General features: G+C 49.3%; 102 protein-coding genes and 1 riboswitch (1 of these 103 cut by a window edge). Of the genes, 47 read left to right on the forward strand and 55 right to left on the reverse strand.

What is annotated here, in order from left to right:
* The first annotated feature begins 376 nt into the window (after window positions 1-376).
* From Q9291_RS00455 to Q9291_RS00475, 5 genes are all read left to right on the forward strand, one after another.
* Window positions 377-754, forward strand: a complete 378-nt coding sequence (locus tag Q9291_RS00455; protein WP_306388014.1) for a hypothetical protein — start codon at window positions 377-379, stop codon at window positions 752-754.
* A gap of 87 nt (window positions 755-841) precedes the next feature.
* Complete coding sequence (locus tag Q9291_RS00460; protein WP_306388015.1) at window positions 842-2,830, forward strand: LTA synthase family protein; 1,989 nt, start codon at window positions 842-844, stop codon at window positions 2,828-2,830.
* A gap of 9 nt (window positions 2,831-2,839) precedes the next feature.
* Window positions 2,840-5,080 (forward strand): lipopolysaccharide kinase InaA family protein, encoded by a 2,241-nt coding sequence (locus Q9291_RS00465; protein WP_306388016.1) that lies wholly within the window; start codon window positions 2,840-2,842, stop codon window positions 5,078-5,080.
* Window positions 5,081-5,221: 141 nt separating this feature from the next.
* Window positions 5,222-5,293, forward strand: a complete 72-nt coding sequence (gene pqqA, locus Q9291_RS00470; RefSeq protein WP_081624291.1) for a pyrroloquinoline quinone precursor peptide PqqA — start codon at window positions 5,222-5,224, stop codon at window positions 5,291-5,293.
* Window positions 5,294-5,423: 130 nt separating this feature from the next.
* Window positions 5,424-6,152, forward strand: coding sequence for a hypothetical protein (locus Q9291_RS00475; RefSeq protein ID WP_306388017.1), 729 nt, complete (start codon window positions 5,424-5,426; stop codon window positions 6,150-6,152).
* 8 nt (window positions 6,153-6,160) lie between these two features.
* On the opposite strand, the gene Q9291_RS00480 is transcribed toward Q9291_RS00475, so the two are convergent.
* The gene (locus Q9291_RS00480; protein ID WP_370530719.1) at window positions 6,161-7,030 is read right to left on the reverse strand and encodes a DUF3034 family protein; all 870 of its coding nucleotides are present in this window, start codon (window positions 7,028-7,030) and stop codon (window positions 6,161-6,163) included.
* Window positions 7,031-7,200: 170 nt separating this feature from the next.
* On the opposite strand from Q9291_RS00480, the gene Q9291_RS00485 reads away from it, so the two are divergent.
* The 3 genes from Q9291_RS00485 to Q9291_RS00495 are packed head-to-tail and all read left to right on the forward strand — an operon-like array spanning window position 7,201 to window position 10,674.
* A complete protein-coding gene (locus Q9291_RS00485) occupies window positions 7,201-7,611 on the forward strand; it encodes a group I truncated hemoglobin (protein WP_306388255.1) in 411 nt (136 codons plus the stop codon).
* Window positions 7,612-7,621: 10 nt separating this feature from the next.
* Complete coding sequence (locus Q9291_RS00490) at window positions 7,622-8,209, forward strand: methylamine utilization protein (protein WP_306388019.1); 588 nt, start codon at window positions 7,622-7,624, stop codon at window positions 8,207-8,209.
* On the forward strand, window positions 8,206-10,674 hold the full coding sequence (locus Q9291_RS00495; RefSeq protein ID WP_306388020.1) for a bifunctional diguanylate cyclase/phosphodiesterase: 2,469 nt from the start codon (window positions 8,206-8,208) through the stop codon (window positions 10,672-10,674). Before Q9291_RS00490 ends, Q9291_RS00495 begins: the two co-directional genes overlap by 4 nt.
* A gap of 17 nt (window positions 10,675-10,691) precedes the next feature.
* Here the strand turns inward: Q9291_RS00495 and Q9291_RS00500 are convergent, their stop codons facing one another.
* The 3 genes from Q9291_RS00500 to Q9291_RS00510 are packed head-to-tail and all read right to left on the reverse strand — an operon-like array spanning window position 10,692 to window position 12,619.
* The gene (locus Q9291_RS00500) at window positions 10,692-11,210 is read right to left on the reverse strand and encodes a Gx transporter family protein (RefSeq protein ID WP_306388021.1); all 519 of its coding nucleotides are present in this window, start codon (window positions 11,208-11,210) and stop codon (window positions 10,692-10,694) included.
* 10 nt (window positions 11,211-11,220) lie between these two features.
* A complete protein-coding gene (locus tag Q9291_RS00505; RefSeq protein ID WP_306388022.1) occupies window positions 11,221-11,604 on the reverse strand; it encodes a NusG domain II-containing protein in 384 nt (127 codons plus the stop codon).
* On the reverse strand, window positions 11,585-12,619 hold the full coding sequence (locus tag Q9291_RS00510; protein ID WP_306388023.1) for an FAD:protein FMN transferase: 1,035 nt from the start codon (window positions 12,617-12,619) through the stop codon (window positions 11,585-11,587). The genes Q9291_RS00505 and Q9291_RS00510 overlap by 20 nt, the downstream gene beginning before the upstream one ends.
* Window positions 12,620-12,946: 327 nt before the next feature.
* Between Q9291_RS00510 and Q9291_RS00515 the strand changes: the two genes are divergently transcribed.
* Both Q9291_RS00515 and Q9291_RS00520 read left to right on the forward strand, forming a co-directional pair.
* A complete protein-coding gene (locus Q9291_RS00515; RefSeq protein ID WP_306388024.1) occupies window positions 12,947-13,399 on the forward strand; it encodes a MarR family winged helix-turn-helix transcriptional regulator in 453 nt (150 codons plus the stop codon).
* A gap of 146 nt (window positions 13,400-13,545) precedes the next feature.
* Complete coding sequence (locus Q9291_RS00520) at window positions 13,546-14,538, forward strand: catalase family peroxidase (protein ID WP_306388025.1); 993 nt, start codon at window positions 13,546-13,548, stop codon at window positions 14,536-14,538.
* A gap of 59 nt (window positions 14,539-14,597) precedes the next feature.
* Here Q9291_RS00520 and msrB read toward each other — a convergent pair whose 3' ends face one another.
* Window positions 14,598-15,089, reverse strand: coding sequence for a peptide-methionine (R)-S-oxide reductase MsrB (gene msrB / locus Q9291_RS00525; protein WP_306388026.1), 492 nt, complete (start codon window positions 15,087-15,089; stop codon window positions 14,598-14,600).
* Window positions 15,090-15,176: 87 nt separating this feature from the next.
* On the opposite strand from msrB, the gene Q9291_RS00530 reads away from it, so the two are divergent.
* Entirely contained in the window at window positions 15,177-16,100 is a 924-nt protein-coding gene (locus Q9291_RS00530; RefSeq protein ID WP_306388027.1) for a bestrophin family protein, read from the forward strand.
* Window positions 16,101-16,107: 7 nt separating this feature from the next.
* Here the strand turns inward: Q9291_RS00530 and Q9291_RS00535 are convergent, their stop codons facing one another.
* Genes Q9291_RS00535 through Q9291_RS00545 form a run of 3 tightly spaced genes read right to left on the reverse strand, consistent with a single transcriptional unit; the run spans window position 16,108 to window position 20,739 of the window.
* Window positions 16,108-17,439, reverse strand: a complete 1,332-nt coding sequence (locus Q9291_RS00535; protein ID WP_306388028.1) for a di-heme oxidoreductase family protein — start codon at window positions 17,437-17,439, stop codon at window positions 16,108-16,110.
* 7 nt (window positions 17,440-17,446) lie between these two features.
* Window positions 17,447-18,739 carry an ABC transporter substrate-binding protein gene (locus Q9291_RS00540; RefSeq protein WP_306388029.1) on the reverse strand — a complete coding sequence of 431 codons (1,293 nt, stop codon included), beginning with the start codon at window positions 18,737-18,739 and terminating at the stop codon, window positions 17,447-17,449.
* A gap of 14 nt (window positions 18,740-18,753) precedes the next feature.
* Entirely contained in the window at window positions 18,754-20,739 is a 1,986-nt protein-coding gene (locus tag Q9291_RS00545; RefSeq protein ID WP_306388030.1) for a TonB-dependent receptor plug domain-containing protein, read from the reverse strand.
* 438 nt (window positions 20,740-21,177) lie between these two features.
* Here Q9291_RS00545 and Q9291_RS00550 point away from each other — a divergent pair, with 438 nt between their 5' ends.
* Window positions 21,178-22,374: a M48 family metalloprotease gene (locus tag Q9291_RS00550; protein WP_306388031.1), complete on the forward strand. Its 1,197-nt coding sequence runs from the start codon at window positions 21,178-21,180 to the stop codon at window positions 22,372-22,374.
* Window positions 22,375-22,455: 81 nt separating this feature from the next.
* Here the strand turns inward: Q9291_RS00550 and Q9291_RS00555 are convergent, their stop codons facing one another.
* The 13 genes from Q9291_RS00555 to Q9291_RS00615 form a co-directional block, all read right to left on the reverse strand.
* The gene (locus tag Q9291_RS00555) at window positions 22,456-23,736 is read right to left on the reverse strand and encodes a D-amino acid dehydrogenase (RefSeq protein ID WP_306388032.1); all 1,281 of its coding nucleotides are present in this window, start codon (window positions 23,734-23,736) and stop codon (window positions 22,456-22,458) included.
* A 116-nt stretch (window positions 23,737-23,852) separates the two neighbouring features.
* Window positions 23,853-24,803 carry a glutathione synthase gene (gene gshB, locus Q9291_RS00560; protein WP_306388256.1) on the reverse strand — a complete coding sequence of 317 codons (951 nt, stop codon included), beginning with the start codon at window positions 24,801-24,803 and terminating at the stop codon, window positions 23,853-23,855.
* Window positions 24,804-24,821: 18 nt separating this feature from the next.
* Window positions 24,822-26,132 carry a glutamate--cysteine ligase gene (gene gshA, locus Q9291_RS00565; RefSeq protein WP_306388033.1) on the reverse strand — a complete coding sequence of 437 codons (1,311 nt, stop codon included), beginning with the start codon at window positions 26,130-26,132 and terminating at the stop codon, window positions 24,822-24,824.
* A gap of 53 nt (window positions 26,133-26,185) precedes the next feature.
* The gene (lipA, locus tag Q9291_RS00570; RefSeq protein WP_306388034.1) at window positions 26,186-27,160 is read right to left on the reverse strand and encodes a lipoyl synthase; all 975 of its coding nucleotides are present in this window, start codon (window positions 27,158-27,160) and stop codon (window positions 26,186-26,188) included.
* On the reverse strand, window positions 27,138-27,785 hold the full coding sequence (lipB, locus tag Q9291_RS00575) for a lipoyl(octanoyl) transferase LipB (protein WP_306388035.1): 648 nt from the start codon (window positions 27,783-27,785) through the stop codon (window positions 27,138-27,140). The genes lipA and lipB overlap by 23 nt, the downstream gene beginning before the upstream one ends.
* 6 nt (window positions 27,786-27,791) lie before the next feature.
* Window positions 27,792-28,076, reverse strand: a complete 285-nt coding sequence (locus Q9291_RS00580; protein ID WP_306388036.1) for an HP0495 family protein — start codon at window positions 28,074-28,076, stop codon at window positions 27,792-27,794.
* A 21-nt stretch (window positions 28,077-28,097) separates the two neighbouring features.
* Window positions 28,098-29,237 carry a D-alanyl-D-alanine carboxypeptidase family protein gene (locus tag Q9291_RS00585; protein WP_306388037.1) on the reverse strand — a complete coding sequence of 380 codons (1,140 nt, stop codon included), beginning with the start codon at window positions 29,235-29,237 and terminating at the stop codon, window positions 28,098-28,100.
* Window positions 29,238-29,260: 23 nt separating this feature from the next.
* On the reverse strand, window positions 29,261-30,199 hold the full coding sequence (locus Q9291_RS00590) for a septal ring lytic transglycosylase RlpA family protein (RefSeq protein ID WP_306388038.1): 939 nt from the start codon (window positions 30,197-30,199) through the stop codon (window positions 29,261-29,263).
* A gap of 94 nt (window positions 30,200-30,293) precedes the next feature.
* The gene (gene rodA, locus Q9291_RS00595; RefSeq protein ID WP_306388039.1) at window positions 30,294-31,391 is read right to left on the reverse strand and encodes a rod shape-determining protein RodA; all 1,098 of its coding nucleotides are present in this window, start codon (window positions 31,389-31,391) and stop codon (window positions 30,294-30,296) included.
* Entirely contained in the window at window positions 31,384-33,333 is a 1,950-nt protein-coding gene (mrdA, locus tag Q9291_RS00600; RefSeq protein ID WP_306388040.1) for a penicillin-binding protein 2, read from the reverse strand. The genes rodA and mrdA overlap by 8 nt, the downstream gene beginning before the upstream one ends.
* A gap of 4 nt (window positions 33,334-33,337) precedes the next feature.
* Window positions 33,338-33,814, reverse strand: a complete 477-nt coding sequence (gene mreD / locus Q9291_RS00605) for a rod shape-determining protein MreD (RefSeq protein WP_306388041.1) — start codon at window positions 33,812-33,814, stop codon at window positions 33,338-33,340.
* Window positions 33,811-35,061 carry a rod shape-determining protein MreC gene (gene mreC, locus Q9291_RS00610; protein ID WP_306388042.1) on the reverse strand — a complete coding sequence of 417 codons (1,251 nt, stop codon included), beginning with the start codon at window positions 35,059-35,061 and terminating at the stop codon, window positions 33,811-33,813. Before mreC ends, mreD begins: the two co-directional genes overlap by 4 nt.
* A gap of 28 nt (window positions 35,062-35,089) precedes the next feature.
* Entirely contained in the window at window positions 35,090-36,133 is a 1,044-nt protein-coding gene (locus Q9291_RS00615; RefSeq protein WP_306388043.1) for a rod shape-determining protein, read from the reverse strand.
* A 127-nt stretch (window positions 36,134-36,260) separates the two neighbouring features.
* Here Q9291_RS00615 and gatC point away from each other — a divergent pair, with 127 nt between their 5' ends.
* The 3 genes from gatC to gatB are packed head-to-tail and all read left to right on the forward strand — an operon-like array spanning window position 36,261 to window position 39,525.
* Window positions 36,261-36,548, forward strand: coding sequence for an Asp-tRNA(Asn)/Glu-tRNA(Gln) amidotransferase subunit GatC (gatC, locus tag Q9291_RS00620; RefSeq protein ID WP_306388044.1), 288 nt, complete (start codon window positions 36,261-36,263; stop codon window positions 36,546-36,548).
* Between the two features lie 43 nt (window positions 36,549-36,591).
* Window positions 36,592-38,076 carry an Asp-tRNA(Asn)/Glu-tRNA(Gln) amidotransferase subunit GatA gene (gene gatA / locus Q9291_RS00625; RefSeq protein WP_306388045.1) on the forward strand — a complete coding sequence of 495 codons (1,485 nt, stop codon included), beginning with the start codon at window positions 36,592-36,594 and terminating at the stop codon, window positions 38,074-38,076.
* Between the two features lie 3 nt (window positions 38,077-38,079).
* Window positions 38,080-39,525 carry an Asp-tRNA(Asn)/Glu-tRNA(Gln) amidotransferase subunit GatB gene (gene gatB / locus Q9291_RS00630; RefSeq protein ID WP_306388046.1) on the forward strand — a complete coding sequence of 482 codons (1,446 nt, stop codon included), beginning with the start codon at window positions 38,080-38,082 and terminating at the stop codon, window positions 39,523-39,525.
* Between the two features lie 345 nt (window positions 39,526-39,870).
* Here gatB and Q9291_RS00635 read toward each other — a convergent pair whose 3' ends face one another.
* Window positions 39,871-40,281, reverse strand: coding sequence for a hypothetical protein (locus Q9291_RS00635; protein WP_306388047.1), 411 nt, complete (start codon window positions 40,279-40,281; stop codon window positions 39,871-39,873).
* A gap of 146 nt (window positions 40,282-40,427) precedes the next feature.
* A riboswitch (TPP riboswitch) is annotated at window positions 40,428-40,539 on the forward strand.
* Window positions 40,540-40,604: 65 nt separating this feature from the next.
* Between Q9291_RS00635 and thiC the strand changes: the two genes are divergently transcribed.
* The 4 genes from thiC to Q9291_RS00655 all read left to right on the forward strand — a co-directional run bounded on the left by thiC (window position 40,605) and on the right by Q9291_RS00655 (window position 47,012).
* Window positions 40,605-42,488 carry a phosphomethylpyrimidine synthase ThiC gene (thiC, locus tag Q9291_RS00640; RefSeq protein ID WP_306388048.1) on the forward strand — a complete coding sequence of 628 codons (1,884 nt, stop codon included), beginning with the start codon at window positions 40,605-40,607 and terminating at the stop codon, window positions 42,486-42,488.
* Between the two features lie 65 nt (window positions 42,489-42,553).
* The gene (locus Q9291_RS00645; RefSeq protein ID WP_306388049.1) at window positions 42,554-44,242 is read left to right on the forward strand and encodes an SWIM zinc finger family protein; all 1,689 of its coding nucleotides are present in this window, start codon (window positions 42,554-42,556) and stop codon (window positions 44,240-44,242) included.
* Window positions 44,243-44,398: 156 nt separating this feature from the next.
* A complete protein-coding gene (locus tag Q9291_RS00650) occupies window positions 44,399-45,244 on the forward strand; it encodes a hypothetical protein (protein ID WP_306388050.1) in 846 nt (281 codons plus the stop codon).
* A 112-nt stretch (window positions 45,245-45,356) separates the two neighbouring features.
* Entirely contained in the window at window positions 45,357-47,012 is a 1,656-nt protein-coding gene (locus Q9291_RS00655; protein WP_306388051.1) for a hypothetical protein, read from the forward strand.
* Between the two features lie 32 nt (window positions 47,013-47,044).
* On the opposite strand, the gene Q9291_RS00660 is transcribed toward Q9291_RS00655, so the two are convergent.
* Together Q9291_RS00660 and Q9291_RS00665 are read right to left on the reverse strand one after the other, a co-directional pair.
* Window positions 47,045-47,404, reverse strand: a complete 360-nt coding sequence (locus Q9291_RS00660) for a hypothetical protein (RefSeq protein ID WP_306388052.1) — start codon at window positions 47,402-47,404, stop codon at window positions 47,045-47,047.
* A 13-nt stretch (window positions 47,405-47,417) separates the two neighbouring features.
* Window positions 47,418-48,191 carry an HNH endonuclease gene (locus Q9291_RS00665; RefSeq protein WP_306388053.1) on the reverse strand — a complete coding sequence of 258 codons (774 nt, stop codon included), beginning with the start codon at window positions 48,189-48,191 and terminating at the stop codon, window positions 47,418-47,420.
* Between the two features lie 615 nt (window positions 48,192-48,806).
* On the opposite strand from Q9291_RS00665, the gene Q9291_RS00670 reads away from it, so the two are divergent.
* The 3 genes from Q9291_RS00670 (at window position 48,807) to Q9291_RS00680 (ending at window position 49,802) form a co-directional block, all read left to right on the forward strand.
* Complete coding sequence (locus Q9291_RS00670; RefSeq protein ID WP_306388054.1) at window positions 48,807-49,073, forward strand: hypothetical protein; 267 nt, start codon at window positions 48,807-48,809, stop codon at window positions 49,071-49,073.
* A gap of 97 nt (window positions 49,074-49,170) precedes the next feature.
* Window positions 49,171-49,437 carry a hypothetical protein gene (locus tag Q9291_RS00675; protein WP_306388055.1) on the forward strand — a complete coding sequence of 89 codons (267 nt, stop codon included), beginning with the start codon at window positions 49,171-49,173 and terminating at the stop codon, window positions 49,435-49,437.
* A 77-nt stretch (window positions 49,438-49,514) separates the two neighbouring features.
* Entirely contained in the window at window positions 49,515-49,802 is a 288-nt protein-coding gene (locus Q9291_RS00680) for a hypothetical protein (RefSeq protein WP_306388056.1), read from the forward strand.
* Between the two features lie 57 nt (window positions 49,803-49,859).
* Here the strand turns inward: Q9291_RS00680 and Q9291_RS00685 are convergent, their stop codons facing one another.
* Complete coding sequence (locus Q9291_RS00685) at window positions 49,860-50,393, reverse strand: YaeQ family protein (protein WP_306388057.1); 534 nt, start codon at window positions 50,391-50,393, stop codon at window positions 49,860-49,862.
* A 155-nt stretch (window positions 50,394-50,548) separates the two neighbouring features.
* Between Q9291_RS00685 and Q9291_RS00690 the strand changes: the two genes are divergently transcribed.
* The 4 genes from Q9291_RS00690 to Q9291_RS00705 are packed head-to-tail and all read left to right on the forward strand — an operon-like array spanning window position 50,549 to window position 56,868.
* Window positions 50,549-51,223 (forward strand): TetR/AcrR family transcriptional regulator, encoded by a 675-nt coding sequence (locus Q9291_RS00690; protein ID WP_306388058.1) that lies wholly within the window; start codon window positions 50,549-50,551, stop codon window positions 51,221-51,223.
* Window positions 51,216-52,628 carry an efflux transporter outer membrane subunit gene (locus Q9291_RS00695; RefSeq protein ID WP_306388059.1) on the forward strand — a complete coding sequence of 471 codons (1,413 nt, stop codon included), beginning with the start codon at window positions 51,216-51,218 and terminating at the stop codon, window positions 52,626-52,628. The genes Q9291_RS00690 and Q9291_RS00695 overlap by 8 nt, the downstream gene beginning before the upstream one ends.
* A gap of 2 nt (window positions 52,629-52,630) precedes the next feature.
* Entirely contained in the window at window positions 52,631-53,794 is a 1,164-nt protein-coding gene (locus tag Q9291_RS00700; protein WP_306388060.1) for an efflux RND transporter periplasmic adaptor subunit, read from the forward strand.
* A gap of 2 nt (window positions 53,795-53,796) precedes the next feature.
* A complete protein-coding gene (locus Q9291_RS00705) occupies window positions 53,797-56,868 on the forward strand; it encodes an efflux RND transporter permease subunit (protein ID WP_306388061.1) in 3,072 nt (1,023 codons plus the stop codon).
* A 901-nt stretch (window positions 56,869-57,769) separates the two neighbouring features.
* Here Q9291_RS00705 and Q9291_RS00710 read toward each other — a convergent pair.
* The 3 genes from Q9291_RS00710 to nudB all read right to left on the reverse strand — a co-directional run bounded on the left by Q9291_RS00710 (window position 57,770) and on the right by nudB (window position 59,823).
* On the reverse strand, window positions 57,770-58,198 hold the full coding sequence (locus Q9291_RS00710) for an HIT family protein (protein WP_370530720.1): 429 nt from the start codon (window positions 58,196-58,198) through the stop codon (window positions 57,770-57,772).
* A complete protein-coding gene (gene nadA, locus Q9291_RS00715; protein ID WP_306388063.1) occupies window positions 58,198-59,295 on the reverse strand; it encodes a quinolinate synthase NadA in 1,098 nt (365 codons plus the stop codon). Before nadA ends, Q9291_RS00710 begins: the two co-directional genes overlap by 1 nt.
* 75 nt (window positions 59,296-59,370) lie before the next feature.
* Complete coding sequence (nudB, locus tag Q9291_RS00720) at window positions 59,371-59,823, reverse strand: dihydroneopterin triphosphate diphosphatase (RefSeq protein ID WP_306388257.1); 453 nt, start codon at window positions 59,821-59,823, stop codon at window positions 59,371-59,373.
* A gap of 874 nt (window positions 59,824-60,697) precedes the next feature.
* Between nudB and Q9291_RS00725 the strand changes: the two genes are divergently transcribed.
* From Q9291_RS00725 to Q9291_RS00740, 4 genes are all read left to right on the forward strand, one after another.
* Complete coding sequence (locus Q9291_RS00725; RefSeq protein WP_306388064.1) at window positions 60,698-62,146, forward strand: hypothetical protein; 1,449 nt, start codon at window positions 60,698-60,700, stop codon at window positions 62,144-62,146.
* Entirely contained in the window at window positions 62,143-62,919 is a 777-nt protein-coding gene (locus tag Q9291_RS00730) for an ABC transporter ATP-binding protein (protein ID WP_306388065.1), read from the forward strand. Before Q9291_RS00725 ends, Q9291_RS00730 begins: the two co-directional genes overlap by 4 nt.
* Entirely contained in the window at window positions 62,901-64,064 is a 1,164-nt protein-coding gene (locus Q9291_RS00735) for an ABC transporter permease (protein WP_306388066.1), read from the forward strand. Before Q9291_RS00730 ends, Q9291_RS00735 begins: the two co-directional genes overlap by 19 nt.
* Before the next feature lie 355 nt (window positions 64,065-64,419).
* Window positions 64,420-64,761 (forward strand): Flp family type IVb pilin, encoded by a 342-nt coding sequence (locus tag Q9291_RS00740; RefSeq protein WP_306388067.1) that lies wholly within the window; start codon window positions 64,420-64,422, stop codon window positions 64,759-64,761.
* A gap of 180 nt (window positions 64,762-64,941) precedes the next feature.
* Here the strand turns inward: Q9291_RS00740 and Q9291_RS00745 are convergent, their stop codons facing one another.
* Genes Q9291_RS00745 through Q9291_RS00770 form a run of 6 tightly spaced genes read right to left on the reverse strand, consistent with a single transcriptional unit; the run spans window position 64,942 to window position 70,682 of the window.
* Complete coding sequence (locus Q9291_RS00745) at window positions 64,942-65,580, reverse strand: glycosyltransferase family 9 protein (protein ID WP_306388068.1); 639 nt, start codon at window positions 65,578-65,580, stop codon at window positions 64,942-64,944.
* Window positions 65,532-66,788, reverse strand: coding sequence for a tetratricopeptide repeat protein (locus Q9291_RS00750; protein WP_306388069.1), 1,257 nt, complete (start codon window positions 66,786-66,788; stop codon window positions 65,532-65,534). The genes Q9291_RS00745 and Q9291_RS00750 overlap by 49 nt, the downstream gene beginning before the upstream one ends.
* Before the next feature lie 9 nt (window positions 66,789-66,797).
* Complete coding sequence (locus Q9291_RS00755; protein ID WP_306388070.1) at window positions 66,798-67,955, reverse strand: ABC transporter permease; 1,158 nt, start codon at window positions 67,953-67,955, stop codon at window positions 66,798-66,800.
* On the reverse strand, window positions 67,952-68,800 hold the full coding sequence (locus Q9291_RS00760) for an ABC transporter ATP-binding protein (protein ID WP_306388071.1): 849 nt from the start codon (window positions 68,798-68,800) through the stop codon (window positions 67,952-67,954). Before Q9291_RS00760 ends, Q9291_RS00755 begins: the two co-directional genes overlap by 4 nt.
* Window positions 68,797-69,723 (reverse strand): lysylphosphatidylglycerol synthase domain-containing protein, encoded by a 927-nt coding sequence (locus Q9291_RS00765; RefSeq protein ID WP_306388072.1) that lies wholly within the window; start codon window positions 69,721-69,723, stop codon window positions 68,797-68,799. The genes Q9291_RS00760 and Q9291_RS00765 overlap by 4 nt, the downstream gene beginning before the upstream one ends.
* A gap of 14 nt (window positions 69,724-69,737) precedes the next feature.
* Window positions 69,738-70,682 carry a glycosyltransferase family 2 protein gene (locus Q9291_RS00770; protein WP_306388073.1) on the reverse strand — a complete coding sequence of 315 codons (945 nt, stop codon included), beginning with the start codon at window positions 70,680-70,682 and terminating at the stop codon, window positions 69,738-69,740.
* 471 nt (window positions 70,683-71,153) lie between these two features.
* On the opposite strand from Q9291_RS00770, the gene Q9291_RS00775 reads away from it, so the two are divergent.
* On the forward strand, window positions 71,154-72,281 hold the full coding sequence (locus Q9291_RS00775; protein WP_306388074.1) for an acyltransferase family protein: 1,128 nt from the start codon (window positions 71,154-71,156) through the stop codon (window positions 72,279-72,281).
* A gap of 6 nt (window positions 72,282-72,287) precedes the next feature.
* Here the strand turns inward: Q9291_RS00775 and Q9291_RS00780 are convergent, their stop codons facing one another.
* From Q9291_RS00780 to Q9291_RS00835, 12 genes are all read right to left on the reverse strand, one after another.
* Complete coding sequence (locus Q9291_RS00780) at window positions 72,288-73,733, reverse strand: glycosyltransferase family protein (protein WP_306388075.1); 1,446 nt, start codon at window positions 73,731-73,733, stop codon at window positions 72,288-72,290.
* A 97-nt stretch (window positions 73,734-73,830) separates the two neighbouring features.
* A complete protein-coding gene (locus tag Q9291_RS00785; RefSeq protein WP_306388076.1) occupies window positions 73,831-75,372 on the reverse strand; it encodes a hypothetical protein in 1,542 nt (513 codons plus the stop codon).
* A gap of 3 nt (window positions 75,373-75,375) precedes the next feature.
* On the reverse strand, window positions 75,376-76,881 hold the full coding sequence (locus tag Q9291_RS00790; RefSeq protein ID WP_306388077.1) for a hypothetical protein: 1,506 nt from the start codon (window positions 76,879-76,881) through the stop codon (window positions 75,376-75,378).
* 80 nt (window positions 76,882-76,961) lie between these two features.
* The gene (rffA, locus tag Q9291_RS00795) at window positions 76,962-78,125 is read right to left on the reverse strand and encodes a dTDP-4-amino-4,6-dideoxygalactose transaminase (RefSeq protein WP_306388078.1); all 1,164 of its coding nucleotides are present in this window, start codon (window positions 78,123-78,125) and stop codon (window positions 76,962-76,964) included.
* Between the two features lie 44 nt (window positions 78,126-78,169).
* Complete coding sequence (locus Q9291_RS00800) at window positions 78,170-78,481, reverse strand: DMT family transporter (RefSeq protein ID WP_306388079.1); 312 nt, start codon at window positions 78,479-78,481, stop codon at window positions 78,170-78,172.
* A 71-nt stretch (window positions 78,482-78,552) separates the two neighbouring features.
* The gene (locus Q9291_RS00805; protein WP_306388080.1) at window positions 78,553-79,224 is read right to left on the reverse strand and encodes a GNAT family N-acetyltransferase; all 672 of its coding nucleotides are present in this window, start codon (window positions 79,222-79,224) and stop codon (window positions 78,553-78,555) included.
* On the reverse strand, window positions 79,217-80,167 hold the full coding sequence (locus Q9291_RS00810) for a glycosyltransferase family 2 protein (RefSeq protein ID WP_306388081.1): 951 nt from the start codon (window positions 80,165-80,167) through the stop codon (window positions 79,217-79,219). The genes Q9291_RS00805 and Q9291_RS00810 overlap by 8 nt, the downstream gene beginning before the upstream one ends.
* A 164-nt stretch (window positions 80,168-80,331) precedes the next feature.
* Window positions 80,332-82,179: a glycosyltransferase family protein gene (locus Q9291_RS00815; RefSeq protein WP_306388082.1), complete on the reverse strand. Its 1,848-nt coding sequence runs from the start codon at window positions 82,177-82,179 to the stop codon at window positions 80,332-80,334.
* A 174-nt stretch (window positions 82,180-82,353) separates the two neighbouring features.
* Window positions 82,354-83,748 carry a glycosyltransferase domain-containing protein gene (locus tag Q9291_RS00820; protein ID WP_306388083.1) on the reverse strand — a complete coding sequence of 465 codons (1,395 nt, stop codon included), beginning with the start codon at window positions 83,746-83,748 and terminating at the stop codon, window positions 82,354-82,356.
* The gene (locus tag Q9291_RS00825) at window positions 83,749-88,884 is read right to left on the reverse strand and encodes a tetratricopeptide repeat protein (protein ID WP_306388084.1); all 5,136 of its coding nucleotides are present in this window, start codon (window positions 88,882-88,884) and stop codon (window positions 83,749-83,751) included. It lies immediately after the preceding gene.
* 8 nt (window positions 88,885-88,892) lie between these two features.
* The gene (locus tag Q9291_RS00830; protein WP_306388085.1) at window positions 88,893-89,483 is read right to left on the reverse strand and encodes an A24 family peptidase; all 591 of its coding nucleotides are present in this window, start codon (window positions 89,481-89,483) and stop codon (window positions 88,893-88,895) included.
* A gap of 724 nt (window positions 89,484-90,207) precedes the next feature.
* Complete coding sequence (locus Q9291_RS00835; RefSeq protein ID WP_306388086.1) at window positions 90,208-90,540, reverse strand: Flp family type IVb pilin; 333 nt, start codon at window positions 90,538-90,540, stop codon at window positions 90,208-90,210.
* Window positions 90,541-91,164: 624 nt separating this feature from the next.
* Between Q9291_RS00835 and Q9291_RS00840 the strand changes: the two genes are divergently transcribed.
* A complete protein-coding gene (locus Q9291_RS00840; RefSeq protein WP_306388087.1) occupies window positions 91,165-91,503 on the forward strand; it encodes a hypothetical protein in 339 nt (112 codons plus the stop codon).
* 427 nt (window positions 91,504-91,930) lie between these two features.
* Here Q9291_RS00840 and Q9291_RS00845 read toward each other — a convergent pair whose 3' ends face one another.
* A complete protein-coding gene (locus Q9291_RS00845; protein ID WP_306388088.1) occupies window positions 91,931-92,650 on the reverse strand; it encodes a hypothetical protein in 720 nt (239 codons plus the stop codon).
* Window positions 92,647-94,395, reverse strand: a complete 1,749-nt coding sequence (locus Q9291_RS00850) for an O-linked N-acetylglucosamine transferase, SPINDLY family protein (protein WP_306388089.1) — start codon at window positions 94,393-94,395, stop codon at window positions 92,647-92,649. Before Q9291_RS00850 ends, Q9291_RS00845 begins: the two co-directional genes overlap by 4 nt.
* A gap of 502 nt (window positions 94,396-94,897) precedes the next feature.
* Here Q9291_RS00850 and Q9291_RS00855 point away from each other — a divergent pair.
* The 9 genes from Q9291_RS00855 to Q9291_RS00895 are packed head-to-tail and all read left to right on the forward strand — an operon-like array spanning window position 94,898 to window position 103,870.
* Window positions 94,898-97,159 carry a type II and III secretion system protein family protein gene (locus tag Q9291_RS00855; RefSeq protein WP_306388090.1) on the forward strand — a complete coding sequence of 754 codons (2,262 nt, stop codon included), beginning with the start codon at window positions 94,898-94,900 and terminating at the stop codon, window positions 97,157-97,159.
* Between the two features lie 16 nt (window positions 97,160-97,175).
* Window positions 97,176-97,916 (forward strand): hypothetical protein, encoded by a 741-nt coding sequence (locus Q9291_RS00860; RefSeq protein WP_306388091.1) that lies wholly within the window; start codon window positions 97,176-97,178, stop codon window positions 97,914-97,916.
* Window positions 97,917-97,938: 22 nt separating this feature from the next.
* Window positions 97,939-98,571 carry a hypothetical protein gene (locus Q9291_RS00865; protein WP_306388092.1) on the forward strand — a complete coding sequence of 211 codons (633 nt, stop codon included), beginning with the start codon at window positions 97,939-97,941 and terminating at the stop codon, window positions 98,569-98,571.
* The gene (locus tag Q9291_RS00870) at window positions 98,571-99,770 is read left to right on the forward strand and encodes a CpaE/TadZ family protein (protein WP_306388093.1); all 1,200 of its coding nucleotides are present in this window, start codon (window positions 98,571-98,573) and stop codon (window positions 99,768-99,770) included. Before Q9291_RS00865 ends, Q9291_RS00870 begins: the two co-directional genes overlap by 1 nt.
* On the forward strand, window positions 99,771-101,156 hold the full coding sequence (locus tag Q9291_RS00875; RefSeq protein ID WP_306388094.1) for a TadA family conjugal transfer-associated ATPase: 1,386 nt from the start codon (window positions 99,771-99,773) through the stop codon (window positions 101,154-101,156). It abuts the gene before it with no gap.
* A 54-nt stretch (window positions 101,157-101,210) separates the two neighbouring features.
* Window positions 101,211-101,666, forward strand: a complete 456-nt coding sequence (locus tag Q9291_RS00880; RefSeq protein ID WP_306388095.1) for a hypothetical protein — start codon at window positions 101,211-101,213, stop codon at window positions 101,664-101,666.
* Window positions 101,667-101,714: 48 nt separating this feature from the next.
* Window positions 101,715-102,635 (forward strand): type II secretion system F family protein, encoded by a 921-nt coding sequence (locus Q9291_RS00885; RefSeq protein WP_306388096.1) that lies wholly within the window; start codon window positions 101,715-101,717, stop codon window positions 102,633-102,635.
* A gap of 3 nt (window positions 102,636-102,638) precedes the next feature.
* Entirely contained in the window at window positions 102,639-103,493 is an 855-nt protein-coding gene (locus Q9291_RS00890; protein WP_306388097.1) for a type II secretion system F family protein, read from the forward strand.
* Window positions 103,494-103,525: 32 nt separating this feature from the next.
* Window positions 103,526-103,870, forward strand: a complete 345-nt coding sequence (locus Q9291_RS00895; RefSeq protein WP_306388098.1) for a DUF192 domain-containing protein — start codon at window positions 103,526-103,528, stop codon at window positions 103,868-103,870.
* Between the two features lie 332 nt (window positions 103,871-104,202).
* Here the strand turns inward: Q9291_RS00895 and cpaB are convergent, their stop codons facing one another.
* From cpaB to ispH, 4 genes are all read right to left on the reverse strand, one after another.
* A complete protein-coding gene (gene cpaB, locus Q9291_RS00900) occupies window positions 104,203-105,264 on the reverse strand; it encodes a Flp pilus assembly protein CpaB (protein WP_306388099.1) in 1,062 nt (353 codons plus the stop codon).
* Between the two features lie 46 nt (window positions 105,265-105,310).
* Window positions 105,311-107,053, reverse strand: coding sequence for a hypothetical protein (locus Q9291_RS00905; RefSeq protein WP_306388100.1), 1,743 nt, complete (start codon window positions 107,051-107,053; stop codon window positions 105,311-105,313).
* 89 nt (window positions 107,054-107,142) lie between these two features.
* Window positions 107,143-107,838 (reverse strand): glycosyltransferase, encoded by a 696-nt coding sequence (locus Q9291_RS00910; protein ID WP_306388101.1) that lies wholly within the window; start codon window positions 107,836-107,838, stop codon window positions 107,143-107,145.
* A 355-nt stretch (window positions 107,839-108,193) separates the two neighbouring features.
* Window positions 108,194-109,171 carry a 4-hydroxy-3-methylbut-2-enyl diphosphate reductase gene (gene ispH, locus Q9291_RS00915; protein WP_306388102.1) on the reverse strand — a complete coding sequence of 326 codons (978 nt, stop codon included), beginning with the start codon at window positions 109,169-109,171 and terminating at the stop codon, window positions 108,194-108,196.
* Window positions 109,172-109,288: 117 nt separating this feature from the next.
* Here ispH and purU point away from each other — a divergent pair, with 117 nt between their 5' ends.
* Window positions 109,289-110,143, forward strand: coding sequence for a formyltetrahydrofolate deformylase (purU, locus tag Q9291_RS00920; protein WP_306388103.1), 855 nt, complete (start codon window positions 109,289-109,291; stop codon window positions 110,141-110,143).
* A 73-nt stretch (window positions 110,144-110,216) separates the two neighbouring features.
* Here purU and Q9291_RS00925 read toward each other — a convergent pair whose 3' ends face one another.
* From Q9291_RS00925 to lptM, 3 genes are all read right to left on the reverse strand, one after another.
* Window positions 110,217-110,351, reverse strand: coding sequence for a hypothetical protein (locus tag Q9291_RS00925; RefSeq protein ID WP_306388104.1), 135 nt, complete (start codon window positions 110,349-110,351; stop codon window positions 110,217-110,219).
* 106 nt (window positions 110,352-110,457) lie between these two features.
* Window positions 110,458-111,702 (reverse strand): diaminopimelate decarboxylase, encoded by a 1,245-nt coding sequence (gene lysA, locus Q9291_RS00930; protein WP_306388105.1) that lies wholly within the window; start codon window positions 111,700-111,702, stop codon window positions 110,458-110,460.
* Between the two features lie 12 nt (window positions 111,703-111,714).
* On the reverse strand, window positions 111,715-111,837 hold the full coding sequence (gene lptM / locus Q9291_RS14125; protein ID WP_370530712.1) for an LPS translocon maturation chaperone LptM: 123 nt from the start codon (window positions 111,835-111,837) through the stop codon (window positions 111,715-111,717).
* A gap of 324 nt (window positions 111,838-112,161) precedes the next feature.
* Here lptM and Q9291_RS00935 point away from each other — a divergent pair, with 324 nt between their 5' ends.
* The 5 genes in view from Q9291_RS00935 to Q9291_RS00955 are tightly spaced (at most 14 nt apart) and all read left to right on the forward strand, a layout consistent with a single transcriptional unit that may run on beyond the window.
* A complete protein-coding gene (locus Q9291_RS00935) occupies window positions 112,162-112,578 on the forward strand; it encodes a type IV pilin protein (RefSeq protein ID WP_306388106.1) in 417 nt (138 codons plus the stop codon).
* A 1-nt stretch (window position 112,579) separates the two neighbouring features.
* Window positions 112,580-113,092, forward strand: coding sequence for a GspH/FimT family pseudopilin (locus Q9291_RS00940; RefSeq protein WP_306388107.1), 513 nt, complete (start codon window positions 112,580-112,582; stop codon window positions 113,090-113,092).
* Complete coding sequence (locus Q9291_RS00945) at window positions 113,086-113,493, forward strand: type IV pilus modification PilV family protein (protein WP_306388108.1); 408 nt, start codon at window positions 113,086-113,088, stop codon at window positions 113,491-113,493. The genes Q9291_RS00940 and Q9291_RS00945 overlap by 7 nt, the downstream gene beginning before the upstream one ends.
* A gap of 14 nt (window positions 113,494-113,507) precedes the next feature.
* Complete coding sequence (locus Q9291_RS00950) at window positions 113,508-114,662, forward strand: PilW family protein (protein WP_306388109.1); 1,155 nt, start codon at window positions 113,508-113,510, stop codon at window positions 114,660-114,662.
* Window positions 114,652-115,343, forward strand: the 5' portion of a protein-coding gene (locus tag Q9291_RS00955) for a hypothetical protein (protein ID WP_306388110.1). It continues 4 nt past the right edge of the window; 692 of the gene's 696 nt are visible here — the first part of the coding sequence; it begins with the start codon at window positions 114,652-114,654; the stop codon falls past the right edge of the window. The genes Q9291_RS00950 and Q9291_RS00955 overlap by 11 nt, the downstream gene beginning before the upstream one ends.

A 115,343-nucleotide genomic window follows, 5' to 3' on the forward strand; every position in this document is an offset into this window, starting at 1 on the left:
CATCGCAAAATACAACCGCGACCGCCCGCACAGTTCGCTTGACAGGCTGACGCCGGATGAGTTTTACTTTAAACACCTGCCCGCAACACCCAAGGCAGCTTAAACAGAATCGCAAGATATTTCACTTAAAACTTCAAAGATTCTGTCCAACTAAACGGGGCCACCTCTCCCTGATCGAAAAACTCTGGCGGTTGACATATTAGCTCCCTCTTTGTATTTACAAAAAGTATATACATTTTATGTGCGGATTGTCAATTTAACTGTGGCGATGATCCAGGCATCAGTAACATTCGCTGTTGTGATTGAATTCTTTAATGCAAACAAAAGACATTTAGTGCACTCATACTCATTCAAAATAGAATCAGGAGTCTCCTGTATGCAAATTGCACTGCACCGAAAACTCATCCTTACCGCGATTATTTGTTTGATGCTTTATCAGGTGGGCACCTGGATTGCGCTGATTGCAGGCGCAGTGTGGGGTGCAGGGGCCGCAGTGATCGTGGCCGTGGTTTCCTATGTCTGCGCACGACTGGCCAAACGCGGTGCAACCAGTACCCTCTGGTTTTTGATGCCGACACTCTTATTTACGGTGATTCCATTGTTAGCCAAGGGCTGGAGTCTGTTTACCAGCCAAACCGGCGCTGTGGATATGCTGGTAGATCTGGTGCCTTTGCTGGTGGGGTTTGTGATTCCGGTCGCGCTGTTATCCATGGTCTATCTCGACATGCGCAAGAAGACCTTGCTCGTAGACTAAAGCAGGCTGTCAGCACGATGCAGTGCAATAACAATCCACAATAACCCGTTATAATCACGGGCTCAAACACATCTGAATTAAGCAAACATGCAAGCAAGTTATTTCGGTAAGCCGCGTTCTTCTTCTAAATTGTGGGCGATTGGTCGCTGGTTTGGTCCTTTTGCTCCGCTGGTGGTGATGTTTATTGTCGGGCTGGTATTTCTCTCGCTCACGCGCGTCGGCTTGGTGTTATGGAAGTGGCAGCGTGTTCAGGCCACAGGAGAGCTGGCGCAGATTTTATTACAGGGCGTGCGGGTGGATGTCATTCAACTCGGTTTGCTGGCCTTAATCCCGGTCTTGCTGTCGCCGATATTAGCGACGCGCAATCACTTCAAGCTCTGGCGTGGGTTGACGTATGTGTGGGTTTTGCTGGCCTTGGTGTTACTGGTGTTTATGGAGGCGGCCACCCCTGGCTTTATTCAGGAATACGATATCCGCCCCAATCGGATTTTTGTCGAATATCTGAAATACCCGCATGAAGTGTTTGGCATGTTGTGGCAAGGCTTCAGGCAAGAGCTGTTTTTTGGACTGGCGATGACCGTCGTTGCCTTTGCTGTGGTCGTCAGGATATTAAACCCATGGCGCAACACCGAGGCGCGCTGGTCAAACCTCGCGCTTTGGCTGGTGTGGCCGCTGGTATTTGTGTTGACGGTATTTGCGATTCGTTCGACATTGACGCACCGTCCGGCCAATCCGGCACTGTTTGCGATTACGCAGGACAGTATGGTCAACAGCCTGATTTTAAATTCCACCTATTCAGTCATTTACGCAGCCTACAGTTTGCAGCACGAAGCCAAATCGAGTGAAATATACGGCAAGTTGCCGCGTGAAAAAGTGTTTGCACTCACCGGCGCCAAAGAGTCAGATATTCCCACACTGCGCACACTACAACCGGTCACGCATACTGATAAACCCTACAACCTGGTGATTCTGCTGCAAGAGAGCCTGGGGGCCGGTTTTGTGGAATCGCTGGGCGGCAAGCCGGTGACACCCAATCTTGAAAAACTCAAATCCGAAGGCATCTGGTTTACCCAGATGTATGCCACGGGGACCCGTTCTGTACGCGGGATTGAAGCCGTAGTGACTGGCTTTCAGCCCACGCCCGCCGACAGTACCGTCAAACTGGGTTTAAGCCAGAAAAACTTTTTCACGCTGGCTGCCTTGCTGAGCAAGCAGGGCTATTTAACCGAGTTTATTTATGGGGGCGAATCGCATTTTGATAATATGCGCAGCTTTTTCATGGGCAATGGTTTTCAGCAGATTACTGATCAGCCAGATTTTAAAAATCCGGTGTTTGTGGCCAGCTGGGGCGCCTCGGATGAAGACCTGCTGAATAAAACCCACGAGCAACTGTTGGCGCATCATGCGAGCGGCAAGCCCTTTTTTACACTGGCGTTCAGCTCTTCCAACCATGCGCCCTTTGAATTCCCGGATGGCCGTATTGATCTCTATGAGCAACCCAAGGCTACCGATAACAATGCGGTGAAATATGCTGACTATGCGATGGGGGAGTTTATTAAAAAAGCCAAAGCCAGCCCGTACTGGAAAGACACGGTGTTTTTGATTGTAGCTGATCATGATATTCGGGTACGTGGCGATTCACTGGTGCCGATTGAGCATTTTCATATTCCGGCGCTGATTTTGGGTGGCCCGGTGCAAGCAAAAACAGTAGAAGTCATTGCCAGTCAGATGGATTTGCCGGTCACTATGTTGTCATTGATGGGGGTACAGGCACAGCACCCGATGACTGGACAAGATTTGTTAAATGTAAGTGCTGACTACCGCGGACGCGCCATGATGCAGTACAACTACACCTATGGTTGGATGCAACAGACCGGCGCTACGGCTGCCGACAATGAGGTGGTAGTGTTGCGCGAGGGGCAAGCCCCTGCTTTTGGGCATTATGATGTGCTAAACAAGCAACTGCAGACCACACCGGTCCCAGCGCAGGGCAAGGAACTCGCTGAGCGTGCGCTAGCCAATGCCTTGTTGCCTGCATTGCTATACAAAGAGCAGCGTTACCGCTTGCCTGAATAAGAGAACAGAGTGAAGCGTCAAAAATTACCCTCCATGTTGACCCGTCAGGTGGTGCTGGACGGGTTTGCATACCTGCTTAAAGGTGGTTTTCAGCTCAACAAAAGTCATTTGCCTGGTGAGGGGCACCGGATTCCGGATCACTTTGTGGGTATTTGTGTGGCCACCAACGCGCAAGCCGGGACAGATGATTATGTGCTGGCACAACTGATTGGGCTTGGATTAGGTAGGGTAAGGCTGGATATCGGCGATGATGACATGTTGCCCCATCAGTTACGTTTGCTGCAAACCTTGTCAGATGCAGGGCTGCTGGTGGATGTGCATCTGGTACAACCGTTTGCCATGGCCAGGCAAATGCTGGATGCCGAGACTCAGGCAAGATGGCAGCAATTTGTCGAACAATTTTTGCAGCACCATGCGACGCAAATCGCGAGTCTTGAAATAGGCAATACCATCAATCGCAAGCGGTGGGCCGGATATCACTGGCCGGGTTTTTTGCGGGCTTGGCAAATCGCGCATGGTTTGGCCAGGCAATACGGTGTGAAGGTTGTTGGCCCCAATATTCAGGATTTTGAGCCGTTCTACAACATCAGTGCTTTCAAAAAATTGCAGGCTGAACATTTGCTGCCGGATGTGCACAGTAACAATTTGTTTGTTGAGCGCGTGATCGAGCCTGAGCAAGCCGACCACCGCATTTTTAAATTCCGCTGGACACGTTGTTTCAAATTCAACCTGATCAAAAAAGCGCGGCTATTACAGAAAATCGGCGCGGATTTCGGGGTGCCAGCCTTGATCTCGCCAGTCGCTTTCTGGGCGATTTATCGTATTCAGCGTCATTTACCGGATGGCGCGCAAAAGCAGGCGGATTATGTGACACGCTATTTCACTTTGCTGGCAGCCTCGGGCGCGGTGCAGCAGGCCAACTGGGGTGCCATGATTTGCCACCGTGAAGGCGTGATTAATGATGGTCTCGATGACGCACGCTATCCTGCATTGGAAAGAGTTGCTTACTATCGCTCAGCCAGTGGGCAGCCGGAGGAGTATCAGCGCAATCCAAGTTTTAAGGCACTGAGAACTGTAGCTCGCTGGTTGAACGGCGCCGAATACATTGCCCCCCTGGCCACCGGCAACGGCTTGGAAATTCATCAATTGCGCAAGCATCAAAAGCAGATCCATGTAGCATGGGCGGTCAATGGGCGTTGCGCTATTCTGGACGAGATTTATGCTGACTCCTGTTTGCGCAAGGCAGAGTTTATCAGTCGCGACGGACAAGTGATCGCGCAACCGTCCCTGATTAGCGAAATCCCGGTTTATCTGGTCTGGGATATTTCTGATGTGGTTGAATTGCATACCACACAGCCAGCCTTGTCGCAGACCGTGATTCACGCCCATATTCAGGGGCTTAAATATTATCCGGTACACGATGGTGACTGGCGTGGCATGCTGTTGGCAGAGAACCGGGAACAGGCCATACAATTCTGGCGTGCCTGGCACCCTGACACCTTAAAGGCCCCTGAAAAAGATCAAGCCTTGCGCCATGCCAGAAATGCGATCTGGCCATTGCCTGACCCGCGTGCGGAGGGCAAAAGAGTCACCGTCAAGCAACCTGTCAAAATGCACTGGCACAAGACCATACTTGACCGGTTTAAACCCAGCAAAGCTAAACGGAGCTGGAATGGTGCCATGGAATTGCTGCGACGTGGCGTCGGCACAGCCATGCCGCTGGCCTATTTTGAGCGCGTGGACGACCCCGGCCTCAAGCAGAATTTCTATATCTGCGAGTATGTGACGCATGACTTTGCGATCTCACAGGCTTTTATTGCATTCAGTCAGGGTGCCACAGCGTTTCAAGGTATTCCAGCAGAGCGCTTGTATCAGGCCTTTGCCGGATTTTGCCAACGCATGCATGCCTCGGGGATTTATTTCCGTGACTTTTCCGGTGGCAATATACTGGTGAGCCAACAGGAAAAACAATTGAACTTTGCCCTGATTGATACCGCACGTCTGCATGCATATCCAACGGCGACACCGCAAGCGGAGCGCATGGCCGACTTGACCAGGGCCATTCATAAACTGCACTGGGAGGGGCGCAAGCAGTTTTTATCGTATTATCTGGGCGTGTCTGCAAGCCGCCTGCGTATACGCACGGTGCTGCCTTTTTACCGATATGATCTTAAAGTCTATTTAAAACGCAGGATAGGCCGTAAAGGCTGGAAGCGACTGTTGCGGTATATCAAACAACAACGTGGTTAAACCTCTACTTAGGCCAGTCTCATGAAAATCATGAATACAAGTTGCGCAGTTTAATCACGACAACAAGTACGGGCAGTTTTAATATGGTCACACGTTGATAGCAACTGCTAAAACGAATTTAAGGAAAAAGGAGAAATGACTATGTGGACTAAACCAGCTGCTACCGAAATGCGTTTCGGTTTTGAAGTAACTATGTACGTTATGAACAAATAATTTGTTCTTCAGTACCTGACGGGCGCTTTTAGCGCCCGTTTTCATTTGTGGCGCTTTTAAAACTTTCTGTGAACGCTATGTTCCAACCAGCGACTTTTAACGAAATACTCTCGTGCTGAGGTTTTGTACCATGCGTAAAAATAAGTTGTTGTTCGCGGTTGCGATGTGGATATTGAGTGCACCGTTGCATGCCTGCATTGAGGCTTCCGCGTTGCAGAGGCTGGCCGAAAGTGAAATGGGCTATATGTCGCAACGCATTCCGCCGGCGTTCGCAGATGCGGTGGCTGATCGCCAAATACAGGGCAATATGCAGATTGCGTCAGCAGATGCCTGTCAGTTGCATTGGCAGCTGACGTTGCCTGCAGCTGATATTGAAGAGGCGCAGGCGATTTTACAGGCACAGCCTGCCAAGCAGATCATGTTGGCTGCACAGGGGTACGAGATCCCGGCACAGACGTCACTGGACGCATTGTTTTTGCTGGATGAAAAACGCATGCAGCCACAGCCTAAAGAGGGGTTGCAGACTGCCCCGTTAGGCAAGCTCAGAGCAAGTGTAGAGCTGATGTATGCCTTGCTGACCCAGGCACGTGCAGATGCCGCCGCGCGTCATCCGGTCTGGACGGAGCCTGAGACCCAGATATTGAATGCACAATGTGCCATGCAGTTCGTGGCTAAAGAGGATATTCAGCAAGCCTGTGCTTGTCGCACGCAAGAAATTTCAGCCCGGTTTACTGCGAGGCAGGTACGGTACAACCAGTATATTTCGAGCAATCCCTACGCCTTTGCGAGCGGTAATGGCGGTGACTTCAAGCAGCTCGACAAACGGCTGCAAGAACGCTGCGGTCTGGCTGTGCGCTAAACGTGCACTCAGTAGTTAATCTGGCCTGACAAATACCAGCCAGTCTGATTGTCTTTATTGGCAATGGTGCCCAAGTCAATATAAGCGCCGGTGACAGAAACGTTTTTATGTGGAAACCACGTCATGAATACATCATGTGCGCTGTTTTCTTTATACACTGACAAATTGTCCGGTTTGTAACGTAACTCTGAGCCCAGTAGCCAGTTGTCACTCAGCATGACCGCGGCTGACACCGCGGGATAAATACGATATTGGTCATGTTTGTCTCCGCCAAATCCCAATAATCCAAACTGATTGGCTTTGCTGGCATGCAGATTGGCATTTAATAACAGGTTATAGCCGTTTAAAGCACCTAAATACAGCTTGCTGGCTGCGACATAGAGGTCAATCCCGCTGCGGCTTTGGGCCCCCAGCAATTTGGGTACAAAGCTATAATCTTCATTGTATTTATATTGCGCACCTACTGAAACTTGCGGTAACCAGTTATCTTGGTCATAAATGGCGTCTCCCAGCACGCGCACTTTCACGCCCAGTGTGTTTAAGTGAATTTCTTCACCAGGCACAGTATCACTGAGACCAAACCTCGCCTGGCTGGCGCTGACCTCCACGCGATTGTAAAAGCCCAGTGCAATGCCCGTGGTGCGCAATTTAAAGTCGCCTTTGGTTTCTGCATGGGTATAAAAAGCAGAACCGCCAATTTGCTGATTGGTGCCATAGCCTGTAATCAGGGCCCACGGCATCAGGCCACCCCCGCCAGCACCTTCAACTTGTGTCACACCACCCGTGCCCAGTAAGCGGTCGCCCGCTAATGCGGATGTCGATGTTGTGAGCGCGAAACAAAGCCAAATCGCTGATTTTTTGAAATGTATCAAGCGCATCATTCCCTCTTGCTGACTAATTTAGTTAACGCATTATTAATCATCGCTACTCAATATTATTGATAAGATAAAGGCGAAAAATCGGAGCTTTTCTGATGAATGAAATATTTAGGTCGACATTAATATGTTAGGTGTGCTAAAAAAAGGAAAAAATGATGCGGTATTTAGTGATGATTCTCATCCTGAGTATATGTGTTGCGTGCCAGCCAGCGCAACCCAGGCCAGAAGCCAGTTTGTATCAAAGAATTGGTGGCAAGGCGATGCTCACCAGATTGTCAAATCAAACGCTTGACATAGTGAGTAAAGACCCCAGAACCAGTCGCTCATTTGAAGGGGTTAAAATGGGTACTCTCAAACAGAGTCTGACAGACTTTTTGTGTGTGAAAACGGGTGGCGACTGCATTTACGAGGGTGAAACCATGAAAAATTCTCATGCCGATGCCAAGATCACTATGGCAGAATATGAGATTATGGTGGAAGTGCTGCGCGAGCGCATGAACATAAACGGCGTGGGAACGCGTGAAAAAAACGAGTTGCTAAAAATTTTAGCGCCCATGAAACATGACGTGGTGACACAATAATAGGATTGCTGTGCTGAAATTGATTTTTGTCTATGTCGGCTGGTGGATTGTAACAGGTATCTTTGCAATCCCGTTGTATGCGGCTGAAGTGACGTTTACTGTGACGGATGCTACTGGCAAGCCATTTCCTGATGCGGTGGTTGCCTTGTTTGATGGTAAGTCAGCAGCGCTTACAACCACCGCAAATACTAAAATTGTTCAAAAAAACAAGCAGTTCAATCCAGGCGTCACCGTGGTTCAAACCGGGACATTGATACATTTTCCCAATGAGGACACAGTCCGCCATCATGTGTACTCATTTTCCCCCGCAAAAAAATTTGAGTTAAAGCTTTATAGGGGTGTGGCAGCAAACCCGGTGCAGTTTGATCAGGCCGGCGTCGTCAGTTTGGGCTGCAATATTCATGATTCAATGATAGGGTATATTTACGTGCTTGATACGCCATTTTTTGCCAAGACCGATAGTCAGGGGCAGGCCGTGCTCACTGTTGCCGATGGGCAGTACACGTATCAAGTGTGGCCAGCGGGCAGGCTGAAGCCGTCAGTAGAGCAGAAACAGCACATTAATGGTGCAACCGCAATCAAGGTCAATCTCCCATGAAAAAGCTGCATGGGTTGATTCAGTTTAAACATATCCGCACACGTATTGCCGTGGTTTTTCTGTCGGTGGTCGTGGTGTTGCAACTGGCCGGACTGGTGCCCATGAAGTTCAGTCTGACACATCACGCCAACAAGATTGCAGAAAATCAAATTGAAATCGGCGAGCGGATTTTTGTCAGTCTGATACAACACAATACCCAAAGCTATAAACAGGCCGCGCAAGTGCTGGCAGCAGATTATGCTTTTCGTGAAGCGGTTGCCAGCGCAGATATCGAAACCATAGAGTCAGCGCTCAGCAATTATCAATCCAGAATTCATGCCGAGGTCGCTTATTACGTCAGCGAAGACGGTGCAATGGTGGTGAGCACTGCAAATAGTCAGGAAGCCTATCGGAAAGTGGATTTAAAGCAGGCCAGCCAGCAGTTCAACTCGGGCAAACTTAAATTTGACATCATTGATGGCAAACCCTTCCAGTTGATTTCTGTGCCAGTCAAGGCACCCGTGGTCATCGGCTGGATTGTGCTTGGATTCAAGATTGATAACAATCTGGCCAACCAGATCAAGCAACTCACCAATCTGGATGTCACCTTTATTCAGAAAATGCCGCAAAAGAGCTGGCAACTGGTCAGTGGCACCTTGTCTCCGGAGTCTGGCAATACGCTGATTCATGCCATTTCCGGCATTTACCGTGAGCAACTGAGTATTCATAGCATTGAAATGGATGACAAAGAGTATCACCTGAAAATGCGGTCGCTGTATGAAGGCGCAAACGGTGAAAGCTTAATGGTTGTTTTGCAAGGCTCGGTGACCAGGTTTGTTCAAGATTTGAATACGCTTTTCTTGACCATGCTTTTCTTGACCATGGTTGGCATCGGATTATTGGCTGTCGTCATCTGGTATATCGCCAGAAAGTTGGTGCAGCCGATTACCGAACTTGCAGATAATGTCAGCGAGATGACCCAGGGTAACTACGATCAGGAAATCCAGATCAACCGCAGTGATGAGCTTGGTCATTTGGGTAAATTGTTTAACGACATGCGTGAGGCCATACAGCAGCGTACACGCAGAATTCAGCGTTTGGCGTTTAATGATGAATTGACCGGTTTATCTAATCGCCTCGCATTTATGCAAGGCATCGGATCTGCCATTCTGACGCATGCTGAAAGTAAAGATAAATGCAGCGTGATTGTGATCAATATCAACCGCTTCAAGCCCATCAATAACACCTTGGGCCGTGATTTTGGAGATGACTTGCTCAGACATGTGGGCCAGGTGCTCAAGGAAAATATTTACGCCGCCCATGACATAGTCGCGCGACTGGATGCGGATGAATTTGCAGTGTTGTTACATCATGCTGATCAAACCAGAGCAACCGCTTATGCTGCCAAAATCAATGCTATATTGGATCAACCGGTACATGTGCAAGGGCAAGCCATCGATGTGCGCACCGGCATAGGGGTCGCCGTTTATCCCGAGCATGGGATGGATGAGGAGTCTTTGCTCAACCATGCCGAAACAGCCCAGCAGGAATCAAAATCTAAAAAGACGGAGTGGATTGTCTACAACGCGGCATTGGAAATTGACCAGTCTGAGACCTTGACCTTGATCTCTGATCTGAAAGAAGCCATTTCTCAGAATCAGTTGCTGCTATACATCCAGCCTAAAATTGATGTGGCGACGCGTAAAGTGTTGGGTGGTGAGGCCCTGATCCGCTGGGTACATCCGGAAAAAGGCATGATATTCCCGGATCAGTTTATTCCATTTGCCGAACAAACCGGTGTCATCAGTGATATTACTAACTGGATGCTGAATCGCGCCTGTGAGGTACTGGCAGAATATAAGCGCCAAGGCCTGCATATGAGTCTGGCTGTGAACTTATCCACACGAGACTTAAATAACATTGAATTGCCTGAACAGCTTGCCGTGTTACTCGCCCAGCATGGACTGGATACCAGGTCTCTGAAACTGGAGATTACAGAGGGCAGTTTGATGCAGGATCCCGAGCGTGCAGAAACCGTAGTGCGCAAACTGGCTGGCATGGGCTTGCATTTGTCGATTGATGACTTTGGTACAGGCTATTCCTCGCTGGCCTATCTGCGTCAATTGCCGGTACAAGAGTTAAAAATTGACCGCTCATTTGTCATGTTTATGGATAAAAATGTAAGTGATGCCAGCATCGTTAAATCGACCATTGATCTGGCGCATAATCTTGGTTTGAAAGTGGTCGCGGAAGGCATCGAAAACGAGGGCGTACTGGCGCAGTTGGCCAAACTTGGATGTGACGAAGGGCAGGGCTATTTTATCGGCAAACCCATGCCGGAAAAAGACTTTTCAGTCTGGCTGGAGCGCTGGGAAGGGCAGGATCAGGTGGATATCAACGTCGATATTGGCGATGACATGCGGTTTGCCACCAACCCGCTTGACCCTGTGTTGGACGAAAAAAGTACATTAAAATTAAACAGCTGATTTTGAATACATGGCGATTAGCCACGGGCGTCACGCCCGTTTAGCAAGTAAGCCACAATCAGCCCGTTTGCCAGACCAAATACAATGCTTGCCATCAACAGCGGTGGCAGTAACAGGAAAGTTTGCGGGACGGGAATCAACCATAGCCTGACCATCAAAAGTTGCCCTGTGATATGTGCCATGGCTGCCAGTATGCTGAGGCTGACTGCACTAAAGTAGCTGGCAGGCAGTCTACTTGCCAGCCAAAGTGCTACCAAACTGGTGAGGGCGCCGGTCATGCTCAGGAAAAAGGTGGGTGTGAGGAGTTGTCCAAACAATAAGCTGCCAGCCAGCACCCTGAGTAGACTCACACTGGCTGCCGTTGCAAATCCATAGCGATACAATACAAACAGCACCACAATATTCGCAATCCCCGGTTTGACGCCAGGCAACAGGCTGGGAAACGTGGCTTCCAGCAAATGCAGGCTGATGGCCAGTGTCGTCAAGCCTGCAATTTGCCTGTCTCTGTCAGTGATAGTCAGTGAGATGGATTGCATGGCCGTCTCTTCAATAACTCAGGCTATCAAAGCCTGATTCTCCGAGTAATACAATGCTTACCTGATTGGGCAGGCACAACACCACCTGCCCCGCACGGCGCAGCCAGCCTTGTTGTACACAATACTGGTTATGACAGGGCGCATGTTCAAAGCGGACTTTGCCCTGATGGATGTGGATCACACTTTGCCCCATCGTACCTTTCACCGTGATATGTCTGTCTTGCATGAGGTCATACGTACCGATAATGTGTGTGCCCTGGCGAATCTGGCATTTTGTGGCGTGCGCGTAGTTTCCCCAGTCCGACCATAGCCAGCCGGTGATGCCCAGGCTGAGCAGTAGCACTAGCCAGTCCCCCCATAACAATGGGCGCAGCTTACTCAACCAGGTGCGCATGTCTCGCGGTCTCCGGATGCAGCCAGGTCAGTCGTTGCTGCATGGGTGGGTTGAGTGAAATCTTGCCTGTTTGGTCAACCATTAACCAGCCAAATACGCCCATGGTTGAAGCTAATGCGCTGGCTTGTTCAGGCGCAATAAACATGGGTTTTGAAGCCACGTCCGACAGCACACCAGCATGCCCCTGTGGTGCAATCAGCACGGTCACAGCTTGTGTGGTCTGCACTGGCATACCGGTGCGCGGGTCAATAATATGACAATAGCGCATGCCGTCTTTCATATAATAGCGCTGATAATCACCCGAGGTGCCAATGGCCCAGCCACTCGGTAAATCAAGGGCTGCCATCGCCCCCGGCTGGCGTGGATGCTGGATGCCCACTCGCCATGCGCGTCCATGATGTTGACCCAGCGCCATCACATTGCCGCCGATATTGATGAGGGCGTTTTTAACCCCATGCGCTTTTAGTATCGCCATGCCTTCATCCAGCGCATAGCCTTTGGCGTAGCCGCCCAAATCCATCTTTACTGAGCGATTGCGAGAGGCCACGACATCCTTTGTAATGGTTAAATCGGTCATCGCTGGCCGTTGTGCCTGTAGCCGCTGTAATTGTTGCGGCGCGAATTGCACAGGGCTGAATTGCTCACGGTGAAAACCCCACAATGCAATCAACTGGCCGATGGCCGGATTGAACAGCCCACCGGATTGCACCGATAATTGTTGTGCGTGTTGTAACAGGTCTGCCAGCGTATGCGAAACAGGAATACTACTGTTGCCTTGGGTAATGGCGGTATTGAGTTGCTGGAGTTCACCTGCTTGCCAGGCGTGCAGTTGCTGATGCAACTGTTGGTAACGTGCGAATACCGCCTGACTGGCCTGTTGCGCCTTTGCCTCTGACAGGTCGTCAATCTGTACATCCACCAGCGTGCCAAACACATAAGCCTCGCTGTGCGTGCTGTCAGGCTGGCAGCCGCCGCACAGACTGATTAATCCTAATAAACATAACCATCGATACATCAGCAAATTATCTCATACATCGTTCGTCCTGCTATTGCATGTGCTGCGCCGTACAAGGGATTTAAAGTGAATCGTGATTGATTAGTTTTATTAATGATTAAAATTTAAACAATCAATTTTATTTTTATGGTGAAGCGTTTCATAATGCATGCCCAGAGTTCAACAAGGAGACCCGTCATGAACCAACGCAGAATGCATGCTAAAGGCAGTTTTATTGTGAATTACATGATTGATGTGATCACCAGGCGCTTCACACATATGTAAATATTCCTGGCTTTCAAATAAAATCGCTTGCAATTATATAGTGCACTATTTAAAATAAAAAGCATGGATATTAAAGACAATCGTGTCATACCCGTGCTGAATGACCAGTTATGTTTTGCCGTGTATTCGCTTTCACTGGCGATTAGCAAGGTGTACCGGCCATTACTCAAGCAGCTGGATTTAACTTACCCGCAATACCTGGTGATGCTGGTGTTATGGGAAGGCGATCAGTTATCTGTTTCCGAAATTGGTGAAAAACTGTTTCTGGACTCTGCCACTTTGACGCCCTTATTAAAGCGGTTGGAAGTCTCTGGATTACTCAGTCGCGAACGTTCCAGCCGGGATGAGCGTCAGGTCATTATATGCCTGACAACCGCTGGCAAACAGTTACGCGCGCAAGCTGGCCAAGTGATGGAAACCATGCTGTGCGCCATGGGATGTTCGATCGAGGAAGTACAGGGTTTGCGCGATAGGCTCAATGGCCTGCGTAATCATTTGGTCATGAATCTGGACTAGAGTAAGGGCCACGCTAAGCGCTATTGAAAGTGTATTTTTTATATAGTGCACGATTTAATTTTGAGCGATCAAAAATGCAGTCAGTATCAGGGTGTTTTTATGTCAGTAGTGAGTCATTTTAAATTTTTTTGAGAAAGGATGAAGCAATGCAACGTTCAACAATGATCCGTTTGGCAGTGACGGCCGCTTTATTGGCCACGCGTTCCGCATGGGCGGAGGACAAACCTGTCACCGAGCAGTTGGTAGATACCTTGACCACATTGTCCGGTGGGCCACATAAGGGTTATCGGGCCAATCATGCCAAAGGCGTGATGGTCGAAGGGACATTTACACCGACTGCGCAGGCGGCGGGTATTTCAAGTGCACCGCACTTTAAATCGGGTTCAACACCTGTGCTGGTGCGTTATTCCGATGCCACCGGTGTCCCTAACATACCGGATGCAAACGGTAATGCGTTTCCGAAAGGCATTGCGATTCGCTTTAAATTGCCTAATGATGAAGCTACCGACATTGTCAGCATTTCGGTGAACGGATTTCCCGCTGCGACGCCAGAAGACTTTCTTGGCTTGCTGAATGCCGTGCGCGATTCTGCCAACAGCACAGCCAAACCGAGTCCGGTCGAGCAGTTTGTGGGCAGCCATCCGGCAGCATTGAAATTTGTCACCACGCCAAAACCGGCACCGGTCAGCTTTGCTACCCAGCCATTTTTCGGGGTGAATGCATTTAAATTCACCAATGCGGCAGGACAAAGCGTCTATGGCCGTTACCAGATCATTCCGGGGGCTGGTGCGCAATATCTGAGCAAAGAAGCTGCGGACAAGGCTGCACCAGACTATTTGATGGAAGACATTGTGACGCGTGTTAAAGGCCAGGGTGTGCAATACAAACTGGTATTGCAAATCGCCGACAACGGTGATGTGGTGAATGATGCAACCGTACTATGGCCGGACACGCGCAAAACGGTAGAACTGGGTACTTTGACTCTGAACCGTGCGGTGGTTGATAGCAAGGCGGCAGAAAAACCGTTGATGTTTAATCCGCTGCTACTGCCTGAGGGCATTGCGCCGAGTCAGGATCCCATCCTGCTGGCCAGACCTGCGGCGTATGCAGTGAGTTACGGCAGAAGACTCGCCAACTAAAACCAAGGCAGCCTTTCGACAAGTGTGTCCGAAAGGCTGTTTACCCAATGCAGGGAGCGTCAGGCGTTCCCTGCATTAAATACAATCGCTTTACCATTAATGCAGTAGCGCAAACCATGTTCCGTTTTGCCGTCGGGAAAGACATGTCCGAGATGCGCATCACACACATTGCATGTCACCTCCACTCTCTGCATGCCATGGCTTTCATCCCAAAAATAAGCAATGGCATTCGCCGTCACCGGTTGGTCAAATGAGGGCCATCCTGAGGGGGAATCAAATTTCTGGCCAGAATCAAACAGCACTTGCTGGCAGCACACGCAAGCGTACAAGCCAGGAGTAAAAGCCTGACAGATTTCTGAAGAAAACGGCCGCTCTGTTCCACGTAAACGCGTAATGGCAAACACATCCTCATCCAGCACTTCACGCCAGGCGCGTGGAGATTTTTGTACTTTGCGCGCAGGCGCCGGATTGCCAAATTGCGCCCACTTCAGAATATCTTTCCAATTCACCATCATTGTTAGCCAGTCAGGAGTTAATGCCGGATTTTCCATGCTTGTTTATCGCATCAGTCCTTGTCATCGACTGATACACTGCTTTTTGAGTATATCACCAGCAAAAAGTTTGCAGGGAGCAACGGATTGATCGTCAGACCCAGACCCCGTTTAATAGAGTTGTTTTTTATTGTCAAAGGTTCGATTGTACTCAGAATCATGCCTTTGCTTGTGTTTCTGGCTGTGTTGTCAGCCGGCATCGTATCTATTTATACCTTCAGACCCGACTGGTTACCACGCTTTGATGGCGGCCCCTTTGCCTTGTTGGGTATTACGCTGTCCATATTTCTCGCCTTTAGAAATAACGCCTGCTATGAACGCTGGTGGGAGGCCAGAAAAATTTGGGGTGAGTTTATGTTGACAGCCAGAAATCTCGGGCGACTGAGTCAGATTCTGGACAAGCACGCTGAGGGAGTCAGTCCCGACCGCAGACAACTGCTGGAACTCAATATTGCCTATGCACATGCTTTGTTGCTGCAACTGCGCCCAGGCAACCAACTGCCCAAAATAAAATCGCTCTTGCCAGAATCCTTGGTGCACACATTTATCCATAGCACAAACCCGCCAGAAGTCATTTTGCGCACTATGGAGCGTATCCTGATTGACGCATTGCGCGCAGGACAGATTCAACCCATCCAGTTTAACCTGCTGGAAGAATTGATCCAGAAACTGGCACAGGCACAAGCGGCCTGTGAGCGTATTCAAAATACACCGATCCCGTTTGGCTATACATTGCTGCTACACCGTACCGCCTATACTTTCTGCTTTTTAATGCCATTCTGTTTCGCCAACACACTGGGATGGGCGACGCCATTTGTCACGGCACTGGCGGCCTACACGCTGTTTGGACTGGATGCGTTAGGCAATGAGCTGGAGGAGCCGTTTGCGCCGATTGCCAATGCATTACCGATAAATGCTCTGACCGATATCATTGAAATAGAACTCAGAGAAGCGCTTGGCGATGAAGTGTTGCTAGCGCTGCCGCTCCCAAAAGAGTTTGTATTGATGTAAGCATTGCTTAGAGGGACTCTAGAAACTTAAGTAGCAGGGCGCGCTCCTCTTTGCTCAAGTGGCGAAAGCGCTCTCGGGCAGTATTTGCTTCGCCGCCATGCCATAAAATAGCCTCAGTTAGGTTTCTGGCGCGGCCATCATGCAAAAAACCAGCATTGGCATGCACGGTCTTTGCCAGGCCTATGCCCCACAGCGGCGGCGTGCGCCATTCACTGCCATTGGCTGCAAAATCTGGCCGATGATCTGCCAGTCCTTCACCCATATCATGCAGCAACAGGTCAGTATAAGGGCTCAACTGGCGCTGCTTGCGTAGCGCCAGGCTGGGCTGCTGGTGCGCCTTTAATTGATCCGTATGGCATTCAATGCATTGCGCCTGTTTAAACAGGCTTGCACCACGCTGGGTTTCTGCACTGTGAGGCAACGGTGGTGGCACGTCCAAGGCGCTCAGGTAAAACTGGATCTGGTCTAATTGCTGCATTGTCAGTTCCGGTGTTGCATTGGTTTGTGCGAGGCAGGCGGCTTGTTGTGCGCTGCAGTTTTCTTGTGGAAACAGGCTGGATGTAATGCCTAAATCGCCATGAAAAGCGCTGGCAATCTGTTGCCGTAAATTGGGCACATTGGCTTTCCAGCCAAATTTGCCAAGCACGGTTTTCTGCTGTGCAATGTCCCACACCCGGTTGGGTCGGCCACTAATGCCTGCCGGTTTGCTGCGTTGGGCCTGCTGCAAAATCTCTTCATCGCTGATACTATCGAGCAAACCCAGGCCAAACACCGCAGGTGCAATGCGCGCAGATGTTTGCACGGGCGCAAGTGGCCCATAAGCCAGTGCGCTGAACCGGATGTTAGGTCGACGCAGGGTGACAGTCTCGCCATCTGCAAACGTGACCAAGACCGGGATATAGTCAATATCGGCAATGCCTTCACCAGCCACACCGGGAACACCAAACTCATTGAGCTGATCGCCATAGATTGGATGCGGCACGTGATTGTTTTGTGCGTCGGTCACGCTGAGCCGCACCAGCATGGTTTTCATCGACTGGTGAGGACCGTCGGGTGCAAAGCCGCGGCCATTGCCAGGATGGCAGGCCACACACGAAAAACGGTTATAAAGCGGCCCCAGTCCGCTAAATTGGCTGTCTTCACTCCCTGGGGTCGTCCATACCTGGCTAAACAGCGTGCGCCCGGCCTGAAACGTGTTTAATGCACTGGCCTCTAGGCTGGGTACAGGGTGGGTGTAGGCATCCGCAGTCCGCTGCGCGTGCGTGATGTTGGCTTCTTGCGCGTGCAGCCCCTGGCTGAGCAGGCAACATAGCAGCAAGCGCAGTACCATTACCAGCATGGTCTGCTTATGGGCCCACCAGTAAGGCTTGCAGTGCATTCGCTGCTGCCTGGTAGCGTGCTTTGGCAAGCTCAGACCACTGCTTGGCTAAGGCTTCGCGTTCGCTGGCTTGAGTGGCTTGAAATGCAGCTACATGTTCTGCCGAGAATAAGGCTTGTTCCGTCAGCCATGGCTGCAGTAATTGTTGTTCAATTTCGCTGATTTTTCCTGCATCGCGCTTTAAATGGCGTGCAAAAGTGATATTCACAAACAGGGATTGCAGTAGCGCCTGGTGTTTCACCAGGCTGGCTTCAAAATAGGTGTTGAGTATATTCTGCGCAATCACATCACGTACAACGTCATCTTTGGGCATGGCGGCGGCGTAGGGGTCAAAGTAGCCTGCTGGCCGCTGCGCATATACCGCAGGGTCGACCGGCAATTTGCGAATATCTGGCGTGAACAATAACTGCTGTCCGGCAGACGAGAGCGTGAATTGCGCAAATGCCTCAGCGGCCGCCTGGTGCGGTGCCTGTTGCAAAATGGCGACATGGGCTGGAGAGTAGGCGACGATGGGCGGGTAGCGATATTGCAACTGCGCCCCTTTGGCAATGGCCGACGCTGCAAAAAAATCCATGGTCAGGCCGACCATGGCGCGGCCGCTGGCGACTTCGTCGGTGATAAAGGTTGAGCCGCTCTCAATAAAACGCGCATTCAGCGTAACCTTGGTCAGCATGGCCCAGCCGTCTGCCCACGCTTGGCCGCGCAACATGGCATCAATCAGGCCCGTCGCAAAGCCAACCTTGCTTGGCAGCGGGAACGCAATTTGGCCCTGCAGTGCCGGGTTGGCAAGGTCTTGCCAGTCTTGTGGCTTACGCAGTTTCGCTTTCTCAAACGCAGACGGTGCAATCACCATGCCCAAGCCTGCGATTTCAGTCGCTGCATACAAGCCCTGCGGGTCATTGAGCAACGTGCCATGCAAGCTGGTTGGTGCATGTATCCATGCCGGGTCCAGTGTTTGCAATAAGCCTTGTTTGGCCAGTAAGCCAAAGTTCTGTCGTGACGGCGTCCAGTAAACATCAACCTCACCCGGATGCTGGTGAAGATAGCTTAAAGCGTCATTCGATTGCTTCCACAATACTTCAAGCCGGTAGTGTGGAAACTGTTGCTCAAAAGCGGCCTCAAACTGTGAAATCATCTCCTGCGGGTAGCTGGTCATCACCACCAGTTTTTCGCTGGCAGTAGCAACTAGGCTGCCCAGCAGCAAGCCACTTGCCAGAAGTAGTTTTTTGAACCTGCTTACTAGGTCGTAGCTTTGTGTCATGGTGATGGGTCCGATTAGAACAGGTAGCTCAGGTTGGTAAACCACATACGACCTGGGTTAGGGAAGCCAAAGTCCAAATAGTAGTTTTTATCTGTGAGGTTGTTCACGCCAACTTCTGCTGTCAGGTTGGTCACAGGCTGCCAGGCGGCTTTGAGGTTCATGATGGTAAACCCATCAACTTTGGCCGTGTTGCTCACCCAGCGGCTGCTGTTGTATTCGGCAAAGCCAATAATGCGCACTGCATTTACAGGTGTCCAGGTCAGGTTGGTGGTGATCTTGGTTTCTGGCACACCGGTAATTTTAGTATCGTCTTTCAGGTTCTTGATATCCATATTAGTGATGTTGCCACCTAATTGCCATTGATCGCCCAACGCTGTATTTAGACTGAGCTCAACCCCGCGGATACGTACTTCGCCGACATTCTGGTTTTGGCATTTATTTGTTGTAGAGCAGGAAGCCGCTCCGTTCAGGTTCACACTTTGAATTTTGTCATCAATGTCATTCTGAAATATTGCTACTTGTGCAGTGGTGCCTGACCAAGGATTACCTTTATAGCCAATTTCGTAATTATGAGCTTTCTCTTTAGTCAAATTGGGGCTCTCGATGTAGCTCCCTAGGCGTAATGAGTAGCGATCTTTTAGCGTTGGTAATCGAGTTTTTTGAGCTGCACTGGCATAAAATGCGGTCGTATCGCTCCATTGGTAAGAAATAGCAGCTTGTGGATCATTCGCTTTTAATTTTTTTGCGGTGAAATTAAAACCTGTCTTATAAATTTTGTCTGGTTCGATTTCATGATGTGCAAATCCGAACGTTGCCGTTGTTTTAGAGCCAATTAATATTGCGTCTTCGACGGCCAGGGAGCGTAATGTGTCCTCAAATTTCTCACCGGTAACGCCTAAACGATCGAGGCTCTCATGTTTGTCAACCTTATATTCGGTAAACAGACGCAGCGTGTTATTTGGGATGCGAGTAGACTCTAACTCCACCATGCCGCCATTTGTCTTGTCATGATAAATACTCACACCAGTGACAATTGGGTTTGTCACCAATAATGTGCTGTAGGTATTGTTTGTGTAACCTTTTAAAGTGTTGTCAAACTGATCATTAAACAATCTTAGCTTAAGCGTTTCATGACCACTCACGGCAGTTTTGGATATAAAGTACAAACTTTCTTTATCCCACTGCGGCCATTTCCAAAAGCGAACCTGGCCGCCGCCGCTCGTATCGGTAATCGGTGGGTTACCTTTTTCACCGTCCTGCTTGTAGTAAGAAAGGGCATATTCATCAGTCTCATTGGGAGTAAGACCAAATTTCAGCGAAACTTTGCTATCTTGGTATTGTGAGTTGTCGCGTTGGCCGCCTTTTTCTGTTGTTGTCGGTTTGAAATCATCTGATAAGCGGAAACCATCACTATCACGATAACTGACGCCTGCTTGTGCATACCAGTTGCCCTGGTTTGTTCCAATATTAAAATTGGCTTCATGCGTGTTTTGTTGGCCATAACCAATACGTGCATCGCCTTCCAGCGCTTTGGTCGGCTTGCGTGAAACCAGGTTAATTGCGCCGCCAAGTGTGTTGGGGCCGAAGGAGACGGAACTGTAGCCTTTGGACACCTGAATCGCCGCCAGGTCCGAGGTGGTGAATCGGCCCATATCTACATAGCCGTCATAAGGCACATACACGGGAATCCCATCAATAAACAACGGTACTTGGCGGATATCGTAGCCACGCACAGAAATCATTTGCTCGTTACGGCTGTTGTTTGAAAGCGTGATACCGGGGAGCAGGTTTAATGCGGAACCGATGGTTTCGCGGTTAAATTTGCGCATGTCATTGATGAGCAAGGTGTCACTAATCACGCCTGCATTTTGATCTTTAGGTGCAGTTACGACAATTTCGCCCAAGGTGAAAATGTTGCTATCTTCTGCCAGCGCCTGAACACTGGAGCCTCCCAGCAGGCATGCGATGATCCCTGCTATTTTTTGTTGTGAAGTTACCACGATGATTGTCCTCGCTTACCTGTAATATTTTTATAAGAAATACCTATCGATGTTCCCGATAGGGAACATCGATAGGTAGGATGAATACTGATTTTCTTACCCTTAAATCGTCATGGATTTTAGCATCGTTATATTCAATAGGGAATATCGATAATTGCTAAATGTGAAATGGCTAATTAGGGATGCAGATGGCAAAAAGTTGATCACTGCGTTAAATTGACGGCAACACTAATAAAACTTAATTGATAAGCTATAAACGTGTGAAACAGTAGGTTGCTGTGCGATTTGAATACTACAAAACGATATAGGAGGCACCAACAAAAATAAAATTTATGTCAGTCAAATCAAGATTCAAATTAGCTAACTCGATAGTATGGGCAAGAGTTCAAGCACCCTCTAAATTTAAAAGTGATTCATATATAAAAGGAAATAGAAAAAATGAACGAACTTGTTTATCCACGCGAACGTACGCTGGGCAAGATTACTCTAGTTCTGGGTCTTTTGGTCTGGATAGGTTTAATTGTCGGCACTTTTGGTGTTGCATTACTGATATTGGGCCTCAGTTTTTTACTTTATTTGTTTGCTCAATCAGCATTAATTGCTTACATCAAAGGGAATGGTGTTGAGCTAACAGAGGCGCAACTTCCTGATTTATATGCACAGTTTGTGGCTTGTTGTGACCGATTGCAAATGGAGAGTCGACCAGAGGCATTCATACTCAATGGTAATGGTGGGCTTAATGCGTTTGCTACAAAGTTTTTGGGGACACAGTATGTTGTTTTGTTGTCCGACATCGTTGATGCCATGGAAAAGCATACTGATGGCGTGAAATTTTATATTGGGCACGAACTTGGTCATTTGCGTATGAAGCATTTGGGTGTTGGGCATCTTTTACGTTGGCCAGCACTATGGCTACCTTTAGTTGGTGCCGCGTATTCCCGTGCGCGTGAAAGCACTTGTGATCGACATGGTTTAGCATGCAGTGAATCGCCTGAAAGTGCTACCCGTGCGCTTGTGGCATTATCTACCGGGCCAGATCGATGGAATCAATTAGATTTAGGGGCTTACCTTGGACAAGCTAAACACACATCTGGCTTTTGGATGTCATTTCATGAGTTAATTGCAGGCTATCCGTGGCTGACCAAGCGTGCGGTTCGTATCATGAAGAGCGAAACAGAGGTTCCTAAACGTAATGGTTTTGCCTACCTGATAGCCTTATTCATACCATTTGCAGGTCGTTTAGGCGGTGGTTTTGGATTGCTTATTATGGTCTATATGATTGGTGTATTGGCTGCAATTGCTATTCCAGCTTACCAAGATTACACAGTCAAAGCTAAATTAAGTACCGTGGTCATTGAGTCTAAGAATGCACGAAGAGCATTAACTGAGTATTATCAAGCAAACCAAAAAACGCCTGAATCATTAGATATGCTCGGCATAAAATCACAGCAATCGGATGGCAGCCAGCTATCTATGAATCCAAATAATATGGAGCTGACTGTTCGCACCAAGCAAGGCCAACTCATCTTCAAACCTTCACTGGATGACCGCGGCAATGTGATTTGGGGCTGCACAAATGGTGAAGGAATAAAACCAACTCAACTTCCACCTGCGTGTCACGGAGTATTAGAGTAGTCATCAGTGTCTTGCATGAATATTGAATAGGGGCAGATTGAAAAAGGGTGCACACAGATGCACCCTTTTAGATTTAATAGATTAGATTTTTCTCAGATAACGAGAGAACTGTAAATCTTGTGCTTCTATTTCTGGTGTTTTATGCGCCATCAGGTCAGCTAATACTTGGCCCGAGCCGCACGCCATGGTCCAGCCCAGGGTGCCATGGCCAGTATTCAGCCACACGTTGGGGTAGCGGGCATCTGCCTGGCCAATGATGGGCGTGCCATCCGGCGTCATTGGGCGCAAGCCAGTCCAGAATAACGCTTGCGAGACATCACCTACATGTGGGAACAAACCATTGAATACCATTTCCAGCGTCTCGCGGCGGCGCGGATTAAGCGTTAAATCAAAGCCTGCCAGTTCAGCCATGCCGCCAACGCGAATGCGCTGGTCAAAGCGCGTGATGGCGACCTTGTAGGTTTCGTCCATGACCGTAGACAATGGAGCTGCATCAGGCTGGAGGATGGGGATGGTCAGCGAATATCCCTTCACCGGATACACAGGCAGCTTGAGGCCCAATGCAAGAGCCAGCTGGCGTGAGTAGCTGCCCTGCGCAATCACGTACTGGTCTTCTTGCAGTGTCTCCATGCCCTGTGCAGTCGCTATCTCTACACCCAGTATCTTGTGGTGCTGCATGATAAGTCGCTGGATGCTGACGCCATGCCTGAATTGCACGCCTAATTTCTGTGCCATGGCTGCCAATTGTGTGGTGAATAGCTGGCAATCTCCGGTTTCATCACCCGGCAGGTACAAGCCACCAAGCAACTGCGCCTTAACGTGCGTAAGGGCGGGCTCAATACGCGTGCAGCCCTCAGGGTCCAGATGTTCAAATGGCACACCCATCCGGCTGAGAACAGCAATATCCTTGGCTTCAGCGGCGAGCTGTTTAGCGGTGCGGAACACTTGCAGCGTGCCGCGGCTGCGGGCCTCATACTGGATGCCGGTTTGGATGCGCAAGGCCCGCAAGCAGTCGCGACTGTATTCTGCCAGCCGAACCATGCGTGATTTATTAAGGCCGTAGCGGGCAGTGGAGCAGTTGCCTAAAAATTGTGCAATCCACTGACATTGCCACAAGCTAAAATCGGGACGGATACTGAGAGGCGCATGGCGTTGAAACAGCCACTTGAGCGCTTTGAGTGGCACATCCGGGCTTGCCCATGGCGCTGCATACCCCGGCGAGATCTGGCCTGCATTGGCAAAGCTGGTTTCGAGGCCAACGGCTGGCTGGCGGTCTATGACGGTGACATCAAAGCCTTTTAATGCCAGGTAATAGGCACTTGTGACCCCAATCACACCAGAACCTAGCACCAACACACGCATGATGACACTCCTACGACTGCCGAAACGAGGTTATTTATGTTATTCAATATCTTGGTACTGAATGTACACGGATCAGTTGATCAATGTTGATTGCGCAGGATACGGATAGTTTCTGCTTAGGATGACTGTTTTTCCAACGCTTGCACCATCACCATGGCCGGGTCGCATGGCAGATCCCAGCCAGCTGATTGCGCTGCAATTTCCACCATGCCGGTCGGGCTGGTGACATTCACTTCGGTTAAATAGTCGCCAATCACATCCAGCCCGACTAGAAACAGGCCGTGTTGTTTGAGTGTTGGGCCTACCGTTGTAGCGATTTCAAGGTCGCGTGCGCTTAACGGTTGGGCGACACCTTTGCCGCCAGCCGCAAGGTTACCGCGCGTCTCGCCGGTTTTCGGGATGCGGGCGAGGGCATAGGGTAGCGGCTCACCGTTGATGATCAGGATGCGTTTATCCCCTTTGTTAATCTCGGAAATGTAACGCTGCACCATGATGGTTTGCTGTTCAAAGCGGGTCAGTGTTTCGAGGATGGCGTAGGTGTTAGGGTCATTTTTACGCAACCTGAAAATACCGCTGCCGCCCATGCCATCCAGTGGCTTGACGATGATGTCGTCATGCTCGGCCAAAAAGGCCAGTATTTTTTCCTGTTTGCTGGTGACGATAAAAGGCGGCGTGAATTGCGCAAAACGGGTCACCGATAATTTTTCGTTCCAGCCTCGAATAGACGCAGGGTCGTTGATGATGCGCGCACCTTGTTGTTGCGCCAGCTCCAGCAAATAGGTGCTATAGAGGTATTCGTTATCAAAAGGCGGGTCTTTGCGCATGAGCACCGCGTCAAAGCTGTGCGGGGCTTGCGTGGTTTTGTCGCCAGTTTTCCAATGGCTGTCTTCAGTAAAGACAAAGGTCTGGGCATCAACCTTGACAGTGTCGCGTTGCAGGTGCCAGTCGTGCTGTTCACACACATAAAGTGTGTGGCCACGTGCCTGAGCGGCACGCATGATGGCAAGACTGGTATCTTTGTAGCTTTTGAGTGATGCCAGCGGATCAAGAATAAACAGCAGTTTCATCATGCGCCTCGGATTGGGTTATGCGTTCAATGGGTCGTTTTCCTGCAATTCTAAACCTGCCGCTAACAGGGCCAAACGCGCCACTACGCCATAAGCATAGAAACGGTTGGGTGGGGCATCAGGTGCGCCCGCGCAGTCGGGCAGGGTGCAAGGCTTTTCAAAAGCCAGTGGTTCAAAGTGCATGCCAGGCGCGTTCAGATTTTCATCAATGCCCCGGCCCGTGTGCACGCGGTAAAAGCCGCCGATGACAAAGTGATCCATCATGTATACCACTGGCTCAGCCACCGCCTCGTTGATGGTTTCAAAGGTATACACGCCTTCCTGGATGATCACTTCGCTGACGGCCATGCCTTCTTTAATCACTGACATTTTGTTGCGGGCCTTGCGGTTTAAATCGCGCACTTCGTCGGCGGATTTGACACTCATAATGCCCATGCCATAAGTACCGGCATCGGCCTTGACGATGGCGAATGGCTGTTGCGTAATGCCATATTCGTCATATTTGGCCTGGGTTTTTTTGAGGATGCTTTCCACCTTTTCGGCCAAGAGGTCTTCTCCGACGCGCGCATGAAAGTCAATGCCACTGGCAGTCTCAAAGTAGGGGTTAAGCAACCATGGGTCTATGTCCAGCAAGGTCGAAAAACGGTCTACCACAGTATTGTAAGCAGAAAAATGCTGAGATTTGCGGCGCGTTGCCCAGCCAGCGTGTAGCGGAGGAATCAAGTATTGTTCAAGGCCTTGCAGAGTGTCGGGGATGCCGCCGGACAAATCATTATTTAGCAGGATGGCACAGCTATCAAAGGCCGCGTAGTCTATGCCTTCAAATGATACCGCGTTGAGTTTAAGGCGATTTTTTTCACGCACCAACGGTTCCAGAATCAAGGGCAGGCCATCATGGGTTTCCAGTCTGGTGATCTCCGTTACTTCGGGTGACAGGCTACCGACACGGACTTCCATGCCTGCCGCTTTGAGGATATTGCAGAGTTCCAGCACATTGCGCAGGTAGTAAGTGTTACGGGTATGGTTTTCGGGAATGAGCAACAGGCGGCGTGCCTCAGGACAGATTTTTTCCACGGCCACCTGGGCTGCTTGTACAGCCAGACTGATAAACTCGGGGTTGAGGTTATTAAAACCACCCGGAAACAGATTGGTATCGACGGGTGCCAGTTTAAAGCCGGCATTACGCAAATCGACACTGGCATAAAATGGCGCGGAGACTTCTTGCCATTGCGTACGGAACCAGTGCTCGATGTCCGGCATGGCTTGCAATATGCGTTTTTCGAGTAAGACCAGCGGGCCGCTCAATGCGGTGGTTAAATGGGGAACCATCAATTGCTCCTGTGTGTGTTTTATCTAGTCCGCGCGGCGCGGCACCAGCGTGATTATGTGTGTTCGATGATTGCGTGTGCCTGCTGATCCGCATGATAGCTGCTGCGTACCATGGGGCCGCTGGCGGCATTGTCAAAGCCCATGGCATCTGCCTGCTGTTTGAACCATGCAAATGTGTCGGGGGTAACATAGCGCAGCACCGGCAAATGGTGCACACTGGGCTGCAGGTATTGCCCCAGTGTGAGCATGGTGACGCCATGCTCACGCAAATCCTGCATGACTTGCAGAATTTCATCATCGTTTTCACCCAGGCCCAGCATCAGGCCCGATTTGGTCGGCACGCTCGGGTAAAGCGCATTGAATTGCCTGAGCAGATTGAGCGAGTTTTGATAGTCTGAGCCGGGTCTGGCCTGTTTGTACAGGCGCGGCACGGTCTCCAGATTGTGATTCATCACGTCGGGCGGCGCTTCACGCAAAATTTTCAGCGCAATATCCAGACGTCCTCTAAAGTCGGGCACCAGGATCTCAATTTTAATGTGCGGAGATTGCGCACGGATGGCACGGATACAGTCGACAAAATGCTGGGCGCCACCATCAGGCAAATCGTCGCGATCTACTGAAGTCACCACCACATAACGCAGTTTCATCTGCGCTATGGTGCGCGCGAGATTCTCCGGCTCGTGGGGGTCAGGCGGCAGAGGTTTGCCATGGGCGACGTCACAGAACGGGCAGCGGCGGGTGCAGATGTCCCCCAGAATCATAAAGGTCGCCGTGCCGCCGCTAAAGCATTCACCGATATTCGGACAGCTGGCTTCTTCACACACGGTGTGCAGATTGTTATCTCGCAACACCTGTTTGATTTCCTGGAAACGTGCCGAATCCGGCACTTTCATGCGTATCCATTCCGGCTTGCGCAGCATGGGTTGCGGGATGATCTTGATCGGGATGCGCGATGTTTTGGCGGCATCTATTTCTTTGACACCCGCCACTTTTTTGGCTGGTCGATCAGTGGGGTTCAGGTCTGACATGCGTCAGTTTCTCTTTCAATCGTTGGGTAATATCCACGGCGATGTCTGCCATGCCAAGTGCAATATGCAGATCGCTGGTTTGTGTCATCTGCATGCCTGCATATCCACACGGATCAATGTCTGCAAACGGCTGCAAATCCATGGCGACATTTAAGCTCAAACCATGATAACAGCATTGATTTTTCAGGCGTAGCCCCAGTGAGGCTATTTTTTTACCCTCTATATAGACACCGGGTGCATCGGCCCGGGCAACTGCACGGATACCGTGATCATGCAAAAAATCAATCAGGCTGTTTTCCAAGATGGTGACGAGTTGCCGCACATTCAAGTGGTTGCGTGCCAAATCAATCAGGCAGTAAATAATGAGTTGGCCGGGTCCGTGGTAGGTGATTTTGCCGCCGCGGTCTACCGGTACGACCGGAATTGCATTTTGTGGCAAACGCACGCCGCGGCGATTGAGGCCGAGTGTATAGACGGGCGGGTGTTCTGTGATCCAGAGCTGATCAGGGGAATCAACAGTTCGGCTGGCAGTGTAGGCCTGCATCTCTGCCAGTGTGCTGGCATAGTCACGCAACCCCAGTGGGTGAATTTCAAGCACAGGCTGACAGGTTTCCAGTGCAGGCATGCAGTGTTAAAGCACCACCTTGACCAACGGGTGTGCGGTCAGGCTGCGGTAAATCTCGTCCAGTTGTGGTTTCGACGTCACATAGACCAGACAAGTCAGGCTCAGGTATTTGCCATTGCTGCTGCCACGCATTTCGATCAGGTGCGTATCAAACGCAGGCCAGTGCCCCTGTATGGTACGGGTAATTTCCATCGTAAAATCCGCGTGGGTTTCGCCCATGACCTTGATCGGAAAGTTGCACGGAAACTCGATCAGGGTTTCTTCAGCAGTGGGTAAATCTGGTTCGCTCATGGCAGTTGCCTCCAGCTAGGGTTATTGCAGATACAAACGGACTTGATCAATCATGCGCGCAAAAATATTGCTGGCTTCCACTGCATGTGCGGTCACCAGCGGTACACTGCGTACGACTTTTCCATTCAGGCTGAATTCAATCTGGCCAACAACCTGCCTGGCCTTCAGCGGTGCTTCCAGCGGCTTGTTAATGCGCAGGCTGGCCTTCATGTTTGGATATTCACCACGCGGCATGGTGAAATACACCGGTTTGCTCACGGTTAAATCAATGCTGTTCTCAGTGCCTTTCCATACCTTTTGTGTACTGACTTTGGCGCCTGCTTGATACACTGTTTTAGACTCATAAAACTGAAAGCCAAAATTAAGCAGTTTTTGACTTTCTGCGGCCCTGACGTTATCTGAAGCCGTACCCAGCACCACTGAAATCAAACGGAAATCATCGCGCTTGGCTGATGAGATCAGGCAGTAACCAGCGGATTCTGTATGACCTGTTTTCATCCCATCTACGGTGGGATCTAAAAATAACAGGCGGTTGCGGTTTGGCTGGGTGATTTTGTTGTAGGTATATTCTTTTTGCGAGTAGAGGCGCTTGTAGTCCTGTGGAAAGTCACGAATCAACGCATTGGCCAATATGGACAAATCTCTCGCTGTTGTCATATGTGCCGGGTCTGGTAAGCCAGTGGCATTCATAAAATGACTGTTATTCATGCCCAGCAAGGCGGCTTTCTTGTTCATCAGTGCGGCGAATAGCTCTTCACTGCCGGCAATGCCTTCGGCCAGTGTAATGGCAGCATCATTGCCAGATTGAATAATCAGGCCATGCAGCAGTTCATCCACCGTGACCGTCATGGTGGTGTCGATAAACATTTTTGAGCCTTCCACTTTCCAGGCTTTATGGCTGACTGGCAGTGCTTGCGTCAGGGACAGGCGTTTTTGTTTGACTGCTTCAAAGGTGAGGTAAGCCGTCATGACTTTGGTCAGTGAGGCTGGCTCTACCGGCATATCTGGCTGATTGGCAGCTAACAGGTTGCCGGTGTTAGCGTCACGTAAAACAAAGGCTTTCGCAGCCAGCGTCGGTGCTGGTACATCGACAGAAATTGCCTCAGCCGCCAGTACACTGAAAGGAAAAACGAATAGAACAGCAAAATAAAAGCGCCACATGCTAAATCACTTAAAGAAAAAACCTAACGAGAAAAAATAAGTGCAGGTAACTGCAATTGGTCGCGCATTTGACTGGCTGCCTGCACCGCCAATGCGTGATCTTGAAACGGCCCCAGCACAATCTGGAACACCTTTCCATTATACACTTTGTTCACTAAGGATTGTGTCTCCGGCATGATGCTGAAAATGCGCTGTTGCAAACGGTCTGCATTTTCTTCCTGACCAAAAGCGCCTACTTGCACATAGATGCCATTAACAGCCAGCGTGTTCAGTTGGCGAGTTACAGTCAATGTACCCATGGCGGGTGTGGCGGTTTCTTTAGTGTTGGTCTGGCTGGAAGGTAGCGGTGCTGCCGCATTCACTTGTGAGGGGTCAATCAGCGCAATTTCAACTTTTGCCAAGCCTTGGCGAATGATATCCAGTTGTTTTGCCGCTGCGTAGGATAAGTCCATAACGCGATCACGGCCAAAGGGGCCACGGTCATTGACGCGTACCAAAAGGGTTTTGCCGTTGCTTAGGTTGGTTACGCGTGCATAGCTTGGAATCGGTAATGTCCTGTGGGCCGCGGTCAACTTGTACATATCATAGATCTCGCCACTGGCCGTTTTGCGGCCATGAAATTTTTTACCATACCAAGAGGCATGGCCAGTCTGAATAAAGGGCGTGGTAATTGCAGACATTGGTAAAATCGTTTCCCCATTCACAATATATGGTCTGGTTGTGCCTTGTACAATAGGCTCCAGTCGCGGGGTGATGCTGGTTTCCAGCGGAATATTGAGGTCTATGCCATCGGTCGGGTTGCCAGTAGTTTCAGGCTTTGGGTCAATGTTGATCAACTTGGCGCCGTTGAGCGGAGGTGCACTCATGGACGGGGCAGGCGATGTTGCAGAAGCTGCCGGACGTTCGGCGGGGATTTGTCGGGCAGAAGAGGGCGTGGAAGGCGCTGTTTGTCTTGGCGGCATGCTGCTTTGACAGGCCACTAGTGCGGCTGTCAGGATCCCAATACTCAGCTGTCGCAAATAACAATGCATTTTTATCCTTGTCGAGAGTAATCAACTAGTCAGTGGCGACAAGCCGTTTATGTGATTGCACACTCATCAGTAGGCCAAGACTCAGTCCCAGTGTTAGTAATGAGGTACCACCATAGCTGACCAGTGGAAGCGGAATGCCGACAACGGGTAAAATCCCGCTTACCATCCCCATGTTTACAAAACAATAGGTAAAAAAGGTCGCAGCAATGCTGCCTGCCAGCAACCTTGAAAATACGCTTTTAGCTTGCGATGCAATGACAAATGCGCGGCCGATAATGATCGTAAATAACAACAACAATAAGCAGCAACCAGCTAGCCCAAACTCTTCGGCAAACACTGCAAAAATAAAGTCGGTTGTGCGTTCTGGTACAAAGTCCAGTTGAGATTGTGTACCATTCAGCCAGCCTTTGCCGGTGGTGCCGCCGGAACCAATGGCAATCGTTGCCTGAATAATATGGTAGCCTGCGCCCAAAGGGTCTTGGCTGGGATCAATCAAAATTTCAACCCGCCGACGTTGGTAATCATGCAGCATTGACCATAAAACAGGTAAGGCTGCGCCAAAGGCCACGCCACTGCCAATAATAAATTTCCAGCTAAGGCCTGCCAGAAAAATGACGTAAAACCCTGCAGCGAACACCAGTGTCGCTGTTCCCAGATCTGGTTGTTTTGCAATCAGCAGCACCGGAATCAGCAAGATGACACCAGCAACCAGATAATCGCTGCTACGCAGCATGGATTCACGCTTGGAAAAATACCAGGCAAGCATAATGGGTACTGCCAGCTTCATCAACTCGGAGGGTTGGATTTTGGTGATGCCCAGATTAAGCCAGCGGCGCGCACCATGGCTGATATCCCCCACCAGCGCGACCGCAATTAATAGCGCCATTCCCAGCAGGTAGGCAGGTAAGGCGATGCGTTCAATATGCTGCGGCTGGGTGTTAGCCACCAAAAACATTACTCCCAGCATGACCAGGATGTTGACGATTTGTGCATTGACCTTGGCAAAGGTTTGGCCGGAGGCACTGTAAAGCACCATTAAAGCAACCACCAGCACCATTAATACTGTGGCCAGCAGAATGGAGTCGATGTGACGGATAAACTGTACAATCAGCTTTCTAATCATGTTCTTCCTCTTCTGTGCCAAGCGCATGCTGGTGGGCATCTTCTGTCGCATTGACCACCAAGCTTTCGGCGGCTACTACTGGATCCGCCGGTACTTTGCCCAGTAAATAGTAATCCATCACTCGCCGCGCAATCGGGCCCGCCGCCGAACCACCGTGACCGCCGTTCTCAACAATCACCGCCACGGCAATTTTAGGATCATCGGCCGGTGCATAAGCGATAAACCAGGCATGGTCGCGATGACGCTCGTTAATGGATTTTTCGTTATATTTTTCGTTTTGTTTGATGCCCACTACCTGTGCTGTACCGGTTTTTGCGGCAATCAGGTAACCCGCATTGGTGCCTATGGCCGCGGCCGTGCCACCGGGTTGAGTCACGTCCATCATGCCTTGTTTCACAATTTCAAGGTTGCTCGGGTTGAGCGGTAGTTGGTCTGCAATCACATGCGGCAGCAGTTTGACCTGGTTGGATTTTGAATTAACGATGGCATTGACCAGATGTGGGCGGATCGCCTTGCCATGGTTGGCCAGCATGGCTGTTGCGTGCGCCAATTGCATGGGCGTGACCAGGGTATAGCCTTGACCAATCCCGACGATCACGGTTTCTCCCATGTACCAGGGAAGTTTAAAACGTCTTTGCTTCCAGCCAGGTGTGGGTAGCAGGCCGGACAGTTCACCCTGGATATCGATATTGGTTTTTTCACCAAAGCCAAAATGGCGGACAAAATCCGTGAGCCTGTCGATGCCCAGTTCCATGGCGAGGCCATAAAAGAAAGTATCGCAAGACACCGTAATGGCTTTGCGCATGTCTACTGAGCCGTGTCCGGAAGGCTTCCAGTCACGGTAGCGATGGCGGCTGTTGGGCAAGGTAAAGTAGCCCGGATCACTGATGGTATACGGGGGTTGGCGTTTGCCAGATTCCAGCCCGGCCAAGGCCACAAAAGGTTTAAACGTCGAGCCCGGTGGGTAAATACCTTTCAATGAACGGTTAATCAGTGGTTTGTCGAGCGAGTTGTTGAGCAGGTTCCAGTTGTCGTAGTCAATGCCATCCACAAACAGGTTGGCATCAAACGAAGGCATGCTGGCCATCGCCAGTACTTCTCCAGTGGCAGGGTGGATGGCGACCAGCGCGCCACGACGACCAGCGAATTCCTGCTCGGCAATTTCCTGCATTTTGGCATCGATTGACAGCACGACATTGTTGCCAGAAGTCGGCGACGCACTCGACAGCACCCGCACGGCGCGGCCATCAGCATCAATCTCCACCTGCTGAAAACCGGTAATGCCATGCAGTTCTTGCTCATAGGCCTGCTCTACCCCGGCTTTGCCAATATGTTCAGTACCTTTGTAGTTGGAGAGCTGACTGTTCTCCTTGAGCTGTTTCAGGTCATTTTCGTTGATGCGGCTGATGTAGCCAATGGCATGGGTACCCAACGTGCCGTAGGGGTAGTGTCGAAACAAGCGTGACTTCAGCTCCACTCCCGGAAAGCGAAAACGGTTAACTGCAAACTTGGCGGCTTCAAATTCGTTTAAATGGGTTCGGATTGGCACACTTTCAAAGGTGTGGCTTTGTGCCCGCAGTTTTCTAAAGCGCTTGAGATCACTCGCCGAGACTTCAACCAGCTTGCTTAACCCATTAATGGTATCTTGCAGGTCATCGGTTTTTGAAGGGGTGATTTCCAGCGTATATACAAAAAAATTATGCGCCAGAATAATGCCATTACGGTCTGAAATCAGGCCCCGATTCGGGGTGATCGGTACAATCGAAATGCGATTGTTTTCGGCCAGTGTTTGATAATAGTCATAGCGATACACCTGCAGAAAGTAAAAGCGACCAGCCAGCGCTGCAAATGCAGAAAGTACTAGCAACACCAGTATCAGCAAGCGCAGTCTGAACTTGTGTTGTTCGTTTTGATGATTTTTGAGTTCGGTGCTGTAACCCATGGCCTTACAGTTTTTTCGGGCGGGTCAGCTCGCCAAACGCCATAATCATGATTTGCCAGAGTAGTAAATCGCTGATCACAGGCAGGCTGTAGGTCCAGTCAGGCATTTCGCTGCCTGCAAACAGCTTCAGCAGTAAAATCAGCAGGCGCTGTACCCCAAATAATGTCACCACGTATAAATACAGTTGCCAGCGATTGAATAGCACCAGTCGGCGCTGGTAGACCAGCCCCAAAAACGCCGTTACCGCGAAAGTAAACGCATGCTGTCCCAACAGGCTGCCTGTGGAAAGGTCAACCAGCAAACCCGCAAACCAGACCCAGCCCACATTGCAGTGGTAAGGGGATTGCAGAAGCCAGTAAAGGGCAATCACCAGTAAAAAGTCAGGGCGAATGATGACGCCTGAGCTTGACCATGGATAAAGTTGAAACACCAGACCGACCAGCATAGTAAAAAAGAACGTACTAAATTTGACCGGTTTCATCTTACATGCTCCGGTGGAGACGCTTTTCTGGGCGTTTCTGGCTTGGGCAAGGCTGTTTTCTCAGCCTCTTGCTTAAGTGTTTCTTTGACGGATGCTTTTTTGGGTGTTTCTACTTTTGGGGTTTCCTGCTTGGGTATTTCTTGTTTCGGAGCTTCTGTATTCGCCGGCTCTGCAGGGGCCGGGTCTGCTTGTTGCACTGCTGCATTTTCCGGCAATGCTTCTGTCGGTGGTTCTGCATTGAGTTCAGCCTTGCTGTTGCCTTCAGGCCGGCCAGGGTCTGTCAATGCATTCTGTTTTTGTAGAATATCCACGACAGACTGGTCAAGGTGCTGGGCATTGTTGCGTGGCAGCATTGGCCGATTATCCGTCATTGGGTTCACGGCAGGGGCTTCCGGCATTTTTAGAATCAATACATGTTTGTGGTTATTGACCCCGGCAATCGGGCTGCTGATGATTTTTGCAAAAGGGGAATCCTGACTTTGTTTGATCTGGGTGACGGTGGCCACAGCCAAGCCGGCCGGATAGACGCCATCGATGCCGGAGGTGACCAGTTTGTCGCCCACCTTGATATCTACACTGGTTGGCAGGTAGGGAATATCCAGTGTGTTGCGTTTGCCTTCCCCAAATGCAATCGCGCGCAATTGGTTGCGTTCGATCTGAATGGGGATGGAGAGCTTTTTATCCGTGATCAGCGTGACTTCACTGGTAAACGGGTAGACACGGGTAATCTGGCCTACCACGCCTTGCTCATCAACCACCGCTTGCCCGGGGGCGATATGGTGATGGCTACCACGATTGAGCGTAATAATGTTGCTGAACGGGTCACGCCCCATATGTAGCACTTCACCCAGTGTGGCCTGTGGAATGCGCGGTGCATCGCCTGCCAGCAATGTGCGCAAATGCGCATTTTCGGCATCTACTGTCGCCAGACGCTGTAATGCCGCATGGTCGATCAGCCCTTGTTCCTTGAGTTTGAAGTTTTCCTGTATCAGTCGGTTGTGCGAGGTGAAGTAGGTGTCAATATTGCGGCCCCACTCATTAGGGGCGCTGGCCAGCACTTCCAGTGGGTGCAGTGCGGCACTGAATCCTTGACGCACCTGGCTCAAGTAGTCAAAGCGTGCATCCACCGCCATCATCAATAGCGAGACGGTACAAAAAAACATCAGGCGCGGAAATGGCTTGGGCCCCTGGACAAAAAAGGCCGGAGAAACCTGCGGATCCAGCTGTTGGTGTATGCCTTTAAGCATGATCAGGAACGCGCCAACCCGGATTCACTTATTCGCTGGCGAATACGTTGCCCAGTTTGTCCATTTCTTCCAGTGCGCGTCCACAGCCACGGGCCACGCAAGTCAGCGGGTCTTCAGCCACAATCACGGGCAAGCCGGTTTCTTCTACCAGCAAGCGGTCAAGGTCACGCAATAGCGCGCCGCCGCCAGTCAGTACCATGCCTTTTTCGGCAATGTCGGCACCCAGTTCCGGGGGGGTTTGCTCAAGGGCTGACTTCACTGCACCGACGATCGCATTGAGCGGCTCGGTCAGCGCTTCCAGAATCTCGTTGCTGGAGATGGTGAATTTGCGTGGCAAACCTTCAGCCAGGTTGCGGCCGGTCACTTCCATTTCCAATACTTCAGAGCCCGGAAAAGCCGAACCGATTTTTTTCTTGATGGCTTCGGCCGTCGGTTCGGAAATCTGCATGCCGTAGTTACGGCGGATGTAATCAATAATCGCCTGGTCAAACTTGTCACCACCCACGCGTTCGGATTTGGCGTACACAATCCCGCCCAGTGAAATCACACCGACTTCGGTAGTACCGCCGCCAATATCTACCACCATGCTGCCGGTTGCTTCAGCGACGGGCATGTCGGCACCGATGGCGGCGGCCATCGGTTCTTCAATCAGAAACACCTGTTTGGCACCGGCGCGCTCGGCAGACTCTTTAATCGCACGACGTTCCACCTGGGTAGAGCCGACTGGCACACAGATGATGATGCGTGGGCTGGGCGAAAACCAGCGTGACTCATGGACTTTACGGATAAAAAACTTGAGCATTTGTTCGGTGATGGTGAAGTCGGCAATCACGCCGTCCTTCATCGGGCGAATCGCCTGAATGTTGGCAGGCGCACGGCCTAGCATGCTTTTGGCATCAGCGCCCACTGCCAGCAGGACCTTCTTGCCGTTGGGGCCGCCCTCGGTACGAATGGCGACGACCGACGGCTCGTCCAGCACCACGCCTTTTCCGCGCACGTAAATCAGCGTGTTAGCAGTGCCGAGGTCAATTGCAAGGTCATTGGAGAAGTAGCTGTTGAGTGAACCGAACATGTTTTATCCTGTGAAAATTCTGACTTTTGGGCCGCCATCAGAGCGTGGCATAAAATCAAGGTATAATAGCGCAAAACGCACATGAAATTAAGATGTGATTTCAAAATCTTGTAGACATTAAGCAGATATGGCACTCAATCTAGACGATATCAAGCGCATTGCCATGCTCGCCCGCATCGAGGTGAGTGAGAGCGAAGCGCAGGAAACTTTGCATAAACTGTCCGGCATTCTTGGTTTGATTGAGCAAATGCAGGCAGTGGATACCACCGGCATTACGCCTATGTCACACTCGCAGGACGTGACGCAGCGTTTGCGAGAGGACGTGGTTACCAAAACCAATCAGCGCGAACTGTTTCAATCCATTGCGCCCGCAACACAAGACGGTCTGTATCTTGTCCCTAAAGTCATTGAATAATACTCCGTTTTTACACGGTTAAGCTTTTACACGGTTAATAAACATGATCAACAGCAGTTTGAAGCAGCTCGGCCACTTGTTGGCCAGCAAACAAATCTCCAGTGTTGAGCTGACGCAAAGTTATTTGCAACGCATGGCACAGCACAATCCGGGGATCAATGCCTACATCACCATCGATGAAGAAAAGTCTCTGGCGCAGGCCAAGGCTGCCGATGTCAGCATTGCGGCTGGCAACGCACAAGCGCTGACGGGGATACCGATTGCGCAAAAAGATATTTTTTGCGCCAAAGGCTGGCGCACCACCTGCGGCTCCAAAATGCTGGAAACCTTTATTTCACCTTACGATGCACATGTGATCAGTCAGTTTGATGCGGTGGGTGCGGTGAATCTGGGTAAAACCAATATGGATGAATTCGCCATGGGTTCTTCTAACGAAACCAGTTATTTTGGTGGCGTGAAAAACCCGTGGGATGTTGACCGTGTACCGGGCGGCAGCTCGGGTGGTTCTGCAGCAGCCGTAGCGGCACGCCTGTGTGCGGCGGCCACCGGCACCGACACCGGCGGTTCTATCCGTCAACCGGCTTCTCTGTGCGGTTTTACTGGCCTGAAGCCGACTTATGGACTGGTGTCACGTTACGGCATGATCGCGTTTGCCTCCTCACTTGATCAGGCCGGCCCCATGGCCAAGTCCGCTGAAGATTGCGCCTTGATGATGAATGTGATGGCCGGTTTTGACGAGCGTGATTCCACCAGCCTCAATCGCCCGGTTGAAGACTACACCCGCGGTCTGGCTGCGATGACGGGTGACCAGCCGCTCAAAGGCTTGCGCATCGGCCTGCCCAAAGAATACTTTGCCGAAGGCCTCAACGCCGATGTTGCCAAAGTGATTGAAACTGCAATTGCCGAGTACAAAAAACTGGGCGCCGATATTGTGGAAGTCAGCCTGCCCAACAACAATCTGTCGATTCCGGTCTACTACGTGCTTGCACCGGCAGAGGCCTCCAGCAACCTGTCACGTTTTGATGGTGTGCGTTATGGGCACCGTGCCGCCGAATACAATGACTTGCTCGAAATGTATATGAAATCGCGCGCCGAAGGTTTTGGTGCCGAGGTCAAGCGCCGGATTCTGATTGGCACCTACGTGTTGAGCGCCGGTTACTACGATGCCTACTACCTCAAAGCCCAGCAAATCCGCCGCCTGATTGCGCAGGATTTTGTCGAAGCCTTCAAGTATTGTGATGTGATCATGGGCCCGGCTGCCCCTTCCACTGCCTTTAAAGTCGGCGAAAAAACCAGCGACCCGGTGGCCATGTATCTTGAAGATCTGTACACCATTGCCGTCAACCTCGCTGGCTTGCCCGGGATGAGTATTCCGGCCGGATTTGCGCAAAGCAGCGAAGGCAAGCCACTGCCAGTCGGCTTGCAGATTATTGGTAATTATTTTGATGAGGCACGCATGCTGGATATCGGCCATGCCTATCAACAAGTCACAGACTGGCATCAGCAGATGCCAGCAGGGTTGGAGTAAATCATGCAGTGGGAAGTCGTTATTGGGTTAGAAACCCATACACAATTAAAAACCAATACCAAAATTTTTAGTGGCGCTTCTACCACTTACGGTGCTGCGCCCAATACACAAGCCTGTGAGGTGAGTATTGCCTTGCCTGGTGTGCTGCCCGTGCTCAACAAACAAGCCGTGGAGTGTGCCATCAAGTTCGGCTTGGCAATTGATGCTGAAATCGCGCAGCGCAGCGTATTCTCTCGCAAAAATTACTTTTATCCTGACCTGCCAAAAGGCTACCAGATCAGCCAGTTTGAATTGCCTGTAGTGGGCAAAGGCAAGATCACCATTCAGGTGCCCGCAGGCAAAAGCACCGAAGCTTACGAAAAGGTGATTCATATTACCCGCGCGCATCTGGAAGAAGATGCCGGTAAATCAGTCCATGATGCAGTAGATGGCATGTCTGGCATTGACTTGAACCGTGCGGGCACGCCCCTGCTGGAAATTGTGACTGAGCCCGATATGCGCAGTGCTGCTGAGGCAGTGGCTTATGCCAAAAAACTGCATGAACTGGTGCAATGGATTGGTATTTGTGACGGCAATATGCAGGAAGGTTCGTTCCGTTGCGACGTCAACGTGTCGGTACGTCCCAAAGGTACGGAAAAGCTGGGCACGCGCCGCGAGATCAAAAACCTCAACTCGTTTAAATTCATGCAGCAGGCGATTGAGTACGAAACCCAATGGCAGATTGAGACCCTGGAAGACGGCGGCACCATTCAGCAGGCCACGGTGCTGTTTAACCCGGACACCGGCGAAACCCGTGCCATGCGCAGCAAGGAAGAAGCCAACGATTACCGCTACTTCCCCGACCCGGACTTGCTGCCATTGGCCGTGACCGAGGAAGACAAATCCCGTGTCAGGGCCGAGATGCCGGAATTGCCACAAGCTTTGCAAGCACGTTTTGTGGGTGAGTACCAGCTATCTGCCTATGATGCCAGTACCTTGACCGCCTCCAAAGCGGTGGCCGATTATTTTGTAGAAACTGTGCAAGCTGGTGCAGATGCCAAACAATCCGCAAACTGGGTGATGGGCGCGGTGTCGGCCAAACTCAATGCTGAAGAAAAAACCATTGCTGACAGTCCTGTCACAGCCACGCAGCTGGCAGCGCTGCTCAAGCGTATTGGAGATAACACCATTTCAAACAACGCAGCCAAGCAGGTGTTTGAAGGCATGTGGGCAGGTGAGGGCACAGTCGATGCCATTATTGAAGCCAAAGGCCTCAAGCAAGTGTCAGATACTGGTGCCATTGAGGCCATCATTAAAGAGGTGTTGACTGCAAATCAGGCAATGGTCGACGAGTATAAATCGGGCAAAGAAAAAGCGTTCAATGCGCTGGTTGGCCAGTGTATGAAAGCCTCCAAAGGCAAGGCTAACCCGGCGCAGGTCAACGAATTACTAAAGAACATGTTGGGCTAGGCAAACACAGGGCCAGGCAACAAGCTGCAACAAAAAACAAACCCCGCTTTTGGCGGGGTTGTTTTTTTTGACATGTCAGCAATGATTATTTGCAGTGCTCTTTGTCGTGATGGTCTTTGTCGCAATGTTCGTTTGCAAAAGAAACGTTTGAGAATACGGCCATCATTACCAAAACTACTGCTGCGATTTTTTTCATTGTGATCTCCGAGAGTATTTATCAAGTTAAAGTCGGTTGATGCATGTGGAGTGCAGCATGCATCCCACATAGTTTATTTAACGGCAACCAGATACATATCTAAAACCCAAGCAGCAGGGTTAATCACAATTAATTCGTTGTTTTGATTTTTACTGCCCACAGAGGGCATGACACATCAATTGGTAGCAAATTGTCATAAAGCCGACGGTGGTAATCACAAAGCTGATCGCCGAGTAGACTTTCCATTTTGTTTTGCTCCAAAAGTCCGGGTCAAATGCGGCAATCACAAACACCGTTGGATTAGTAAACCCGCCAATGGCAACACATACGCACGCAAAATAATGCAGCTCAATGCCAGCGGCTTTGGCGGCGCCATAAAACCCCAAACCAAATAATGCCATCAAGGCATAATCAACATGGGCACGTATCATCGTTTTATAATCGACCAAAAATTCGCCATCAATGCCCTTGATGGGAAACCAGCGCGCAAAGGTCATCAGCCAGGCTGACAAAATCAAGGCTGTGGTACAGGCAACTGCTCCGATGAGTAAGACTTCCATTTTTTTCTCCTGAAATCCTGAATGAAATAAATCCCTTTTCTAAACTGCAAGGGTAATGTAATTGTAGACAGGTCTGTCTACCTGTCAATTATCGCGATATGCAATAGGCCTGCGCTTGCGTTGTCATGGCTTTTCGCGTACATTCCGGACGTTGCTAGGGGTCTGTAACCGCTTTATTTTATTGCGGGTTTACAGTGAGAAATACCCTTCGAACCTGATGCGGTTGATACCGCCGTAGGAAAGCATGTAATGCGGCACTCTGTACGTTTCTTTGAGCTTCGCAGCCCATGCCCCTATGACCACTTTTCATATTGGAGCACGCTGTGAACGCGACTGACAAAAATTTAGCCAAGTTCTTGAACGAAACCGCCTCTGTCGATGAAGGCGCCACCAAGCCTTTTGCCAAATCTCGTAAAATCTATGTAGAGGGAAGCCGCCCTGATATTCGCGTCCCCTTCCGCGAAATCAGCTTGAGCGATACGCCTTCTGCCTTTGGCGCAGACAAAAACCCGCCTGTGGTGGTCTACGATACCTCAGGCCCGTACACGGACCCTGAGGTGAGCATCGACATTCGCAATGGCTTGCCAGCCTTACGTGCGGGCTGGATTATGGAGCGCGGCGATGTTGAGCAGCTTGATGGCCCGACATCGGAGTTTGGGCATGCCCGTCTGGTTGATCCTGAGTTGGCTGAAATGCGCTTTAATCTCCACCGTAAACCCTTGCGTGCCAAAGATGGCCAAAACGTCAGCCAGATGCACTATGCACGCAAAGGCATCATCACGCCCGAGATGGAGTTTATCGCCATCCGCGAAAATCAGCGTCGCGAAAACATGAGCGAGTTGTTGCAAACGCAACATCCCGGCCAGCATCACGGTGCCAGTATTCCGCAATTCATCACGCCAGAATTTGTGCGTGACGAAGTGGCGCGAGGCCGTGCCATTATCCCCGCCAACATTAACCACCCTGAAATCGAGCCCATGATTATTGGCCGTAATTTCCTGGTCAAAATCAACGCCAACATCGGCAACTCCGCACTCGGTTCGTCTATCTCGGAAGAAGTGGAAAAAATGGTGTGGGGTACGCGTTGGGGCGGCGATACCGTGATGGATTTATCTACCGGTAAAAACATCCACGAAACCCGCGAGTGGATTATCCGCAACAGCCCAGTGCCGATTGGTACTGTGCCTATCTACCAAGCGTTGGAAAAGGTCAACGGCAAAGCCGAAGACCTGACTTGGGAAATTTTCCGCGACACCTTGATCGAGCAAGCCGAGCAAGGCGTGGATTACTTTACCATTCACGCGGGTGTGCGTCTCGCGTATATTCCGATGACCGCTAAACGCATGACCGGTATCGTGTCACGTGGTGGTTCCATCATGGCCAAATGGTGTCTGGCACATCATAAAGAGTCTTTCCTGTATGAGCACTTTGAAGACATCTGCCAGATCATGAAGCAGTATGACGTCAGCTTCTCACTGGGCGATGGTTTGCGCCCAGGTTCGATTTACGACGCCAACGACGAAGCCCAGTTTGCCGAGTTGAAAACACTGGGTGAGCTGACGCAAATCGCCTGGAAACACGACGTGCAATGCATGATCGAAGGCCCAGGCCATGTGCCCATGCACCTCATCAAAGAAAACATGGACCTGCAACTGGAGCACTGTGGCGAAGCCCCGTTCTACACACTGGGCCCATTGACCACCGACATCGCGCCAGGCTATGATCATATCACCTCTGGCATCGGTGCCGCGATGATCGGCTGGTACGGTTGCGCCATGCTCTGTTACGTGACGCCAAAAGAACACTTAGGCTTGCCGGACAAAGAAGACGTGCGCGTCGGTATCATCACCTACAAAATCGCCGCCCACGCTGCCGACTTGGCTAAAGGCCACCCAGGTGCGCAAATTCGCGACAACGCCTTGAGTAAAGCCCGTTTCGAGTTCCGTTGGGAAGACCAGTTTAACCTCGGCCTCGACCCAGAAAAAGCCAAGGAATTCCACGACGAAACCCTGCCACAGGAAGGTGCCAAACAGGCCCACTTCTGCTCCATGTGCGGCCCGCATTTCTGCTCGATGAAAATCAGCCAGGATGTGCGCGACTACGCCGCAGAACAAGGTGTTTCAGAACAGGAAGCTCTACACAAAGGCATGCAGGAAAAAGCCATCGAGTTTGTGAAAAAAGGCAGTGAAGTTTATCAGAAGGTCTAATTTTTTACATGAGAATATGACATCACCAGCCAGATCATACAACCAGTCGACAGAGAAAAAATCGTATGCAAATCAACCTCGAACATTTGCGCAGTGTAACCGCAGAAAAAACATGGCGGCGGGGCGAGTTATATTTTGAGCAAGGATTGGTGACACTGCTCGAACAAGATGCCGATAGCATTAAAGCCTCGGTGAAAGGCACGCAGCGCTATCAAGTCGTTTTATCTAATCATAGTGGCCAGTTTGCTTGCGTGTGTGATTGCCCGATGGCAGCCAGCGCCCAAAATCCTTGCAAGCATGTGGTGGCCGTTTCTTTGCGGGCGACTCAGATGATAAGCTCGCCATCTGCAAAAGCGCCAAACACAACCGTAAAAAGCCAATCATCCAATATGCAGGAGTTAGTTGCATTTATACAGGCACAACCCAAGGAGTGGCTCGCTCATACCTTAATCGCGCTAGCAGACAAGCAGCCCGAGGTGCAACAAATATTGGGTATGTTGCGGCAGTCAGCCAGTAAAGACAATCTGAAAGAACTACAAAAATCGCTCTCCAGTCTGATCGGTCGTCCCCGCTTTATGGACTACAAACAATCCAGAAGTTATGCAAACAAGCTCAACTCGGCGGCGGGTATTTTTGAACAAATGCTGTTACGCGGGCAAACCGCTGATTGCATGACTATACTGGAGTATGCGCTGGAACGTGTCATTAAAGTCTACGCACAGTCAGATGACTCTGGCGGGCAGATTCATGACGCCATCACTACAATGGGAGATCTTTATCGTGACGCCTGTGTAGCAGCTTCCGAGGTGCATAAGCCCACCGCGGCCCGCATATTCAAACTACTGTTGGTGGATGATTGGGGCTTTATCAACCGCGATGATCTGGAGGCTATGATGGGCACCGCTTCGGTACTGGCGCTGGAGGATAAAATTTGTGAGGCTTGGCTTAAACAGCCTCCCCGAGCAGCTTACACGTTTGATGCACATACAAGCAAAGTCGAGGCACTGGTCACCGCAATTGCGCAGAAAAACAAGGATGTTGACTTGTTGATTCGCATTTATAGCCGTGAGCCAGTTCATGAGCATGGCTATCTCAACCTGATTAAAACCTGTCAACAATTTCACCACATGCGTGAAGCCGTGCAATGGGCTGAGCGTGGGTTAAAGGCAAATCCAAAAAGTAACTCTATCCGCAGCCTGTTGGCTGAAATGTACCTGCAAGACGGTCTGGATGACGAAGCCTCAGAACTGCTCTGGCAAAATTTTTTGCAACGACCTGAGGCAAGCAGTTATCTGGCACTCAAACAACATAGCGGTAAGGCTTGGACGCACTGGCGGCAGCAGGTCATGGAAAAGCTCATCGCCAGTGAGCAAAAGTCCACCCATTTGCTTGCAACGCGAAACAATCACCAAACGCAGGCGAATGCCTCATTGCGGATCGCTTGTCTGTTGGCTGAGGGGAGTATTGAAGAAGCCCGCAATCTGCTGAAAACCCATGATTGCAGTCACCTGTGCAGGCGACAGCTTGCGCAGCAGATACACCAACAATACCCGGACGAAGCTGCGCACCATCTACAAACCATTATTTCAGAGATCACGCAAGTATCCTCCCCCAGAGCCTATGAACAAGCCTGCGAACTATTGAGGGAGATGCAAGTTTGGTTACCCAAGCATACATTTGACGCCTACTTGCAAGATTTAAAAGTGCAAAACAAGATAAGGCCAACTTTTATCAAGCTACTCAATACAATTTAAAACCTGAAGCAGCGTTTTTTGTCGGGTTGCCACCGCTGAGTTTTTTCACGTTTCAAGATGGCCATTTAAAACCTTAGCGCGTCAGGGGTCTCCAGCCCGCATAAATCAACTAAATGATGCTAATGTATCGTGAAATTCGCGTTCTTGGAGAAAACAATGCAGCCAACCGTCGAAAATGTACTTAAAGAATTACCCGCTTATTTAAGCCAGTTTACCCGCATCCTCACCGCGCCCAAACAGCTGCTCCATCAACACCTGCAAGCGGAAGACAGCGCTGTCCTGTTTGAAAAAGCGATAGCCTTTTTCATGCTTTCTTTCATCATTGCGCTGGTGCTGGCCGTGGTGTTCCCCGAAGTCACCAACCCGGTCAGTCTGTCCGCGGATGCGGCCAGCATGACCACCCACGCCATGGCGGCGATCCGGCTGTTATTCGAATTGCTTGGCTTGGGTGCGATTGCCTATCTCTCAGCCAGACTGGTCGGGGTGCACACCGGCTTTATGCGATTTTTTGGTTTGATGAGCGCAGCCGTCGGCGTGGTTCTCGTGCTGCAAGTATTTGCCAGTGCGCTCACCAACATCAGCATGGCCGATCCGGTCACCGCCAAATCCTGGATACAACTGGAAAAAATCAGCCAGACCATGAAGGCCAATGTAGCACAGCAGCTGTGTATGACCGACCCCGACACCGGTGAAATCAAACCGGACCCTGCAATGCAAACCACACAAACGCGCATCAAGGCGCAGTCACAAAGCCTTTACCTCAAAGCCAGCCAGCGGCCTTTATTTAAACTTGCAGCTGCTTTGCAATTTGTGGTGACTTTGGTCATTTTGATCTGGCTTGCCCGCGTGTGGTGGCTTTACCTGCAATATCACCGCTTAAGTCTGGCTAAAGGCTGGCTTGCCACTGTGTTGCTCTTGGTGTTTGGCGGGGCAGGGTGGATGTTGCTGGGGCTGGTGGATGCAGGCACCACTATGATGGGCCTTTATCGCAACTGCGCCTGATCAGGCTTAAAAGCCGGGTATTTGGCCGGGTTTTGCCGCTTTTATCGCGCAATTCTGTGCAGGCCGTCCGCGCTATAGTCCACAGTCTACATTGCGGCCAAAGGGCATCCACATGGCGAACAACCTGCAAAGCAGTCTGGTAAGGGATTTTCGGCAAACACTGTTATGGCCTGTACAATTAATGACAGACGACCTTGGTCCGTCTGCTGTGCATTGCCCGTGGGATGTCTTAAAAGCCACGCCCAATTCGCCATGGCGCGAAATTGAAGACGAATTCTTGCAGTCCGCGTCGCTGCTCAGCGAAACCCGCTATCAGGAGTTTGTGACCTTTATGCCGTTTGCCCAGCGCTTTTTATATGGCGAAGGCAAGCATGGCCGCGAATCCGGCGGGTATGGTGAATCACCCATTCATATTTTTACCCGCAATGATATCCGCGAAGTACGCATCACATTGCAGGGTGAATCAGATCCGCTCATCTTGCGCGTTTCACATATCGAGTTATATTTCTTTTTTGATATTGATGTTGCCATGCTGGCACTCGAAGTCACTGCCAAAGATTTGCCGCTGCAACACGCCATGGAAGTGCTCTACCGGCTGGGCCGCACCTATCCCAATTATTGGGAGGAGAGCGGCGAAGGCGGTCACTGCGCGCAACGTATTGAATGGCTGGACCCACACGGGCAAGTCATCGCCGCTTCCGATTACGAAAACAAAGCGCGCTACCTCGCCTTTGTCAAAGAAAACCATGTGCCTTGTGTTTCGTTGCACTGGGCAGCCCTGATGAGTCCGCTGGTACAGCATTACTCAGAGCAAGCAGGCGAAATCCGTTACCGCGAACTTGAGTATCAGCGCATGCCGCTGATGGCCTATTTGAGTTTTGACGATGTCAGCCAGCTCAGTCGCGGTGACCTGATCCGTCTAGGTCTGGTGTGCCAGCCCTGGCATTCAGAAACCCTGCCGTTTACCGAACAGTTTCTGCAAGACTTTGAAAAAAATAATTGTTATGACCGCTATTGGGATGACAGTCGTCAGGACGCATGGAGCACTACCCGTATCATGAGTACCGGGCAAAACTTTGTGGTGGTTGGCAATCATCAGCACCGCGTATTCACCAACGAGAAAACCGGCATCAAACGCCACTACCAAAACCAGTACTTTCTGCTGTTTTTAATTGCGCACTTTCAAAAAGCCGCCTTGCTCATGCTCTCTGACCGCATGGTACAAGCCATCAGCCGTCTGGATATGCAAAGCGAAGACTCCATCAAAACCTTCCGCAACCGCATCCGCAACGCCACCGCCGTATTTTTGCGCTTTACCCACCGCTACTGGTTTGAAAACGTCTCCGATCAAGCAGTGGCCAAAGACCTGTTTGCCCTCATGCTTAAACAACTCGACTCTGCCGACCTGTTTGAGAAAACCCGTCGCCGCATCATGGATATGGCCGAATACCTCGAAGGCGAAGAAATCAAACGACAGGCGGATACCGTCGTCCGCCTCACCGTAGTTACCATTCTGGGCCTGATCGGCACCATGACCAGCGGCCTGCTCGGCATGAACCTCATCGACCTCACCCAAGTCAGCTTGTTGGAAAAACTTGGCTACTTCAGCATCGTTTTTATCCCGGTCAGCCTGCTCACCTTTTATACCGTAATTAAATCGAGAAGGCTCTCACTCTTCCTAGACGCATTGTCTAACGAGGGGGCCGGGTTGGGGTATAAGCTGGTGAAGCTAAAGAATGTATGGTTTGGCAGGCTGGATGAACGTTGAAGGGCCAGCTTGTGATTACATAAATAAAATGGTTAATTAAATGCTTCGATATTCCAGCTGGAGATTGAAAGTATTGATAACCATAAATCATGGGCATTTCCCCAGACATTGCCAGCAATAATTTCTTCATTTGTCGCCGGGCGTACTGAGTGAAAGCTATGCCATATATGATCGTCAGCGTTAGCGCCATTCGAGTATTGCCATAAATCTTCATCCAGAGAGGGAATGCCAATTTGTTCCGCAATAAAAAACTCTCCCGAATCAAAGTGTTTCAGCATTTTATTAATTTGCTCATCTTCCAGCTGGCCTGATAAAAGCAGTTTCCCCCATGCCTTGTAGTTGGCTGCGTCTCTATATAAATATTCAAACACAGAGTAAGTGTTTGGTTGCATTTTTAAATCCTTTCTATTTTAAGAAGACTTCATTTCGATGGCGTTGCAGAAACTCGGAAGAGGGGATGAATCGCTCAGGTAATTCAATCGTTTTACCCTCAATGGGTAAAATAACATCGCGAATAAATGGGTCATTACGCGCTTTTAGAATATCAGATACAACAACTTTAAAACTTTCTGAGAGCGTGATGAAGCCTTTATCAAAAGCTCTGTCGTGAATTGCCGATAGGCATAACCCATTGCTAGGATTTAAACGATTTGTTTTGTCCTTGCTCCAAGGCACAATATGGCTCGCGATTAATAGCTTGGGCTCTGACAAGCCAGACATGCAACAGCGTGAACGATAACTACTCATCACAGCGCGGCGGAAAAAATGCTGCTTAATGCGTTGCTCAGTTAAAACTCGCCTTGTTTCGCCAGTAAAATCTTCTGGCATCAATGCGTTGTTTTCTGGCTCGATAGTTTCAGGTGAAGCTTGTTCTAACTGTTGCCGAAGTAATTGACACTCAACTGCTAATCTTTCCCAGTCCGCATGAAATTCATTCCAAACTTCTTCATCCAGTTTTGACGAGCCATCCAGCCCTTTGCGACCTGTAGACGTGATCGCAGGATCAATACTGGCAATATTGAGCATTTTCATTGCAAGTGCATCGGGCGTTCGCCCAATCACTTTTGCTAAGTGAATGATTTCAGGGTTTCGACTATGAATGCGGCCATATGGCAATTGACAGTAAAGATGGAAAGCCAATTTGACTTGCTCTTTGGTCCAACGCGTATTGTTTGCCATCACTATATCCTGTCAGTATATAAAACGACTTGAGTAGCACGAATGTTCAGAACGCCTTGACCAAGCATCAATGAATAAGTGTGCGACCCTATGCCGCGCTTTGCTCGCAAAGACAGGCCTTCACCCTCACCACACCCTCTCCCTTAGCAGAGAGAGGGTGTATCTTTTCTGCATGCATCTGCGTTTATATGTAGCGAGGTAATTTCTTAAAAAGCTTCCTGAATTTAAGTGCTAATTAAGTAAAACTATAATCATTCGACGGCCATCAGTGTTTGTTAAATACTCAAGATAGCATCAAACATGCTTATTGTAATCTCCGAATGTATAGATCACTAAGTTGTAGGGTTTGAGAATAGGGACTGCGTATTAAAGCTGGAGTCTCTCTGCTAAAAATAGTCTGTACGGATACGCTAACGATTAAGCCCGTAACTGAGCCACCAAGCAAAAAATCTTTTATTTAATTCCCAGCTTGTATGCCATTAGGTATATACCGAACTACCTATATCGAGAGATTCTTTCTTGCCTCGATGGGTCCACAATGGAAACCATCGTGATTGAGCAAACATGTAAACGAGAAGACATGCATCACATTTCACTCATTAAAGGAGAGACAACATGAGATACATCATTTCTACAGCAGTTTTGGTTTCGGGTTTGGTAGCGGCTATGCCAGTGCTGGCTTTTGATCAAGAAGTGAGTGTTGAGCACAAAGCGCATGCGCAACAGTTTTTGAGCAAACGCCCTTATGCAAACCCTGTGGTGTTGGCCAAGGCGGGTGCCGAGCAGGGGTGGGTAGGTGCTTCGCTGGTGGTTGGGCAGGATCAGGCATTGAAGCAGCAGCACATCATGAAAATGCACATGATTGGAAAACGTGCTTATTAGTCAGGTTGCTGTCAGCCTGTTATGCAATGATATAAGTGCCGTGTTGCGATGGCGCGCAGGGTGCGATTGAAAAATTGAGAGATTAAGGAGCATTAAAATGAGCAAAATCTTATTGGCAGTATTGATGGTGTTCGGCGTGATGGCAAATGTTCAAGCTGGAAATCTGGCCGCGAATGACGAAGGAGTTCGCAATTTGCATCACAAAAATTTTGCGGGTCAGCGTCCTTATGTAAACCCGGTGGTGTTTGCCAAAGCGGATGCCGATCAGCCTTGGGTAGGTGCTTCGCTGGTGGTAGGGCAAGATCGTGCATTGAAGCAGCAGCAAGTAATGAAAATGCACATGATAGGTAAGCGTGCATTCTAATCAGTGTGCTATCAGGTGAGGGGCTTACGTGCTGACACCTGAAAAGAACCCGCGATACATGTATGAAGGAGCGAAAAATGTATAAATTATTACTAGCAGGATTGATGGCATTCGGTTTGGTCGCCAACGTGCAAGCAGGTGATTTATCAGAAAATGATACTGGCGTACGCAACCTGCATCAAAAAAACTTTACTGGTCAGCGCCCATACAGTAAAGCCCCGCAAATCAAGCAGCAAAGCCCTGCGGAGCAATGGGAAGGCGCAGGGATTGTGACCGACAAGCCAGAAAAAGGCTTTGATAAACATCAGCAGATGCGGCTGAATTTTATGGGCAAGCGCCCCTATGTAGGCCCGCCATCAGATTAAGCTGTTGACTGTGATGTCGTTAAATACACCCTGCAGATTGCAGGGTTTTTTTTGGACTTATTCCTTTAAGATCACCGGGCTGATTTCAAAACTGCCGCCGGCGTGGCTGACTAATATCTGCGCATCCTGAATGGTAAAGCTGATGGAAAGGCTGCGTGCCGCGGCGGCGCTCAGTTGCTCAGTTTCTGGCAGGTTAATCACTGTCACATTGTTGAGTTTGAGCATGGCTTTGCTGTTTTGCGCCCACCACATATCTGCTGTGCGGCCACCGTAGAGTACTTGCACCACATGATTTGCGCGGCCACAGGCTTTGCGTATCTCGCGTTCATCTGGCAATCCCACGCATATCCAGCGTTCAATCGCGCCGGTCAGGTCTTTTTGCCACAGATCTGGTTCATCGTCATCACTGAGCCCGTTGCCAAATTGCAGGGCTTCATTCGCGTTTAACACAAATGCCAGCAGGCGTACCATCAGCCGTTCATCGGTTTCAGAAGGGTGTTTGGCCAGTGTCAGGTTGTGCTGCTGGTAATAGTGCCGGTCCATATCCGCGATGTTGACGTCGATTTTATAAATAGTGGATTTGAGTGCCATGGCGGTAGCCTGCAATAAAAAGTGTTGCGAGTATAGCAAAGCAGCGCGGGTGATTTGCAGTTTTGTAGCCGGCGCGATACAACAAAATACTTGCCAAATCGTGTATGCCACGCTTAAAATAAAAATGAAACGTTTTATTTTTATTTTAAGCGCACATGATATCAGCCCATAATCCAGCAGCAAACAGCGCCAAAACTCGGGTGGGACGCCCCAGAGCCGGTACAGAAAACGAGCGGCATAGCCAGTTACTGGCACAGGCGCTCGAGCTGTTCATGACCGAGGGTGTCACGCAAACCAGCGTAGCCCGTATTGCCGCGCATTGCGGTGTCTCCACACGCACCATCTACGAACGCTATGACAATAAATATGAATTGCTGATCGCCGCAGTCGCACAGATGGTGGAGCAGGATGTGTCTGCTATGGTGCAGGTGGATGACCTGCACAAACACAGCCTGAATGAAGTTCTGACCCGTATTGGTCGTTTCATCCTCAACCGTGTGCTGGAGCCTCGCATGGTTTCTTTTTATCGTATCGGCGTTTCCGAGTTTTACCATGTGCCAGAATTGGCGCTGGCCATGAAGCAGGCCGGGCCTGAGCGCTTATTTCAGATGTTGGCTGAAGTATTGGCTTTTTATGCGGCGCAGGGCAGTTTGCCAAGCGTGAATTTTAAACAGGCAGCAGAGTCTTATTGCGAATTGGTCATTGCCGGGCCGCGCAACAAAGCCCTGTTCGGCGCATTGCCAGCGGATTGGGATGCCGAGGCACATATCAATTTTGTAGTGACATTGTTTCTTAAGGGAATCACAGGGATGGAGCACAATCATGGGTAAGCGCTATCGATGGTATTGGCTTTGTCTGGTGATTCCGTTGGCAGGTTGCTCAATATTGGAAGAGTATATTCGCCCCAAACCAGTAATCCCCGCACAGTGGCAAGCCTCGTTACCGTTACCGCATACAGGTAAAGTGGCTTCACTTAAAGATTGGTGGGCGCAATTTCATGATCCGGTACTGGATCAGTTGCTGTTGCAGGCGCAACAAGAAAGTCCGTCCCTTGAGCTCGCGCTCTCAAATATTCGCGCTGCGCGGGCCAATCTTGGTTCGGCTTATGCACAAGGCTTTCCTACACTGAGTACCACCGGCTCGTTTACTGAAAGCAAGGGCGCCAATGCAGCGCTGGGTGCCAGTACAGTGAAAATCACCTCTGGCACACTGGATGCCAGCTGGGAGCTGGATTTGTTTGGCAAGGTCAGGGCAGGCAAGCAGGCGGCAAAGGCGCAACTGGAGTCGCGGGAAATGGCTTGGCATGATGCGCGTATTTCGCTGGCTGCTGAAGTGGCCAACAATTATGTGAACTACCGTGCTTGTCAGGACACCGTCAGCGCCTTGCAGCAAGCATGGGGTTCGCGTCGCGAAACAGCACGTTTGACAGGCATTTCTAGTGGCGCCGGGTTTACTGCCCCGGCAGAACTGGCGCTCGCAGAGGCAGCGACGCGTGCCAGTGAATCGACACTGGATGGTCAGCAGGCGGAATGCGATGGCCTGGTCAAGGCGCTGGTCGCCCTGACCAACCTCGCTGAACCGGAGTTGCGCAGCGTACTGGCACGCGGCAAAGGCATGCCACAACCGGCCATGTTCGATGTGCAGCGCTTGCCTGCCGAACTGCTGACGCGCCGACCAGACCTGGTCAAGGATGAGCGCAACCTGGCCGAAGCCAGTGCCAATATCGGTGTCAGTAAAGCCGCTTTATACCCTAGCCTCAGCCTGACAGGCTCGATTGGTTACCGGCAAACCACAATCAACGGCATGGTGATTCGCGGCCAAACCTGGTCGTATGGCCCCAGCCTGAAACTGCCTCTGTTTGATGGTGGCGCCAGCCGGGCGGCCGTGGAAGCTGACAGGGCCACATTTGATAACTTGCTGGCTACCTACAAGCAGGATGTACGTAATGCCGTAAAAGAGGTTGAACAGGCGCTGGTGAATCTGAACAGTGCCACCCGCCGTGAACAGTCAGAAGGCGCAAGTGCAGCGCAGTATGGCCAGTACTTCAAGGCTGCAGAACTCAATTGGAAGTCAGGCGGGCTAGACCTGCTTTCATTAGAAGATGCGCGCAGGCAGAAAATCAATGCCGAGTTGAATGTGATCACGCAGAAAAAAACCAGGGTGTTGCAATGGATCGCACTTTACAAGGCATTTGGTGGTGACTGGCAAGAACAAGCAGGACAAAAAAGGGATTAATCATGGCAGCGAATATGTTGACAAAAAAAACCAAGTTTTTGGCCATCGCGGCCGTGCTGGTGGGGGTGAGTGTGTGGTTCTTGCTGCATCCTACGCATCAGGCGGAGCTGGCAGATAAACGCAGTAAGCGTGAGGCAGCGGGCGCAGCCACCGCGGGCAAAGCGGCACTCAGTGTCGAAGCGATACAGCCCGTTGCGGTGCAATGGCCGATGACCACCACTCTGAATGGCAGTATTTTTCCATGGCAGGAGGCGCTGGTGAGCGCCGAAATTGGAGGCTTGCGTATTCAGCAGGTACTGGCAGATGTCGGTACACAAGTGCGTAAGGGCGAGCCGCTGGTGCTTTTGGCGGATGAAACCGTCAAGGCCGATGTACAAAAGCAGATGGCCACCGTTGAAAAGGATAAAGCCGCGCTGGCTGAAGCCAAAAGCAATGCTGACCGCGCGCGCGAAATCCGTGAAAGTGGCGCTTTATCTGCACAAAAAATCAATGAATACCTGATTGCCGAGCAGACCGCGGTGGCCAATCTGGCATTATCGCAGGCGGAACTCGAAAACCAGAAAATCCGGTTGCGGCAAACCCGGGTGGTGGCGCCGGATGACGGGGTGGTGTCTTCCCGCTCGGCCAATCTGGGCAATGTGGTTTCATCAGGCGCCGAACTGTTTCGTCTTGTGCGCCAGAGCCGTATTGAGTGGCGCGGCGAGGTCAATGCTGACCAGCAAATGGCCATCCATACCGGACAGGTGGTGAATCTGATCTTGCCCGGCGCGAAAAAGGTGACAGGGCGGGTACGCCTGGTGGCGCCGACCGTAGACAGCAATACCCGCAATGCGCTGGTGTATGTGGATATTCCCAAAGACGCCGCCAAGCCCGGCATGTATGTGCAGGGCAAGATCGATGTGGGCCAGCAACAGGGCTTGGCAGTGCCACTCAGTGCAGTGACCTACCGTGATGGCTTTGCCTATGTATTTGAGTTGGGACAGCTGGGTAGCCAGAATACCAGCAAAGTGACGCAACGCAAGGTGCGCACCGGACGTAGCCGCGGCGAGCAGATTGAGTTGCTGGAAGGCGTGGCACCACACGCCAGCATGGTCTTGACCGGCGGCGCATTTTTGAATGACGGGGACACCGTGAGAGTGATTTCCACTGTAAAAGGCGGAGTGTAAGTATGAATTTTTCTGCCTGGTCTATCCGTAACCCGGTCCCGGCCATTTTGTTATTTGTGGTGCTGAGCTTTCTGGGCATCAAGTCGCTCAATCAGCTGGGTAAACAAAACTTCCCTGATATTGAGTTGCCGGTCATTACGGTCAGTGCCTCGCTGGAAGGTGCCGCGCCGCCACAGCTCGAAACCGAGGTGGCACGCAAAATAGAAGACAAGATTGCGACCATTGGCGGCATTGAGCATATGACCACCACGATTACCGATGGCAGTGTCAGCATCAGTGTGCAGTTTACGATTGATACCAACAGTGAAGAGGCGCTCAATCTGGTGCGTAATGCAGTGGATAGCGCGCGTTCTGAGTTACCTGTTTCCGTGACTACCCCCACCGTGTCCAAGCTGACGACTTCCGGCAGCGCTATCCTGACCTTTGTGGCCTCCGCCGAGAATATGGATGAGGGCGAGCTGTCATGGTTTGTCGATAACGAGGTCAGCAAGGCCATGCTTGCGGTGAATGGCGTTGGCAAAATCACGCGTACGGGCGGTGTGGACCGCGAAGTGCAGGTCAATCTGGATCCGACCCTGATGTCTGGTCTGAGCGTCAATGTCAGTGATGTCTCGGCGCAACTCAAACGTGTCCAGCAGGATGCTTCCGGTGGCCGTGGCGATATTGGTGACAATATCCAGTCCGTGCGCACGCTGGGTGCTTTGCATAGCGCCGATGAAGTGCGCAATCTCGATATTCCGCTTGGTGATGGCCGGCATATCAAGCTCTCGCAAGTGGCTGAAGTGCTGGATACCTATGCCGAGCGCACGACGTATGCCAGTTATGATGGCAAGCCAGTCATCCGCTTTGAAATCACGCGCAGCAAGGGCACCAGCGAAGTCACCGTCGCCAAGGATGTGCGTGCTGCACTGGCATCCTTCAGCCAGCAGCATCCGCAGGTCAAGATCATTGAAGCCTTTAACATGGTGAAGCCGGTGGAAGACAACTATCACGGTTCCATGCAGTTGTTGTATGAAGGGGCGTTGCTGGCCATTCTGGTGGTGTGGTGGTTTTTGCGCGACTGGCGTGCCACGATTATTGCCGCAGTTGCGCTGCCATTATCGATGATCCCGACCTTTGCCTTTATGCAGTATTTTGGATTTTCACTCAACGTGCTGACCTTGCTGGCGATGGCGTTGGTGGTGGGTATTCTGGTGGATGATGCGATTGTAGAAATTGAAAATATTGTGCGCCACCTGCGCATGGGCAAAACACCTTATCAGGCCGCGATGGAAGCCGCCGATGAAATTGGCTTTGCCGTGATTGCGACCACGTTTACGCTGGTGGCGATTTTTCTGCCCACCGCGTTTATGAGCGGTATCCCAGGTAAATTTTTCAAGCAGTTTGGCATTACCGCAGCCATCGCCATTCTGGGCTCACTGGTGGTCGCACGGTTGCTGACGCCCATGATGTCGGCTTATCTGCTCAAGCCGCACGCGATGAAAGAGGAGGTAGATTCAGCCTCGATGGGTATTTATCTGCGCTGGGTCAGCTGGTGTTTGCATCATCGCAAAACAGTGGTGGCAGGGTTTCTGCTGTTTGTTGTTGGCTCTCTCAGCCTGATGCCGTTGTTGCCAAAAGGGTTTGTCCCTTCCTCTGACAGTAGTCAGACCAAGGTCAATATTGAACTGCAACCCGGCACGCCTCTGGAGCAAACGCGTCAGGTAGTACAACTGGCCGAGCAGATTGTGAAACAGCATCCTGAAGTGACTGCAGTGTTCAGTGCCGCGGGCACCGCCAGCACCGGCGGTGGCGGGCCTAATGCATCGCAAAACTCTACAGATGTGCGTAAAGGCAGCCTGGTAATCAGCCTCACCGACCGTAGCCAGCGCCATCAAAAACAATCCGAGATCGAGGCCGACTTGCGTGAACGCTTGAAAAGTTTGCCGGGGGCACGCATTTCGGTAGGCATCGGTGAGTCTGGCGAAAAATTACAAATTACGCTGGCCAGCGATGACCCGATTGCCCTGTCCAGTGCCAGCCAGCAAGTCGAGCAGCAATTGCGCACTTTGGGCGGCGTCGGCAATATCACCTCGAGCGCCAGCTTGCAGCGACCTGAAGTGCAAATCATTCCCGATGTGGACAAAGCCGCCGAATTGGGTGTCACGGTGGAAGCCATTGCACAGGTGATCCGCGTGGCCACTTCGGGGGATTTCTCCAACAGCATGCCCAAACTCAATCTGCCTCAGCGGCAGGTGCCTATTCGTGTGCGCTTGGGCCCCAGTGTGCGCAGCAGTCTGCAGGAAATCGCACAATTACGCATTCCTGCCCGTAACGGCAGCGTGAGTCTCGAAACGGTTGCCACGGTGCGTATGGGCAGTGGTCCGCAGCAAATTGACCGCATGGACCGCATGCGTAACGTGACCTTTGATATTGAGCTCAACAAACGCCAGATTGGTGAAGTCTTGCGTGAAGTGCAGCAACTGCCCGCCATGCAAAATCTGCCGCCGAGCGTGAAGCAGCTCGAAGCCGGCGATGCCAAGCGCATGAACGAGTTGTTTGCCAGTTTTGGCGGCGCCATGATTATCGGCATCCTGTGCATTTATGTGGTGCTGGTGCTGCTGTTTGGCGACTTCTTACAACCCGTCACCATTCTGGGCGCACTGCCCCTGTCATTGGGAGGCGCATTCTTTGCTTTGCTGGTCACGCATAACAGCTTCTCCATGCCGAGCGTGATTGGCCTGCTGATGCTGATGGGCGTGGTTACCAAAAACTCCATTTTGCTGGTCGAATACACCATCATGGCGCGCAAAGAGCGCAAGCTCAGCCGGTTTGATGCCATTATTGATGGCTGCCACAAGCGTGCACGGCCAATTATCATGACCACGATTGCCATGGCGGCCGGCATGATGCCGATTGCCTTGGGCTTGAGTGCAGACCCCAGTTTCCGCGCACCGATGGCGATTACGGTGATTGGTGGGTTGATCACCTCAACAGTGTTGAGCTTGGTGGTGATTCCGGTGTTGTATACCTATGTGGATGATTTGCTGGGGTGGGTGAGGGGCTTGGCGCGACTTGCGCGTAAGCATGTGTAATAGGATGGCTTGACCTTGCCGGTTGACTTAAAAAAGCGCACTTTGACGTGCGCTTTTTTGTTATTGGATAATGCGCAAAATATTCTTTATTTTTATTTATCAAGCATATATGTCATGCCGTTTTGGATCGCACGCGATTGTGGGGGCATGTCTTGGAAGTCCAGACGGGGTTGCCGACTGTATTTTTTAGTGGACAAGGGTGGGCATGAATGCCCACGCGGATGGTTACTGGTTGTTTCTACTGTTTCATTTCGCCTTTAGGCGACCGTTCTTTCTTATGCTTGTCCATAAGAAAGAAGGCAAAGAACAAGACACCCCAGCTTCCGCTTGATCCTTGCGCTACTCGGCTTGTCGGGCGTCCATCGAAACTCAACCTGGCAGCTCACATAATACGTGAGCTGCCAGGTTGAGTTTCGCGAGCGCTTATTTTGGTGAGCAACGCAGGAATCAAGCGGAAGCTGGGGTGCACTTTCTTTTGGTGACTTTATCTTTGTGCAAGCAAAGAAAAGTTACTCGCCTAAAGGCGAAAAGAAACATGACAATCAAACACTAACGTCTGTTCAAAAATGCCGACTCTAAAGTCTTCTTAAAGACAAGAATAGAAAAGAACGGTCGCTGAAAAGTCGAAATACATGATTCCTTAATCTGGTTTGATATTCAGGATGCGACTGTGTTGCTGTGGGCGAGGGCTCTCACTCAGCTTGGGCTGAAAAGATATGTGGGCACCTCTAAAAATTCAAATTCCGTTGCGATACTGCGTTGCTCATAAAAAATTTATCCTTACATATCAAATATATGCGGCGTCAAAATTTTTTACTCGCGCCTTGTCTGGCGTAGTAATTTGAATTTTTAGAGGCACCCAGGTGTGAGTTAGCTGAGAATTTTGGGTTGGGTGAAATAATTAACTGTTAAGCGCACATTCCACACGCTCAACCACCAGTTGTTGCAACTGATCCCTTACCGTCTGACTCAGCGGCTGCACCTCGGAATCCCGCACGGCCTCTCCCCAGTGACTGTTCGGGAAGTGCTTGTCATGCTCAAATCTGGGAATCACATGCCAATGCATATGCGGTGTTTTATTGCCTAAACTCGCCAGGTTAATTTTGTCCGGTTGTATCACATCACGCACCGCGCGCTCAACGGCAAACACCACTTTCATGGTACGTGCGCGTTCAGCAGGCGGCAGGTCGGTCATTTCCTTGACGTGTGCAAGCAGTTCGATGCGGCAATACGCCGGATAGTCGGCATCATGTAACAGCACGACCCGGCAGAAGTCATCCTGCCACAACAGGTCTTGCGGGGTTGGGGTGCAGAGCGGGCACTTAATGATCATGAGACTGCCAGCATGCGGTCCAAAGTCAGTTTGGCCAGTTTGGCCTCGTCTTCAGGCACTTTAATCTGGTTGACCACGTTGCCTTCTGCAAGGTTTTCCAGGCACCAGGCCAGATGTTGCGGATCGATACGCGCCATGGTCGAGCATTCGCACACCACATGGCTCATAAATTGCACCAGCTTGTTCTGCGGTTTCATCTGTTCGGCCAGGCGCGTGACCAGATTCAGCTCAGTGCCCACCAGCCACTTGGTGCCAGGTTCTGCTTCACTGACCGTGCGCAAGATATACTCGGTCGAGCCGACATAATCCGAATTGATGCACACTTCAAAGGCCGTTTCCGGATGCGAAATCACCTTGCCATCAGGATGCTGGGCGCGGAACTGGTCAATATTCTGTTTGCGGAACATCTGGTGTACCGAGCAATGACCTTTCCACAGCAGAATTTTGGCCTCTTTGATTTGTTGTTCTGTCAGGCCGCCCATCGGCAAGTCAGGGTCCCATACCGGCATGTGTTCCAGCGGAATACCCATTTTGTAGCCGCTCCAGCGACCCAAATGCTGGTCAGGGAAGAACAGAACTTTTTCACGCTGGCTAAAGCTCCACTCTAAAATCTTGGGTGCATTGGTACTGGTGCAAACAATGCCGCCGTGTTCACCACAAAATGCTTTTAAATCGGCGGCCGAGTTAATGTAGGTCACTGGCGTGATGGTTTGATCAAAATCCAGTACCTTGCTGAGTTCGCGATAGCTGCGTTCTACTTTTGCCAGATTGGCCATGTCCGCCATGGAGCACCCGGCGGCCAAGTCAGGTAACACCACAATTTGCTCTGGACGGCTCAGAATATCGGCCACTTCCGCCATAAAGTGCACGCCCAGAAACACGATAAATTCAGCATCCAGACTGTCGCAATATTTTGACAGTTTAAGGGAGTCACCAGAGAAGTCGGCATGGCGATACACGCTTTCATGCTGGTAGTGGTGGCCCAGAATCACCAGTCGCTTGCCCAGCTTTTCACGGGCGGCCAAAATCCGTGCCTGACAGTCATCGTCTTTGGCAGACTGGAATTTCTCAAATTGTATGGTGGCAGTTTGCATGCTTGTATTGATCAGATGGGGGTGAAAACGTTATTTTACAACCGATGTGGATTAATCCCAATTGTAAATGCAGCATCAGAGCGTCAACTGGTGTTTTTCACCCAGCCGTTTCAGCGCATCCACATTGGTCCAGCTGAATACTTTTTTGGCTGCTTCGCGCCAATCCAGCCATACATAACGGGTATGTTCATTGGGCGCGAGGCTTACGGGCATTGGTTCCGGAACACACAGGCCAAACAAGTGTTCGGTATTTTCAGTCACATCCGGCGCGTAGCGATGGCGCCAATGTGGATAGATTTCATAGACATTGCTTGCATGCCAGTCTTGAAAGTCATAGGCCAGCGCATCCAGTCCTGTCTCTTCTTTCACTTCGCGAATCGCCGCCTGATAAGGCGTTTCGTCAGCCTCCAGACTGCCGGTGACCGATTGCCAAAAGCCCGCTTTGTCGGCGCGTTCCATCAGCAAGACCTCAAGTTGCGGGGTGTGAATCAAGATTAGTGCAGAAACGGGTGTTTTGTAATGGGTCATGTTATTGGTCGATGTTTCAACAAGCGGTGAACTCACGCTAAAAACATCTTACAGGAAATTGAATGGTTGTTCTGACCAGCCGGCAGGTCATATGTTTCAACCGTTTTGTCTACTTTGATGAATGGTGGTTGATATCAACCATTGTATATGACTACAACCACCAATCTATCGGGTGCATGGTTATAAATTATAAAATATTTAATTATATCAATGCCTTAACGATAATAAAAAATCGGCATATAAAATGCTCTATTTTAAACATAGTGTTGTCTTTATAGTTGTAAATCATTTGATTTTATCAAGTTGATTGAATGTTAAAGATAATAACAACGAATCTTCCCTGATTATCCTTTCCCGAGGATATTGCTTAACCCAAGCTTGATGCTTGGGTTTTTTTTGGTGACAGCGTTTATTTTTTGAAACAGTTTGAATCCCACTGCTTCTTACAAAGCCCCAGTATCAAAATCAGTTGTCAGTTTGTGCATGGGTGATCTCGGCTTGACAGCAACAATGCCTTAGAATAGGGTTTAAACTAACTTATTGTATGGATGCACCTGTTGGTATCCAAGGCTAATCACGACAGCCCTGGCTATATTCGTGGATTAAAAAAAGTGTGACTATTCGCGCTTGTGAGGAGGCTGTTGACGATGAACCCCAATATTATCGAAGACAACCTCCATTTTTTTAAGGGGCATGGTGGTCAACACCCATTAAAAACCAACATACTGACCCATCTCAATCAGCCGACCCCAATGATGAAGCGTCTTGGCGTATTCTTGAGAGACTCGCCTGTTTGCTCAGTGCTTATTCGGAGTGAAAAGGTGTATTTGACAGTGTGCCGGCGTTTTGTATTGATCTTCAGCAGTGGGTTGCCATGCACATGCGATTGATTTTTCTAGTGCTGTTGTTTCATCATAGCCACACTGCGTTTGCCTTCACGCCTTGTCGTATCAGTGGATTTTCCTATGCAATCGAATGTACTACGTTGGTCGTTGAAAGTTCGGTGTCGCATCAATCACTGTTTGATGTGAGGGTATTCAAGGTGGCGGCCAGAGTGCGTTATCCTTTGCCATCCCCACTGATTTGGATTCCGAGCAGTTTAAGCGTCAGTCCGACTGCGCGGGCCCCATTTATGATCAATAGTTTGTCAAGGATTCGCAACAAACGTGATCTTATCTGGATCGAATTGACGCCACATGCCTCAGGGTTGCGCAATCACTGTGGCTGGTCTAAACCTTGGAACAGCCTGTCTTTTCGTCTGGATCGTTTTGCCCATCCAGAATATTTGGCAAGTTGTCAAACTGAACTTAAAACACTAGGGGTGCTCGATGAGCTCACCCCCGAAACCCTGGCTGGGTATTATGAAGCAGTCGCCAAGCAGTTAAATCTGACTAAAGTAACGATTTTTGCCGAGCAAGCAGGGGCTGAAATTGCCAGCGCATGGCAGCAACAATCCCCGGGTAGAGTATTGTTTCAAGTGATGGATAACCCGTCGGAGGCCCGTGCTCCATCGTCGCTGATGGCGCAAGCGGTGGCGATAGACCGCAAGCTGCAAGCCATCGATACGCAATGTCGTCGCAGCGGACAATGTGCGTCAGATGCCCTTGGACTCCAACAGGCGTTTAGCCAACTGCGCACGCAATTACCAACATTGGTCACGGTGCAAAGTCCCTATACATTTGCCGAGGAATCCATCACATTCACAGCCCCTTTTTTAGTCTATGCCCTCCAGCAACAGCTCAACCTCACTGAACAGTCACAATGGTTGCCCAATGTGTTTCATCAAGCCAATCAGGGAAACTGGTTGCCCCTATATCAATTAATTGCAGGGCAATGGACAAGGCGCTTGCCTCAGGTCAATGACGTGTTTTATCTTGCCGAGCAATGCATCGACTGGCAGACATTTACCGATAACACTGCGGTTGCCCCTGCCCATCCTTCATTCTTGGTGAATTGGATCTATCAGCAACTCAAGCAGCGTTATCAAACCCTGTGTCAATCAAGCCCCAAGTTGATGCACCAACCCATCAAGCATAAAACGCAACCACCGCCGCAATTGATTTTGCGTGGCGGCTTATGGTCGGTTGGCCAGAACGATACCCCGTTAGAATCGACGCTATTGCTCCATGTGCCAGGCGTAGAGCACGTATTTAGTTATGGTTGTGCCAAAGAGGTGATTGCACGTTACGTGAATGTCGTGGATAAACAATTGCAAACGGGTAAAGCCGTCTCTGTACGTCAAACAGAGATCGAGGCCGAGTGTTTGCTCAACATGCCCTTGCCTGTCAAGCCCTCGCTCGCAGACGCGATAAAGAAAAAATGATTATGATCGAAGCCATTGACCTCAGCAAACGTTTTGAGCACTCCTCACTTTTTAGAAAAACCCAGCCAGGCAGACCCGTGCTTGACCGCGTCTCTTTGCGGGCTGAAGACGCCTGTATCACGGCCTTGCTGGGACCCAATGGCGCGGGTAAAACCACTTTTCTCAGAATGCTTGCGGGCTTGGAAAAGCCAGAGGCAGGAAGCATCTTGATTCAAGGGCAGCCTGCCCATTTGCACACGGCGAAATTTGCCTATTTAAGTGATGGATGCGGCTTATACCCTCGGTTAACAGGGGAAGAAAATATTCGTTATTTTGGCGCACTGTATGGCCTGTCTGATGCACATATCACGCTTAGGATCCAAACACTGGATAGCCATTTGGGCTTCGCCCATGTGCTCGCCAAAAAAGCGGGAGCGTGCAGTCTAGGAGAGCGCATGCGCATCGCATTGGCAAGAGCGCTGGTGCATGACCCCCACACCCTGGTATTAGATGAACCGACCAACGGGCTGGATTTGGCCTCGGTACGCAAATTGCGAAATTTCCTCCGTTATTTAGCGAGCGAGGCAGGTGGGGGCAAATGTATTCTGCTGTCCACGCATCATCTGCACGAAGTTGAAATGATTGCCGATCAAGTGATTGTGTTGGTGCAAGGCCAAGTCAAGGCTACCGGCAGTGTCAGACAAATTACGGTGGCCAATGCTGCGCAACACTTTGAAGATGCGTTTGCTGCTTTGGCATTTGGGGAGACAATCTCATGCATCAACGTTGGGTGATTTTTAAAAAAGAGTTCAAAGACTCACTGCGGGATCGGCGCGGACTCTTAACCGTTGGACTCGTCACCGTATTGGCTGGGCCACTGTGTTTGTTATTCATGGCCAATATGCTGTCGGAGTATGAAGCCAAATCCGAGCGACGCGTGGTGGTGGTGCATCGCCTGGCAGACAGCCCTAGCTTGCAAAACTATCTGCAACGAGAAAGTGCACAAATCGTCCCGGCGCCTCCTGATTATGAGGCAGCGTTGCGTGAAGGGCGATTGTTAGAACCAGTGGTGATTGTGCCGCCGCAATTTGACCAGCAATGGCAGCGCGGAGAAGTCGCGACATTGACACTACTCACCAACAGTCAACAAGCACGCACACAAGCTTCTGTGAGCAGGCTAAAACGCTGGCTGCTTGGCTACGCCAGCATGCAAAGCGAATGGGCTTTAATGCAACAGCCCACGCTGCTCAGAATGCACGAACTGATACAGTTGGAGGAACAGGATCAAGCCTCAGACAAAGCACAAACCGTCAAACTGTTCGGCATGCTGCCCTACTTTTTGGTGTTTGCTGCCCTCTATGGGGTATGGAGTGCCGCGTTAGAAACCACGGCTGGCGAGCGCGAAAAAGGAACGCTGGAGGCATTGGCCGTGACCCTGACCTCGCCAGTTCATTTAGTGATTGGAAAATGGTTGGCCGTTACTACCTTAGGCGCAATCCTGGCAACCCTGGCGACTTTAGGCTTTATCCCCGCGCAAGCATGGATCGCCAGTGACACCCTCAAGGCCATGTTTAACTTTGGCAGTGATGAAGCCATGATTTGCTTGTGTTTGATCTTGCCTTTGGTAGGTTTTTTTGCTGCCTTGTTGCTTTTTTTAGGGGCTGTAGCCGCTTCCACCCGGCAGGCGCAAACCAATGCCACTCTGGTCATGTTACTGGTGGCTTTTGTTCCGATGCTCTTCTTAACTCAAGGCGGTCAAGTGAGTGTTTGGCAAACCTGTCTGCCCGTATTGGCGCAACATCATGGCATCATTGCACTCCTCAGCGGTGAGCCCCTTAGCCTCAAGCCAATACTATCGCTGGTTGGTTGTCATGCCATCCTCATTCTTTTCTTCATCACTATCACCAGCCGAGTCTTCGCAACGATCCGTCACCATTGAGTCATTCTCCCATGGATTGAACCCAAATTTTCCATGAGGCGATTTGCAATCTACTTGAACGTCCACTTGTCTAGATTGCGTCTTTTTTGCGCAAATGTTCGGTCAATAAAATGACGATTGACGCTCAAATTTCCACAAAAAATCCATCCAGCCACCCTGCGTTGCCGTTTAAAGTCCTCATGGTAAATCTGGGTTGAAAATCACTTTCATTGCCATAACCATCAAAAGTGTTCTAGAAACAAACCCACACTTTTAATGTTGTACCGCCAACATTTGCAACTATGTTGCATTTTTGATATAGTGCTATTATGCAACTTTGTTGCAAAAAATAAGACCTTGATGAGGAGAAAATAAAGTGGCCAATCAAATCAAAACGTTTATTCAAGATGAATCAGGCCAGTCTATGGTGGAATATGGGGTTACCTTAGGGGCTCTAGCGGCTGTGTCATACATTGCTGTCGTTCAGTTAGGGGACAAAACAGCAGATTTGTATGCCTGGATGGCTAACCATTTGCCAGGAGGGGAAACAGATGAGGCTGGTACAGGGCAATTGGTCAGAGCCAGTGAAGGGGGCAGTCATGGTTTGGTAGGCTTGTCGAGAAACAGTGTTTCAGGGGCATCTTTTGCCCAAGAGCACATTTTGGAAGAGGGACATTTGCAGCACGTACTGAGCTCATCCAGCACATTGATAGACTAATCATACGCAAATGCAAAGGCAGCCAGAGTTGTTGCCTTTGCCGTAACACTACAGGAATAACACGCACATCGGGCGTATCTTAGACCTTACCCATCATTGCCTCAACTTGGCTTAGTCCAGTGCGCATCAAGAGGATTAAGCTTCAGGTGCAAACCGATTCACGTCGGTCAAAAGACCCATTTACTTTGGGCTGTCATCCAGGCCTATCCTTGCGACCAAAGCAAGTTTTACTTGTTGCAGCACATCCGTCCAATTTCCCGCGTCCACTTGCCTGAATAATCTAACCGTCGGATACCAAGGGCTGTCATCTCTATCCAACAGCCAACGAAAATCGGGATGATGTGGCAGTAAAATCCACACAGGTTTTCCGGTAGCTGCAGCCACGTGCGCCACACTGGTATCTACCGAAATGACCAAATCCAGGTGGTGAATCAATGCAGCGGTATCATGAAAATCATGCAGGTGGAGATCATGTTGCTGTAGCTGAGGCAACCTCGCAAGACATGCAATATCCTCTTGCCTAAATTCCTTTTGTAAACAATGCCATTCAGCTTGAATATCAAACAAATCAATCAGTTGTTCAAGATGAATACTACGCTGGCGATCATTTTTATGTGTGGTCGAACCTGACCAAACAATGCCAATTCTGGGAATCGTCCTTGGGCCAAGACGCAGCATCCAACGTTCGTAAGCATCGGGCTGTACAGTCAAATAAGCGATATTTGCCGGAATGGATTCAAGCGTAGTGCCAAAGACATAAGGCAAGCTCATCAACGGACAATACGCATCTGTCTCGGGTATGGACTCGCCCTTGGCCACAATCTCAACACTCGCCCCAAGCGACTGCATGAGGGTTTTAAGAACGAGCGGCACATAGAAAACGGGGTGTATTTCACGTTCAACCAACATTGGCAGGTAGCGACAAAACTGCACAATGTCGCCAAAGCCTGTTCATAGGTGACCAGCAACCGTTTTCCGGTGAGATCCTCTTTACCACGCCATGACTTGCCGGAAGTGTGTGCATACATTGCTTTCATCTCTGACTTAATGGTACGCCACTCATACAAGCGCCAGCCCTCGGAGTAATGCCCAATCAGCAGGAGTAGCAGGGCTTTGTTCCACCATGTATCGGCATCATCTGGGCGCAGAGCAAGTGCCTGGTCATAGCAATCCAGAGCAGCAGTGAATTGATGACAGGCGGCAAAAACAGTCCCCTTGTTGTTCAGGGCATCCGCATCTTCGGGCCGTAAAGTCAATGCTTGGTCGAAACACGCCAGCGCCTGTAAGTTTTGACCTGTTTCTGCGTACAACACCCCCATATTTCTGTGCACATCAGAGTTGTCAGCCTGTAATTTTAGGGCTTGCTCATAGCAATTTAACGCTGCATCAAATGACAGTATCTTTTTATACAATAACCCTAGGCTATTCCAAGCCATTGGATAGTCGGGGCGTAAATTCAGTGCTTGGCGAATACGATGCTCTGCTTCCGAGTAACGTTTTAGCTCAGTAAGTAATACCCCACTGTTGTGATGAAACTCGGCTACTTCGGGTTGCAGTTCGGAGGCGTGCTGGTAACACAATAACGCATGCTCGAGTTGTCCCATCTGCCTATGCAACAACCCCTTGTTCACCCACACATCAACCCGCGCAGGTGCAATAGAAGAAACGCGCTCGAAATAGGTGAGCGCTTGCTCCAGTGCGTGTGTTGTGCGCAGTGCAATTGCGCAATTCAGTATGGCACCGACATGTTCTGGCTTTAATGCAAGCGCCTGTTTAAAGCAATCAATCGCTTGAGTCCAGTCTTGCTGTTGCAAGTAGACCATGCCAAGATTGTTATGTGCTGAAGCCATGTCAGGATTGAGTTGCAAGGCATGCATAAATGCCAGTCTAGCCGATGCCAGCTGTTGTGTTTGCAGCAAAGCAGTCCCAAGCATGAATGCCAGTCTGGCATCCTCAGTGCAGCAGACTGAAAGCGCTTGATAACGCTTAATCGCTGCATCAATTTCTGCTGCACAATCCTTTTGCATATCCTGCACCTAACCCATGCGCCAGCCGCGTCGCTTGAACAGCTGGTAGGCCACTAACCACAACAGATTGCTCAGTACGACGATAGCCAGCATATGATAAAACATGGTGATGCCTTGCATTTTGCTGGCTGGGCCATACAACAGCATCTGAAACAACTGAATGGCATGGTTTTCGAACATCATGCCTTTAATCAAGGCAAAAGCCTTGATTTTAGTGGCCAGGGCAAAGATCACACCCATCAGCATCAAATAACAAAAGCCCACCAAACTGGCGGTGGTTTGCGTGCGGTTGAGGCTGGTAATGATGGTGGCAATCGCAACAAAGCCCATGCTGCTAAAGCCAAAAATGGTGATAAAAAAGTAGGCAAAATGTAGCATCATGTCCCACGGCATGCCCGAGATGATCTTGTAAATCAACACACTGGTCAGCACTGACACACTGACATGAAACAACAGCTTGGCAAAAATCATTTGTCCTGGCTGGGTGGTCGTTAATGCCAGTGCCTGCAACACTCCGCGCTCACGCTCGTAGCCGGTAAAGCCAATAAACATGGCACAGCAGATAAAAAACTGTGCCGAAAAAATCATCATGCCGCCTATCATGCCCTTGGCCTGATCGCTACCCAGGTCTATCTTGCCCAGCGTGGTCGGGGTCGGTTTGCGTTCCGTCAGTGGCTTCAATTGTTGAGTGAGCGCCAACTGCGGATTCAGCGTGGCCACCTTACCCAGTACCCAGCGGCTTAAATGCGCCAACTGGGGGCTGTTCAAGTCCCCGGCCCTAAACGTCAGCGCCACCTGTTGCTGCCCATGGTTAGCAGCCGGACTCTCCTGGATTTCGGCCACACAAGAGATTGAACTTGCGTATTTTGGCCCATGATTCAATGTGCTGGCATCGAGCTGGATAAAGCGGGTAGTCTGTCCGGTTTTGCTGGCTTTGAGCGCTGCAATCAGTGGCGTTTCCAGGCTATACACCACAGCACAAGGTTGCTGCGCCTGCCGCTGGGCAATACGTGAAGCGCGGTTTTCCAGGCTCACCAAAAACGCCATCAACACAATCAAGCCTGCTGCCATCATGGCTGCAGGGTTGCGTTTCAGCCGGAACCATTCCTTGCAATACAACACCCATAGCAAGCGCCAGTAACCAGGCGTTTTTACACTAGCACTCATTGATACGCCTCCCCGGTCAGCTTTTTAAATACATCTTCAAACTTAAATTCGCGCGAGTGCACCCTCAGGCAATGTTCGGTTTGAATAATATGTGCCAGCGCTGCACGCTGTGCCGGGTCATCCAGATGATAACTATGGCGCACCATCACACCATCACGGTCGTATTGCACATCACAAAAACGCTCGGCATGGCGGGTAATAAACGCGGTTGGCGTATCACAGTCCAGCAGTTTACCTTTGGCAATAATCGCCACCCGGTCACAAATCTGCTCGACTTCTTCCATGTCATGTGTGGTTAAAAACACCGTGGTGCCCTGTGCTGCCAGATCTTGCATCAGTCGCCGGACCAACTGAATGGAATGCGCATCGAGATTGGCGGTCGGCTCATCAAAAAATACCAGTTTGGGCGCATGCAGTAACTCCCGCGCAATCAATAACTTTTTCTTCATGCCTTTGGAGTAGGTGCGCACCTTCACATGCGCCGCCTCGCTCAGTTGCAACACTGACAACCAACGGTCTATCTCACTAAACGGCACCCCGTACAAACGCGCATACAAGGCCAGATTTTCATGGCCGGTCATGTCTTCGTAGTGGTTTTCGGTGTCTGGCACATAGCCAATGAAAGGTTTCACTTTTTGAAGCTCTTTGGGCATGGCATACCCAAGCACTTCGATGCTGCCTGAGGTTGGGGTTAACGCACCGTTCAGCGCGCGTATGGTGGTGGTTTTACCGGCGCCATTCGGGCCTAGAAAACCAAATAACTCACCTTGCGGAATGTCCAGTGACAAACCATCGACCGCTTTAAAATCACCAAAGCGAATATTCAGTTGTGAAATCTTAATCATTGCAACTTCTCTGCATGAACGCACATATGACGTAAGGCGATTGCCTCAACAAAAAACCAGATATCTCCCAGCGTCGTAAACAAGCGGTTAGCAAGGGCCGCCAATAAAATCACGCTTTCAGGAAGCACCCCTGCCAGCAAGGCCAGCAACACCACTTCACGCACCCCAAGGCCGCCGGGTGCGCCTGGCACCACAAAACCGACCAACCAGGCGATCGCATAGGCGAGCATCGCCAGACTCATAGCAAACGGCAGTGGTGTCAGCAAGTGCAAGACCCAGACAAACATGGCACCACCCAGCAGGTGGAACAGCAGGTAATAACCCAGACTAGGGACTGAGAAACCGGCAAGCAGAGGACTGATCAGAGTCCACAAACGGTGTCTGAACGACTCAACACACAATATCAGAATCAGCACACCCAGACCTGCCAGCCACCAGCAGGTCAAAAAAAGATAGGGTTGCAAGCAAGCGGTGACATATGCAAGATTCAAACAGGCAAATACCAAAATGCAGATGCCCACTGCCAGCACATGCCCGGCGATTTCATTCAAGGTGGCCTGCAGCACCTTGCCTTGCTGCAATTGCCAGCGTTGCGCCAGCCATTGTCTACCCGCAAAGTGCAACACATTGCCAGGCAAATATTTGCCTATTTGACTGATGCCATAGATGACCAGCGCTTGCTGCCTTGACAGCGTTTGTTGCAAATGGCGCAGATTGTCATGCCAGCCTAGCCCAAGCAAGTTGAGTATCAGCGCATGACATACGCTCAAGCCACCCAGCCACAGCCAGTGTTGCGGATGCGAAAGCATGTGCGTGTGCAGCACTTGCCGGTAGTCAGCCACCTTACTGAAGATCAGCCACAGGCTGAGCAACATCAGCAGCACCCCGGCGACATGTAGCATGCGTTTCAAATGGCGTGGCATGGTAACGTGCGCATTTAGTTTTGATCCTGTTGTTGGATCAGTATAAGACGTATTTCTTCTGAAAGCTTGCGGTTGGCTGCCAGCAAGTCAGCCAGAAAAGCCACCAGCATGGTCTGAAAGCCCATCACCAGCAATGCCCCTGCCAGTATCACAGACTGGATATGTCCATTCCCATCACCTTGCAAAAAGTGGTACAAAAAGCGCAACCCCAGCAAAAAGCCCAGTCCGAACAATACTGCCCCTATGGTGCCAAAGAAACGCATGGGTCGATAGATGGCATAAATGCGGATAATGGTGCCAATCGAGCGACGCACATACGAAGCAATGCTCTTGACCAAGCGCGAAGGTCGTAAATCGGCATTGGTGCGTATCGGCACCGATAGTATCGCCATATTTTTTTGGCCCGCTTGAATAATGGTTTCTATGGTGTAGGTGTACTCACTAAACACCACTATGTTCTGTGCCGCATGGCGAGAATAGGCACGAAAACCGCTGGGTGCATCCGGGATTTTGGTGCGGCTGGCCGTACGTACAGCCCAGCTACCAAGTTTTTGCAGTAACTTTTTGCTCCATGAAAAATGCTCAATCTCGTCTATCGGTCTTGCGCCAATCACAATATCCGCCTGCCCGGCCAAAATAGGTGCCACCAGCTTGGGAATATCCTTCGCTTCATACTGATTATCCGCATCGGTATTGACAATCACATCTGCGCCAGCTTGTAATCCGGCTTGAATCCCGGTCATAAACGCCCGTGCCAGCCCTTGGTTTTTCGTATGCTGTACGACATGCTGCACCCCGCAATCTCGGGCAATCTGCGCTGTGTGATCACGGCTGCCGTCATCAATGACCAACAACTCTACGCAATCAAAACCTTCTACCGATTTTGGAATCGCCGCCAATGCAATCGCCAGCGTTTCTGCCTCATTGAAACATGGGATTTGGATAATTAATTTTTTCATGACGCTAGCTTAAACTCTTTAAAATAACTCCTTTCAAATGCATAGTTCATGCCTGAATTAATTGGAATGGCGATAAAGTGATGACCATTTTTAATAGTATAAAAAAGTGTTTAAGATGAAATACATAGCAAAAAAAATGACTGATGCAATCTTGTGTTGCTCTACGCAAACAGATAACGGATGGTTACTTACTTGTATTGAGTGGTTGATATGAGCCATCATGAAAAAGTAAACGGTTGAAATCAACCGGTTTGTGTGTCATCAATTTGAAGCGCTCTTGACATTAACCTCGTCACTTCCTAACGCAATACTGACAAAGCCTCGTATAGATTATAGCCCCATGTTGCTGGATAACCAGTATTCAACGGTAAGACGAAACTGCACATAGCATGACCCGCTATTAGGAGACTCGACACTTTCGAAGGTATAGTTCTTGCTGAGAATATCGCCGACTTTCGATTATTAACAGCCATGCCTCAACTAACCAACATCCGCTCCCTGAGTTCGCTTACCTACATTAGTGGTTTGGATGGTTTGCGCGCGATAGCGATCCTGTTGGTAGTTGCGCACCATTATCTGTCGCCGTTTAAAGCCAATCTGCAACAATCCCTGGCCGGATTGCCCTTGTTGGTGATTGCCAAGATTGGATGGATAGGGGTAGATATATTTTTTGTCATTTCAGGTTTTTTGATCGCACGCGTGCTTGCCAGGCGACCACCAAGCTCGTTCGCATCACTAAAGCACTTTATTGCAGCAAGGGCATGGCGTTTATTGCCAGCCTATGTGGCATGCGTAGTGTTATTTCTCATGGTCGCTGCCATCAGTACGCCAAACAGCCAGGTTCTGATTAATAGCTGGAGCGTTTGGACGCTAAGCAGCAACTTGCAAAGTGCATTTGGCAATCGCACTGCACTGATGGATGCACACTATAGTTTGGTGCATTTTTGGTCTTTAGCGGTTGAGTGGCACTTTTATCTGCTGTTTGCATGCTGCGTTTGGCTATTTAAATCGCAACGCTTTACCGCGTGGACCATGCTGGTATTGGCCATTATCTGCCGCACTCTGTTGCAAAAAAACGGCTTTTCAGACAACGCCATCTACGCCTTTAGTGTTTGCCGGTTTGATGCATTTGCGATAGGTGTGTTAATAGCCCATGCAAGACCCATGTCACAAGTGCGTAAGCTGGGTTTGGCGGGTGCACTGCTGTTGCTTGTCATGCTGAGTCTGATTGTGCTAGCCCCAGAGCCTTATAAAAAAATAAGCTGGCTGCAACAATATGGTTACAGCCTGATTGCTTTAGGTACAGGCATGGTGTTGCTGTGGGCGATTCAGCAACCAGAATCTTGGCTCATGCACTATCTGGAATCACGCTGGCTGGTTTATATTGGTCAGCGCAGTTACAGCATATATTTGTGGCACCTGGTATTTTTTCCGGGTATTGCCAATTGGGTAGCCGGGTTAGGTCTACCAGCATCGCCGACCATCGCATTGATTTTTATGGTGAACTGCGCCACTACAGCCTTACTGACAGTCTGTTTTTACCAAGGCATTGAACTGAAGTGCTATCGTTGGTTTAGGCAATCACAAGCCAAGGTATAAACTTGGCTAGCGCCCGAAAAACAGGGCACCAGTTTTCTTGATTGCCACTTGCAGCAACAGCAGAAAGGCCAGTACTGCAAACGGAATCATGGGCGCTGAATATCGCGGGATAAAATGGCTTAACGAAGCATAAAACCAGAACAGCCCCCACGGCACGGCAAATACAATCAACAAATCAACACGTCTGCTTATCCAAGCGTAGATGGGTAAACACAAAAAGCTGACAAAGCAGCACACATTCAACACCACGCCCAATACGCCCCCGCAATACGACTGGACTGGATCAGGCACCCCAAATGACCAAATACCACGCCACACATACAAAGGCATCGTTTTAAGATGACTGAACAAGTTGGACTGAATTAACTCAAGTGCATGTGCTTTTACCCGTTGATCGGCATCCTCTGGATGCAGGCGCATTTGCAAACGGGCATAAGCCACGGCCTTATGAAAGAAGCTAATGGCGCCATCGACATTACCTACTTCAGCCGCTTGTGCATCGCCAGGCCTGGAGCGTATCAAACGTTGTAGCTCGACTGTCAAATCACGTTTGGGGTCATCAAAACCAAACAAGTGGCGAAAAGCAGGTAGGGTTTTCAGCTCATACGGCGCATAAACAAAATAAGCCGCTTTATACTCATCGCCGGTCATCTGATTTTTAAAGGCACGGGTTAGCAACACTTGCCCACCACGGTCGCTCAGGGAGGCCGTACCCAACTGTACATAGTTACGAACCATCCATGGCAGGGTCACCAATAGCAGACCTGATGCCAGCATCGCAGTCAAACGCCATGCCTGAACGCCATTGACCGCTTTCAGGCGGTGCATCATAAAGCCCAGCACTGGAATCACGCCCAATGCAGCGTAAAACACCGATGCCTTGGTCAGGGCAGCCAGTCCAAACATCAAGCCGGAAAAAAATGCTGCACGGCCACCCGGTGCCGCTAACAATCGGACGAGGCTCAAAGACAGTGCCAACAAAAAGAATGTAATGAAATACTCTGTCATGGGCCGGTACAAAAAATAGGCACTGTTAAAAAAATACAGCCAGGCAATCAACACCACTACACCCGCGAGCCACGATTTGTCGGTAAACTTTCTTGCCAGAAAATACAACAAGACCATACTGCCAAAGACAAAAGGTATCAGCACATGGCTTAGCTGTATGCGTTGCCAGGCATCACGTAAAAACTCCTTGGGATAGCGCACCTCCATCTGGCTGATACGCTCACCTTGCTGAATGGGGCCCAGCATTTCGCCAGATAACGGCAAACTTGGGATGTCTGTAAATAAGCGCAGGTGCAAGGCTGTAAATACGATTGGCACTGGCTCGCGAAAATTGCTTGGATGTTGTCCATCCAGCGTCATTTGACCTTGTGTGGCCAGATAGTAACTGGCAAGAGCATTTTCAAACCCGTCAAAGCGGTAAAGGCGGCCGTCCATCTTTTGCATTGAGATGCTGGTAAGTAATACCAATAGTGCATAGACTAGCGCGTGCCTGAAGACGTATGCCTGAAGAAAATGCCAAACAGATTCGTACCACTTAAGATTAGTCAATGGCGTGCCCATGATGTCTATTCACTCTTTGTTTTAACAGGATATGCACCAGAGACCACAGTGCACAGATGACCCAGATCGGAATCAGCATTTCACTGTAACGCGGAATAAAGTGGGAGGCCAAAGCATAAAATACAAACACCGCCGTGCTGGTTGAGGCCAGCATCCACAACACCATGTTTCTGGAAAACAAAGCCACTAGCGCCAGTGCAAAACCACTACATAACCCGGCAAAAGGCAGCCATTCTTGCCATGCAGGTTGCAGGTGTTTGACTTCATGACTAAACCAGCGTCCGTCCACCTTATTACACGGCCATGCTCCACGCCAGGCAAACACCAATGTAGTACGTAAATGCCCCCATGGATTGACTGCTATCATGCCCAGTGCAAGCTGTTTGGCTGCTTTTTCAGCCTCCACGCGTGCCCGTCTTGCATCAGACGGATAGCGTTTTGCATATTCAGCCATGATATTGCTGTATCGAATATTAGCCTGAACATAATAACCAATCGCACACGCCTCATCGCCGCGCTGCCTGCATTCGACATCCGAATCAAAAAAGCGGGTAAACCGCTGCAAACGGCCTCCTATTTCACGGTCTTTTGCTCTAAAACCTGTGAGAACCTTAAACGTATGCTTAAGCGATTGCGGTGCATAGGCATAAAACGCCCCTTTAAATTCCTCATCTGTCATTTGGCTTTTGTAAGCCCTTGTCAGCAACACATTGGGGCCACGTCCGGCAATTTCCCAAGCCCCCAGCCAATGGTGGTTACGCCACATCCAGGCAAATGCAATCATCAGCGCCAGACCAAACAACAGAACCGTTTGCAAGCGCTGCCGGCCAGGCAGTTTCCAGCGCCATTGCAAACACAGCGTGACCAGCGCCAAGCCGACCACCACATACAAAAACGCCGCCTTGGTTAATATGAGCAAGCCCAGCAAGCCACCAGCGATGACAGCGCAGCTGTAAGACTGCTTTTGCCAGCATTGCAACCAAGCCCAGCTAAACCAGACCAATAAAAAAGCAGCATGAAACTCGGTGAGCAGCGTAGAAATAAATACGGGGTGCGAACACAGCGCATACAGTACCGCAGCAGATAAGCCCAACAGTGAGCCAACCAGCGGCCCCTGGTAAGGCGCAACCAACGCCAGCATCAACCAATAGCACCCGGCCACCGTCGCTGCCCACAACAACAGGTTAGGCCATTTCAATAAAATCAGCTGTCTGGGGGTGGCGTTATAGTCCAGACTACGATTGATATGTAATGCCGGTATCAACTGAATCCACTTCGCTGTCAGCCAGTTGGGGAAAGGCTCGCGGCTGTCCGAAATCGTCAGCACAGTGTGTCCGTTGTGAGTATGCAATTTACCCATGGTGCCCGTGTGGGCCAGTCCATTGGCCAGCCCAAGGTTATCCAAACCATCATCATTTGGCGGCAAGGCATCCAGATACTTTAAATTGGTAATCACTGCCAAAATAAAAATAATGGCAGCAAAAAATAAAGATAACGATGTTGTCTGTTTATTTTGTGCCATGTGTTAACGATTACTCAAAAACAGTTTTAATTTATTTTTTATCCAAAGCAGCAGCAATCCAAGAGACAAACACCAAACAGGTAATAAATGTAAGCTATAACGCGGAATATTGTGTGTAAAGAGGAAATAGAAGCAATAAACACTGATAGGCGTTGCGGTTATGGCAATCAGAATAGGGCTTCTTTTTACTAAACCATATGCTGTTATGATTATTAAAGAAAAAAAACCGACTGCAGGCAATAGCTCTTTAATCCAACCTCGTTTGACGCCAAACACCTCGTATGCCCTGCCATCCACATAATTCGTGACCCACAATCCTCGCCATGCAAAGAGCAGTCCAAACTTCAAATGTCTTACTGGATGGTGAAGAGCTTCCTCAAACACAAATTTCTTATATTGCTGCTCTGCATACTTTCTTGCCAGCACTGGTGACTTGTAAGCTTCATAAAAGTGGTTGTAAATTTTACGGATAAACACACTGGCTTTGTGATGACTGTTGATGACAGCATCCATTTGCAAGGCATCTCGCGCCTTTAACTCCCAACCATAATCTCTGGTCGTGTGTTGCAATCTACCGCCTGGCAGACGATCTCGAAAGGTATAACCAGTTAAACGACTCATCACTGGCTTAAGAAAGTCAGGACTGTAAGCATAAAACATCCCCGACAAATGTTGTTCGTTATAAATCTCTTCAAACTTTCTATCCATCATGGTTTCACCACCGCGGCCAGAGATTGAAAATTGCTGTAGTGCACAGCCATTCCTGACGAGCCATGGCGACACAATCAATAACATCGTTAAAAATGAGACCAGAACATGACGCAATACAAAATATTTGGAATACAGAGATGAGAGCAGTGCAGATGCAAAAAGCACGAAACCAACATAAAAAAACGCAGCCTTGGTCAAACATAACAATGCATAAACAAGCCCTGCAACACCAGCCTTCATCAACGAGGGTTGCCTGAAATACACAAGCAAGCCTGAGATAAACAGGAGCATCAGTGTTGCACTATGAATATCAGAACTGATTTGATTGACGCCCCCAACCAATCCATATGCTTGATATGTAAAGGCAAGAAATATGAAGAGCATCGTTTTTTCTAAGCCACTGATCAGGCCAGGCGGAATCAACTCCAACAATAAAAATGTTGCAAAAAAAAGTAGCATCAGAATCAACAAATTGGCTTTTTTCATAGCCAACAGACCACCCGATGAAACAAACGACTCGAATTTATTTTCCAGTAAATTCCCGTTCATATTTGCTGCAATTGCCCAGATAAAAATTGGCAGAGGTTCTCTAAAGTTTGTCGGATATAACTTGTTACTATTGCGCTCATCCTCAAGTGCAAAGTCGCCCGTTTTGGCCAAATGATAAGCAATCAAAGCATTGTCCTTCCAATCAGGCCCTGATGGCAAAGGAGTTATGCGTTGAAAAGCGGCTAGTAAAAGAAATACCGACAGCATCAAAATGGTGACTATGCTCTTGATAAATGATTTGTTGATCATTAGGCTGGCCGCGGTCTGGTTGCGTTAAGTCGACTGTTCAGGTGAGGGTAGTGAGATTTTTTGTTACTGACAATACAGCGTCAAATTGCACTGGCTATTTTCTTGGGCAATGTCAGGGCAAGGCTATCAAACACCAGGCTCAGCACATCATCCACTTGTGGCTCTAGCCCTGTCCACATCGGTAAACGCAATAAACGGTCTGATAAGGTATTGGTGTGGGTCATCTCACCATGTGTTCTGCCATATTTTTTACCTGCCGGTGAGCTATGCAATGGCACATAATGGAACACTGGAAACACCTCGTTTTTGCGCATCTGCTCAATCAAAAACGTGCGCTCTTCCAGTGAGTTGAGCAGTATGTAATACATATGCGCATTGTGTTGACAATGGGCAGGCGTGATTGGCCTGGCCAGCAAGCCTTGCCGCTCTAAAGCATGTAAACCGCGGTGGTATTGTTGCCAGATGCCCCGTCTGCGCTGGGTAATGTTTTGCGCTTCTTCAAGCTGTGCCCATAAAAAGGCGGCAATCACCTCTCCCGGCAAGTAGGATGACCCCACATCTACCCAGGTATATTTATCCACCTGCCCCCTGAAAAACTGGCTACGGTTGGTGCCTTTTTCTCGGATAATTTCAGCACGCTCAATAAAACGCGCATCGTTAATCAATAACGCGCCGCCTTCGCCAGAGATCACATTTTTCGTTTCGTGGAAGGAGTAACAACCCATATGGCCGATGGTGCCCAGTGTTTTGCCTTTGTATGTAGCAAACACCCCTTGCGCCGCATCTTCAATCACTAGCAAATTGTGGCGTTGGGCAATCTCCATGATGGCATCCATCTCACATCCCACACCGGCATAGTGCACTGGCACAATGGCCTTGGTCTTGGGCGTGATGGCGGCTTCAATTTTGGTTTCATCAATATTGAGTGTGTCCGGCCGAATATCCACAAAAACTGGCACGCCACCACGCAAAGCAAAGGCATTGGCAGTGGATACAAAGGTATATGAAGGCATAATGACTTCATCGCCCAGCTGAATATCGGCCAGAATAGCGGCCATTTCCAGCGCCGCAGTGCATGAATGTGTCAGCAGCGCTTTTCTGGTCCCGGTTTCATGCTCCAGCCAGGCATGACACTTTTTAGTGAATGGGCCATCACCAGCGAGCATGCCGTTGAAATGGGCTTCGGCAATATAAAACAACTCTTTGCCGGTCATGAAGGGTTTGTTAAAGGGTGTTTTTTTCATTTCATGTTCATCCTACGATCAATCTCATCAAGATTGCGGTATGTTTATGCACCAGATTTCGCTAGTACCAAGATGCCAGAAACAATCAAGGTGATACCAAATATTTTGTACAGACTCATTGCCTCATCGAACCAGAAGGCAGCAAACAAAAACACCAAAACAAAATTTATTGCTGTCCATGGAAACGCATAACTAATTTCAAACTTGGTGAGTGTCATCATCCAGGCGATTCCCGCCAGGAAAGAAGCGATCATAGCTGTGACCACCCAAGGCTTAATCAATAAACTGCACACAAAATTAAGTTTTCCAAGTGTATCTTCTGGTAAACCGCCTGCCATACCCACCTGCCAGCGCATGATTAGCTGGCTGTACACAGTGAAGAATATTGTGGCTACGATGTATAAATGATTTTGCACTTTATTAATTTCTAAGAGACATATTTGTGGTACACATCAGTGCTTTTGACAAACCTAAAACCAAGCCTGTTGTACAAATTAACGACAGCCAAATTACTCGCTGACACCGAACTCATCACCTTGTTGTGACCTTGCCTGAAGACCTCATCACAAACAGAAGTCCACCAATATTTTGAATAGCCCAAACCTCTGAATTTTGTGGCGACAGCGTGCAATTGAAGTGCATTATCTTTAATCGCCACAAAACCAGCGACTGATTGTTCATACATTAAGGCAAATACCTGTCCATGCTGCATCAAGTCCTCTAGCCATTGATCATAACGTGCATCGGCCAATTGGTTCGGGATATTGGGGTCACGATGAAATCTGCCATGCACAAATGCACTGTGGCTAATTGTCAGCAATTCATTTTTGTCATAACTGGCAGAAATCGAATGCTGTGGGGAGACAAAACGTTGTAAAGCAGAGTCAGTACACTCGGGAATGAGCAAAGTATCGCAGTAATAAAAACCATATGCTTGAGCAAGAGTTTTGTCAGCCAATGGATCCAGCTTTAGGGTATACAGCCCTGGCTGCAAACCACACAACTGCAAATGCGCACTATCATAAACAGGCACTTCAGCGGTATACCAGCCAAAAACCTTGGTATCCCATGGTGTTTCATGTAATGCCGGACTACCCATTAAATGTTGTCCTTCGCACAATATATAATGGGCGGCCTTTCATCTGGTCAAATGCCTTGCCCAAATAGATACCGATGATACCAAGCATCGAGATAATGATACCGCCCAGGAAATACAACGATACGATTAAACTACTCCAACCCTGGACGCTTGATCCGTATATCATTGCATGGCCTAAAATGTAGGCGCCATAGGTAAACGCAAACGCTGACATCAGAAAACCAACGTTAATTGCCATACGTAATGGCTTGTCTGAAAAAGCGATAATCGTGTCGGTAGCAAGTTTAAGTAACTTTTTGAAGGTGTAACTAGATTTGCCCTCGAATCTTTCATGGTGAATGACTTCTAAACTGGTTGTCGGAAAACCCATCCACTGCACTAAGCCACCAAAAAACCTGAGTTGCTCTCGCATGCCTTTAAAGTTATCGACGACTATTTTAGACATGATACGAAAATTACCATGACTGCCATCGTATTCGGTATCCGCCAGGTAACTTAATGCCCTGTAAAACATTTTTGAGGTGAGTTTTTTTAAAAACTGGTCTTGTCTGTTGGTACGGCTTGCCAACACAATATCAAAACCTTCTTGCGCTTTTGCATATAGCCTTGGTATTTCCTCAGGCGCATCTTGCAAATCGCAATCCATCACCACAACCCAATCACCCTGACAAACATCAAGTCCGGCTGTGATACCGTAATGCTGGCCGAAATTACGGCTGAATTGCAGCCCTTTTACACGACTATCAAGTTGCGATAGTTCGATGATTCTTTTCCATGAGCCATCGCCACCACAATCCTCTACCAATACAATCTCGAAATCTTGCGAAATCTCTGATAATGATTTTTTTAAGCGCGAGTACAGTTCATCAAGACATTTTTCAGCCTTGTAAACAGGAATAACTACTGAGATATGCGGTTGATGTATGACATTTGTTTTTGACATGGTCTTTTTTAATGCAACAAAAGTGCCATGTTGTTAGTAGAAGGCTTGGAAAAATATTTTTTACAATTCAATGCCTTACAACAACTCAAATGGAGTTTAGCAATATTGTAATTTAAAAATGGTTGATTTAAACCAATCAAGTGGTTTAAATCAACCATTTTTGTTTATTGAATTAAAGCGAGTAAAGGGTCACTATGGGCTTTCCGGTATTGGCGGCAATTTTCCGCTTGCCTTGCTGCATCCACTGGCTTCACCAGATAGTGTGTATAAACACCATCTGGATGTTCCACATTAATAGCGCCCCAGTCCGTCAGTCTTTGCGTTTGCAACCGACCTGCTACATGGTAGGTTGCTTTGCTAGCGGCAATACCATGTGCAGACAATATTTGATCCGTTATAGCTCTGCGCCCATGCTTTTCAATCAGTAACCATGCACTGGCTAACGCATCACAACTTGCTTGCTGCAACGCAACAGCAGCCAACCTCTCACTGCCGCTATATCCGCCTATGGTCCAAGCCTGACCAATTGCACATGCCTGCATAAAATAGAGCGCTCCGGGATGATGGCCAGTTAAATCGATGACAGCTGTTTTTTTCTTAAAACCATTGCCAGTTGCAATTTGGTTGAGTGTTTGCAGATAGCTGGCTGTGTCGTCCGATAACACCATAGCTTGAGCAGCATTTGGCTCTGTCCAGACTGCCGTTTGCGAAAACAATCCCTGTGTTTGCCTATAGGGTGTATTCATTGCAGCAATCACGCCAATTGTGCTCATGCAAACTACGACAGAGGCAATCAAGTGATGGGATTGTTCTGAGATTGTTTTCCCCTGCAAAATCAAATAACACAATAACACCCAAAATACACTGGCCCCTGCAGCCGTTTGCCAGTAGTTATTATTCGTGCCAACTGCATACACATATGGCATGACAATCAACAGCGCACTCAACCTGAAATCGACTTTGAAGGCGCATTTTTTCCGGTAACATTGTGCAAACAAAAACGACGCAAACGGTAAAGCAAGTATGATTAATGTATGGTACGAATTTGACTTGGCCGCAGATACATCATGATTTAGCAATCGAAACAAGGCGAATGCCACAATCATTATTATGATGATTTGGAGCAATGATTTAGACCATACACTAATCTGTTGGGCCATCAATAGTCCTAGCATGATTGCGGCACATGTTAGAGAAAACTGGAATTTGAATAATGGTGTCACATCAAAGAGGTCTAATTTAAAAAGGTTTGCGAGGCTGTGGTCACCACCCATAAGCTCAACCAACAATAAACCACCTTTAAAGCGAAGAAAAAATTGCGCCAGATTGCCATCCATCCACCAGCCCGATAGCAACAGACAAATAATAGCGACAATCCCCGCTATCAAAACAAGGGGCCAGTCTTTTCTAATACCGGGACTAAAGTAGAGTATTGTGATGACTGACAAAAAAAGTGCCGTTGAGGGCTTTGCCATAAAGACTAACCAACCACCCAGACCAATCAGTGCGGCGCCCCAATATCGCCTATGGCTTTGCATAGACCATACAAATCCGCTGACAGCGATCAAACAACCCTGAAAGTTTAGGCTGTTATAGCTGGGCGTTGGCACCCAACGCCCCATAATCATCAAAATATACAGTGCAGGCAGTGCTAAACAACAGCTCAGCACCACTTTACTTGCCAAAGGATATTCCGGGCTGTATTGTGCAACAAGCTGACAAGCAAGAGCCATGGCTAAGAACAAACTAATGAGCATGTTGGCTTGCCTCAAATACACTACATTACCGCCCAGCACTTGATATAGAGGGTGATAAATATATCCAAACTGACTTGCATAATATTTATACAGCCATGGATTGCTGATCCAGTTTAAGTAGTAACCTTCGTCAGTTAAATCTACCCCTACATGCATGCGATTGAATACAAAGCTCACCAATACGGCTGCAACAGTCAAAATCATCAGATTGATGACTATAGACCAACCGTATTTAAAACCTATTCTTCTGGCCATTGATAAATGAGACCCTTGCATGTGTCACAAAACCTCGCTCTGAGTTAACAAAGTTGAAATGCATATACATAAAAATAGCCATATAAGCTTGTTATGGCATGAGTAACATCAATTTTATTCATCCAATTTCGGATGATTTTAGCGAGCAGTTGAAAAAACTAGCTATTTGTCAATTCAAAGCTGCATCACTTTGACGCGTTCTGCCACCTGATTAGGAATCTTGGCAAACACAGCCTGTGCATTGCGGTTCACCACTATCAGGTCAAACATCGGGCTGGGTAGTTGTTGAATATCTTGCAACGAGAAATGTGCCAGTCGGTTGGCATATAGGGCCTGCAAATACTGTAAACCAGCTTGTTTGTATGGCGTCAGATTTTCATCTACCACCACGCACTTCGCACTGGTCAGTTTTAACACCATGAGTGCAAAGTGTCCGCCATCATAGCCCAGCAATAAAACGCGTTTGCTGTGATCTAGCAGGTTTAGCGCGTCGGCCTGAACCTCAGCCAGACGTACATCCGGCAACATATGTGCCGAGAGTGGCTGATCGCCAACATGCATGATGGAGGCTTCTTCTGCGCCTGACACAGCGCTCAAACACTGGTTTAATGCAAACCAGTGTTTGAGAAAGTCTTTGGACCATCGCTCTGAAATGGGTGAATATTTTGCGTTTGCGTTTGCGTATGTGTGCTCACCTTGATCTGCCAGTTTGAATGCTCGTCCAAAACGCTCGTTATTCCGTCTTGTGCGTTGCTGGTGTTTACCTTCGCCGTTTTGGCCCCAACAGTATAAGGCATTATTTTTTAGGTTAAATGGCAGTGCCATCATTGGGATTTGACACTCCCAACGTACATAGTCGAAGGCAAGCTGGTCTCGTTTGGAATTCGCAGAAAGCAATTCCCACCAGCGCATATTCAGCTTGATGACATTTGCAGAGCGGTGGTCTCGTACCAGAAAGCTGGTGACGTGCAAGCCGAATTGGGCAGGAAACTGTCTGACTTGATAGTGCTGGATTTGTCTGAGCACCGGTGTCAAGGCATCAATCCCACGTCGAATAATTTCGCCCGCCTCGTCATAGATACAATTTCTAAACTGATGCTTGCACAAAGCCACTGGCGCACGAGAGACACACTCCTCTATCAATGCTGCCGTTAATTTTTCCAAGGTAAAATTGCCATCTATCCAAACGGTCACATCGTAATCATATAAAAACAAATGTGACAATAACTTGACCCTGCGTGCATCCATTTGCGGGTCCTCAAACATGGCTGGGATGACGCGAACCTGCCATGGGGCCGGGGCAACAAATTCGGCTTCTTCTGTGTACAGGATGTAGTCTACCGCCGGGTCAATGTGGTTGAGCACAGGCGCACTATCGTAGCCACCAAAAATAGCGGTATAAACAGCTATTTTGCCAGGACGATGTGTAGAAACCACTGGATAACGCTGTTGATAAAGTGCAATGGCATTATTGTCATCCACATCGTCTCTGGCCAGAATGCGGGCGACCTCGGCAGGCTGCATATAGTCTGCTAAGGCCACAAAATGATTCAATTGCTGCATATCCATTTAAGCATTCGTTGCATTGTGGGCTGGTTTTTCACCCACCAGCCGCATATCGCGCGGCTCGCGTTTTTTGAACTGCGCGGGTTCTTGTCGAATGTTCACCAGTCCTGCTTGTCGCATGAGTTCAGCCAGGCTTTTTGGGGTGTATCCCCAACGGTGGACCATGTATGGATCGCGCCAGCCTGGATCGCCGTAAAACACCCACATGGTGCGTTCATGTTCCGGCGTGCCATGCGTGGTGGCGAGTTCAGGGTTCTTTAGAAAAAGCTCACAGGCGGCAATCAGATTGGGGCATTCCAAAATCATGGTGCTGCCCGGCTTGAGCACCCGTACCCACTCTTTCAGCACATCCAACACTTCCCAACGCCAAAAATGCTCGACCACATGCACGGATAAAATTTCGTCAACCGAGTTGGACTCAAACACGGTGAGGGCTTTGATGTCGCAGATAACGTCAGGCTTTTTCGCCCCTTCATTGATGACCAAATCGACGTTGATATATCCTGCAAGGTGTTTGTCGCCACAGCCCAGATTAAGTTTGCGTGGCAAGGTGACATGCGCGACTACGGTGGGCGTTTTTGCGTCAGACACTTGGACAGCAGGCTGATGCGCCATCTGGGTGGCTATCAGCGCTTCATGCCATAGCTGACCAATACGTTTCGGGGTATGGTGGGCGATGATGTAGGCTTGACCGCGGGCTATTTTTTCAGTCACTGCTTGCGGGTTGGCCAATGCCCATTGAATGTGGGTGTATACATCGCCGCCAACCTGGGCAAAGTCTGAAAACGGTTGGTAGGCGGGTAGATCACCAGTCATCACATAACGGCCTGCCCACAATGCTTCTACCAGTCGGTTTGGACTTTTACCCGCCTTTTGTTCGGATTGCAGGGTTGGTATCAGCACGATGTCGCAGCGCTCAAATGCAGACTGCATGACTTGCGTACTCCAGGGCGTATAGTTGACTTGCAAGCCGTTGCCGGACAAGGCCCGTGCAGCTTGCTCGCCTTGTGGATGCAAGGTCACCATTTCCAGCACGACAGGCCTGGTTTGTGCAATAGCACGAAGGGCAGGGAAAATCGGTTGCAGGGTGTCGTAATTGGTGTGGCTGCCAAACCATAACATGTGCAACGTATCACCGGGTGCGAACAGGGGCGCTTTTTTCTGCCCCTCAAAGCAGTCAGTAATCCAATCAACAGGTTTTTGCGTCAGCTTTTCGATGGTGGCTTTGAGTTCAGGTGTGCTGGCAATCACGCGGTCAGCCAGAGACAACAGAGCATGCTGGTGCTGGCCAATCGCATCCGGGCGCTCGAAATGGTTGTCACAATAATCAACTATCACATGCACGCCTTGTTGTTGCACTTGCTGCAGGTAGGTCAGGATAGCTGGCTGGAGTGACTTGGACACCACCAGCACATCGCCTGCGGCAAATTGCACCTCGCCCCAGCCATGTTGCGCCAGGTCAGCCTCGTTGACCACACGGCTTTGCCAGCCCAGAGGGCCAAGATTGGCGGCGGGCAGCAAGACCCGGTAGCGCGTACTGGCCATCCCTGATGTTGCAAAGCCCAGACTGGTGTCCAGCGTGCCTGCCGTGACCCACACTATCTGCCGAGCCGCGGATGTGGCTGGCAATATTTGTGTCCGTTGTGTTGGAGGTGCTGCGCTGAACGCTTGCGTATCCAGTGCCAAAGCGGCTGGCGCTAGCGCCTGACTTGCGGGCAGGCTGCCAAACGTGCTGACGATGTTTGGCAATGCCTTCAACAACTGATGCCATTGTGCGTAGATCTGCGTGCGTGCTGCCTCTGCCAGTGCATCTGTACACGGTGCGATGGTGGCATGCACATGCACCCCTTGCGCCTGCCAGTGGGTGTGCAAGTCTGCAATGGAGACCATCGCATGGCTACCCGCTATTAACTGCAGCTGGAATGCGGCACGTTTGGGCTGCTGACTAAAGTCATTGAACACATCCACCACCACATAAGCACCACGCTGTCGGGCATCGCTCAGCATATTGAGCGCATGGGCAGTCATCACTTTGGAAAACACGACCACATCGCCTGCTACGGGCGCCGGGCCACACCAACCACCCATTACTTCGGCCATCATCTCGTTGACAAACACCGATTGCCAGCCCTTTGACTGTAAACCCATCGCCGGGGCGATCACGCGCTGATTGGTACTTTCCAGTGCAGAAACTGGCGGCGTAACCTTGCTGTCAATTTCACCAGCCGTGACCCAGATGACTTTACCTGTTAGCGCTGCTGGCTGGACAGATTGTTCGCAGGTGGCAGATGGCGTTACCGGCTGGGCCAGCCCGTAGCGATCCAGCAATGAGAGGCGCAAGTCATCCAGCGGCGGTTGCCATGCGCGTTCAGGGGTTTGGCGATAGACCTGACTCTGTGCGAACCAGGGCGAGCTGTCGCCCTCCAGGCCCCAACGCCAGTCTCCATCGGCAAACTGCACAAACACTCTGGATCCCATGTCGAGTCCTGCGCGCAGGTGCATATTGGTGTTGGAGACCCCGATATTCTCGTCCAGTAGCGAGAGCAGCGCCAACAGGTCATCGAGATCGTCAGTCAGGCTGGCAGCATCATGCAGCCTGGCGCCGAGCGCCTGTTCAAACGCCTTGACGTCGTCGGCCATCACGTTGCGCTGCAAAGAGATGAAGGTGGCGTTGATACCGTTAAGGGCCTGGGACAGCAGATCGGCGTCAATCGACTTGGCCAATTTGGCAAAAATATTGACGTTGCCGTGCACCCCCAAGCCAGCACGCCAGTTGAGGCCTATATAAGGCCCCGGACCTTGTTCCGCCAGCCATGCACGCCATTTGCTTACCAATGCCGGGTCGGGGGACAACGGCAATGCCGGGGCAATCTCGGGTGCACCCAGTTGCTCGCTGGCCAGCGGCACTTCATTGACGATGAACGTCAAGTCGTAGTCCTCTGCCGCCGGTGGCGGTACACTGTCGGCAATCACGCGGTGAAACAAGCCGGTACGCTCCAGAATCGGCTTGAGTTTTTTACCACACCAGTAATCGACCACCATCCCAGCCTGCGCCAACCATGGCATATAGCGCAAATAAGACAGTTCATCACCCAAACCCATGTCACGCTTTATCAGTATGCGTGTACCCTTATGCGCGGGGGTGAGTACCGGGCAACACCAGTCATTCAACAATTCGGGGCGTTGCGCCACACTGCGCGCACTGAATTCACGGAATCCACGTCTGGCATCCCCCAGCTTCAGACGCGACATACCGCTAAACTCGGGCGCATCCAAACGGTTAGGGTTGATTTTCATGCATTGCTGATAGTCTTCAATCGCTTCGGCAATCCGGTTTTGATGCAGGTAGCTGGCAGCACGCGCGTAATGGATGGCGGACAACACCCGCATTTTCGGCTCTTGCAGGGCGCCTGCGGCAATCTGGCAGGCAAGATCGTTCTGCCCGTTTACAGCGAGGGCGCGCATTAAATCACCCACAATCCGGCCATCGTAGGGTGACAGTGTCAGTGCTTTCTGCAGCAGTGAAACTGCCAGTTCAAACTTCATATCGCGCATGGCTGTCCAGCCTAGCAAATGAAACGCGCCTGCGTGTTCGGCTTGCAAGGCCAATACTTTCTGCGCCAGCTGTATGGCATTGGTAAACTGGTTTTCGCGCACTGCCGCCCAGCCTTCGGCCAACAGGGTTTGAATAGTGGCAAGGTGCTCGTCTTCTTCACTGTCCACTGCTGGTGCCAAGGGTTGCTGTATTGTTTGTGGCGGTTGCCCGGCTGCGCTGCGTGCGGGCAAGGCGGCCAGAGTGGTGTTGAGATCCTCTGCGATGGCTTGCAGGGCGTTTGAAATATCACCGTCAATCGCCTGACGATAACAGGCCGCTTGCGGATACCAAGGTGAGTTGCCTGAGACTACCCAGCGCCAATCTTCATAAGGACGGTTGACCAGAATTTTGCTGGGGCGTCCAAGTGCTTCGCGCAAATGATGGTTGGTATTCGGCACGGCGATGTATTCATCAACGATTGCCATCAACGCCAGCATTTCCGGCAGATTGTCATTTAAACGCGACAGATTGAGGTATTTGCGACCAAGCGCACGCTCGAAGGCGGCAGCTTCTTTTTGTTCAGGCACGCGTTGTACGCTGATGATGGTGGCTGCAGTCTTGGCAAGCATTAGCCCCAATTTTGTCGGATCAATTTCGCGGTCACCCATGCGCACACCATTGCGCAGTTTTTTGCCCTGTACCCCACCCCGCCAGGTCACCGCCACATAAGGGGGGGGGCCGAATTTCTCCAGAATCTTTCTGAGTTTGGCCACCAGCTTATCATCTGCAGCCAATGGCAAGGGGGGTTGCGGCACTGTGATACCGATCTGCATGGCAGCAAGCGGCAAATCACCTATATTGATCCAGAAGCCATGCGGTGGACAGGTAAATGCCAACTCCACACTCTCGAACAAGCCTGTTTGCTCCAGCACTTTTTGCATTTTGGCATGGGTTTGCACATGCAGTCGCCAACCGCGTGCACGCAATACAGGGGCAACGCACAGGAAAAACAGGGTATCGCCTGGCCCTTGTTCGTTTCTCAACCACAACTCGCCCGGTTGGGCAAACTGAAATACCGGACAGCGCGCATGCTCCTGCAAGGTTTGATTGCGAAAGCTGAACCCGGGCAACCCTTGCTTAAAACGACACTGGATCAACTCGGCAAAGGAGATGGTGGTTTGCCAGGTCAGACTCTCAGGGTTCAATGCCAGTGCTCTGGATGCCTCCTCCGAGGCCGCATCAAAGTTCTCCAGTGCTGCATAAATCGCTGCCAGCAAACCTAGTGAGTCACTGTTTTCACCAAACTGGCGTATGGCATCCTGCACCGGTGCCAGCGCAGCCTGTGGATGTTTGGCAAGCAATAATGCCTCTCCCATATCGCGCAAGCGGCGCTCGGTCACCCCTACCGCAATTGCCTTTTGCAGCAGCGGCAATGCCAGATCGGCACGCCCATCACGGTTGGCAATCACACCCAGCACATGTGCTGCATCTGCCGAGTCAGGCGCCTGTGTAAAAGCTTGCGTGGCATGGGTTTTGGCTTCATCCAGCCGGTTATGCTGCAAAGCCGTCCAGGCTTGATCCACCAGAGAGGTCATCGCTTCCATGGCCACCTCTACTGCAAACCAAGCGCCTGGATTTTTGCCCAGTGCAACTCAAATTGTTCCAGTGCAATCAAAATAGCACCAATAGACAGTGCGACCCCGTAAGGCATTTTGATCGATCCATCAGACTTGAGATCCCAGCCCATATCCTGAAAACCCGACAGATAAGCGGAACGGGCCATAAACTTCATGTTGTACCACATATGCTTTAGCCCGCCCTGACGATAGGCCAGGTATAAAGCCCATACTCCGCCTATCATGGCACCCAGCAGCACAGTCAGTATCACGCCGCGCATGCTCAAATACAAACCAAACACCATGACCAGCTTGACATCTCCTGCGCCTACCTGCTTCAATCGATAGGGGACGATAAAAAACGCGCCACCCAATACCATGCCGATGATGGAGAAAAACAGCCCTTTCGCCACATCCACAGTGGGCAGATAAAAAAACATAGTGGCAAAGACCACCATCCAATAAGCCACTGCATACATTAAGTAAATATTTGGAATGCGCCTGTATTTATAGTCATTGATGGCGACCATCACGCTCAACAGCATCACGCCCAACAACAGCAAAAGAACAAAATGAGAAAAAACCATAATCTGTGTAACACTCAAAAATTTAGGAAGTGATGACGCCTGCAATGCGACAAAGTAATGTGAGCAGCACCCCTCCTTAACGTAAGGAAAAACCCTGAAACCTCACTCGCAACACCTTATTGCTCAACGCAAAGTGGCTAAAATGCTGCAATCTGCGTGCCAGCTCGCTTAGGTGAGAGGAATTAATATTTATATATTTATAATCAATGGTCTAACTGGTTTCAGCATATTTGACTACCATATAGCTACTCAAGAAAGTGGCTGATATAAACCAATCTGGTGGTTGTGCTGTGATTTATCAAGATGTTTCGGCCCATGCTTGCATGGGGTATGTTCAAAAGGGTGGTTGCTGGCAGCGCTGTGTGGCTCTCAACGCCATCAATGAAAGTGCGCTATTATCAACACGGTGAACGACTTCTAAAAATGAAAGACCGATACGGAAGCATATTGCACAATAGCGCAGCACTTGATGGAGGTACTTAGGGGTTGATGTTTTAAGTCGGTAGAAGCAGCGGTGATACATTCTTCAAATTTGTGAATAGTCGGGCTGCATTTTGGGTGCTCAACAAAATATATACGTTTCGCATGGGGTATCGTATTCGGGTAAGTATGAGTATTAAATTGCTGTGTTGAATAGTGATGACGGGTAGTAAAGAGTGATTACAGCCGCATAAAAAAAGCCGCATTGGATGCGGCTTTTTCCAATCAAACTATAATAGTAAACTTAGTCGATGATAGTGCTGATGCCACCCAGAGTAGCGCCCAGTTGGCCTGAAGTCAGGTGACCGGTTTCGCTGAAAGAAGCACCATTTGTAGCGTTGGTTGACAATGCTGTCAGACCTTCTGAGTGCAGACGAACGATCTGGTTTGTACCAGCTTCGTCAGTCTCGCCACCTGGCAAGTGGTTAGCCATCCAGCTGTACAGGTCAGCTGTTTTGTCGCCCAGTTGAACAACAGCGATGTAAGAAACGGCAGCCAAGGCGCCCAAAGTTACACCGTATTCGACCAGAGATTGGCCTTCTTCGTCTTGCAGGAAGTTTTTAACGTTTTCGATCATTTGATGCTCCTAATAAAGTAACCACCCAAAAAAATGTTCGAGTAATGCGCGGGTGTTGCCACAAAACTCGTTGGTTTAAGTTTTGGGGAGGATGGCAACATCCCGACACACGGTTACCTGATTAGGAACACTCACCCCATGGTGTGTACGATTGCAAATGCAATCAGTGTGCCAACGGCATAAAAAATAGATCATTTCTACATTATGTTATTTGCAATCAATCACTTGATGATTATTTCACATTTGCGATAAGAATTTTTCCCTGTGCGCGCTTATGGTTAAAAGCAACCACGTTGGTTGTAATGCGGTTGCTTTTAGCCAGATGTTGAATTGAGTTGCCTTTGTGAAAATAGGTGATGCCGCATGTCAATCCCCCCCCCTATTTTTGCGCACAGCAATACCATGCTGTGCAGCAACTCTAAAATTAATGAGTTAATCTATTGCCGCTGGAAGAAGTCACCAGCGCGCAGCAATTTCACTAAAAGACTGGTTTTATTCAAATACAGTACAGCAAGGAAGTGCATGAAGTAAAAAATGTGTTGGGCTAAACCCGTGGCAGGGGTGTCACCGCCAATGCGGCGGCCTCGTTAAAGGCGTTTGACCCCAGTTTAATGCAATCAATACATGTGGTTTAATCCTTCAAACAGAAATGAAAAAAGGCAGTACGGGATGGAGAAAATCAGATTTGTTTGTGCCACGGGCGCTTCTGAAGCGGACTTTGCAAAGTGTGCACTTGGACTATCAATGACAACCATGAAAATTATGCCCATGTTTGAATTGAGATTGTTTGCAGAAAACACATCGGCATTGGGGTTGGTCTACAATCAGGCGCCGGCTATTTTGGTGTTTATACATGACGATGTATTTTTACCAGACTTTTTTATGGTGAGTCAGATTTACGCCGCGTTGCGGAATTTTGATGTGGTGGGTGTTGCCGGCAATAAATCGCGGATTGCTCGTTAACCAGGCTGGTATTCCGGGGAAATTGACGCCAGCGGTAAGAAAATTGCCGATCGTCGTAGTCACTTGAGTGGTGGGATTGCGCATGGCAAGTAATATCCGAATGTACGTTTCGATTTCTTTGGGACTCCCTGCCAGCCTTGCAAATTACTGGATGGGCTGTTTTTGATGGCAAGAAGCCAAATCCTGCACGGCACCGGATTGAGATTTGATCCACAATTTGATTTTCATTTTTATGATTTGGACTTTTGCCGTCAGGCCGATTTAAAAGGATTAAGCGTAGGCACTTGACCGATTTCTCTCATTCACCAAAGCATGGGCAACTTCTCCGCTTAACATTGCAGGAAAACTACCTGCGGTATTTGGATAAATATCAGGTTAGAAGCTGCCGAGCAATGGCTACTGTAACAAGATGTGGGTATTTGTTGCATCAGCTAGCACGCCATTTCAAATCCGCATAAACGAAACAGGCATGCATGAAAAAACCGAGCCCCAACAGCACCTCAATGACTTCCTGATCCTTGTACAACAGTAGTTGTGGATGTAGCAAGCTACGGGCGGGTACCAGCCATTGGATACCATAATCGCTGGCAATGCCTGCACCAATTAACAGATGCAGATAAAATAAAAACACTGGCAAGAAGTACCATAGCAATGTCGGTGACGGCAGTAACCAGTGCAGTTGTCTGAACACCTTTATGCCCACACTACCTACCAGACCGATTAGCAAATAGCCGAATAAAAACCATATTTGCAAGTGCTTGTGATTGTGCAAATTGGTTTCACCTTGCAGATTGACCGTTTTATCAACAGCAGGCTGAATCTCGAAAAAGCGTTGTCCCCAGCTGATTTCTTCCATACTGATAAACAAGCAAGCCAATGCAAACAGACCCCACAGCAACCCGGCCATGTACCGGGTCATCGAGAGCAGATGCAGACTGACTCTTATAGACATATAGGTTGTCAGTAGAAAACAAAGCAGCTGGATGGACTCAAGCACACCATCTTCCTGAATCCATCTGGCATAGTGTGCCGGACTGAGTATCTTGCAGCCAAATGCGACCATCAATAACACGATTGGCAGCCAGTATACCTGTCGTTGCTTTTTTGCCAGTAGTTGCGCAAGCCGGCTGAACATGTGTGTCATCATGAAATGATTCCTGAAAATAATGCTTGTAAGTCACGCGCAAACTGTTTGCCATCGCATAAAGGCGAGCCTTGTATTTGCGCACGTAAGGATTGCCTGTGCCCTGCCAGCGCAGACAGGTCGCCCGCTAGGGCGCAGGCAATGCTGACATACTCGGTTTTGCGAGTGGCTATCCATTCAGTTTTGTTGATTACAGTCAGGAAAGCAGCCCCTTGCCTTGATACCAGAGTTTCACCAGCCAGCGTGACGACAGGCACGCCCATCCATAGTGCTTCACTGGTGGTCAAGCCGCCTGTGAATGGAAAGGGATCCAGTGCAATATCTACCCGGCTATAGGCAGCTAGCAGCTCAGGATGGGGTGAGGTTTTCTCCAGCAGCAGGCGATCGGCGGAGATGCCGTATTTTTCAAAATTGGCCAGCGTTTGTTTACGCAGAAAGGCATCGTTCATTGCCTTGTTTTTTAATAGCAACTTGCTGCCGGGAAAAGCGTTTAATAATGTTGCCCATAGAGCAATAACCTTGTTGTTAAGCTTGAGGTAGTTATTAAAGCAGCCAAATGTGATATAGCCAGTTTGCAGTGCCGGCAAAGCGTTCACCTCAGGCGCATACTCTGGTGGCCGGTAACAAAAGCGGTTATAGGGCATATAGAGCAATTGTTCAGTGAAATAGACAGACTGCCCTGCTGGCGATGAGTGTGGGTCAGTAATCAGGTAATCCATGCTTTCCAGCCCGCTAGTGTTGAAGTAGCCTAGCCAGGATACCTGAATTGATGCCGGTTTGTGTCCAAAAATCAGCAGCAGTTTGCAGGCGGTTTGTCCTGACAAGTCTACCAGCACGTCAACTTCATCCTGGCGGATAGTTGCCACCGCACCTGCAATATTCGTGGTTGAAATAGTGCGCCAATGGTCTGCCTGCGTTTTCAGGCGCTCTGTGACCTCGTCTTGTTTAACCACATGGCTGTAACAAAATATCTCGAACCGGCTTCTGTCGTAGTGTTCCAGAAAAGGCTCGAGATAATAAGTGACGGGGTGCCGGTAGAAGTCGCTGGATACCAGTCCAATACGCACTTTTCTGGCAGCCGCTGGCAAGCTGTTTGAATGCGCGTATTTTGGCAAATGTGCTGTGTGCAATTGTCCCCAGTCACGATGCCAGTCAGAAACCATGCTTGCTGAAATATCCGGGCGGTAGTTCATGGCGAATAAAAAGGCGGAGTGCTCAATCGGGTGTGGTTTGGATTGCAACGCCATCCGGTAATGTACAAGCCCCTGTTCAAGCTCGCCACACTCGATGAGCAAGGTCGCTAAGCCTAACTGGAGTGATGCCAGAGTAGGCGCAATTTTGATAGCGCGTTGATAGGCTTTGATAGCCTCTTCGTAAGCTTGCAGTTTCACCAGAGTTTTTGCCAGTGCCTCGTATACCTGAACGGCATTGGGGGAGATGCGCAAGGCGTTGACATAGAACTGACAGGACTCTTCAAACCGGCCCAGTTTGACGTAGATATTTCCCAATTGAAAATTAGGATTGGGGTTGGTCGGCATCAGTTGTTTTGCCATGTAAAAATGTTTGGCGGCATCTGCATAGTGTTGTTGCAGCAGATAAGCCTCACCCAGTGTCTCGCAGACGCTGCCATTATTCGGTGTAACTTTCAGCTGGTCGTGCAAGAGTTTGCAGGCAGCCTGATACTTTTTCTCCGCCATCAGTGCGGCAGCTTTTTGTTGGGGCGCTTGCGTGTCCATAGATTTGTCCATTATCAATCCTCAAGTCCAGCAAGATTTATTCCACAGAGTGCAATCGAAATTACAAACATCCTTGCAATTAAAGTTTGGCCGAGTGCCGCCGATAGATATTTAAGCCTAGTGCTTGAGACTGAAAAACACTGATATCTAAAAAGGAAGGTGCCATATGGCAATTATTGAACAAGGAATTTTGACTTCTGGTGTCATTGCAACTGCAATTTGGGCGACAAGTGTCATAGGGGATTATATCCAGGCGATTTTTCAATTACCATTCCTGAAATAACTTCAAAAAGATGGTTCATATAAACCATGTTGGTGGTTTATATGAACCATGTCTTTTGCGCACAATAGTTATTGTCATTGTGTAGCATATTTACATCCAGCCAATACATTAGTCATTTCAACCAGTTGCGGCATAACCTGGCGGCTAATCAGTTACGAGACTGTTCTGCATCTGGGTGGTATAAAATTTGCATAGTAACCCTACTTTTATATGAATCTATAAGATGCCAACATGTGCTCAAGGGTGTTTGTTTTAATTCTGTTGTATTTGGTTAGTTGTTTACCACTTTTAGCCTATTCAAAAAACGTCACCACTATTCATGTAGACGCAGGCTTCTCTGTCCCGTTGCAATTGCCTGAAGCCGCCAGCACGATCGCAATTGGAAACCAGGGCATTATTGCAACTAACACGCTGAAACCAGATTTGATCATGATTAACGGTCAGGCTACTGGTGCAACCTCCATGACTGTATTTGGGCGTAGTGGCAAAATCTATGAATATCGTATACAGGTAGTTAACGATATCTTTCAACTACGTTCAATGATTAATGCGATCGAAAAACACGTCGTTGTTGAAGACCTTAATGGCATCATCGTGCTGAAGGGCACAGTACCCACACCGACTGCTTTGGTGAGAGTGTTAACGATTGCTGACCGATATGTCACTGGCAGTGCTGCTCCGCCAGACTTCTCGGTGATCAGTGACAGGGGCGGGGTGTTGTCGGGGAATCTCGAAGAGGTACAAGGTGGCGTTGAAGAAGAGATTAGCGGAGTCTCACCAGATCCTCGGATTTCAATTCCAACTGTCCAAATTGGTAGGGGTGCAGGAGGGGGTGGCGGTGCAGGAGGCGGGCAAAATGCGTTGGCAAGAGCATTTCGACAGCCTTTGATGCCAATCAAAGGTAACCTTGCGCAAAACATCTCGCGCGGCGAGGTGGTCATGGTGGGTGGTGGCAAGGTGATGAGTATGATCCAGGTTGCAAAGCAACCCAAGGTCGAGATACAAATGCAGATTATCGCCGTGGATCGTAACAAGACGGATGAGTTCGGCATAGACTGGCGGCTGGATCGTATGTCTGGAGGTAAGCGAGTGGTTGTCGGCAGTACATTGGGTGACGTTTCTTCGAGTGGCGGAAATAGTCCTGATCAAATCAGGGATACATTTAGCGCTGGAGACGCATCAATTTTTGGGGTGCTGGATACTGGAAAATATTTCCTCTCAACCTTTTTAAAATTTTTGCAACAGAAGGGTGCTGCAAAAACGCTATCCAATCCACTCGTTACTGCAATTAGCGGCGAGTCTGCCAGTTTTCTGGTGGGCGGCAATGTCCCTATTCCGGTACAGACGGCAGTTGCGGGGAGTTTGGGTGGCGGCGCGGCAGTGGCAACCAATGTGCGGTTTATTCAGTTTGGCCTTAAACTAATCGTCAGGCCAACAGTGCTGGAGAGTGGCAAGATTTCTATTGTGCTTGATCAGTCAATTTCTGAACCTGATTATTCCCAAGCTATTAATATTATTGGTACACAAGTGCCTGGGTTTACTCAGCGCTCAATCAGTACAATTACAGAGTCAGCCAGCGGCGAAAGCTGGGCTGTAGCTGGGCTGCTTTCAGAGGAAAATGCAAAAAATCTGGATCAAATCCCTTGGCTGTCCAAAATTCCAGTGATCGGTTTTTTATTCCAGAAGAAAACAGATTCAAAAACGCGTAATGAGTTGATGATCTTGGTAAATGCTAGAGTCATTGATGGTGATAATCAGACATCCACCAGTTTTGATGATAAGGGTGACTTGGCCCCTGTAGATAACCTTCAAGAGGAGCAGGGCGATATCCCGGTAAAAGAAGAATCGTTATCCGAACCCGCAGAAAAACCGGCCTTGCCCACAAAACCCAAGACAAACAATAATGGCAAGAAATCTTTATCACCGGTGACCACAAGAAGACAGGGGTTGATTTCGGGATCACTCCCCGATGAAAGCCAGCCGTTAATCACCGTGAATGAGTTAAGCAAGACTGTAGAGCTTTTGGCTGAGTCTCCGCCTGTGCAACACAATAATGATATGCTGGCTGAGGGTGCCGTAGTGGAGTGGAGAAGCCCCGGCGGGGATAACAAAAGCCAAGTGTTGCTAATCAATACGCCGCCACCAGCCCTTGAGGAGTTGCCGCAGGTGATCATGGCCACACGCGTCACACCTGCCTATCCGATAAAGCCGCAACAAGAAACCCAAGCCGCTGCAATCAAGCAGGCGCCTGCTGACAAAACCGATTTGGAATTGTTGCAAGAACTCATCAAGCAAAATGACAAAAAAGCAGGTGCTTTTACGCAACCGGCGCGCAGCATTTTTTCAAACGGAGGCGGATTGCTCAATAGTCCAATCGTCCGGATGTCGGAGCCCAACCAGTTTTTGATTAAGCCCAAACCCGTGCTTGGTAGAATTTATAAGCCGATTACCAATCCAAGCATGGTAATCAACCCGCTTAGTGTCCTGCTATAAGTTTGAGAGCCACCCTATGACGATATTGAATAGTAAACATTATGCTCATCGCATCAGAATCACTACATGCCTGCTTTTGTTAGGCATTTTGTGTGGATGCTCACGCCAGGTTGCCATTCCGACCACACCTGCTGCGCCCATCCCTGAAAATGTTCAATTTGACAATCCTTATCAGCGGCAGCTGCAATCCTCAGCCCAATGGCACGTGGTGGCCGAAGATCTGGCTGACCAGTTAATAGCCCCCATTAAAAGCAAAAAGCTGGGAGATCGACCATTTTATATCTACTCACAAAACAAGCCTTCGACTTTCAACCGTGCATTTAATGACTTTCTAATTACGACGCTTGTTAACAAAGGGATAAAAGTCAGTAATCAAAAACAGGGAAGTCGTATCATCAACTATAAAATTCAGCCAGTTGAATACAAATCGTGGCGAGAAACTGTAGTCAATGATAACTTCAATGTAACCTCTCTTGCTGCTGGCTTGGTGGTTCTCAGGCATATCGATGATGTGGTAAAAGGGATTGGTAAGGATCTCAGTATATTGGCCACTGGTCTTGCTGCAGATGCTGTAGATTTAAATACAGCACCCAACTTTGAGATTATCATTACTTCCTCTATTCTGGATGGAAGTATTTATTTATCGAGAACCACGGATATTTATTATGCCAATGCCTCTGACAAACATTTGTATGTTCCAGTACCCACGCAAAAAGCATCCGATGTGTTTAACGAACCGTTTTACCAAATGAAATAATGGTATTGCAGTAGAACGCAAAATGATAAAAAAACAGAAACTAATTTTGGGCGGAATATTTGTGATAGTGGTCTTCTTCGGAATCACTTTCAGCAAAAACTGGGGAACCGCTGTGTCTGAAAACTTGCTTGAAAAATACAAGCCGGAAGTTAAAGGGCTCAGAAACAATCGGGAACTGGCACTTTCCAGATGTCCAGTGATGATCAAAAAGCTTGAAAAAGGTTTGCCCGAACTCTCCAAAAGCAAGGATAAAACACAAATGCCGCAGGCACAAAAACTGATTGCAGATTGTGCATTTGCTGCTGGCGACTATCAGAAGTCGCTAGACTATTATAAACACCTGTCCAATTTTGAACCAAACGTCTCGCGTTGGCACGTTTTAATTGCCGAATCATTTCTCGGCATGAAAAAGCCCGGAGATGCTTTACAGCGTGCAACGCTTGCCACCCAGCTGGACCCAAACGATTTTGAGATCAGGTTGCTGCACGCCAGAGTACTCGCCAAGCTGGCACTAAAAAACCGCGCGGTTGAGGCGTATGCACAGGCTATCAGAATAGCGCCTTATGATCAGATTGCTATCACAAAAATGGAGTTGGCTGATTTTGTTGAAAATTCGGTAGATGAGTCAGAGTTTGCAGACAGGAAAGAATATTAATGCGTGTTTTGATTATCAGTGCGCATCAATCTTTTCGCCAGCAAGTGCAGGCCGCCTGTTTGCGCTTTGATAAAACGACTGTAAGTATTCGTACCGCTGAGTCTATGGGGCAGGGAATGGAGTTGGCCTTGCAGTTTGAAGCGCAACTTGTATTTCTGGATCTAACGCGAAATCATGAGGCCGGCGTGTTGTCACTTGAGCAACTTGCACATGTCAAAAATAGACTGGTTGCAGTCAGTGCCGACAAAATGGGTACGGATTTAATGGCAAGAGCCATCAGGACAGGTGCTGGCGAGATATTGCCGCAACCAGTCGTCGATGATGAGGTATTTGCAATTATTGAAAAGGCCATGCATCTGCAAAGTGAGGATGCGGTCATGCAACCTCCCAGATCTGGCAAGTCTATTATGTGCTTTTCCAGTAAGGGTGGCGTTGGAAAAACCTCTTTATCTTGCAATATCGCTGTTGCTTTAAGCGGAATTTTTGGCGACAAAAAGGTGGCTTTGCTTGATGCGAACATCCAGGCGCCAAATATAGCGCCTATGCTTGATTTGCGCCCTGTGAGCTGGTTAAAAGATGCTGTGGCAGAGTACAAGCGGCTGGACAGTCAGTTGCTGGAAGACTTTATGACTGTGCATGCCGCGAGTGGCGTGCATGTATTGGCGCATAACACTAATGATCCGCTCGGTGTGGATTATACCGAGGATCAGTTAACAAAAATTCTGCTGGTTTCAAAAGGCACCTATGATTGGACAATCGTAGATACTTTTCCATTGCTGTCCAGTTTGAACTTGTCGCTGATGGATCTGTGCGATGAGATTATTTTAGTGACTGAGGCGGTTGTGCCTTCATTGCGCAGTGCAAAGCATAATCTGGATATCTTGCAACAGGCCGGTTATGGTGAAAACAGAATCCGTGTAGTGATTAACCGATTTAGCAATTTTGAGGGAAACATCTCTCCTGAGTTGTGTGCCGAAGCATTGGGATGGCCAATAGAGCAAATCATCCCTTACGATGTTCATGCCACCATTGCAACCAACTCCGGTAAACCATATTCACAGATGTATCCTGACCGAAAAATAACGGCATCTGTCAAAGAGCTGGTTGAGAAAATTGTTGGGACACATCTCCCTAAAGATCAAGAAGAAACCGCTCTGGATAAGTACTGGCGGCAATTTAAGAATTGGATGGATATCTAAATGGCTGAGCAAGTATTGACCAATTTCAGAACTGAATTGAGAAACCATGAAACCAATCAATTCAGTCTTCTTTCCGAGCGCCTTGTGGCTTTGGGGCAGACCCAGCTTGAATCCAACCTTCTGGCAGGTAAGGCGCTGCAAGCCACTACCGCATCCTCTTATTCCGAAATCAGACACCGCCTGCACAGAGGTCTGCTGGAGTTGCTTAATCCCCAGGCAGTCAGTGTTGCTTCTCTGGATCAGATTGAGGCAGCAGTCAAAGAGTTTGTTAATACCTCGCTAGAGCAGGAAAACCTGCCATTAAGCCGTGTCGAAAGAGGGCGCCTGGTTGAAGATTTGATGTATGAAGTGATGGGGCTGGGCCCTCTGTCTCCCTTGATGACTGACCGAACGATTTCGGATATTTTAGTGAATGGGGCGCATAGCATTTATGTTGAAAAGCATGGTTTGCTCGAGCTCACCGACGTGCATTTTCATGATGATGATCACTTGATGCTTACCATCGAGCGCATTTTATCGCGGGTTGGCCGGCGGGTGGATGAGTCTTCGCCTATGGCTGATGCAAGGTTGGCAGATGGTAGCCGGGTAAACGTGATTATCCCGCCATTAGCGCTCAAAGGGCCGACCATGTCGATACGCCGCTTTATGCGCAACATTCTTGAGGTGAGTGAACTGGTCGCGGGAGGCTCTATGACGGCTGAGGCCGCCGAGTTTCTCAAGGTTGCTGTGGAAGGGCAGTTGAATGTTGTTGTTTCAGGGGGCACCGGTTCCGGTAAAACCACCATGCTAAATTGTCTCTCACAATACATTGGTGAGGGTGAGCGTATTGTCACAATCGAAGATACCGCCGAGTTGCAACTCAATCAACGGCATGTGGTGCAACTTGAAGCGCGTCCAGCAAATACTGAAGGCCAAGGCTCGGTCACCATTCGTGATTTGGTAAAAAACTCTTTACGTATGCGCCCTGACCGGATCATCGTCGGTGAGGTGCGTGGTGCAGAGGCGCTCGATATGTTACAAGCCATGAACACCGGTCATGATGGTTCGTTGGCAACACTGCACTCCAATAGCCCGAGAGACACTTTGGCACGTCTGGAAACCATGATGTTAATGGCTGAGCTAGACCTGCCGCAACGCGTATTGCGTGAACAAATTGCCTCGGCGGTGCATTTGATTGTCCATGTAAACAGGTATGCAGATGGCACCAGACGCATTGCTAATATTACAGAGATCACCGGCCTGGAAGAGGGCACGGTGTTGATGCAGGATATTTTTGTGACTAAGCGCGAAGGCGATGAAATGGTGATGCGCTCTTGTGGCATTGTGCCTAACGCGGTCAAGCTGCTGCACGAACGTGGGATAGATGTGAGTCATGATCTGTTTTGATGTACAAACAGGCATGCAGATAGGCGGATTGTTCAAGACAAAAAGGACATATTAATGCTGTTTTTACTGCTCATTCTTGTCCTGGTCTTTTTATTAAACTCCCTGATATTGTTTTTATCCTCGCGTATATTAGCGCTGGATAATGTTACATTCGGTAGAAGTATGGCCGCCCAAGTAGCGGTATTCATTAGCATCATTGTGTATGCAGTGTGCATAGTACTGCTAGGTATTGACGAAGAAAATCCACTCCATGCAATCGTGATGCTTCCGCTGGTTTCTTTAATCTATGCCTGGATATTAGGTGTCAGTGTGGTGCAAGGGTTTTTACTCAATGTCATCACGGCGGTGATTGCAGCAGTATTGTACTTTTCGCTGATATATATGGTGGGGGTAGACAATCTTGTTCCGGACAACCTGAGCGCGATGGTGCCTGAGTTAGTTGATCACACTGAAGCAGAGCCAGAGAATGGGCAAGAACTATTGTCTGGCCAATCTGTTATTTCTGACTAATTTTATGTATCGTTTTTTCTTATGTTCTTAATTGGTGTACTGATTGTCATGTTAATCGGAGCCGGCTTTTACGCTTACTCTGTTCAGCGCAAACGTCAGCGATTGATTGAGCGGCTAGAGTTTGGTTTTGAGCAGCAAGAAGAACAGATCACTTCATTATGGGAAGGTGCAACCAACTTATTGCAGTTGGCCGCCATACGGCAGTTATTGCTGAGTAGTGCATTAATCCGGGCGCTGGATATTATGATCAGGCGCGCAGGTTTGAGAATCAGCCTGTTGCAATCAATTGCTGTGCTGATTGGCATCACATTAATCAGTGCTTTATTGATGCATTTCTTGTATCGAAACAATGTGGCTACAGTGAGTGCATTACTGGCCGCACCCTTCTTAACAGTCATGATTTGGCGCTTTTTGGCTGAACGGCAACAAAGAAAAATGGATTTACAGTTGCCCTCGCTGATTAATAGCATGCTCACTACCATGCGCGCAGGCGGCACTCCGATTCAAGCTTTGCAAGCAACCTCCAGAAACGCAGATGACCCCATGCGTAAATCCGTGACACAAGTACTTAATCAATTGCAAATTGGCCAATCACCCATCATGGTCTGGAAAGAGTGGTCGGACTTTTGGGACACCAAGCCATGTCGATTGTTATCAACCGGCATCCGTGTCAAGTGGGAGGCCGGTGGCCAAATGACCTCTGTGCTGGAGCATATTTTAGAGTCGATTGAATTTAGAAAAAAAATACAGGAGCGTATCGATACGCTGACTACCCAAGCCAAGTTTGGCTCGATTCTGCTCTCAGTGATTCCTCCGTTATTGCTCTATATGCAGTATCGTGTTCGTCCAGAGTTGGTGACTGAAATGTTTGACGACCCAACCGGACAAAAAATCTATATTGCTGCGGGCGTACTCACCACCATAGGTTTCTTTTGGCTTAGAAAAATGGCCAAGATCAAGATGGAGTAATCAATGGCACTCTTCATCACCGTTTTTCTTTGTTTATTAACCACGTTGATCTTTCTCAGCGTGAGAGCCAACATGCGCAGAAGCAACGCGCGAGACAGACTGATGTATGCCTTTGTATCAAAGGTAGAGGACGTGCAGGAACTGAACCTTTCGTCTGGTGACTATGGGCTTGAGGGCGGCGCAAGAGTTGTTTACTTTTTGACCAGGTTTTTGAGCACGCCACTCGGCTATATCGGCTTATTTGCCTTTGGTGCGGCATTAGGCGCTCTCTTTAAAACGATATTTACACTCAAGGCATTTTCAATGCCTATGATTGCGTTGCTGACGGGTGCATTACTTGTCGGGTTTATCAATCTGTACATTAACGCGCAGCGAAGGGAGCGCACACGTAAAATTCGTTATGAGCTGCCAAACGCATTGCAAAGTATTGTCGCAGTCATGGAAAGTGGCTTGGCTTTTGAGTCAGCGTTACAACATGTAGTGCGTGAGTCCGGCACCAAACACCCGCTGTATTTCGATTTACAAGTAATGTTAGATGCGATGCAACAAGGGCGCCGCCGTAGTGAAGCCCTCAAACTTTGGGCAACGCGCGCCAATGAACGATCCGTAAACGAAGTCACGGCAGCCATGATACAAGCCGATCAAACAGGTGCAGCACTGGGCGGTGTATTACGCCATCATGCGACCACACAACTCAAAGAAATCGAAGCCGAGCTGCTTAAGAAAGCAGAGCGCATCCCGATTTATATGATTATGCCGATGATGTTATGCATACTGCCCCCCATTTTTCTTGTAGCTGTTGGGCCAAGCGTACTCAGAATTATCCGTATGTTTGAAGCAATTATGTCAAAAGCATAGATTTACAATCCCTATGAGTAATGAAAACTATTATGACTGAACAAGTAATTCACGAATCCACCCAATCGGTGTTGGTTACAGATTTAAAAAGAGCGGATTCTTTTTTTAAAAGATTGATTGGCTTAATGTTCACGCGCGAGTTGGCACAGTCACATGGCTTGTTAATCAGCCCATGTCAGCAAATTCACACCCAGTTTATGCATTATGCGGTAGATGTAATGTTCCTGGATGCAAACAACAAAGTGCTACACATCGAGCGAGCAATGAAGCCTTGGCGCTTTTCAAAGTTTCATAAGCAGGCAAAACATGTACTTGAGGTAAACGCAGGGGCTGCAAGTATGGTGAGCGCAGGCGACACTTTGCATTTTCAATCATAGGCGCTTAGCCCTAAGCCGCATCCTGTTGATTAATCGACGGATTTAAGCGCTGCAATAATAGCGCATGCCGCAAACAAGCAAAGCCCCATTTGCTAGATGCATATTCAGGGAGCGCTAATACTATAAAGGCCTGGATACCGGCCTTTAACAATGCAACAATTACCCCAGAGTTTTCATGCGGACAAGAAAAAAGCAACGCAGGGTGGATTGATGGGTTTTTTGTGGGAATTTGAGGGTCAATAGTCATTCTATTGACCGAAAATTTGCGCACAAATGACGCAATCCGAACCAGTTGAGTTGACGTTTAATGGAAAATCTGGGTTAATCACACCCTATTCATATACCTGAGTATCCTGAAATTCGCGGGTAATCAGTTGTATGGGTGTCGGGTTTGCCGCATTGTCGTTATAGTTTTGATTCGCTAACGGGTCTTTGTTGCCATAGTTCTGGTTAACTTCAGCAGGTGCAAACTTGGCGGAGTCCGGGCGCGTATTACCACGCAAATTACCCACAATCACTGAAACCCTATCCGGATCTGGCTCCGGCTTGGGCAAGCGGGTGGTGATGGTGAGTTCTTTTTCAACCGTGATTCTTTCATTATCGTTTGAAGGTCTGAAAACCACACGTAAAGCCGCACCCGTTGCAATCATCAATGTAGTGACATGTGCATCGCGCGGGTTCATTTGCAACACCACCAACTCTTTATCTTTGCCACGGGTTGGCACACGCAGCACTTCAGCGTTTTCAGCAACTAAAGAAGCAGTCAAGCCCAGCGTTTCATTGACAGTACCCGCCCCTGCTTTCGCCCCGCCCCTGCGTGGCGGCGTGCCCGGTTGCGTACCGCCCTTCATATATTCGTAACGTAATTGATCTTTGGAAGCTTTGCCAGATGCACCGGTTGCCGAGCCATCAGCACTGCTGATCGCCAATAAATCCACATGGTCACCCACGCGTAAAGTACCAATTGCACCCGGCAATTGGTTGGCGTTAACCACCACAACGCGCATACCCGGCTTGGTCACAGCAGAATATCCCCCAGTCACATCAGGTGCAGAAATATTGCTTTCCTTAAAAATCGTCTGCTCGGCAATAGGCTCAGTTGCGTAACGGCCAATAAACAAATTTACCTTAAGCAATGCCTCCGGCGGCACTTTTTGCGGCTCGATAAAATCAAGCCTGAACATATTGCTGGCAATACGCTCGCCAAGCTGAATATTACGGCTTGCGACAGGGACCGCCACGCGCCCGGGCGGAGCGGCAGGCGCGCCACTTTTTGGTTTTTCACCACCCCCACCAAGAATGGCAAATGCCCCACCTACCAATAACAACAGTGCCACCACTATAAAAATAATAATGATGCGTTGTTGCCGTGCACGGTTATTTTGCTGAGCCATAGAGTATTAAATCAATCAATTAACAGTTGAGACATTATAGTCCGAATTAGTTGCAGGCACTGACTTGGTTGGTTTCTACATCGACCTCGTAGCAGCCTCGAAAATCTTTAAATTGTTTGACTGTAGGCAACCCATTTCTGCCTAAAGGGCCGATTTCTGAGTCAACACTTCCAACCAGATTTTTACTGCCGGTTACACCGACTTCTTTAGGGTTATAGAAAAGCGCCAGTGCATTTTGTTCATCACCATCAGGAACATCTAGTTCTTGCAGACCAAAGGTCAAAAAGCCTTCAAATAATTTTCGATATCTTGTATGGATTCTGACTTTTGAATGCCCCGATTGACAGTCGGGATCGTTAAAGTTGCCATTCATGCCATTTGCAGTGCCCTTCGGATTGGGTGCTGATTGGCAGTCAATCTGAAAGGTTGGTCTAAAACCATTGTTGATTTCATCATCTACATCACTAATGCTGTATTTGAAACGCAAGCTAGTATCGCTTGCTCTTGCCCACCTGTAATAGCCAGTAGGGCCTACAGAATCCTCCAACAAATCGGTTGATGGCATATTGGGGCAATCCTCAGTTGATGCACATAATTTACCTGGCGGGATTAAATTGCCAGTGTTAATGTCTTTTTTGTATAGGCTATACATTGCTTGATTTGCTTTTGGCAAACCAGCTCGAAAGCCGTTTGTTATATCTTCAAAGTCGTCTTTAGCATCCTCTGCACTGGTACTTGCAATTTGCTCTTTTGGTTTGGTATATCCATAAATTAATATACTTAACCTTGATAAATTACCTCTGTTTGCATCGTTACCAGTGCAGCTTTGAACATTTATTGGCAAAGGGTTAAACAGATAAACCTTAGAGCCACCGTTAGAATAAAAACGTTTATTACCTAAGTTATCGTAATATTCTCGACCAATGTAACGATCATCAGGAAATCCTTCATCATAACCAGTTTCTGTACACTGGGGCATTGAGAAGCCAGCATCATCGTGCGCACCAATGGCAATTTTAGCTTCATTTAAATTAGGGTTTGTGGCGGTATCCAACGGCATCAGAGAGAGTTTGTAGTGTGCGATAAGTAATAAAGCTTTAAATTTGAGTTGGCCTTCTGCATCTTTATCATCATCAGCAACATTTTGAAGACTACTATCCAGTATAAAAGTCTCACCATTTAGCAACTCTTCTTCAGTGAGTACGCCATCTTGATTTTTATCCACCTTATCGCTTTTAAGCACTTGTGAAGGTGAATTCTCCGTACTTGTTAGGGCATTAGCCAAATAGTATAAAGAACTAAGCAGATCATCAATTATGTATTGATTACCACCTATATAATCATCCTCTTCGGGGTTGTAGATAGCGTCAAGTAGCTCAAGTAAACTATCGTATTCGGTGTTTTCTTTTGTAATACCAGCTTTTATCTGGTCATCTGTTAGTCTGTTGCAACTAGAGTCATTATCATCAGCAACTAATATTTCTCTTGAAATATTTACAGAGCCGACAGTAACTGGCGAACCATCTGCTTTGAGATATACCTCGTTAGTTTCATCATAATCGTTGGTGATTAGGTAAATAACGCTACACCCATAACCAGCCAAGGTTATTAAATATTGCTTTTCAGCATTCAGAATATTTAACCGTTGCTGATTCACGTCTGCATACTCACTAATCCCTGTTTTTGCCGCTTCTGTATTTTTATTGCTGGCCAGTGCAGTAATGCCCAGTTCTGTGCCGCCTACAAACAGCGTGACAAGCAGGATCAATAAAATGGCGTATTCCACCATGGCTTGACCATGCTGGAATCTGGTTTTAAAACGGGATGTGTCTGATGTTTTCAATGGTAGGGTTTGGCCAAATGATAGATGCGCGTTGCTTAGGCTGCGTTGTTGATTTCTTCACGTTGGGTGACGTGTAGCGCACGCTCTTTGGCTTCAAACCAGACTTGCGCATGTTCACAGTTGGCATATTCGTGAAAGTAGGGGCCACCCAGGGTGTAGTGAATCAGTGCTGCATCGGGGTTGGGTTCGTTGTAGCCAACCAGATGGTTCCAGCGCTGCGGGATTTCGCCGATCAGGTCGTCATTGTTTAACCATTTGAACTGGTGGAGTTCTAGCCCGGTGGCTGTATTGACGTAATCCGGGGTGAGTGCCTTGCACTTTGCGTTGTTAAACATCATGACGCTGGACCAGTTTTTCTTTTGGTATTTGGTTTGTACCGCATTTAAAAACTTGATGTCTTCTTTGGGTTGGTGATCATGCTTGACGCACATCACGGCATATTGGTCGTCACGCATATTCCATAAATTGACAATGTCTTCAGTGACCAGCATGTCGCAATCCATAAAAATGCTCCAGTCTGTATAGTCGGACAGATATGGTGTTAAAAAGCGTGAAAAAGAAAACTCGGTGGATTGCAATGGGTTACGTTCGCGTTTGTACACAGATTTGAGTTGTGAAAGCATAATCGGCGTAATGCGAACGGGTTGCGTTGCATGTTCGTGAATGCTATGCGACAACACGCTAAACGCACCAATTTCTTTTGGGTCATAACCGATGAAAACATTGATCATTTTTCGCTCCTGAAACGCGTACTATTTTTAGAAGTTCTTATTGAGCAATATTTATGCCGAATAGCTGGAGCGTAGTATTTGGATTTTTCGGGGCGGTGGGCATTTTTCCAATATGGTTTGTTATATGGGTTGGCTCCTGGGTAATGAAGTGCAAGTGACTGTTTTTATTGAGGTTTAAGTGTGTGGATTTTAATTGTTTACGGCTATTGATGGCGGTTGGTTTTATTTAAATGGTTAAGGCAGTGGGTGTGGCGGCAGTGAGGGGTATGGAAGTGTATAGGCTAGATGGTTGATATAAACCATGTGGTTTATATCAACCATTCTGTAGGGTAAGTGGTTCTGGTTACCGGACTGTTCAGACAGGCGAGCGTTTTTCGGCTTTAAGCAGGTTTTTAGGCAACTGAAACACCACATTTTCAACCACGCCTTGCAGTTCTTCAACCTGCTGGGCTCCCATGGTTTGCAAGGCAACAATCACTTCTTTGACCAGTACTTCAGGGGCGGAGGCGCCGGCAGACACGCCAATTTTACGTTTGCCCTGTAGCCACTCGGCTTTCAGGTAGCCGGCGTTATCGACCATATAGGCTTCGACGCCTTGATTTTGGGCGACTTCACGCAGACGGTTGGAATTGGAACTGTTGGGAGAGCCCACAATAATTACGAGGTCGCAATCTTTGGCCATGATTTTGACGGCATCCTGCCGGTTTTGTGTGGCGTAGCAAATGTCATCACTTTTGGGTGATTGAATATCCGGGAAGCGGGATTTGAGGGCGTTAATGACTTGTGCTGCGTCATCCATCGATAGGGTGGTTTGGGTGACATAAGCCAGCTTTTGCGGATTTGCCACTTGCAGCGCCAGCACGTCTTCCGGTGTTTCGACCAGATACATGCCTGCTTCAGATTGTCCCATGGTGCCTTCAACTTCGGGATGGCCTTTGTGACCGATCATGATGATTTCCAAACCATCTTTGCGCATTTTGGCAACTTCGATGTGCACTTTGGTGACCAGCGGGCAAGTGGCGTCGAACGCCGTGAGCCCCATTGACTCGGCTTCGGCACGCACCGCTTTGGAAACGCCGTGGGCACTGAAAATCACAATGCTGCCACTCGGGATTTTTTCCAGGTCATCGACAAAGATGGCGCCTTTTTCGCGTAACTGGCCGACAACAAATTTGTTATGAACGACTTCATTGCGCACATAGATAGGCGCACCAAACTTTTCCAGCGCCTGTTCGACGATGATGATGGCACGATCAACGCCTGCACAAAATCCTCGAGGGTTGGCAAGAGAAATAACAGGTGCATTCATTTCAGTGGCATGGGTTGCTTGCATAGGTTTTTTCCATAGTGAGACTCGGCAGTACGATCGCGCAGTGTTTAACATGCCGCACAAGGCCATGTCCGCATCAGGTATAATCTGGCCTTTTCACGCGTTTTCAAGTTAAATAATATGAAAAACACTGCTACTTTGCTGATTACCTGCCCGGATACCAAGGGAATTGTGGCGGCGATTGCACAATTTTTATATGCGCATAATGCCAATATTTTACACGCAGACCAGCATCAGGATGCGGAAAATAATCTGTTTTTAATGCGTGTGGAGTGGGATATCAGCGATTTTAATGTGCCAGTAAGCCAGTTTGAGCAGGCATTTTCACCGATTGCACAGCGTTTCGAGATGACATGGCAACTCAAACTCACCGAACATAAAACACGCATGGCCATCATGGTTTCGCAATATGACCACTGTCTGGTTGATTTATTGCACAGGCATCATAGCGGTGAGCTTACGTGTGAGATTCCGCTCATTATCAGTAATCACCGCGATACTGAAAAGCTGGCCCATTTTTATGGCATCGACTTTCACTATTTGGCAATGACCAAAGAAACCAAAGAGGTGGTCGAAGCGCAGCAATTTGCCTTGTTTGACCAATACAAGGTGGATTTGATTGTGCTGGCGCGTTATATGCAGATTTTGTCACCTGCCTTTGTCGCACGCTATCCGCAGCGCATCATTAATATTCACCATTCTTTCCTGCCTGCGTTTATTGGCGCACGCCCTTATCATCGTGCATTCGAACGTGGCGTTAAGCTGATCGGTGCCACCAGCCATTATGTGACCGAGGTGCTGGATGAAGGGCCGATTATCGAACAGGATATTGCCCGTATTTCGCACCGTGATCAGGTGGAAGATCTAATTCAGAAAGGCCGCGATCTGGAGCGAGTGGTATTGTCAAAAGCCGTCCGCTGGCACATTGAGCACCGTATTTTGCTGTATGCGAACAAGACAGTGATTTTCGATTAGCAGGGACCCGCCGCAATAAAAAAACCGAAGCAGTTGCTTCGGTTTTTTTATTGCAAATGCAGGCAACTATTCTTCAGCTGATGCATGCAGTGGCGGAATCGGTGGCGCATCCACAGGTGCAATTTCCAGTAAAGTGTTCATCATGCGCGAACACAGGTACCGCATACAAAGCCATCAATGCTAAAAAAGCCAGGACACCTTTTTTCATGACACTCCCCTTGTCGATATGACTGAATACATGGCAGTGAAAACTGCAACTGGCAAGCTGCACGCCGCTAAAGAAAGTGGCAATATCAGCGTGAATCACGCTCGCTTTATGGCAGGAGGCGCTCCAGTTTGAATAAGTCAGCAATCTGTTCGCGCTCACGGATCAGGTGGGTTTGCTCACCGTCTACCAGCACTTCGGCCGCTCGGCCACGTGTGTTGTAGTTGCTGGCCATGCTCATGCCATAGGCGCCTGCGGAATGGATGGCGAGATAGTCACCTTCTGCGATGGCCAAGTCACGGTCATGGCCTAAAAAGTCTCCACTCTCGCATACGGGGCCGACTACTTCATAGGTTTGTACCGGGGCTGCCGAGGGCGCGATGGTGCTTATGCGGTGATAAGCATCGTACAGTGCCGGACGCATCAGGTCATTCATGGCCGCATCGACAATCGCAAAGTTTTTGGTTTCGCCCGGTTTTAAATACTCCACTTTGGTGAGTAATACTCCGGCGTTGCCGACCAGCGCACGCCCTGGTTCAAACAGCACTTTTACCTGGCGTCCGGCCAGTTTCTGCATGATGGCCGCTGTATACGCTTTGAAGTCTGGCGGGGTTTCATCACTGTAGGTAATGCCTACGCCGCCGCCCACATCAATGTGCTGGATGTGAATGTTTTCCGTGGCCAGTGCATCGACCAAGCCCAGCACTTTGTCCAGTGCATCCAGAAAAGGCGACAACTCGGTAATTTGCGAGCCAATATGGCAATCTACGCCATGCACGGCAATATTGGGCATCTGTGCCGCTTGCTTGTACAGGCCGTGCGCGTCTTCAAAGGCGACACCAAATTTGTTGTTTTTCAGGCCGGTAGAAATGTAAGGATGGGTTTTGGCATCCACGTTTGGATTAACACGCAATGAAACCGGCGCGATTTTGCCCATGTCGGCCGCCACTTGCTGAATGCGTTGCAGCTCGTTGGTGGATTCCACGTTAAAACAAAAAATACCTGCTTCGAGTGCTGCATGAATTTCAGCATGTGATTTTCCCACGCCCGAAAACACCACTTTCTGAGGGTCACCCCCTGCGGCCAGTACCCGTGCCAGTTCGCCGCCAGACACAATATCAAAGCCGGCGCCCAAGCGGGCAAACAGATTCAGAATGGCCAGACTGGGGTTGGCTTTTACTGCAAAGCAAATCAGGTGGTCATGCCCGGTCAGGCCTGATTGAAACTGCTCAAAAGCAGTGGTGAGCGCCTGCCTTGAATAAACATATGTAGGTGTTTGATAGGTGCGGGCAATATCAGCCAGTGCAACATTTTCGGTATGTAGCAGGCCATTGAGTGTAGGGAAGGCGGTCACGATAGAGGTCGCTTACTGTTGTTTAGGTTGGGGATACTGACGTTCAGGGATGTACAGGTCACCCTTGAGACCGCAAGCGCTGAGAGATGTTGAAATCAAGGCAAAGATGATCAGGTGTTTCCAGAAAATGCGCATCACTTAAATCCGTGAAAATAAGCTGTATTTTAACATTAAACGCAGCGCTTGCTGCGCAACATCCTCTGGCTCGCCGTTTGTCGGGCGAATGTGGCCACTCGTCAGTTGCGGCTGGACAAGCGTGCGTGGCTTTTGCATGATAAGGGAGCCTCTAATCATTCAAATTGCTAAGCTCGCCTTGGCGTGATTAAAAAATTTAGACGCTGCATATAGGTGGATATGTAAGGAAAAATTTTTATGAGCAACACAGTATCACGATGGAATATGAATGATTAAGGGTGCCCATAAGTTGATCATCAAAGAGGTCTCGCTATGCAGCAGCGCATGTTAAAAAATCAAGGGTGGCAGTCAGGGTTTAGCCTGATTGAAGTGATGGTGGTGGTTGCCATTATCGGCATTCTTGCCAGCATTGCCATGCCGTCCTATCAGGATTACGTCAAAAGTGGCAATGCGATCGAAGCCCCTGCCAATCTTGCCAATTGTCGCGTTCAGGCCGAGCAGTTTTATCAGGATAATTTTACCTATGTTGGCTATAGCTGCACGCCGCAAGAGGTAAAATACTTCGACTACGCCATTGAAAATCAGACTGCGACAAGCTATACGCTGAAAGCGAGTGGCCGCTCGACACAAGGCATGGGGGATTTTGAGTTTACGGTCGATCAGGATAACACCAAGACCTCCAAGTATGACGGTACCGTAGGCACCGGTTGCTGGCTGACCTCTTCTTCCGGGAGTTGTTAGCATGCAACAGCAGGGCTTTTCACTGATTGAACTGGTGGTCACTATCGTGGTGCTGGTCAGTGTTTCAATGGTGGCTATTCCTGCGTTTCAAACCGCCATGGGCAATGCCCAGATTCGCACCGTAGCCGAATCTATCCATCATGGCTTGCAACAGGCTCGAATGGAAGCGATCAAGCGCAATGCAAAAATCAAATTTACATTAGCTACATCCAGTGCATGGCAGTTGGGTTGCGAAACCGTGAGTGCCACTTGTCCTGCATTGCTAAGCAAAAAAAGCGCTGCTGAGGGCGCTTCTGAAAACATTACCATCACGGCAGATGCTTACACAACCACCTTTACCAGCTTCGGCACGCGTGACCCCGCGCAGGCCAATGCGATGTCACAAGTGGATGTGTCAAATGCTGCGGTAGACGCTGACGAGCGCAGGGTATTGCGGATTGTGATCTCTGCCGGCGGGATTGCGCGGGTGTGCGATCCGGCGGTCACGACTGCAGGAGACCCGAGAAAATGCTAATGGGGAAACTGGCCAAATGTCATTTACGCGCGCGTCCGCTGCAAACGGGTTCGGTGTTAATCGAGTCTATGGTAGCCGTGGTGATTTTCAGCATGGGTGTCTTGGCATTGGTTGGGTTGCAAACCGCCATGCTCAAAAACAGCAGCGACAGCCGCTACCGTGCCGAGGCGCAACTCATCGCGCAGACGCATCTTTCGAATATGATGACTTATGGTGCCAGTGCTGCCAGTTATATCAGCCAGGTCGATACAAATAAAATCAAAACACAATTGCCCAATGGCGAGATTGCCTTTTCCGCCATCACCAACAGCATGGTCACCGTGACCGTGCGCTGGCAAGTGCCTGGTGGCAGTGTGCATCAGGTCAATGCCTCCAGTTATTTGTTTGATGTGGTGCCGTGATGATGAAGTTATGCATGGGTAAACCATCAAACGCCAAAAAATGGATTGCGTACAGGCGAACGCAATTTGGGTTGAGTTTGGTAGAGTTGCTGATAGGCATGTTGATTGGCTTGGTCGCCACGCTTGCAATCAGCAATATCTTTAGCAGTTTTGAAGCGCGCAAACGTGTGATTTCCGGGGGGGCAGATGCGCAATCGAGCGGGGTGCTGGCGCTGTACTATATTCAGCGTGATGCGCAAAACGCCGGGTACAGCTTGCCCTTATATAACAGTAGCGATCCTTCGCCATTACTTTGTCCGCTGAATACCTCCATCAATCAGAACGGGGCGGTGATTAATCTATCCCCCGCTGTGATTGAAGATGGCGGCGCAGGCAGTGATATTGTACGTATCCGCTACGGCACATCGCCCAGCGGTGGCGCTTCGGTCAGGGCCACAGGTTTGATGAATGCGCCAACTTTGGATAGTCGTTTGATCGGCTGCCAGGTCAACGATATTGTGTTGTTCCATCAAACACCCGCCAGCCCCAAATGCAGTATGGCACGGATTGAAAAACTGAATGCTGACCGGACGATTAAAAACCTGACCGAGCTGAGTACTGCACCCACTGCAAATCCAGTGACAGATTTGAATGGGGCTGACTGGGTACGTTTTTCGTGTCTGGGCGCCTGGAACCAGTACGAATACCGTGTGAGTGCCGCGCAAGAGCTTACCCGTACAGGCGGCACCATCACCTCCAATCCTTTCCCTGACAGCACTGCCGTGCCGATTGCCAGCGATATTGTGGCATTGCAAGCGCAGTATGGCATTGCCAATACGCTGGATCCCACCTCAGCCTCTGCGACTGCTGCGGCTTATTTAAACCGGGTGGATCAGTGGGTGGATGCCACCGGCGGTTTTGGCACTGGCATGAGTCTGGTTGACCGCAACCGCATTCGGGCGATACGTATTGCAGTGGTGGCCAGAGATGGCGTGTTGCAAAAACAGGCCGTCAGCCAAGCATGCAACGGCGGCACTGTCGGTGTGGGGAAAGTCTGTATCTGGACGGCTGACACCACCCCTGCCAGTGTTGACTTAAGCAGTATCGCTGACTGGCAACGCTACCGTTACCGGGTATATGAAACCGTGATTCCGCTCAGAAATGTAATTTGGAACCGTGATGCCTTATAGCCCTGCTCATCCCGCATTTATACCGTTTGCAGCGCGCAATCAGCGTGGTCTGGTGCTGTTTTTTGCCTTGCTGGCACTGGCTGTGATGTCTTTGGCGGCGGTTGCATTGATTCGCGGTGTCGATACTAATGCTTTGCTCTCCGGCAATATTGTGTTCCGGCAATCCGCCAGCGCGACCTCGAATGTGGCGCTGGAAGGCGTGGCTGAAAATATTGCACGCAACATCACGCTGGCAGACAGCACCAGCCATCGGCCAGGACTGGGCTATTACGCCAATTGCAGCCAGTTTGACACCCATCCCAACGTGTTGGCGTGCGATGGCAGCACATTAACCAGTATGCATTGGGATGATACCAACAGCAGTCTGGTGCCTAGCCAGACCGATGGTAATGATGAAATCCGTAACGGCATGGATCGGCAGGGTAACCAGATTCGCTACATCGTTGAGCGTATGTGCAGCTTCAGTGATGCTGAAATTGCCGCAGGCTCGGCCAAAGCCGATGCCAGTCGCTGCATGATGGCCAGCTCACCCAATAACGGTGCTAACTGTTCGCACAATATCAATAATATCGAGCTGTTTAAACGCTGCATTGCTAACTCTGACTCGCCTTTATACCGCATCACCTTGCGTATTGCAGGGCCTAAGAACACATTGACTTATATGCAGTCCTTTTTCTCTAA

It is taken from the genome of Methylophilus aquaticus (assembly GCF_030769565.1).
Taxonomy (GTDB): domain Bacteria; phylum Pseudomonadota; class Gammaproteobacteria; order Burkholderiales; family Methylophilaceae; genus Methylophilus; species Methylophilus aquaticus.

Bases quoted from the DNA above. Each gene is read 5' to 3' on its own strand.
- Q9291_RS00455 (WP_306388014.1), top strand. From the start codon at position 377: ATGCAAATTGCACTGCACCGAAAACTCATCCTTACCGCGATTATTTGT.
- Q9291_RS00460 (WP_306388015.1), top strand. From the start codon at position 842: ATGCAAGCAAGTTATTTCGGTAAGCCGCGTTCTTCTTCTAAATTGTGG.
- Q9291_RS00475 (WP_306388017.1), top strand. From the start codon at position 5,424: ATGCGTAAAAATAAGTTGTTGTTCGCGGTTGCGATGTGGATATTGAGT.
- Q9291_RS00480 (WP_370530719.1), bottom strand. From the start codon at position 7,030: ATGCGCTTGATACATTTCAAAAAATCAGCGATTTGGCTTTGTTTCGCG.
- Q9291_RS00485 (WP_306388255.1), top strand. From the start codon at position 7,201: ATGATTCTCATCCTGAGTATATGTGTTGCGTGCCAGCCAGCGCAACCC.
- Q9291_RS00495 (WP_306388020.1), top strand. From the start codon at position 8,206: ATGAAAAAGCTGCATGGGTTGATTCAGTTTAAACATATCCGCACACGT.
- Q9291_RS00500 (WP_306388021.1), bottom strand. From the start codon at position 11,210: ATGCAATCCATCTCACTGACTATCACTGACAGAGACAGGCAAATTGCA.
- Q9291_RS00505 (WP_306388022.1), bottom strand. From the start codon at position 11,604: ATGCGCACCTGGTTGAGTAAGCTGCGCCCATTGTTATGGGGGGACTGG.
- Q9291_RS00510 (WP_306388023.1), bottom strand. From the start codon at position 12,619: ATGTATCGATGGTTATGTTTATTAGGATTAATCAGTCTGTGCGGCGGC.
- Q9291_RS00515 (WP_306388024.1), top strand. From the start codon at position 12,947: ATGGATATTAAAGACAATCGTGTCATACCCGTGCTGAATGACCAGTTA.
- Q9291_RS00520 (WP_306388025.1), top strand. From the start codon at position 13,546: ATGCAACGTTCAACAATGATCCGTTTGGCAGTGACGGCCGCTTTATTG.
- msrB (WP_306388026.1), bottom strand. From the start codon at position 15,089: ATGGAAAATCCGGCATTAACTCCTGACTGGCTAACAATGATGGTGAAT.
- Q9291_RS00535 (WP_306388028.1), bottom strand. From the start codon at position 17,439: ATGCTGGTAATGGTACTGCGCTTGCTGCTATGTTGCCTGCTCAGCCAG.
- Q9291_RS00540 (WP_306388029.1), bottom strand. From the start codon at position 18,739: ATGACACAAAGCTACGACCTAGTAAGCAGGTTCAAAAAACTACTTCTG.
- Q9291_RS00550 (WP_306388031.1), top strand. From the start codon at position 21,178: ATGAACGAACTTGTTTATCCACGCGAACGTACGCTGGGCAAGATTACT.
- Q9291_RS00555 (WP_306388032.1), bottom strand. From the start codon at position 23,736: ATGCGTGTGTTGGTGCTAGGTTCTGGTGTGATTGGGGTCACAAGTGCC.
- gshB (WP_306388256.1), bottom strand. From the start codon at position 24,803: ATGAAACTGCTGTTTATTCTTGATCCGCTGGCATCACTCAAAAGCTAC.
- gshA (WP_306388033.1), bottom strand. From the start codon at position 26,132: ATGGTTCCCCATTTAACCACCGCATTGAGCGGCCCGCTGGTCTTACTC.
- lipA (WP_306388034.1), bottom strand. From the start codon at position 27,160: ATGTCAGACCTGAACCCCACTGATCGACCAGCCAAAAAAGTGGCGGGT.
- lipB (WP_306388035.1), bottom strand. From the start codon at position 27,785: ATGCCTGCACTGGAAACCTGTCAGCCTGTGCTTGAAATTCACCCACTG.
- Q9291_RS00580 (WP_306388036.1), bottom strand. From the start codon at position 28,076: ATGAGCGAACCAGATTTACCCACTGCTGAAGAAACCCTGATCGAGTTT.
- Q9291_RS00585 (WP_306388037.1), bottom strand. From the start codon at position 29,237: ATGTGGCGCTTTTATTTTGCTGTTCTATTCGTTTTTCCTTTCAGTGTA.
- Q9291_RS00590 (WP_306388038.1), bottom strand. From the start codon at position 30,199: ATGCCGCCAAGACAAACAGCGCCTTCCACGCCCTCTTCTGCCCGACAA.
- rodA (WP_306388039.1), bottom strand. From the start codon at position 31,391: ATGATTAGAAAGCTGATTGTACAGTTTATCCGTCACATCGACTCCATT.
- mrdA (WP_306388040.1), bottom strand. From the start codon at position 33,333: ATGGGTTACAGCACCGAACTCAAAAATCATCAAAACGAACAACACAAG.
- mreD (WP_306388041.1), bottom strand. From the start codon at position 33,814: ATGAAACCGGTCAAATTTAGTACGTTCTTTTTTACTATGCTGGTCGGT.
- mreC (WP_306388042.1), bottom strand. From the start codon at position 35,061: ATGCTTAAAGGCATACACCAACAGCTGGATCCGCAGGTTTCTCCGGCC.
- Q9291_RS00615 (WP_306388043.1), bottom strand. From the start codon at position 36,133: ATGTTCGGTTCACTCAACAGCTACTTCTCCAATGACCTTGCAATTGAC.
- gatC (WP_306388044.1), top strand. From the start codon at position 36,261: ATGGCACTCAATCTAGACGATATCAAGCGCATTGCCATGCTCGCCCGC.
- gatA (WP_306388045.1), top strand. From the start codon at position 36,592: ATGATCAACAGCAGTTTGAAGCAGCTCGGCCACTTGTTGGCCAGCAAA.
- gatB (WP_306388046.1), top strand. From the start codon at position 38,080: ATGCAGTGGGAAGTCGTTATTGGGTTAGAAACCCATACACAATTAAAA.
- Q9291_RS00635 (WP_306388047.1), bottom strand. From the start codon at position 40,281: ATGGAAGTCTTACTCATCGGAGCAGTTGCCTGTACCACAGCCTTGATT.
- Q9291_RS00645 (WP_306388049.1), top strand. From the start codon at position 42,554: ATGCAAATCAACCTCGAACATTTGCGCAGTGTAACCGCAGAAAAAACA.
- Q9291_RS00650 (WP_306388050.1), top strand. From the start codon at position 44,399: ATGCAGCCAACCGTCGAAAATGTACTTAAAGAATTACCCGCTTATTTA.
- Q9291_RS00655 (WP_306388051.1), top strand. From the start codon at position 45,357: ATGGCGAACAACCTGCAAAGCAGTCTGGTAAGGGATTTTCGGCAAACA.
- Q9291_RS00660 (WP_306388052.1), bottom strand. From the start codon at position 47,404: ATGCAACCAAACACTTACTCTGTGTTTGAATATTTATATAGAGACGCA.
- Q9291_RS00665 (WP_306388053.1), bottom strand. From the start codon at position 48,191: ATGGCAAACAATACGCGTTGGACCAAAGAGCAAGTCAAATTGGCTTTC.
- Q9291_RS00670 (WP_306388054.1), top strand. From the start codon at position 48,807: ATGAGATACATCATTTCTACAGCAGTTTTGGTTTCGGGTTTGGTAGCG.
- Q9291_RS00675 (WP_306388055.1), top strand. From the start codon at position 49,171: ATGAGCAAAATCTTATTGGCAGTATTGATGGTGTTCGGCGTGATGGCA.
- Q9291_RS00680 (WP_306388056.1), top strand. From the start codon at position 49,515: ATGTATAAATTATTACTAGCAGGATTGATGGCATTCGGTTTGGTCGCC.
- Q9291_RS00685 (WP_306388057.1), bottom strand. From the start codon at position 50,393: ATGGCACTCAAATCCACTATTTATAAAATCGACGTCAACATCGCGGAT.
- Q9291_RS00690 (WP_306388058.1), top strand. From the start codon at position 50,549: ATGATATCAGCCCATAATCCAGCAGCAAACAGCGCCAAAACTCGGGTG.
- Q9291_RS00695 (WP_306388059.1), top strand. From the start codon at position 51,216: ATGGGTAAGCGCTATCGATGGTATTGGCTTTGTCTGGTGATTCCGTTG.
- Q9291_RS00700 (WP_306388060.1), top strand. From the start codon at position 52,631: ATGGCAGCGAATATGTTGACAAAAAAAACCAAGTTTTTGGCCATCGCG.
- Q9291_RS00705 (WP_306388061.1), top strand. From the start codon at position 53,797: ATGAATTTTTCTGCCTGGTCTATCCGTAACCCGGTCCCGGCCATTTTG.
- nadA (WP_306388063.1), bottom strand. From the start codon at position 59,295: ATGCAAACTGCCACCATACAATTTGAGAAATTCCAGTCTGCCAAAGAC.
- nudB (WP_306388257.1), bottom strand. From the start codon at position 59,823: ATGACCCATTACAAAACACCCGTTTCTGCACTAATCTTGATTCACACC.
- Q9291_RS00725 (WP_306388064.1), top strand. From the start codon at position 60,698: ATGCACATGCGATTGATTTTTCTAGTGCTGTTGTTTCATCATAGCCAC.
- Q9291_RS00730 (WP_306388065.1), top strand. From the start codon at position 62,143: ATGATTATGATCGAAGCCATTGACCTCAGCAAACGTTTTGAGCACTCC.
- Q9291_RS00735 (WP_306388066.1), top strand. From the start codon at position 62,901: ATGCATCAACGTTGGGTGATTTTTAAAAAAGAGTTCAAAGACTCACTG.
- Q9291_RS00750 (WP_306388069.1), bottom strand. From the start codon at position 66,788: ATGCAAAAGGATTGTGCAGCAGAAATTGATGCAGCGATTAAGCGTTAT.
- Q9291_RS00755 (WP_306388070.1), bottom strand. From the start codon at position 67,955: ATGAGTGCTAGTGTAAAAACGCCTGGTTACTGGCGCTTGCTATGGGTG.
- Q9291_RS00760 (WP_306388071.1), bottom strand. From the start codon at position 68,800: ATGATTAAGATTTCACAACTGAATATTCGCTTTGGTGATTTTAAAGCG.
- Q9291_RS00765 (WP_306388072.1), bottom strand. From the start codon at position 69,723: ATGCCACGCCATTTGAAACGCATGCTACATGTCGCCGGGGTGCTGCTG.
- Q9291_RS00770 (WP_306388073.1), bottom strand. From the start codon at position 70,682: ATGAAAAAATTAATTATCCAAATCCCATGTTTCAATGAGGCAGAAACG.
- Q9291_RS00775 (WP_306388074.1), top strand. From the start codon at position 71,154: ATGCCTCAACTAACCAACATCCGCTCCCTGAGTTCGCTTACCTACATT.
- Q9291_RS00780 (WP_306388075.1), bottom strand. From the start codon at position 73,733: ATGCAAAAGATGGACGGCCGCCTTTACCGCTTTGACGGGTTTGAAAAT.
- Q9291_RS00785 (WP_306388076.1), bottom strand. From the start codon at position 75,372: ATGGCACAAAATAAACAGACAACATCGTTATCTTTATTTTTTGCTGCC.
- Q9291_RS00790 (WP_306388077.1), bottom strand. From the start codon at position 76,881: ATGATCAACAAATCATTTATCAAGAGCATAGTCACCATTTTGATGCTG.
- rffA (WP_306388078.1), bottom strand. From the start codon at position 78,125: ATGAAAAAAACACCCTTTAACAAACCCTTCATGACCGGCAAAGAGTTG.
- Q9291_RS00800 (WP_306388079.1), bottom strand. From the start codon at position 78,481: ATGCGCTGGCAGGTGGGTATGGCAGGCGGTTTACCAGAAGATACACTT.
- Q9291_RS00805 (WP_306388080.1), bottom strand. From the start codon at position 79,224: ATGGGTAGTCCGGCATTACATGAAACACCATGGGATACCAAGGTTTTT.
- Q9291_RS00810 (WP_306388081.1), bottom strand. From the start codon at position 80,167: ATGTCAAAAACAAATGTCATACATCAACCGCATATCTCAGTAGTTATT.
- Q9291_RS00815 (WP_306388082.1), bottom strand. From the start codon at position 82,179: ATGGCCAGAAGAATAGGTTTTAAATACGGTTGGTCTATAGTCATCAAT.
- Q9291_RS00820 (WP_306388083.1), bottom strand. From the start codon at position 83,748: ATGGATATGCAGCAATTGAATCATTTTGTGGCCTTAGCAGACTATATG.
- Q9291_RS00825 (WP_306388084.1), bottom strand. From the start codon at position 88,884: ATGGAAGCGATGACCTCTCTGGTGGATCAAGCCTGGACGGCTTTGCAG.
- Q9291_RS00830 (WP_306388085.1), bottom strand. From the start codon at position 89,483: ATGGTTTTTTCTCATTTTGTTCTTTTGCTGTTGTTGGGCGTGATGCTG.
- Q9291_RS00835 (WP_306388086.1), bottom strand. From the start codon at position 90,540: ATGATCGAAAACGTTAAAAACTTCCTGCAAGACGAAGAAGGCCAATCT.
- Q9291_RS00840 (WP_306388087.1), top strand. From the start codon at position 91,165: ATGTGGTTTAATCCTTCAAACAGAAATGAAAAAAGGCAGTACGGGATG.
- Q9291_RS00845 (WP_306388088.1), bottom strand. From the start codon at position 92,650: ATGATGACACACATGTTCAGCCGGCTTGCGCAACTACTGGCAAAAAAG.
- Q9291_RS00850 (WP_306388089.1), bottom strand. From the start codon at position 94,395: ATGGACAAATCTATGGACACGCAAGCGCCCCAACAAAAAGCTGCCGCA.
- Q9291_RS00855 (WP_306388090.1), top strand. From the start codon at position 94,898: ATGTGCTCAAGGGTGTTTGTTTTAATTCTGTTGTATTTGGTTAGTTGT.
- Q9291_RS00860 (WP_306388091.1), top strand. From the start codon at position 97,176: ATGACGATATTGAATAGTAAACATTATGCTCATCGCATCAGAATCACT.
- Q9291_RS00865 (WP_306388092.1), top strand. From the start codon at position 97,939: ATGATAAAAAAACAGAAACTAATTTTGGGCGGAATATTTGTGATAGTG.
- Q9291_RS00870 (WP_306388093.1), top strand. From the start codon at position 98,571: ATGCGTGTTTTGATTATCAGTGCGCATCAATCTTTTCGCCAGCAAGTG.
- Q9291_RS00875 (WP_306388094.1), top strand. From the start codon at position 99,771: ATGGCTGAGCAAGTATTGACCAATTTCAGAACTGAATTGAGAAACCAT.
- Q9291_RS00880 (WP_306388095.1), top strand. From the start codon at position 101,211: ATGCTGTTTTTACTGCTCATTCTTGTCCTGGTCTTTTTATTAAACTCC.
- Q9291_RS00885 (WP_306388096.1), top strand. From the start codon at position 101,715: ATGTTAATCGGAGCCGGCTTTTACGCTTACTCTGTTCAGCGCAAACGT.
- Q9291_RS00890 (WP_306388097.1), top strand. From the start codon at position 102,639: ATGGCACTCTTCATCACCGTTTTTCTTTGTTTATTAACCACGTTGATC.
- Q9291_RS00895 (WP_306388098.1), top strand. From the start codon at position 103,526: ATGACTGAACAAGTAATTCACGAATCCACCCAATCGGTGTTGGTTACA.
- cpaB (WP_306388099.1), bottom strand. From the start codon at position 105,264: ATGGCTCAGCAAAATAACCGTGCACGGCAACAACGCATCATTATTATT.
- Q9291_RS00905 (WP_306388100.1), bottom strand. From the start codon at position 107,053: ATGGTGGAATACGCCATTTTATTGATCCTGCTTGTCACGCTGTTTGTA.
- Q9291_RS00910 (WP_306388101.1), bottom strand. From the start codon at position 107,838: ATGATCAATGTTTTCATCGGTTATGACCCAAAAGAAATTGGTGCGTTT.
- ispH (WP_306388102.1), bottom strand. From the start codon at position 109,171: ATGCAAGCAACCCATGCCACTGAAATGAATGCACCTGTTATTTCTCTT.
- purU (WP_306388103.1), top strand. From the start codon at position 109,289: ATGAAAAACACTGCTACTTTGCTGATTACCTGCCCGGATACCAAGGGA.
- Q9291_RS00925 (WP_306388104.1), bottom strand. From the start codon at position 110,351: ATGAAAAAAGGTGTCCTGGCTTTTTTAGCATTGATGGCTTTGTATGCG.
- lptM (WP_370530712.1), bottom strand. From the start codon at position 111,837: ATGCGCATTTTCTGGAAACACCTGATCATCTTTGCCTTGATTTCAACA.
- Q9291_RS00935 (WP_306388106.1), top strand. From the start codon at position 112,162: ATGTTAAAAAATCAAGGGTGGCAGTCAGGGTTTAGCCTGATTGAAGTG.
- Q9291_RS00940 (WP_306388107.1), top strand. From the start codon at position 112,580: ATGCAACAGCAGGGCTTTTCACTGATTGAACTGGTGGTCACTATCGTG.
- Q9291_RS00945 (WP_306388108.1), top strand. From the start codon at position 113,086: ATGCTAATGGGGAAACTGGCCAAATGTCATTTACGCGCGCGTCCGCTG.
- Q9291_RS00950 (WP_306388109.1), top strand. From the start codon at position 113,508: ATGGGTAAACCATCAAACGCCAAAAAATGGATTGCGTACAGGCGAACG.